At 69.0% G+C, this 114,045-nt stretch carries 104 protein-coding genes (2 of these 104 cut by a window edge); 53 read left to right on the plus strand and 51 right to left on the minus strand.

Annotation, left to right across the window (positions count from 1 at the left end; translation table 11 throughout):
- Positions 1 to 1,371: the 3' portion of an L-aspartate oxidase gene (locus tag EV651_RS21415; protein ID WP_133786983.1), read on the plus strand. It extends 360 nt beyond the left edge of the window; 1,371 of the gene's 1,731 nt are visible here — the last part of the coding sequence; its start codon lies beyond the left edge, outside the window; its stop codon occupies positions 1,369 to 1,371.
- Positions 1,372 to 1,375: 4 nt separating this feature from the next.
- On the opposite strand, the gene EV651_RS21420 is transcribed toward EV651_RS21415, so the two are convergent.
- The gene (locus EV651_RS21420; protein ID WP_133786984.1) at positions 1,376 to 2,263 is read right to left on the minus strand and encodes a LysR family transcriptional regulator; all 888 of its coding nucleotides are present in this window, start codon (positions 2,261 to 2,263) and stop codon (positions 1,376 to 1,378) included.
- A gap of 72 nt (positions 2,264 to 2,335) precedes the next feature.
- On the opposite strand from EV651_RS21420, the gene EV651_RS21425 reads away from it, so the two are divergent.
- Complete coding sequence (locus tag EV651_RS21425) at positions 2,336 to 3,196, plus strand: DMT family transporter (protein WP_202870442.1); 861 nt, start codon at positions 2,336 to 2,338, stop codon at positions 3,194 to 3,196.
- Between the two features lie 76 nt (positions 3,197 to 3,272).
- On the opposite strand, the gene EV651_RS21430 is transcribed toward EV651_RS21425, so the two are convergent.
- The 6 genes from EV651_RS21430 to EV651_RS21455 all read right to left on the minus strand — a co-directional run bounded on the left by EV651_RS21430 (position 3,273) and on the right by EV651_RS21455 (position 7,273).
- Positions 3,273 to 3,956, minus strand: a complete 684-nt coding sequence (locus tag EV651_RS21430; protein ID WP_133786985.1) for an NADPH-dependent F420 reductase — start codon at positions 3,954 to 3,956, stop codon at positions 3,273 to 3,275.
- Positions 3,953 to 4,999: an LLM class flavin-dependent oxidoreductase gene (locus EV651_RS21435; protein WP_133786986.1), complete on the minus strand. Its 1,047-nt coding sequence runs from the start codon at positions 4,997 to 4,999 to the stop codon at positions 3,953 to 3,955. The genes EV651_RS21430 and EV651_RS21435 overlap by 4 nt, the downstream gene beginning before the upstream one ends.
- Before the next feature lie 69 nt (positions 5,000 to 5,068).
- A complete protein-coding gene (locus EV651_RS21440; RefSeq protein WP_133786987.1) occupies positions 5,069 to 5,434 on the minus strand; it encodes a siderophore-interacting protein in 366 nt (121 codons plus the stop codon).
- 12 nt (positions 5,435 to 5,446) lie between these two features.
- A complete protein-coding gene (locus EV651_RS21445; protein WP_133786988.1) occupies positions 5,447 to 6,313 on the minus strand; it encodes an RNA polymerase sigma-70 factor in 867 nt (288 codons plus the stop codon).
- Positions 6,306 to 6,521, minus strand: coding sequence for a hypothetical protein (locus EV651_RS21450; protein ID WP_133786989.1), 216 nt, complete (start codon positions 6,519 to 6,521; stop codon positions 6,306 to 6,308). The genes EV651_RS21445 and EV651_RS21450 overlap by 8 nt, the downstream gene beginning before the upstream one ends.
- The gene (locus EV651_RS21455) at positions 6,518 to 7,273 is read right to left on the minus strand and encodes an SDR family oxidoreductase (RefSeq protein ID WP_133786990.1); all 756 of its coding nucleotides are present in this window, start codon (positions 7,271 to 7,273) and stop codon (positions 6,518 to 6,520) included. Before EV651_RS21455 ends, EV651_RS21450 begins: the two co-directional genes overlap by 4 nt.
- A 127-nt stretch (positions 7,274 to 7,400) precedes the next feature.
- On the opposite strand from EV651_RS21455, the gene EV651_RS21460 reads away from it, so the two are divergent.
- Positions 7,401 to 8,582: a low temperature requirement protein A gene (locus tag EV651_RS21460; RefSeq protein ID WP_202870443.1), complete on the plus strand. Its 1,182-nt coding sequence runs from the start codon at positions 7,401 to 7,403 to the stop codon at positions 8,580 to 8,582.
- On the opposite strand, the gene EV651_RS21465 is transcribed toward EV651_RS21460, so the two are convergent.
- Positions 8,572 to 9,135, minus strand: coding sequence for a TetR/AcrR family transcriptional regulator (locus EV651_RS21465; RefSeq protein ID WP_133786991.1), 564 nt, complete (start codon positions 9,133 to 9,135; stop codon positions 8,572 to 8,574). The two genes, EV651_RS21460 and EV651_RS21465, sit on opposite strands and share 11 nt — an antisense overlap.
- A 53-nt stretch (positions 9,136 to 9,188) precedes the next feature.
- Between EV651_RS21465 and EV651_RS21470 the strand changes: the two genes are divergently transcribed.
- Entirely contained in the window at positions 9,189 to 10,127 is a 939-nt protein-coding gene (locus EV651_RS21470; protein ID WP_238157100.1) for an SDR family oxidoreductase, read from the plus strand.
- Between the two features lie 14 nt (positions 10,128 to 10,141).
- Here EV651_RS21470 and EV651_RS21475 read toward each other — a convergent pair whose 3' ends face one another.
- Both EV651_RS21475 and EV651_RS21480 read right to left on the minus strand, forming a co-directional pair.
- A complete protein-coding gene (locus EV651_RS21475; protein WP_133786992.1) occupies positions 10,142 to 11,134 on the minus strand; it encodes a Gfo/Idh/MocA family protein in 993 nt (330 codons plus the stop codon).
- 12 nt (positions 11,135 to 11,146) lie between these two features.
- Entirely contained in the window at positions 11,147 to 12,127 is a 981-nt protein-coding gene (locus EV651_RS21480) for a Gfo/Idh/MocA family protein (RefSeq protein ID WP_133786993.1), read from the minus strand.
- A 180-nt stretch (positions 12,128 to 12,307) separates the two neighbouring features.
- On the opposite strand from EV651_RS21480, the gene EV651_RS21485 reads away from it, so the two are divergent.
- Entirely contained in the window at positions 12,308 to 13,450 is a 1,143-nt protein-coding gene (locus EV651_RS21485) for an ROK family transcriptional regulator (RefSeq protein WP_133786994.1), read from the plus strand.
- A 76-nt stretch (positions 13,451 to 13,526) separates the two neighbouring features.
- On the plus strand, positions 13,527 to 14,936 hold the full coding sequence (locus EV651_RS21490; protein WP_133786995.1) for a DUF4832 domain-containing protein: 1,410 nt from the start codon (positions 13,527 to 13,529) through the stop codon (positions 14,934 to 14,936).
- 64 nt (positions 14,937 to 15,000) lie between these two features.
- Here EV651_RS21490 and ftsH read toward each other — a convergent pair whose 3' ends face one another.
- The gene (gene ftsH / locus EV651_RS21495; protein WP_133786996.1) at positions 15,001 to 17,052 is read right to left on the minus strand and encodes an ATP-dependent zinc metalloprotease FtsH; all 2,052 of its coding nucleotides are present in this window, start codon (positions 17,050 to 17,052) and stop codon (positions 15,001 to 15,003) included.
- Positions 17,053 to 17,118: 66 nt separating this feature from the next.
- On the opposite strand from ftsH, the gene EV651_RS21500 reads away from it, so the two are divergent.
- Positions 17,119 to 18,054, plus strand: a complete 936-nt coding sequence (locus EV651_RS21500) for a nucleoside hydrolase (RefSeq protein WP_133786997.1) — start codon at positions 17,119 to 17,121, stop codon at positions 18,052 to 18,054.
- 65 nt (positions 18,055 to 18,119) lie between these two features.
- Positions 18,120 to 18,806, plus strand: a complete 687-nt coding sequence (locus EV651_RS21505) for a ClpP family protease (RefSeq protein WP_133786998.1) — start codon at positions 18,120 to 18,122, stop codon at positions 18,804 to 18,806.
- A gap of 70 nt (positions 18,807 to 18,876) precedes the next feature.
- Here the strand turns inward: EV651_RS21505 and EV651_RS21510 are convergent, their stop codons facing one another.
- The 5 genes from EV651_RS21510 to EV651_RS21530 are packed head-to-tail and all read right to left on the minus strand — an operon-like array spanning position 18,877 to position 22,993.
- Positions 18,877 to 19,842, minus strand: coding sequence for a zinc-binding alcohol dehydrogenase family protein (locus tag EV651_RS21510; protein ID WP_133786999.1), 966 nt, complete (start codon positions 19,840 to 19,842; stop codon positions 18,877 to 18,879).
- 9 nt (positions 19,843 to 19,851) lie between these two features.
- A complete protein-coding gene (locus EV651_RS21515) occupies positions 19,852 to 20,214 on the minus strand; it encodes a hypothetical protein (protein WP_133787000.1) in 363 nt (120 codons plus the stop codon).
- On the minus strand, positions 20,211 to 21,074 hold the full coding sequence (locus EV651_RS21520) for an extradiol ring-cleavage dioxygenase (RefSeq protein ID WP_133787001.1): 864 nt from the start codon (positions 21,072 to 21,074) through the stop codon (positions 20,211 to 20,213). The genes EV651_RS21515 and EV651_RS21520 overlap by 4 nt, the downstream gene beginning before the upstream one ends.
- 21 nt (positions 21,075 to 21,095) lie before the next feature.
- Positions 21,096 to 21,869, minus strand: a complete 774-nt coding sequence (locus EV651_RS21525; RefSeq protein ID WP_133787002.1) for a citryl-CoA lyase — start codon at positions 21,867 to 21,869, stop codon at positions 21,096 to 21,098.
- The gene (locus EV651_RS21530; protein ID WP_202870444.1) at positions 21,866 to 22,993 is read right to left on the minus strand and encodes a CaiB/BaiF CoA-transferase family protein; all 1,128 of its coding nucleotides are present in this window, start codon (positions 22,991 to 22,993) and stop codon (positions 21,866 to 21,868) included. Before EV651_RS21530 ends, EV651_RS21525 begins: the two co-directional genes overlap by 4 nt.
- Before the next feature lie 163 nt (positions 22,994 to 23,156).
- Here EV651_RS21530 and EV651_RS21535 point away from each other — a divergent pair, with 163 nt between their 5' ends.
- Genes EV651_RS21535 through EV651_RS21545 form a run of 3 tightly spaced genes read left to right on the plus strand, consistent with a single transcriptional unit; the run spans position 23,157 to position 25,926 of the window.
- Positions 23,157 to 24,602, plus strand: a complete 1,446-nt coding sequence (locus tag EV651_RS21535; protein WP_133787003.1) for an amidohydrolase family protein — start codon at positions 23,157 to 23,159, stop codon at positions 24,600 to 24,602.
- Positions 24,603 to 24,624: 22 nt separating this feature from the next.
- Positions 24,625 to 25,446 carry an IclR family transcriptional regulator C-terminal domain-containing protein gene (locus EV651_RS21540; protein WP_133787004.1) on the plus strand — a complete coding sequence of 274 codons (822 nt, stop codon included), beginning with the start codon at positions 24,625 to 24,627 and terminating at the stop codon, positions 25,444 to 25,446.
- Positions 25,447 to 25,494: 48 nt separating this feature from the next.
- Entirely contained in the window at positions 25,495 to 25,926 is a 432-nt protein-coding gene (locus EV651_RS21545) for a VOC family protein (RefSeq protein WP_133787005.1), read from the plus strand.
- A gap of 9 nt (positions 25,927 to 25,935) precedes the next feature.
- Here the strand turns inward: EV651_RS21545 and EV651_RS21550 are convergent, their stop codons facing one another.
- The 3 genes from EV651_RS21550 to EV651_RS21560 all read right to left on the minus strand — a co-directional run bounded on the left by EV651_RS21550 (position 25,936) and on the right by EV651_RS21560 (position 29,734).
- Positions 25,936 to 26,424, minus strand: coding sequence for a hypothetical protein (locus EV651_RS21550; protein WP_133787006.1), 489 nt, complete (start codon positions 26,422 to 26,424; stop codon positions 25,936 to 25,938).
- A complete protein-coding gene (locus tag EV651_RS21555; RefSeq protein ID WP_133787007.1) occupies positions 26,405 to 26,989 on the minus strand; it encodes an RNA polymerase sigma factor in 585 nt (194 codons plus the stop codon). The genes EV651_RS21550 and EV651_RS21555 overlap by 20 nt, the downstream gene beginning before the upstream one ends.
- 78 nt (positions 26,990 to 27,067) lie before the next feature.
- Complete coding sequence (locus tag EV651_RS21560; RefSeq protein ID WP_133787008.1) at positions 27,068 to 29,734, minus strand: CHAT domain-containing protein; 2,667 nt, start codon at positions 29,732 to 29,734, stop codon at positions 27,068 to 27,070.
- Between the two features lie 47 nt (positions 29,735 to 29,781).
- On the opposite strand from EV651_RS21560, the gene EV651_RS21565 reads away from it, so the two are divergent.
- Positions 29,782 to 31,056, plus strand: coding sequence for a S8 family serine peptidase (locus EV651_RS21565; RefSeq protein WP_166658693.1), 1,275 nt, complete (start codon positions 29,782 to 29,784; stop codon positions 31,054 to 31,056).
- A gap of 192 nt (positions 31,057 to 31,248) precedes the next feature.
- On the opposite strand, the gene EV651_RS42455 is transcribed toward EV651_RS21565, so the two are convergent.
- The gene (locus EV651_RS42455; RefSeq protein ID WP_134132074.1) at positions 31,249 to 31,503 is read right to left on the minus strand and encodes a hypothetical protein; all 255 of its coding nucleotides are present in this window, start codon (positions 31,501 to 31,503) and stop codon (positions 31,249 to 31,251) included.
- 275 nt (positions 31,504 to 31,778) lie between these two features.
- Between EV651_RS42455 and EV651_RS21575 the strand changes: the two genes are divergently transcribed.
- On the plus strand, positions 31,779 to 33,221 hold the full coding sequence (locus EV651_RS21575; protein WP_133787011.1) for an alkaline phosphatase PhoX: 1,443 nt from the start codon (positions 31,779 to 31,781) through the stop codon (positions 33,219 to 33,221).
- Here EV651_RS21575 and EV651_RS21580 read toward each other — a convergent pair.
- A complete protein-coding gene (locus tag EV651_RS21580; RefSeq protein ID WP_133787012.1) occupies positions 33,209 to 33,796 on the minus strand; it encodes a serine hydrolase domain-containing protein in 588 nt (195 codons plus the stop codon). The genes EV651_RS21575 and EV651_RS21580 overlap by 13 nt on opposite strands.
- A 71-nt stretch (positions 33,797 to 33,867) precedes the next feature.
- Here EV651_RS21580 and EV651_RS21585 point away from each other — a divergent pair, with 71 nt between their 5' ends.
- A complete protein-coding gene (locus EV651_RS21585) occupies positions 33,868 to 34,455 on the plus strand; it encodes a TetR/AcrR family transcriptional regulator (protein ID WP_166658694.1) in 588 nt (195 codons plus the stop codon).
- Here the strand turns inward: EV651_RS21585 and EV651_RS21590 are convergent.
- Both EV651_RS21590 and EV651_RS21595 read right to left on the minus strand, forming a co-directional pair.
- Positions 34,421 to 35,545, minus strand: coding sequence for an MFS transporter (locus EV651_RS21590; protein ID WP_133787014.1), 1,125 nt, complete (start codon positions 35,543 to 35,545; stop codon positions 34,421 to 34,423). The two genes, EV651_RS21585 and EV651_RS21590, sit on opposite strands and share 35 nt — an antisense overlap.
- A 282-nt stretch (positions 35,546 to 35,827) precedes the next feature.
- Positions 35,828 to 37,123 carry a BNR-4 repeat-containing protein gene (locus EV651_RS21595; RefSeq protein WP_133787015.1) on the minus strand — a complete coding sequence of 432 codons (1,296 nt, stop codon included), beginning with the start codon at positions 37,121 to 37,123 and terminating at the stop codon, positions 35,828 to 35,830.
- Between the two features lie 107 nt (positions 37,124 to 37,230).
- On the opposite strand from EV651_RS21595, the gene EV651_RS21600 reads away from it, so the two are divergent.
- A complete protein-coding gene (locus EV651_RS21600) occupies positions 37,231 to 37,863 on the plus strand; it encodes a LysE family translocator (RefSeq protein ID WP_130385169.1) in 633 nt (210 codons plus the stop codon).
- Here the strand turns inward: EV651_RS21600 and EV651_RS21605 are convergent.
- Positions 37,860 to 38,432 carry an NADPH-dependent F420 reductase gene (locus tag EV651_RS21605; protein WP_133787016.1) on the minus strand — a complete coding sequence of 191 codons (573 nt, stop codon included), beginning with the start codon at positions 38,430 to 38,432 and terminating at the stop codon, positions 37,860 to 37,862. The two genes, EV651_RS21600 and EV651_RS21605, sit on opposite strands and share 4 nt — an antisense overlap.
- An 83-nt stretch (positions 38,433 to 38,515) precedes the next feature.
- Between EV651_RS21605 and EV651_RS21610 the strand changes: the two genes are divergently transcribed.
- The gene (locus EV651_RS21610) at positions 38,516 to 38,998 is read left to right on the plus strand and encodes a MarR family winged helix-turn-helix transcriptional regulator (RefSeq protein WP_202870445.1); all 483 of its coding nucleotides are present in this window, start codon (positions 38,516 to 38,518) and stop codon (positions 38,996 to 38,998) included.
- Here the strand turns inward: EV651_RS21610 and EV651_RS21615 are convergent.
- The gene (locus tag EV651_RS21615) at positions 38,976 to 39,995 is read right to left on the minus strand and encodes an L-idonate 5-dehydrogenase (RefSeq protein ID WP_133787017.1); all 1,020 of its coding nucleotides are present in this window, start codon (positions 39,993 to 39,995) and stop codon (positions 38,976 to 38,978) included. The two genes, EV651_RS21610 and EV651_RS21615, sit on opposite strands and share 23 nt — an antisense overlap.
- 155 nt (positions 39,996 to 40,150) lie before the next feature.
- Here EV651_RS21615 and EV651_RS21620 point away from each other — a divergent pair, with 155 nt between their 5' ends.
- The 3 genes from EV651_RS21620 to EV651_RS21630 are packed head-to-tail and all read left to right on the plus strand — an operon-like array spanning position 40,151 to position 45,103.
- Positions 40,151 to 40,687: a hypothetical protein gene (locus tag EV651_RS21620; protein WP_133787018.1), complete on the plus strand. Its 537-nt coding sequence runs from the start codon at positions 40,151 to 40,153 to the stop codon at positions 40,685 to 40,687.
- A 25-nt stretch (positions 40,688 to 40,712) separates the two neighbouring features.
- The gene (locus EV651_RS21625) at positions 40,713 to 44,006 is read left to right on the plus strand and encodes a LodA/GoxA family CTQ-dependent oxidase (protein ID WP_133787019.1); all 3,294 of its coding nucleotides are present in this window, start codon (positions 40,713 to 40,715) and stop codon (positions 44,004 to 44,006) included.
- A complete protein-coding gene (locus EV651_RS21630) occupies positions 43,982 to 45,103 on the plus strand; it encodes an NAD(P)/FAD-dependent oxidoreductase (protein ID WP_133787020.1) in 1,122 nt (373 codons plus the stop codon). The genes EV651_RS21625 and EV651_RS21630 overlap by 25 nt, the downstream gene beginning before the upstream one ends.
- Positions 45,104 to 45,106: 3 nt before the next feature.
- Here the strand turns inward: EV651_RS21630 and EV651_RS21635 are convergent, their stop codons facing one another.
- The 3 genes from EV651_RS21635 to EV651_RS21645 are packed head-to-tail and all read right to left on the minus strand — an operon-like array spanning position 45,107 to position 49,769.
- Positions 45,107 to 45,685: a dihydrofolate reductase family protein gene (locus EV651_RS21635; protein ID WP_133787021.1), complete on the minus strand. Its 579-nt coding sequence runs from the start codon at positions 45,683 to 45,685 to the stop codon at positions 45,107 to 45,109.
- 52 nt (positions 45,686 to 45,737) lie between these two features.
- Positions 45,738 to 46,313 carry a DinB family protein gene (locus EV651_RS21640; protein WP_202870446.1) on the minus strand — a complete coding sequence of 192 codons (576 nt, stop codon included), beginning with the start codon at positions 46,311 to 46,313 and terminating at the stop codon, positions 45,738 to 45,740.
- 24 nt (positions 46,314 to 46,337) lie between these two features.
- The gene (locus EV651_RS21645; RefSeq protein WP_133787022.1) at positions 46,338 to 49,769 is read right to left on the minus strand and encodes an error-prone DNA polymerase; all 3,432 of its coding nucleotides are present in this window, start codon (positions 49,767 to 49,769) and stop codon (positions 46,338 to 46,340) included.
- Positions 49,770 to 49,988: 219 nt separating this feature from the next.
- Here EV651_RS21645 and EV651_RS21650 point away from each other — a divergent pair, with 219 nt between their 5' ends.
- The 3 genes from EV651_RS21650 (at position 49,989) to EV651_RS21660 (ending at position 51,376) form a co-directional block, all read left to right on the plus strand.
- Positions 49,989 to 50,744: a GNAT family N-acetyltransferase gene (locus EV651_RS21650; protein ID WP_133787023.1), complete on the plus strand. Its 756-nt coding sequence runs from the start codon at positions 49,989 to 49,991 to the stop codon at positions 50,742 to 50,744.
- Positions 50,745 to 50,746: 2 nt separating this feature from the next.
- On the plus strand, positions 50,747 to 50,971 hold the full coding sequence (infA, locus tag EV651_RS21655) for a translation initiation factor IF-1 (protein WP_133787024.1): 225 nt from the start codon (positions 50,747 to 50,749) through the stop codon (positions 50,969 to 50,971).
- Positions 50,972 to 51,040: 69 nt separating this feature from the next.
- On the plus strand, positions 51,041 to 51,376 hold the full coding sequence (locus tag EV651_RS21660; RefSeq protein WP_133787025.1) for a hypothetical protein: 336 nt from the start codon (positions 51,041 to 51,043) through the stop codon (positions 51,374 to 51,376).
- An 11-nt stretch (positions 51,377 to 51,387) separates the two neighbouring features.
- Here the strand turns inward: EV651_RS21660 and EV651_RS21665 are convergent, their stop codons facing one another.
- Both EV651_RS21665 and EV651_RS21670 read right to left on the minus strand, forming a co-directional pair.
- Positions 51,388 to 53,484: a transglycosylase domain-containing protein gene (locus EV651_RS21665; protein WP_133787026.1), complete on the minus strand. Its 2,097-nt coding sequence runs from the start codon at positions 53,482 to 53,484 to the stop codon at positions 51,388 to 51,390.
- 21 nt (positions 53,485 to 53,505) lie between these two features.
- Positions 53,506 to 59,022: a carboxyl transferase domain-containing protein gene (locus EV651_RS21670; RefSeq protein WP_133787027.1), complete on the minus strand. Its 5,517-nt coding sequence runs from the start codon at positions 59,020 to 59,022 to the stop codon at positions 53,506 to 53,508.
- Between the two features lie 220 nt (positions 59,023 to 59,242).
- Between EV651_RS21670 and EV651_RS21675 the strand changes: the two genes are divergently transcribed.
- The gene (locus EV651_RS21675; protein WP_133787028.1) at positions 59,243 to 60,631 is read left to right on the plus strand and encodes an FAD-binding oxidoreductase; all 1,389 of its coding nucleotides are present in this window, start codon (positions 59,243 to 59,245) and stop codon (positions 60,629 to 60,631) included.
- Here the strand turns inward: EV651_RS21675 and EV651_RS21680 are convergent.
- Positions 60,574 to 61,458 carry an NAD(P)-dependent oxidoreductase gene (locus EV651_RS21680; RefSeq protein WP_133787029.1) on the minus strand — a complete coding sequence of 295 codons (885 nt, stop codon included), beginning with the start codon at positions 61,456 to 61,458 and terminating at the stop codon, positions 60,574 to 60,576. The two genes, EV651_RS21675 and EV651_RS21680, sit on opposite strands and share 58 nt — an antisense overlap.
- Positions 61,459 to 61,508: 50 nt before the next feature.
- On the opposite strand from EV651_RS21680, the gene EV651_RS21685 reads away from it, so the two are divergent.
- The gene (locus EV651_RS21685) at positions 61,509 to 62,666 is read left to right on the plus strand and encodes a pyridoxal phosphate-dependent aminotransferase (RefSeq protein WP_202870447.1); all 1,158 of its coding nucleotides are present in this window, start codon (positions 61,509 to 61,511) and stop codon (positions 62,664 to 62,666) included.
- Here EV651_RS21685 and EV651_RS21690 read toward each other — a convergent pair.
- Positions 62,647 to 62,859 carry a hypothetical protein gene (locus tag EV651_RS21690; RefSeq protein WP_133787030.1) on the minus strand — a complete coding sequence of 71 codons (213 nt, stop codon included), beginning with the start codon at positions 62,857 to 62,859 and terminating at the stop codon, positions 62,647 to 62,649. The two genes, EV651_RS21685 and EV651_RS21690, sit on opposite strands and share 20 nt — an antisense overlap.
- A gap of 190 nt (positions 62,860 to 63,049) precedes the next feature.
- Between EV651_RS21690 and EV651_RS21695 the strand changes: the two genes are divergently transcribed.
- Positions 63,050 to 63,781 (plus strand): alanyl-tRNA editing protein, encoded by a 732-nt coding sequence (locus tag EV651_RS21695; RefSeq protein ID WP_133787031.1) that lies wholly within the window; start codon positions 63,050 to 63,052, stop codon positions 63,779 to 63,781.
- On the opposite strand, the gene EV651_RS21700 is transcribed toward EV651_RS21695, so the two are convergent.
- The gene (locus tag EV651_RS21700; protein WP_133787032.1) at positions 63,774 to 64,151 is read right to left on the minus strand and encodes a DUF5997 family protein; all 378 of its coding nucleotides are present in this window, start codon (positions 64,149 to 64,151) and stop codon (positions 63,774 to 63,776) included. The two genes, EV651_RS21695 and EV651_RS21700, sit on opposite strands and share 8 nt — an antisense overlap.
- A gap of 33 nt (positions 64,152 to 64,184) precedes the next feature.
- Here EV651_RS21700 and EV651_RS21705 point away from each other — a divergent pair, with 33 nt between their 5' ends.
- Positions 64,185 to 64,856, plus strand: coding sequence for a LysR family substrate-binding domain-containing protein (locus EV651_RS21705; protein WP_133787033.1), 672 nt, complete (start codon positions 64,185 to 64,187; stop codon positions 64,854 to 64,856).
- Positions 64,857 to 64,895: 39 nt separating this feature from the next.
- On the plus strand, positions 64,896 to 65,411 hold the full coding sequence (locus tag EV651_RS21710; RefSeq protein ID WP_133787034.1) for a VOC family protein: 516 nt from the start codon (positions 64,896 to 64,898) through the stop codon (positions 65,409 to 65,411).
- A 109-nt stretch (positions 65,412 to 65,520) separates the two neighbouring features.
- On the opposite strand, the gene EV651_RS21715 is transcribed toward EV651_RS21710, so the two are convergent.
- The gene (locus tag EV651_RS21715) at positions 65,521 to 67,467 is read right to left on the minus strand and encodes a GMC family oxidoreductase (protein ID WP_202870448.1); all 1,947 of its coding nucleotides are present in this window, start codon (positions 67,465 to 67,467) and stop codon (positions 65,521 to 65,523) included.
- A gap of 79 nt (positions 67,468 to 67,546) precedes the next feature.
- Between EV651_RS21715 and EV651_RS21720 the strand changes: the two genes are divergently transcribed.
- Positions 67,547 to 68,644, plus strand: a complete 1,098-nt coding sequence (locus EV651_RS21720) for an aldo/keto reductase (protein ID WP_133787035.1) — start codon at positions 67,547 to 67,549, stop codon at positions 68,642 to 68,644.
- Here EV651_RS21720 and EV651_RS21725 read toward each other — a convergent pair.
- Together EV651_RS21725 and EV651_RS21730 are read right to left on the minus strand one after the other, a co-directional pair.
- The gene (locus tag EV651_RS21725; RefSeq protein WP_133787036.1) at positions 68,641 to 69,234 is read right to left on the minus strand and encodes a TetR/AcrR family transcriptional regulator; all 594 of its coding nucleotides are present in this window, start codon (positions 69,232 to 69,234) and stop codon (positions 68,641 to 68,643) included. The genes EV651_RS21720 and EV651_RS21725 overlap by 4 nt on opposite strands.
- Before the next feature lie 22 nt (positions 69,235 to 69,256).
- Positions 69,257 to 70,267 (minus strand): hypothetical protein, encoded by a 1,011-nt coding sequence (locus tag EV651_RS21730; protein ID WP_133787037.1) that lies wholly within the window; start codon positions 70,265 to 70,267, stop codon positions 69,257 to 69,259.
- Positions 70,268 to 70,330: 63 nt separating this feature from the next.
- Between EV651_RS21730 and EV651_RS21735 the strand changes: the two genes are divergently transcribed.
- Positions 70,331 to 70,975: a TetR/AcrR family transcriptional regulator gene (locus EV651_RS21735; protein ID WP_166658695.1), complete on the plus strand. Its 645-nt coding sequence runs from the start codon at positions 70,331 to 70,333 to the stop codon at positions 70,973 to 70,975.
- Here EV651_RS21735 and EV651_RS21740 read toward each other — a convergent pair.
- The 3 genes from EV651_RS21740 to EV651_RS21750 all read right to left on the minus strand — a co-directional run bounded on the left by EV651_RS21740 (position 70,924) and on the right by EV651_RS21750 (position 73,156).
- On the minus strand, positions 70,924 to 71,298 hold the full coding sequence (locus tag EV651_RS21740; protein ID WP_133787039.1) for a DoxX family protein: 375 nt from the start codon (positions 71,296 to 71,298) through the stop codon (positions 70,924 to 70,926). The genes EV651_RS21735 and EV651_RS21740 overlap by 52 nt on opposite strands.
- Before the next feature lie 86 nt (positions 71,299 to 71,384).
- Entirely contained in the window at positions 71,385 to 71,912 is a 528-nt protein-coding gene (gene cpt, locus EV651_RS21745) for a chloramphenicol phosphotransferase CPT (RefSeq protein ID WP_133787040.1), read from the minus strand.
- Complete coding sequence (locus EV651_RS21750) at positions 71,909 to 73,156, minus strand: MFS transporter (RefSeq protein ID WP_133787041.1); 1,248 nt, start codon at positions 73,154 to 73,156, stop codon at positions 71,909 to 71,911. The genes cpt and EV651_RS21750 overlap by 4 nt, the downstream gene beginning before the upstream one ends.
- A gap of 76 nt (positions 73,157 to 73,232) precedes the next feature.
- Between EV651_RS21750 and EV651_RS21755 the strand changes: the two genes are divergently transcribed.
- The 6 genes from EV651_RS21755 to EV651_RS21780 all read left to right on the plus strand — a co-directional run bounded on the left by EV651_RS21755 (position 73,233) and on the right by EV651_RS21780 (position 79,777).
- On the plus strand, positions 73,233 to 75,188 hold the full coding sequence (locus EV651_RS21755) for a potassium transporter Kup (RefSeq protein WP_133787042.1): 1,956 nt from the start codon (positions 73,233 to 73,235) through the stop codon (positions 75,186 to 75,188).
- A gap of 18 nt (positions 75,189 to 75,206) precedes the next feature.
- Positions 75,207 to 76,055 (plus strand): AraC family transcriptional regulator, encoded by an 849-nt coding sequence (locus tag EV651_RS21760; RefSeq protein WP_133787043.1) that lies wholly within the window; start codon positions 75,207 to 75,209, stop codon positions 76,053 to 76,055.
- Positions 76,036 to 77,265, plus strand: coding sequence for an FAD-binding oxidoreductase (locus EV651_RS21765; RefSeq protein ID WP_133787044.1), 1,230 nt, complete (start codon positions 76,036 to 76,038; stop codon positions 77,263 to 77,265). The genes EV651_RS21760 and EV651_RS21765 overlap by 20 nt, the downstream gene beginning before the upstream one ends.
- Entirely contained in the window at positions 77,265 to 77,825 is a 561-nt protein-coding gene (locus tag EV651_RS21770; RefSeq protein WP_133787045.1) for a dihydrofolate reductase family protein, read from the plus strand. The genes EV651_RS21765 and EV651_RS21770 overlap by 1 nt, the downstream gene beginning before the upstream one ends.
- Positions 77,826 to 77,979: 154 nt before the next feature.
- The gene (locus tag EV651_RS21775) at positions 77,980 to 78,987 is read left to right on the plus strand and encodes a family 43 glycosylhydrolase (protein ID WP_133787046.1); all 1,008 of its coding nucleotides are present in this window, start codon (positions 77,980 to 77,982) and stop codon (positions 78,985 to 78,987) included.
- 16 nt (positions 78,988 to 79,003) lie between these two features.
- The gene (locus EV651_RS21780) at positions 79,004 to 79,777 is read left to right on the plus strand and encodes an endonuclease/exonuclease/phosphatase family protein (RefSeq protein ID WP_133787047.1); all 774 of its coding nucleotides are present in this window, start codon (positions 79,004 to 79,006) and stop codon (positions 79,775 to 79,777) included.
- A 6-nt stretch (positions 79,778 to 79,783) separates the two neighbouring features.
- On the opposite strand, the gene EV651_RS21785 is transcribed toward EV651_RS21780, so the two are convergent.
- Positions 79,784 to 80,398, minus strand: coding sequence for a maleylpyruvate isomerase family mycothiol-dependent enzyme (locus EV651_RS21785; RefSeq protein ID WP_133787048.1), 615 nt, complete (start codon positions 80,396 to 80,398; stop codon positions 79,784 to 79,786).
- Positions 80,399 to 80,486: 88 nt separating this feature from the next.
- On the opposite strand from EV651_RS21785, the gene EV651_RS21790 reads away from it, so the two are divergent.
- From EV651_RS21790 to EV651_RS21815, 6 genes are all read left to right on the plus strand, one after another.
- Entirely contained in the window at positions 80,487 to 81,701 is a 1,215-nt protein-coding gene (locus EV651_RS21790) for a helix-turn-helix domain-containing protein (RefSeq protein ID WP_133787049.1), read from the plus strand.
- A 202-nt stretch (positions 81,702 to 81,903) separates the two neighbouring features.
- The gene (locus tag EV651_RS21795; RefSeq protein ID WP_133787050.1) at positions 81,904 to 83,754 is read left to right on the plus strand and encodes a PQQ-binding-like beta-propeller repeat protein; all 1,851 of its coding nucleotides are present in this window, start codon (positions 81,904 to 81,906) and stop codon (positions 83,752 to 83,754) included.
- Positions 83,751 to 85,709 (plus strand): hypothetical protein, encoded by a 1,959-nt coding sequence (locus tag EV651_RS21800; RefSeq protein ID WP_133787051.1) that lies wholly within the window; start codon positions 83,751 to 83,753, stop codon positions 85,707 to 85,709. Before EV651_RS21795 ends, EV651_RS21800 begins: the two co-directional genes overlap by 4 nt.
- Positions 85,710 to 85,725: 16 nt before the next feature.
- Positions 85,726 to 86,958, plus strand: a complete 1,233-nt coding sequence (locus EV651_RS21805; protein ID WP_133787052.1) for a DegT/DnrJ/EryC1/StrS aminotransferase family protein — start codon at positions 85,726 to 85,728, stop codon at positions 86,956 to 86,958.
- Positions 86,955 to 87,683, plus strand: a complete 729-nt coding sequence (locus tag EV651_RS21810) for a hypothetical protein (RefSeq protein ID WP_133787053.1) — start codon at positions 86,955 to 86,957, stop codon at positions 87,681 to 87,683. The genes EV651_RS21805 and EV651_RS21810 overlap by 4 nt, the downstream gene beginning before the upstream one ends.
- Complete coding sequence (locus EV651_RS21815; RefSeq protein ID WP_133787054.1) at positions 87,677 to 88,408, plus strand: amidohydrolase family protein; 732 nt, start codon at positions 87,677 to 87,679, stop codon at positions 88,406 to 88,408. The genes EV651_RS21810 and EV651_RS21815 overlap by 7 nt, the downstream gene beginning before the upstream one ends.
- Before the next feature lie 27 nt (positions 88,409 to 88,435).
- Here the strand turns inward: EV651_RS21815 and EV651_RS21820 are convergent, their stop codons facing one another.
- From EV651_RS21820 to EV651_RS21835, 4 genes are all read right to left on the minus strand, one after another.
- Entirely contained in the window at positions 88,436 to 88,990 is a 555-nt protein-coding gene (locus tag EV651_RS21820; RefSeq protein WP_133787055.1) for a GNAT family N-acetyltransferase, read from the minus strand.
- 56 nt (positions 88,991 to 89,046) lie between these two features.
- Positions 89,047 to 89,412, minus strand: a complete 366-nt coding sequence (locus tag EV651_RS21825) for a hypothetical protein (RefSeq protein WP_133787056.1) — start codon at positions 89,410 to 89,412, stop codon at positions 89,047 to 89,049.
- A 73-nt stretch (positions 89,413 to 89,485) separates the two neighbouring features.
- Complete coding sequence (locus EV651_RS21830; RefSeq protein ID WP_133787057.1) at positions 89,486 to 90,292, minus strand: CPBP family intramembrane glutamic endopeptidase; 807 nt, start codon at positions 90,290 to 90,292, stop codon at positions 89,486 to 89,488.
- Between the two features lie 3 nt (positions 90,293 to 90,295).
- A complete protein-coding gene (locus EV651_RS21835; protein WP_133787058.1) occupies positions 90,296 to 90,880 on the minus strand; it encodes a TetR/AcrR family transcriptional regulator in 585 nt (194 codons plus the stop codon).
- 46 nt (positions 90,881 to 90,926) lie between these two features.
- On the opposite strand from EV651_RS21835, the gene EV651_RS21840 reads away from it, so the two are divergent.
- Complete coding sequence (locus tag EV651_RS21840; protein WP_133787059.1) at positions 90,927 to 93,338, plus strand: glycoside hydrolase family 3 protein; 2,412 nt, start codon at positions 90,927 to 90,929, stop codon at positions 93,336 to 93,338.
- On the opposite strand, the gene EV651_RS21845 is transcribed toward EV651_RS21840, so the two are convergent.
- Positions 93,335 to 94,327, minus strand: a complete 993-nt coding sequence (locus EV651_RS21845) for a helix-turn-helix transcriptional regulator (RefSeq protein WP_133787060.1) — start codon at positions 94,325 to 94,327, stop codon at positions 93,335 to 93,337. The genes EV651_RS21840 and EV651_RS21845 overlap by 4 nt on opposite strands.
- A 59-nt stretch (positions 94,328 to 94,386) precedes the next feature.
- On the opposite strand from EV651_RS21845, the gene EV651_RS21850 reads away from it, so the two are divergent.
- Genes EV651_RS21850 through EV651_RS21860 form a run of 3 tightly spaced genes read left to right on the plus strand, consistent with a single transcriptional unit; the run spans position 94,387 to position 97,020 of the window.
- Positions 94,387 to 95,613, plus strand: a complete 1,227-nt coding sequence (locus EV651_RS21850) for an MFS transporter (protein WP_133787061.1) — start codon at positions 94,387 to 94,389, stop codon at positions 95,611 to 95,613.
- Entirely contained in the window at positions 95,552 to 96,367 is an 816-nt protein-coding gene (locus tag EV651_RS21855) for an ATP-binding cassette domain-containing protein (RefSeq protein ID WP_133787062.1), read from the plus strand. Before EV651_RS21850 ends, EV651_RS21855 begins: the two co-directional genes overlap by 62 nt.
- Positions 96,364 to 97,020 carry a hypothetical protein gene (locus tag EV651_RS21860; RefSeq protein WP_133787063.1) on the plus strand — a complete coding sequence of 219 codons (657 nt, stop codon included), beginning with the start codon at positions 96,364 to 96,366 and terminating at the stop codon, positions 97,018 to 97,020. The genes EV651_RS21855 and EV651_RS21860 overlap by 4 nt, the downstream gene beginning before the upstream one ends.
- On the opposite strand, the gene EV651_RS21865 is transcribed toward EV651_RS21860, so the two are convergent.
- Entirely contained in the window at positions 97,021 to 98,067 is a 1,047-nt protein-coding gene (locus EV651_RS21865; protein ID WP_133787064.1) for a LacI family DNA-binding transcriptional regulator, read from the minus strand.
- A 4-nt stretch (positions 98,068 to 98,071) separates the two neighbouring features.
- Positions 98,072 to 100,432, minus strand: coding sequence for a glycoside hydrolase family 3 N-terminal domain-containing protein (locus EV651_RS21870; protein WP_238157101.1), 2,361 nt, complete (start codon positions 100,430 to 100,432; stop codon positions 98,072 to 98,074).
- 268 nt (positions 100,433 to 100,700) lie between these two features.
- Here EV651_RS21870 and EV651_RS21875 point away from each other — a divergent pair, with 268 nt between their 5' ends.
- The 4 genes from EV651_RS21875 (at position 100,701) to EV651_RS21890 (ending at position 105,243) form a co-directional block, all read left to right on the plus strand.
- Positions 100,701 to 102,053, plus strand: coding sequence for an extracellular solute-binding protein (locus EV651_RS21875; RefSeq protein WP_133787065.1), 1,353 nt, complete (start codon positions 100,701 to 100,703; stop codon positions 102,051 to 102,053).
- A 34-nt stretch (positions 102,054 to 102,087) separates the two neighbouring features.
- The gene (locus tag EV651_RS21880) at positions 102,088 to 103,029 is read left to right on the plus strand and encodes a carbohydrate ABC transporter permease (protein ID WP_133787066.1); all 942 of its coding nucleotides are present in this window, start codon (positions 102,088 to 102,090) and stop codon (positions 103,027 to 103,029) included.
- Between the two features lies 1 nt (position 103,030).
- Positions 103,031 to 103,924 carry a carbohydrate ABC transporter permease gene (locus EV651_RS21885; protein WP_133787067.1) on the plus strand — a complete coding sequence of 298 codons (894 nt, stop codon included), beginning with the start codon at positions 103,031 to 103,033 and terminating at the stop codon, positions 103,922 to 103,924.
- Positions 103,925 to 104,004: 80 nt separating this feature from the next.
- Positions 104,005 to 105,243, plus strand: coding sequence for a sialidase family protein (locus tag EV651_RS21890; RefSeq protein ID WP_202870449.1), 1,239 nt, complete (start codon positions 104,005 to 104,007; stop codon positions 105,241 to 105,243).
- Positions 105,244 to 105,262: 19 nt separating this feature from the next.
- On the opposite strand, the gene EV651_RS21895 is transcribed toward EV651_RS21890, so the two are convergent.
- Entirely contained in the window at positions 105,263 to 105,619 is a 357-nt protein-coding gene (locus EV651_RS21895) for a DoxX family protein (protein WP_133787068.1), read from the minus strand.
- A gap of 74 nt (positions 105,620 to 105,693) precedes the next feature.
- Between EV651_RS21895 and EV651_RS21900 the strand changes: the two genes are divergently transcribed.
- Positions 105,694 to 106,269 carry a TetR/AcrR family transcriptional regulator gene (locus EV651_RS21900; RefSeq protein WP_133787069.1) on the plus strand — a complete coding sequence of 192 codons (576 nt, stop codon included), beginning with the start codon at positions 105,694 to 105,696 and terminating at the stop codon, positions 106,267 to 106,269.
- Between the two features lie 29 nt (positions 106,270 to 106,298).
- Complete coding sequence (locus EV651_RS42460; RefSeq protein ID WP_133787070.1) at positions 106,299 to 106,976, plus strand: hypothetical protein; 678 nt, start codon at positions 106,299 to 106,301, stop codon at positions 106,974 to 106,976.
- Positions 106,977 to 106,979: 3 nt separating this feature from the next.
- On the opposite strand, the gene EV651_RS21910 is transcribed toward EV651_RS42460, so the two are convergent.
- Genes EV651_RS21910 through EV651_RS21920 form a run of 3 tightly spaced genes read right to left on the minus strand, consistent with a single transcriptional unit; the run spans position 106,980 to position 109,596 of the window.
- A complete protein-coding gene (locus EV651_RS21910; protein WP_202870450.1) occupies positions 106,980 to 107,726 on the minus strand; it encodes an FAD:protein FMN transferase in 747 nt (248 codons plus the stop codon).
- On the minus strand, positions 107,723 to 108,241 hold the full coding sequence (locus tag EV651_RS21915) for an FMN-binding protein (RefSeq protein ID WP_133787071.1): 519 nt from the start codon (positions 108,239 to 108,241) through the stop codon (positions 107,723 to 107,725). The genes EV651_RS21910 and EV651_RS21915 overlap by 4 nt, the downstream gene beginning before the upstream one ends.
- A 5-nt stretch (positions 108,242 to 108,246) precedes the next feature.
- Positions 108,247 to 109,596, minus strand: a complete 1,350-nt coding sequence (locus EV651_RS21920; RefSeq protein ID WP_133787072.1) for a ferric reductase-like transmembrane domain-containing protein — start codon at positions 109,594 to 109,596, stop codon at positions 108,247 to 108,249.
- A gap of 212 nt (positions 109,597 to 109,808) precedes the next feature.
- Between EV651_RS21920 and EV651_RS21925 the strand changes: the two genes are divergently transcribed.
- Positions 109,809 to 112,049 (plus strand): ATP-binding domain-containing protein, encoded by a 2,241-nt coding sequence (locus tag EV651_RS21925; RefSeq protein ID WP_133787073.1) that lies wholly within the window; start codon positions 109,809 to 109,811, stop codon positions 112,047 to 112,049.
- Between the two features lie 111 nt (positions 112,050 to 112,160).
- Positions 112,161 to 114,045, plus strand: the 5' portion of a protein-coding gene (locus tag EV651_RS21930) for a transglycosylase domain-containing protein (RefSeq protein ID WP_133787074.1). It continues 530 nt past the right edge of the window; only the first 1,885 of its 2,415 coding nucleotides appear in the window; its start codon is at positions 112,161 to 112,163; its stop codon lies beyond the right edge, outside the window.

The raw sequence follows: 114,045 nt of genomic DNA on the forward strand, positions 1-114,045 counted from the left end.
TTCTTCGGCGCGCACACCTACCGCCGGACCGCGTTCGCCGGCGACTACACCGGGCTGGAGATCCAGCGCACGTTGATCAACCGCGCGGTCCAGCTCGGCGTACCGATCCTGGACACGGTCTACGTGACCCGGATCCTGGTGAAGGACAACACGGTCTTCGGTGCGTACGGCTTCGACCTGACGACCGGCCGGCGGTACGTGATCCACGCCGACGCGGTGATCCTGGCGGCCGGGGGTCACACCCGGATCTGGCGCCGTACGTCGTCTCGCCGTGACGAGAACACCGGTGACGCGTTCCGGCTCGCGGTGCTCGCGGGCGGGAGGCTCCGCGACCCCGAGCTCGTCCAGTTCCACCCGTCGGGGCTGATCGAGCCCGAGAACGCGGCGGGCACGCTCGTCTCGGAGGCGGCCCGCGGCGAAGGCGGTCAGCTGCGCAACGCGCTCGGCGAGCGGTTCATGGCGCGGTACGACGCGGAGCGGATGGAGCTGTCGACGCGGGACCGGGTGGCGCTCGCGGAGTACACGGAGATCAAGGAAGGCCGTGGGACCCAGAACGGCGGCGTCTGGCTGGACGTGTCGCATCTCCCCCGCGAGACGATCATGCGGCGGCTGCCGCGGGTGTACCAGACCCTGCTCGAACTGCAGATGCTCGACATCACCAAGCAGCCGATCGAGATCGCGCCGACCGCGCACTACTCGATGGGCGGCGTGTGGGTCCGTCCCGAGGACCACGGCACCGGCGTCGAGGGGCTGTGGGCGATCGGCGAGGCCGCGAGCGGACTGCACGGCGCGAACCGGCTCGGCGGCAACTCGCTGATCGAGCTGCTGGTCTTCGGCCGGATCGTCGCCGAGGAAGCCGCGAAGTACTCGATCGGCCGGCAGGCTCAAGTGCGTTCGGCCGACGCCGTCGCCGAGGCGCGCGCGGAGATCGACCACCTGCTGACGAACGACGGGCCGGAGAATGTCCGCGCTCTGCAGCGCGCGCTGCGCGACACGATGACGGCACGGGCCGGTGTCGTCCGCGACGAGGACGGACTGCGGGCCGGGATCGCGGAGCTGACCGAGGTCGAGGAGCGGATCACGCAGGTCGGCGTACATCCGGACATCGCCGGCTTCCAGGACCTGGCCCACGCGTTCGACCTGAAGGCATCGGCACTGGCCGCACGGGCAACCCTCGATGCGGCCCTGGTCCGACGGGAGACGCGCGGCTGCCACAACCGCTCGGACTACCCGGAGCTGGACGAATCGCTGCAGGTCAACCTCGTCTGGTCAGGCCCGGACGCGATCGAGAAGGAAACGATCCCACCGATCCCCGAAGACCTGCGCCACCTGATGCGACACGTCGCAACCGACGGCAAATTGGTCGAGTGAGAGCTCACCGTCTATGTGCTGACAGGAAGCTTCGGAGGAGGGACAGGGGCGGCCAGCTCGTGCGGTCTTTGCGGGTCAGGACGAGGGCGCGCATGCGGGGTTCGGGGTTGCGGAGGCGGCGTAGGGAGATGCCGGTGGTTTTCGGGTAGGTGGCGGGCATCAGGCCGACGCCGAGGCCGGCGGTGATCATTTCCTGGACGAGTTGGAGGCTGTCGGCGCGCTGGGTGATGTGGGGTTCGAAGCCGGCGAGGGCGGCCAGGGTGCGGACGACCTGTTCGTCGGCGACATGGCGGGAGTTGACGATCCAGTCGCTGCCGGCGAAGGCTGCGACGACGTCGACCGCCGTACCGCCGGTGCGACGGGAGCGGGACGGGACGGCCAGGCTCCAGCTGGATTCCCAGAGCGGGGTGGCTTCGAGGGACGGGTCGAGGGCCGCGGGTGCGAGGTTGTAGTCGTAGATGAGTGCGAGGTCGACCTGGTCGCGTTCGAGCATCGTCAGCGCGTCGGGTGGTTCCTGTTCCTGAATCTCCAGCCGGACGGCGGGGTAATCCTGCCGGAGCCGGTGGACGACGGGCAGGAGCGTGTCGCGGATCGCGGTGTGGAAGCCGGCGACGCGGACGGTCCCGGAGGGTTCGGCCGACGGGTCGAGATCGGCGCGGGCCGCTTCGTGAGCAGCCAGGATGTGTACGGCGTGACCGGCGAGCCGACGGCCGGCCGGGGTGAGCCGGACGCGGCGGCCGTCGGGCTCCAGCAGCGGCGTGCCCACTTCTTTGGCGAGTGCGGCGATCTGCTGCGAGACGGTGGACGTGGTGACGCCGAGGACCTCCGAGACGGCATGCATCGAGCCGAGCCGGGACAGGGCGAGCAGGAGTTCGAGACGGCGTACATCCATTCACTGATCATGAACGATCTGTCCAGGATTCTCACGTGGACGCGAACGGAATCGCGGGCTTCACTGGACCGTATGCGCACACGGGAGACCGGGATCGCCTTCGCGGTCCTGTCGATGACGATGGTCCAGCTGGGACTCGCGGCTTCGGTCGGGCTGTTCGACCGGGTCGGTCCTGAGGGTGCTGCGTGGCTGCGCCTGGTGTGCGCGGGTCTGATCGTGCTGGTGCTGTTCCGGCCGCGGCCGAGCTCATTCGATCGTAACGCTTTCCTGGCGGCGGTCGGTCTCGGCGTCGCGACCGCGGGCGTGACATTGCTGTTCATGGCGTCCGCGGCGCGTCTGCCACTCGGTACGGCGAGCGCGCTCGAGTTCCTCGGTCCGCTGTCGGTCGCCGTACTGCGGAGCCGTGGACGACTGATCTGGCCGGCGTTGGCGTTCGGCGGCGTACTGCTCCTGACTCAGCCGTGGCACGGGTCGGTCGACGGTTCCGGCGTACTGTTCGCGCTCGGTGCCGCCGCGTGCTGGGCGGCGTACATCGTCCTCACCCAGCACGTGGGCAGCAACGTCACCGGGCTTCAGGGGATGGGCGTCTCGCTTCCGGTCGCCGCGGTCGTGGCCACCGCTGTCGCCGGCCCCGCCACGATCCCGGTGATGACCTGGGAGTTGGTGGTCATCGGCTTCGGTCTGGCGCTGCTGCTGCCGGTGATCCCGTTCAGCCTCGAGTACCTGGCGCTGCGCCGCCTGGACGCCGGCGTCTTCGGCACATTGATGAGCCTCGAGCCGGCCCTCGCCTTGATGATCGGCTGGCTCCTGCTCGGCCAGTCCCCCACGCTGCTCCAGGCTGTCGGCATCGCGGGCGTCATCACCGCCGGCATCGGCGCGGAACGATCCGTACGCCCCCAGGTACCCTCCCCCGACCTCGTCCCCCTCGCCTGACGCCAACTTTGAGAACCCACCAACCATTTTCGTCGTCGATTTTTGGTTGGTGGCTTCTCAAAGTGCGCGGGCCGGGTCAGGAGGCGCGGGCTTGGGCGGTCACTTGGCCGTGAAGGGTTTCGGGGTAGCGGGCCAGCATCGCGCGCAGCTCATCGGCGTCCACGTTGGCGCCGAAGGGCTCGGTGCCCGGTTCGAGGCGTTTGCCCTCGGCAAGCGGTCCGGCGAGGACCGGGTCGAACCCGAGCGCGTCGACGATCCGGGCCACCTGCTTCGCGTCGGTCTCGTCGCCGGCGATCGCGATCGCCTTGCGGCCGGGAGTTCCGGTGGGACGCGCGCCTTCGTCGAGGTCGTGGTAGCCCATGTGGTTGAAGGCCTTGACGACGCGGGACTCCGGGAGGAACCGCTGCACGATCTCCGACGACGACGTGCGCGGATCGGTGAGGTCGTCGCGGATGCCGTCGACCTCCCACCAGTAGTTCATCGCGTCGATCACCAGCTTGCCGCGCAGGGCCTCGACCGGAACGGTCCGATGCTTGCCCAGCGGGAGCGCGAGGATCACCACATCGGCCTCGGCGACGGCTTCGGCGGCGGTCATGGCCACGGCTCCGGGCGTGACGACCTCGACGATCAGCGCGATCTTCGAGACGTCACCAGAGCCCGCGATCAGTACGCGGTACCCGGCCGCGACCGCCAGCCGAGCCAGCACCGTCCCGACCTTCCCGGCCCCCAGGATCGCGATCGTGGTCCCAGTAGATGTCACTGCCCCTCCGCCAGGATCTCGCGGACCAGCGGGATCACCTTGGTCCCGTACAGCTCGACTGCCTTCAGCCGCGCGCTCATCGGCAGCGGACCACCCGAGTAGATCAGGTCGAACCGCTTCACCCCGAGCGTCTGCACCGCGCCCGCAATCCGGCGGGCGACCGTCTCCGGCGACCCGACGTACATGGACCCGTGGAGCACCTCGGACTCGAACTCCTCGCGCTTCAGCGGCGGCCAGCCGCGCAACGCCCCGATCCGGTCGCGCATCACCTTGTACGGCGCGAAGTAGATCTCCTTCGCCTGCTCGTCGGTCTCCGCGACGAACCCCGGCGAATGCATCCCGACCGGATGCGCCACGGTGCCGAACTGCTGCGCCGCCCGCTTGTACAGATCGACGTACGGCGAGAACCGCTCGGGCGAACCGCCGATGATCGCGAGCATCAGCGGCAACCCGTAGTACGCCGTACGCACCACGGACTGCGGCGAACCGCCGACCCCGACCCACGTCTGCAGCCGTCCGGACTCGGTCTTCGGATAGACCTCGACGTTGTCCAGCGCCGCCCGCACGGTGCCTTCCCAGGTCACCGGCTTCTCGTCGAGCAACTGCACGAACAGCTGCAGCTTCTCCTCGAACAGTACGTCGTAGTCGGCCAGGTCGTAGCCGAACAGCGGGAAGGACTCGGTGAACGATCCGCGCCCGAGGATCACCTCGGCACGCCCGTTCGACAGCGCGTCCACGGTCGAGAACCGCTGGAACACCCGCACCGGGTCGTCCGAGCTCAGCACCGTCACGCCCGACCCGAGCTTGATGTTCGAGGTCTGGGTCGCGATCCCGGCCAGCACCGTCTCCGGGGACGAGATCGAGAACTCCGGCCGGTGGTGCTCGCCGAGCGCGATCGCGTCCACGCCGATCTGATCGGCCAGGACGGCTTCGTCCACCACCTGCCGGATCGCCGCCGCGGCCGTCACCGGCGCACCGCTGTCGTCCACCGGGATGTCACCGAACGTGTCCAACCCGAAGGCCACCTCGGCTGTATCAGGCATGATCCGCACTCTCCTGTCCGCTCACACAACAAGTCTAGGTTGACACGTCAACACCAGACTGAGCGGGGTTCATTCCCGGGAGCTCCAGTGCCGGAGCTTGTCCGGGTTCAGGACGATCCAGACGGTGGACACCTTCGACCGTGTCACCTTCAGACTCAGTACTGCGACGACGCCACCGACGACCCGCAGTACGACGCCCGGTTCCCCGTTGACCGCTTCCACACTGAGCACGGTCTCCGGGCCCACGAGCTCCGTCACGCATCGCGCGACCTGATCGGCGCCCCGGACCGGACTCAACGCCGCGGCCACCCGGCCGCCGCCGTCGCTGACCGCCACCACCTCGGGCGCGAGCAGGCTCCGCAGCGCTCCGACGCTGCCCGCTCGGCAGGCCGTCGCGAACCGGTGCACGACAGCGTGATCGCCACGCTTGAACACTCCGCCTCCTGCTCAAGCGACCGTGGTGAGCTTCGCCGGATTCATCTGCCACAGCACCTCGTCGATTCCTTCGTCCGATGCGGTCACGGTGCAGACCGCGAACACCGCGCCGTCGCGCCGCAGCATCGCGACCGCGCGGCCGTTCGCCGTACCGAACTCGACCTCGACACCGATCCAGAAGTGCTGGTGGAACGCCCGGTGGTACTTCGCCACGCGCAGCCGCCCGACCACCGGGAACTTCGACGCCCGCGCCGCGCCGCCGCCGTCGGAGTAGCTGATCGCGTCGTTGGCCAGCAACTCCTCGAGGACGGAGACGTCACCCGCCCGCGCCGCCGCGATGAATGCCGTCAGCAACGTCTTCTGCTGCGCTCCGGACACCTCGGTACGGCGTTCGGCCCGGATCCGCTTGCGCGCCCGGCTGACGAGTTGGCGCACCGCGGGCTCGGTCGACTGGAGCATCGCGGCCAACTCGCCGTACGAATAGTCGAAGGCCTCCCGCAGGATGTACGCCGCCCGCTCGGTGGGCGACAGCCGTTCGAGCACGAGGAGGACCGCGAAACTCAGCGCCTCGCCGCGCTCGGCGCCGAGGTACGGATCGGCGCTGGTGTCGACCGGCTCGGGCAGCCACGGCCCGATGTACGTCTCCCGGCGGGCACGCGCGGACTGGCTCGCGTTGATCGCGAGCCTGGTCACCGCCGTCGACAGGTACGCGACCGGGCTCTGGACCGCACTGCGGTCCGCGGCCTGCCAGCGCAGCCACACCTCCTGGACGAGGTCCTCGGCCTCGGCGTGGCTGCCCAGCATCCGGTACGCGATCCCCATCAGCCGCGGCCGCACGGCGTCGAAGACCGCAACCGCGTCATCGAGCTCGTCAGTCATGAGCTGGAGGATACGACCCCGAATCCGTTTCCAGTGCCTCGATCGCGCCCTGCAAGTTGTTCAGATCCGCTGCTTCCACCTGCGCCTCGTACGGGTCGAGCACCCAGTCCGCGTCATCGTCAGGCGGCGTGCCCGCCCTGTCCAGCTCGATGTCGGCCTCGACCTCCACGGCCAGCTCGTGCAGGAAGTCGTCCGTGCCCATGGTCATCGCCCGTCCTGCGCGGCGTACCACTGGTCGTAGTGCAGCTCACCCAGGGTGGCCTCGCCGATCGGGACCAGGCTGCGCTCGCTGAGCTCGGAGCCGAAGTACCGCGCGTGCTCGTCGGCGACCACCTCACGGGCGTCCCCGCGCGCGGCCAGCGCCTTGCGGAAGAACTCGTCCATCCGGAACTCGTCCGGCCCGGCGATGTCGATCCGCGCGTTCAGCGGCTCGCCGACCGCGGTCCGGCCGAGGTTCTTCGCGACGTCCTCGGCGGCGATCGGCTGCCAGGCGACCGGCGCGATGTGCACCTTGCCGTCGTCCCAGGTGCCCTCGTCGGCGATCGCCGCGACGAACTCGAAGAACTGCGTCGCGTGCACCAGCGAGTACGGGATGCCGGAAGACTTGATCAGCTCCTCCTGGGCGATCTTCGCCGCGAAGTAGTGGTTGTCCGGCATCCGCTCGGTGCCGACGATCGAGATGCCGACGTGGTGCCGGACGCCGGCCTCGTCCTCGGCCTGCAGCAGGTTCCCGGTCGACGTCTTGAAGAACTCCATCACCGGTCCGGCCTCGAACGACGGGGAGTTGGCCACGTCGACGACGACGTCGGCGCCCTTCAGCACGTCCGCCAGGCCCTCGCCGGTGATCGTGTTGACACCGGTGCTCGGCGCGGCCGGCACCGCCTCGTGGCCGTGCTCAGTGAGCTTCGCCGCCAACTTCGTGCCGATCAGTCCGGTGCCGCCGATCACGACGATCTTCATCGCAGAACCCTTTCGATTGTCTTCAGCTGTCACCGGGTAAGACAGGGCACCCACCGATCCTGTGACAGTCACATCCAGAGCACCTGCCCTGTCTCTACCGGTGACCCCCGATGGAGAGGAGCCGCCCGTGCCCGAAGCCACGGTCCGCATCCGGGTGCGGATGACCGCGCGCCCGATCGACGAGCCGCACCGGGCGTCCAGCAACCTCGAGTTGCTGTTCGATCTGACCTTCGTGGTCGCGGTCGCCGCCGTCACCGAGCAGTTCGCGCACACGATCGCCGACGGCCACGCCGCCGTACTGCCGTTCCTCCAGGTGTTCTTCGCGATCTGGTGGGCCTGGATGAACTTCACCTGGTTCGCGTCGTCGTACGACACCGACGACGTCACGTACCGGATCCTGACCATGGTGCAGATGGCCGGCGTCCTGCTGCTCGCCGCGGGCGTCCCGGCCGCGGCGGATCACGGCGACTACCTGATGGTCACCTCGGGCTACCTGGTCATGCGGCTCGGCCTCATCTCGTTGTGGTTGCGCGCGGGCATCGAGGACCCGGCATCCCGGCGTACGGCGTTCCGCTATGCGATCGGGATCGGGGCGCTGCAACTCGGCTGGTTCGGCCGGCTGTACCTCGCCGAGGCCGGCGCGTCCGCCGGTGGACTGCTCGTGGCGTTCATCGCGCTGGCGATCCTGGAGCTGTCCGTGCCGCTGTGGGCCGAACGTCCACGGGCCACGAGCTGGCATCCGCACCACATCGCGGAGCGGTACGGACTGTTCACGATCATCCTGCTCGGCGAAGCGGTTCTGGCCGCGTCCAACGCCGTACGGCGAGCCGTCGAGGAGACTGACGTGAACGCCGAACTGATCGCTGTCGCGGGCTGCGGTCTGGTGATCCTGTTCGCGTTGTGGTGGCTGTATTTCCTGCATCCGGCCGGGCCGCGGCTCGAGGACCGGCGGGACCGTTCGTACCGCTGGGGCTACGGCCACTACGGCCTGTTCGCGGCGCTCGCCGCGCTCGGTGCCGGACTCGAGGTCGCGGTCGAACAGACCAGCCACACACTGCACCTGTCCCCCACCGGTGCAAGCTACGCGGTCGCCGTACCGGCCGCGTCCTTCATCGCCTTGCTCTGGGGCGTGCACCGATCCATCGCCGACGGGTCGAGGGTCCATCTGGGTACGGCGCTTGCGGGCATCGTCGTCCTGCTCCTGCTTCCGCTCGCGACACCGGCGATCGGGCCGCTCGCGGACCTCGCACTGATGGCCGCGACCTGCGTCGCGGTCGTCGCAGTCGCGTCGCGGGACGCTAGGCAGTGAGGGCCGAGAGGGTCTTCAACGTCGACCGAATGACGTCCGCGATCGGTACGTCGCCCGGCGCGGCGATCCAGCGCTCGAAGGAGACGCGGAAGACCGCCACCCCGGTCTCGGCCGCGAGGGCGGCGACGTCCGGGGCGACGCCGCGCTCGAGCAGGCCGTCGGCCAGCGAGGTCGTCAGCGTGGCCATCTTGATCAACTCGCGCTCGCGCAGCTCGGGCGTCGACATGATGACGGCGGCGCGCCGGCGCGAGTAGTCCCGGCGGATGTCGCCGAAGAACTCTGCCGAAGCGAGCACCGCCGCTGCAACGGCCTCCATCGGGGTCGCGTCTGCCGGCGCCGCGGCGAGCGCCTCGACCATGTGCTGCTCGAGCAGTTCGGATCCGGCGAAGAGCACCTCACGCTTGTCCGCGAAGTGCCGGAAGAAGGTCCGCGCGGTGACACCGGCCCGGTCGGCGATCTCGGCGACGGTCGTGCCGTCGTACCCGCGCTCGGCGTACAGCGCCATCGCCGCCTCCCGCAGCCGCCCGGCCGCATCCGGCTCCCACCGTCCCATGCGGTCGATCCTAGCCGATGTCATCGAGTGACATCAGGGTGTAGCATCGGGTGATGTCAGTCAGTGACATCATCTTGGAAGGACTTTTCATGCGCGTCTTCATCACCGGAGCGTCCGGACACGTCGGCTCGGCCCTCGTTCCGGAGCTCCTGCACAACGGTCACCGGATCCTCGGCCTGGCCCGCTCCGACGAGTCAGCGAAGCGGCTGACGGAGTGGGGCGCCGAGGCCGTCCGCGGCGATCTGCACGATCTCGACCGGCTCCGCGCGGCAGCGGCCGCCGCGGACGGCGTCGTACACCTCGCCTTCCGGCACGACGCCATGCAGGCAGGCGATCTGGCCGGTGCGGCGGAGTCCGATCTCGCCGCGCTGCAGACGATCGGCGACGCTCTCGCCGGCACCGACAAGCCGCTCGTGAGTACGTCGGGCACCGGCATGCTGGCCGGAGTGGTCCAGAGCCGGGTGGCAACCGAGGACGACTACGACCCGAACGGCGGCTACCGCATCGACGCCGAGAACTACGTCGTCGACCTGGCCGCCAAGGGCGTCCGCTCCTCAGTCCTCCGGCTCCCGCCGATCACCCACAGCCGGCTCGACCACCACGGTTTCGCGCCGTCGCTGATCGCGTTCGCCCGGCAGAACGGCTTCGCGGCGTACATCGGCGACGGGAAGAACCGCTGGTCGTCGGTGCACACGCTCGACGCTGCCCGGCTCTATCGCCTGGCCCTCGAGTCTGCCCCGGCGGGCACTCGGCTGCACGCGATCCAGGACGAGGGCATCGAGTTCCGCACGATCGCCGAGTCGATCGGTCGCGGTCTCGACCTTCCGACGCGCTCCGTCACGGCCGACGAGGCCCCGCAGTACCTGGGCTTCCTCGCGCGGTTCGCGGCCATGGACATCCCGACCTCCGCAGCCCGGACGAGTGAGCTGCTCAACTGGCAGCCCACCCACCCAGACCTCCTGGCCGACCTCGCCGAAGGGTTCTACTTCTAGACCTTCAGGACCTTCTAGACCTTCAGGACCGGCGCGATGACCTTGGACTTCGAGCCTTCGTACGCGGCGAGCAGGATGCCGAGGACGGCGATGCCTTCCTCTTCGGTGTGCAGCGGACGCTGCTTGCCGAGCAGCGAGTCGGCGAAGTGGCCGATCTCGGCGACGAACGTGTCGACGGGCTCGAACTCGAAGGTCTCGGACTCACCCGACCGGAGGCGGTAGGACAGCGTCGTACCGTCACTGGTCAGTGAGCCGAGCTCGCCGACGGCCGAGAACCGCTCGGTGCCGGCGGCCGGCTGGTACGCCCAGCTGGTCACCAGCTGGCCGACGACTCCGTTGTCGAACCTGATCAGGACCTGCGCGGAGTCCTCACCCTCCATGAACTTCAACCGGTGCGTGGAGAGCATCGCGGTCGCCTCGACCGGCAGCCCGCCGGCGAGGTGCAGCATCAGATAAGTGGGGTGGTACCCGGTGTCGATGAGCTCGCCACCACCACTTGTTTTGCTGCTCGCCCGCCAGCCCATCGAGCTCGGGTCGAAGTCGTTGTAGAAGCTGTCCGTCGTCCGCACCTCGTACACGGTGCCGATCGTCCCGGCCTGCAGCAGCTCCCGGGCCTTCGCGACCGCCGGCATGAACAACTGGTTGTGCGCGCACATCAGCGTCACGCCGTTCTCGGTTACCGCCTTGCGAACATCTGCTGCCTCCTCGGCGGACAGGCACAGCGGCTTCTCGCACAGGATGTGCTTACCCGCCTCGGCGGCCGCGACGATCGCGTCCCGGTGCAGGTGGTGCGGCAGACAGATGTCGACCGCATCGAGCTCCTCGTTGGCGAGCATCTCTCGGAAATCCGTGTACGCCGTGGCGCCCAGCTCCGCGCCACGCTTCTTCGCGGTCTCGTCCACGGCGTCCGCGACCGCGGTGACACCGATCCGGTCCGCGTGCTGCTGATAACCCTTGATGTGCGCCGAGGCGATTCCCCCTGCGCCGATCAGACCGACCTTGATCATCGGGACGTCCTCTCAGCTGTAGGAGATCACTCGGTTGGACTCGGCCGCCGCGTTCGCCGCGACCACCAGGCGGGTCAGCTCGACCGCGCGCTCGATGTTCTCGTCCGCACGCGTGCCGTTGGTGATGTGATCGACCCACTGCGCGAACGGATCCGGCGAGTGCTCGGGCACCGGTACCTGCTCGCCGTTCACGGTCAGCACGTTGCCCGCGTCGGTGTACGTGAGCGTGCCCTCGGTCCCGAACAGCTCGATCGTGAACGGGTTGCTGCTCGCGAACCCCGCCTCGATCACCCCGATCTTCTGGTCGCCGTACCCGGCCACCACGACAGCGTTGTCTTCCAGCCCTCGGTTCGCCACCGAGCGGTACGTCGCACTCACGGTCTCCGGCGTCGCGCCGAGGAAGAGCTGGATCAGGTACACCGGGTGGCAGCCGAGGTCGGTGAGCGCCCCGCCGATCGCCGCCTTCGGCTCGAAGAACCGCTGCGGCAGCCAGCCCTCCTTGCCGTCGCGCGGGATCGCGCCGTCGTGCGAGAGGCGGACCCGGCCGTACGTCAACTGCCCGAGCGAACCCTTGTCCAGCACCTCCCGGATCGCGGTCGTGTAGCCGTGCGCGAGCCGCGGCAGCGAGACCGTCAGCTTCACGCCGGCCGCATCGGTGGCGGCCACGATCTCCTCGGCCTCGGCGACCGTCGGAGCGAGCACTTTCTCTGTGTAGATGTGCTTTCCGGCCTCTGCGGCCTTGACCATGATGTCGCGGTGGACGTCGGTCGGAGTCGTGATCACAACGCCGTCCAGGTCGTCCCGCGCGAGCAGTGCGTCGAGGTCGCTGGTGAACTCCACGCCGAACTGGTCGGCACCGGCCTGGCCACGCTCGGCATCGTCGTCCCAGACGGCCACCAGGTCCGTCCCGGGATGTGCTTGCGCCTGCCTCGAGTAGTCGCCGGCATGGACGTGCCAGAAGCTGAGCGTCGCGATCTTCAGCGGGTTGGACACGCGGGTCCTCCTCAGTGGAAACCTTCGGAAACGTTTCTGTTCGACCGTCGGCAGATCACGGTACAACGTTGTCAGGAGTGCGCAACAGACTTCCGGCGCGCCCGTTCACACGGTGAGACCCGTGTGCAATCGGGATGCTTATAGTTATCCAGGAGTCCAGGAAATAGGTGAGGTGTCGCGATGAGTGAACAGCCGGCCGGCGGGGATCTGTCCCGGTTGCGCCAGCTCAACGCGGCCGCCGTATTGCGGGAGTTGCGCGGCGATCAGCCGCTGACGCTCACCGAACTGTCGAAGCGCACACGGCTGTCGCGCGCTTCGACCGAGGACGTGGCACGGGACCTGCTCGGGCGCGGTTGGCTGACCGAGGTGGCGCCGGCGTCCGGGTCGGTCGGACGGCCGGCTCGGCGGTACCGGTTCAACGCCGGTGCCGGGCGGTTGCTCGGGATCGACATCGGCGGGCACAAGGCGCTGGCGCTGGTCACCGACCTGGACGGCGAGGTACTGAACCAGAGCCGGATCGAGGTCGACCCGGAGCTTGGCCGGCGCGAGCGGCTAGCAGTGCTGGATCGGTGCGTGCGCAAGGCGTTGGCGGGTGCGGGCGTCGAGGCAGGGCAGATCGGGTCGACGGGGGTGGCGACGACCGGGCTCGTCGACGGCACAGGGAAGGTGATGCTGTCCGACTCGCTGCCGGAGTGGACGGGGGTCGATCTGGGTGCTCATGTACGGCGGCTTGTGCCAGGTCCTGTCCGCGTCGAGAACGACTGCAAGCTAGCGGCGCTGGCGGAAACCTGGCGGGGGGTCGCGCGCTACGCGAAGGATGTCGTGTTCCTGCTCGCCGGCCTGCGTACCGGCGCCGGCCTCATCATCGACGGCAAACTCCACCGCGGCTTCGCCAACTGGTCCGGCGAAATAGGCGCCCTCCCCGCCGCCGGCTGGCAACAGGCGCCGCACCACCTCCAGACCTGGCTCGAGAGAAACCCCCGACCGGCACCTGGGGCGAGTGGGCTTGAGCGGGTGTTCTTGGCTGCTCGGGGTGGCGAGCAGGAGGCTCTGGAGGCGGTGCGGGGGTATGTGTCGGACCTCGCGGTCGGGGCTTCGGCGTTGGTGTTGACGTTGGATCCGCAGTTGGTGGTGATCGGGGGCGGGTTCTCGCGGTCGGCGGACGTGATGGTGGAGCCGCTGCGGCGGGAGCTGGACCGGTGGTGCCTGCGGACGCCGGAGATCCGCGTGTCGGCCTTCGCCGACGAAGGAGTCGCGCTCGGCGCCGTCCGGCTGGCGCTCGACGAGGTCGAGTCGACCATCACAACCGGCCTCAGACCTTGACATAATTTTCCTGGACTCCATGATTATCCCCATCGCCCCGCTCCTGCACATCCGCACTGTCAGCTAGGAGACGATCATGAGAAGGCTTGCTGCAGCGGTCTGTTCGATCGGACTGCTGCTTCCTGCGCAGCAGGCGATCGCCGCGCCGCCGACGACGACCCGCACCTACACGACCAGCGACGAGGTGATCGCGAATCCGGAGCGCGGTTTCTACCACCACACCGAAACGCACTACAAAGCCGACAACACCGGCTACGTCCCACTCGACGTCACCACGCTGCGGAAGTTCCGCACCGAGGAACACATCACGCAGATCCTCCGCGTGTTCTACCTGGAGAAGTTCGCGAGCCGGGACGTGATCGACAAGCAGTACCTCGACCTGGTTCGCGCCGACTTCCGCACCGCCCGGGCGGCCGGCGTCAAGGTGATCGTGCGGTTCGCGTATGCGCTGCCCGGTGCCGGCTGGCCGCCGCCCACGCCGTACGGCGACGCGCCGGTCGCCCGTGTGCTCAAGCACATCCAGCAACTCACGCCGGTCCTGCGCGAGAACATCGACGTGATCCAACTCGTCCAGTCCGGCTTCGTCGGCCTGTGGGGCGAGGGCTACTACACCGACTACTTCAGCAACCCGCAGGACCCGAGCCAGGTCTCGGACCAGAACTGGGCCGACCGCAAGGCCGTGACCGACGCCCTCCTGAAGGCCCTCCCGAAGGACCGGATGATCCAGGTGCGCACGCCGTACATGAAGCAGCGGATGTACGGCGTACCGACCGGGACCGAAGGCGCGTTGACCGCCGAGCAGGCGTACGACGGTTCGCCGCTGGCCCGGATCGGGCATCACAACGACTGCTTCCTGGCCAGCCCGGACGACTTCGGGACGTACCTGAGCGACCCGATCGAGCTGGACAAGGACTTCGTTGCCCAGGACACCAATTATGTGCCCGAAGGCGGCGAGACCTGTGCGGTCAACTCACCGCGGTCGGACTGGGAGTCTGCCTCCGCCGAAATGGCCCGGCTGCACTTCTCGTTCCTCAACACCGACTACAACCACGACGTGCTGAACACGTGGGGCGATAACATCGAGACCGCAAAGCAGAAACTCGGCTACCGGTTCGCGCTCGCTCAGAGCACGGTCACGGCCAAGGCGAAGCCGCGCGGCCAGGTCAACGTCGGCGTGCAGATCCGGAACGACGGGTGGGCAGCGCCGTACAACCCGCGCCAAGTGCAGCTGATCTTCCAGAACGACCAGCACACGTTCAAGGTCAACGTTCCGGCCGACCCGCGTCGCTGGGGAAGCGGTACGACGGCCAACCTCGACTGGAAGGTCGCCGCGCCGCCCGTACCCGGCACGTACCGCCTGTTGCTCAACCTGCCGGACCCGCTCCTGTCCACTCGCCCCGAGTACTCGATCCAACTCGCCAACACCGAAACGTGGCAGCCGACCACCGGCTACAACGACCTAGGCCAGACCGTGACTGTCGGATAGGCGCCGTTCCCGAGAGCGGGGAACTCTGCTGCCTGGTACAGGTTGGCAGGGTTCCCGCTCGGGCCTAAGCGCTGTCGCGGGGTGTGGGTTGGGGTTCGGGGGCTGGGGTGGGGTGGGTGCGGGGGCCGTGGGTGATGCCGGCGGCGGCGTAGGCGTCGGCTTCGTCGAGGGTTTCGTGTTCGAGGAGCTCGGCGGCGATCGAGTCGAGCTTCGAGCGGTTCTCGCGCAGCAGACGGCGGGCATCGGCGTAGCACTGCTCGATCAGGCGGCGTACCTCCTCGTCGACAGTGTTGAGCAGCTCGTCCGAGACTCCCGCCGTACGGGCGTCGCCCTCGGACGGCAGGATCGACACCGGGCCGATCGCGTCGGACATGCCCCACCGGCCCACCATCGAGCGGGCGATCCGCGTCGCCGTCTCCAGGTCGCTCTCGGCGCCCGTGGTCACCACACCGAGGACCTCCTGCTCGGCCGCCATCCCGCCGAGCGCCCCGATGATCCGGCCGCGCAAGTAGTCCACGTCGTACCCGTAGCGGTCGGACTCCGGCGTCGACAGGGTCACCCCAAGCGCCCGTCCGCGCGGAATGATCGACACCTTCCGGACCGGGTCCGCGCCCTTCTGGATCATGCCGAGCAACGCGTGGCCGCCTTCGTGGTACGCCGTCCGCCGACGCTCCTCCTCCGGCATCACCACGTTCCGCGCGGTCCCGAGCTGGACCTTCTCCAGCGCGTCGGTCAGGTCGCGGTGGGTGATCTGCGACTCGCCCTGCCGCGCCGCCGCGAGCGCGGCCTCGTTCAAGAGGTTGGCGAGGTCGGCACCTGTCATGCCGGGCGTTGACCGGGACAGTGCCGCCAGGTCGGCATCCGGCGCGAGTGGCTTCCCGCGCGCGTGCACCTTGAGGATCGCCTCGCGGCCCGGCTGGTCCGGCGCGTGCACCGTGATCGTCCGGTCGAACCGGCCAGGGCGGAGCAGCGCCGGGTCGAGTACGTCGGCACGGTTCGTGGCGGCAAGCACCACGACGCCCTCGGTACCGGAGAACCCGTCCATCTCGGTGAGGATCTGGTTCAGCGTCTGCTCACCCTCGTCGTGCCCGCCGACCGACCGGGCACCGCCGCGGGCGCGTCCGATGGTGTCGATCTCGTCGATGAAGATGATCGCCGGCGCCACCTTCCGAGCCTCGCCGAACAGCTCCCGCACCCGGCTCGCACCGACGCCCACGATCATCTCGATGAACTCCGAGGCACTCGCGGAGAAGAACGGCACGCCGGCCTCCCCCGCGGTCGCCCGCGCGAGCAGCGTCTTCCCGGTACCAGGTGCGCCGGCCAGCAGCACGCCCTTCGGTGCCCGTGCCCCGAGCCGCCGGTACTTCTCCGGATCCTTCAGGTAGTCGACGACCTCCTCGATCTCGGACTCGACCTCGTCGATCCCCGCGACGTCCGCGAACGTCACCCGCACGGTGCTCGGGTCGACCGGCTTCTTCTGCTGGCCACCGCCCCCGAGCAACCCGCCCAGACCACCACCCAGGCCGCCACCCGCGCGGCTGCGCCGGAACAGCCAGAAGTAGAACGCGGCGATCAGGATGAACGGGCCGAGCGAGATCAGCAGGTTCAACAGCACGCCGCGCTGCGCGACCACCGGCGTCGCCCGGACTGTGGCGCCGCCCTTCTGCAGGTCGCCGTACAGGTTGTCGTTGGCGAACGTCGGCCGCTCGGTGGTGAACTTCGTGTACGTCGACCCGCTCTTGCCCGGCACCTCCGCGGCCTGCTTCAGCCGCCCCTCGATGGTGTCGCCGCGGGAGAAGATCTCGGCGACGTTCTGCTTCTGCACCTGCGCGGTGAAGTCGGTGTAGGCGATGGTCTGCTCGCCGCCGGACATCTGGTCCTGCATCGTGGTGAGCAGGAAGAGCACGAGGTACCCGCCGACGATCCACGCGGCCCACTTCCACCACCCCGGCCGGCGCGGCTTGTCGCCGTTCCCCTCGTGGCCGGCCGGCAGTCCCTCGGTCCGCCACGGCTTGTGCGGCCGCTGCGGTCCGTCGTTCTTCCGGTCGCCCTGGTCGGCGCCCTGGCCCCGGTCGGCGCTGGCCTCGTCCTTCGCCGGCGGCTCCTTCTCGCTCATGAAGCCAAACATAGGACCTGAACCCACATCGGACACAGCAGAAACTCCTCCGTCGTACCCTGACGCATGCCCACCGAAGTGATCCTCGACTGCGATCCCGGCCACGACGACGCGCTGGCGATCCTGCTCGCGGTCGCCGATCCGGCCGTCGAACTGCTCGCCGTGACGACCGTGGCGGGTAACCAGACCGTCGACAAATGCACGGTGAACGCACGCCGCGTCCTGTCCCTCGCGGGCGCCTCCGAGATCCCCGTCGCGCGGGGCGCCGACCGGCCGTTGGTACGCCGGTTGCGCATCGCCGACGACGTTCACGGCCGTACCGGGCTCGACGGTCCGCACTTCACGGACGAGCCGTCGGTCCCGGAGTCGCCGTACTCGGCGCAGGACCTTCTGGTCGACGTATTGCGCTCGAAACCGGCGACGATCGTCGCGACCGGGGCTTTGACGAACATCGCGCGGCTGCTCATCGAGGAGCCTGCTCTGGCCGCGAACGTCACCGAGATCGTCTGGATGGGCGGGTCCACCGAGCGCGGCAACATCGCACCGCTCGCCGAGGCCAACGCGTACGTCGATCCGGAGGCGGCGGACGTGGTGGTCCGGTCGGGTGTCCCGTTCACGATGTGTGGGTTGAACGTGACGCATCAGGCGCTCGTGACGGACGACGTACTCGCGCGGCTCGAGCGGATCGGGACCCCGTTGGCGCGGGTCTGCGGCGAATGGATGACGTTCTTCGCGTCGACGTACCGGGAGCTGTTCGGGTTCGAGGCGCCACCGCTACATGACCCGGTCGCGGTGGCGCGCGTGATCGATCCTGCGATCGTCCGCTGCGTCGAGGCGAATCTGGTGATCGAAACAGCCGGCGAGTGGACCGCCGGCGCCACCGTCGTGGACCTGGACGGCTACACCGGCCGCCCCGCGAACGCCCGGATCGCCGTCGACCTCGACCGGGACGCCTTCTGGGACAAGGTCATCGCCGCGATCGCTGAGCTTTCCGTCTGCTGACAGCGGAACAGCCTTCTCCCCAGCCGCCTGCTGCCTCAGGGTGGAGGTGTCGAAGGAGGACAAACATGTACGTCGAGAAGCAGTGGGACGCGACCGTTCCGGGTCAGCCAGGGATCCCCGGGCGCCCGTGGCCCGAGATTCCCGGGGTGCCGCGGCCGGGGGCTCCCGGAGCGCCCGAGCGGCCCGCACCGCAGCCGATCCTACCGTCCTGGTACGAGCCGACGTCGATCACGCTCGAGCGTGAGCTGGCCGATCGGCTGCTGGCGGAGCGGGTGATCCTGATCGGCGGCCACCTCGACGACCTGCTGGCGAACCACATCGCGTCGCAGCTGCTGCTACTGAATGCCCAGGGCAACGACCCGGTCACGCTCCACCTGTCGTCGACGGAGTCCGACCTGGAGGCGGCGCTGTCCGTCGCCGCCGCGATCGACCTGATCACCGCACCCGTGAACGTCGTCGCCCGCGGCACGGTCCGCGGCCCCGCGATCGCCGTACTCGCCGCTGCCGAGGAACGCGAGGCCCACCGCCACACGACCTTCGTCCTCTCCGCACCTCGTTTCACAGCCGAGGGCACCGCCGACGAACTCGCCACCTTCTCCGAAGAACACGACCACCAGGCGGCCCGCCTCCGAGACCTCATCGCCCACGCCACCGGCCGCGCGGCCGACGAGGTAGCGGCCGACCTCGAAACCGGCCGGGTCCTCACCGCCGAAGACGCGCAGACCTACGGTCTGATCACCCGCGTCCGCTGAACACGGCATACCCGCCGGTGACTGGAGATAGGCAATAGCCTGTCTCCACTCACCAGGGGCTATTCCCACATCAGGGAACGGTGAGGACCAGGCGGCCGGGGGTGTTGCCGGTGGTTTGGCGCTTCCACGCGCTCTCCACGTCGGCGAGGGCGGCCGTTTCGTAGGCGACGGTGATCTCGCCGGTGGCGGCGTGTTGGAGTACGGCGGTGAGCGCGTCGCGGCGTTGATCCTTGGTGAGCGCGTTGTTCGTGTAGCCGAGAATGCTCGCCGACTTGCTCCGCAGGACGGCCGACGAGAAGACCGCCGCATCACTCGACGAGCCGCCGAGATTGACCAGGCGACCGCCGGGAGCCAGCGCCCGTGAGGCAGCCGTTGCCGCGACGCCGAACACCGAGTCGATCACCACGTCGTACGTCGGCTCGCCCAGCCGCGCCGTCAACTCGTCGACGTCGGTGCTCAGGGCAACCACCTCGTCAGCACCCGCCGCGAGTGCCCGCTCCCGCGACGCGTCCGACCGTACGACGGCCACGACCTGCGAGGCCCCGAGCACCCGGGCCGCACCGATCGCGACCTGCCCGACCGCGCCACCACCGCCCAGCACCAGCACCCGCTCACCCGCGTGCAGGCGCGCTCGCCCAGTCAACATCATCCACCCGGCAACTCCGGACAGTCCGATCGCCGCCACCGCCGCATCCCGCACCGGTGCGTCCAGGACGATCAGGTCGCCATCCGGTACGGCGGCCCGCTCCGCGAGACTCCCATCCCCCGCGGCCATCCCGGCCGAGGTTGCGAAGAACACTCGCGTGCCGGGGGCGACTGTCGCGGATTCCTCCACCACGCCGACGCCTTGCACCCCCGGTACGTACGGGAGCGCCGGCGGGCCGAAGTACGACGTACCGGAAGCGCAGAGCAGGTCGAGTGGCACGATCGGGGCTGCGGTGACGCGGACTACCGAAAGACCTTCGCCTGCCACCGGGTCGGGGTGCTCGGCGTGAGACGGTGGTTGGCCGTGGGTGTGCAGGACTGCGGCTCGCACGCGGACTCCTCAGGTAGCGATATCGGGGTAGGGCAGCGTGTAGTGCTGCTGCAGGACCCGGCCGTACGCCTTCTGGTACTCGAGCGGTCCGTGGTCGCGCTCGAACATCGCGATGAACAGGGTCAGAGTGAGGAACGGGTGCGCCCCCAATCCGAACAGGGCGACGTGGTCCTGTTCGCGCAACGCCTTCCGCTCGTCCTCGGTGAAGGCGAGCCACGTCGACTTCTCCGCGACCGCACAGTTCAGGATCTCGTTCGCCATCTCCTGCTCCCACCACGCCACGGTGCCGGCGGGATCTTCGCGGTAGCGCTCGACGAGCTCCGGATCGCGGTCGACGGTGTAGAGGAACTTGTTCAGCAGGTACCTGCTCATGCCGGCACTCCGTTCGGGTACCAGGTGAAGTACGCCTCCATCGTGTGGAACAGGTCGAGCGAATCCACATGATCCGCCTTCGCGCCGGCCCCCGCGACGCCCATCATCAACATGAAGTCCATGAACCCGTGCGTCGCGTTGCCCGGGAGATGCAGGCTGTCGAGCGTCACCTCCGCCAGGCACCCGTCGAGGTCGCCGCTCGCGATCCAGTCCACCGCCTTGCGGTCGAACTCCGGGTCCGGCCCGTGCGCACCGAACTGCCGCGGCCCGCCGAGCTCGAGCGACAGATGCCCGGTGCCGATGATCGCGACCCGCTTGTCGATCGGCCACGACTCCACCAGTTGCCGGATCGTCCGGCCGAGCTCGACGAAACGTCCCGGTCGCGGCAACGGCGGTGCGAAGATGTTGGTGTAGATCGGCACGATCGGCAGGTCCGCGTCCGGGCGGAGCGTGATGATCGGGCAGGTGATGCTGTGGTCGATCCGCAGTTCGTTGCTGAAGGCAAGGTCGAACCCGGCGTCCAGCCCGTTGCGCAGGATGTGCCCGGCGAGTTGCTCGTCCCCGGCCAGCCGCATCCGCGGCAGCCCGAACTCACGTTCCTCGTTGTACCAGTTCGCGTCGAAGTACGGCGCCTTGCCGACCAGGAACTGCGGCATGTTGTCCAGCCACAACTGGTGGAAGTGGTCGCTGCCGACCATCACCAGGATGTCCGGCCGAGCCTTCGTCAGGGTCTCCCGGAAGGCCTCGATCTTCGCCACCCATGCGTCGGCGAACGGCGGGCGATCGGCGCCTGCCGCGGTGCTGGCCCGGTAGTAGAACGGATGATGCGTGGAGGCGATCACCGCGGCGACTGTGGCCATGTGGTGCTCCTTCGGTGTAACTCAGCGGTCCGGATCGACGTACACGGCGTTGCGGTCGACGGTCAGGTAGGCGTCCATGCCGATCGGCCGGCGGCGTTCCTCGGCGAGCTGGCCGAGCAGCCCGGCAGCCCTTGCCAGCAGAGCGAATCCACGCAACAGCTCGACCGGCAACCCGAGATCGGCGAGCGCCGCACCGCACACACCGGCGCCGTTCAACGGCAGCTTGCGACCCAGCACCTGCTCGTGCACGCGGCCGATCGCCTGGAAGAGCTCGAGATGCGGGCCTTCCAGACCTTCCTCCCGGGCGATGCCGATGAGGACCGGCGTCCGAGGATCCTGCACCTTGTGCACCGGATGCCCGAGCCCCGGAATGTACTTTCCCTGGGCCCCACGCACGACCTCGAGCGCGAACGAGTCCCATCCGGCCTCGTCAGTCGGCAGCTCGCGTCCATCGAGAGCCTCGTGCAGGAACTGGCCGCAGTCCTCGGTCACACCGAGAAAGCGCGATCCCCCGCCCAGCAGGCCGGCGGCGAGCGCACCCTGGAGCGAGTCCGGCGCGGACAGATAGGTCAGTCGGGCGGCGATCGCCGTCGGCGTGAAGCCGTGATCGGCCAGTGCGACCAGCACCGCCTCGAACACCCGGGTCTCCGACGGCGTTGGCCGGCGCAACGCGACCAGCCAGAACGCGAGCTCGCCGAAGCCCACCTTGCCCATCAGGTCGGCGGTGAGGTCCTGTCCCAGCAGGCGGATCTCGTCGGCGGTCGACGTACCCAGGGAAGTCGGGAAAGTCGTCATTCCATCAGCCACTTCCGTAGTTCGGCACCATGTTCGTCCAGCGACGGCGGTGGAAGCCGGTACGACGCTGCGCTGTCCGAGAACGTGATCGGGTTGCGGACCGTCGGGATGTCGCCGACCGTCACCACCGGATCCAGGCCGATGTCCTCGGCGAACGCGACCCCGCCGTCAACGGTGTTGATCGGCCCGCACGGCACCCCGGCCGCGATGATGTCCCGGAACCATTCGAGCTTCGTCCGAGTCTTCAGCCGCGCCACCAGCAACGGCCGCAACTCGTCACGATGCGCGGTCCGCTTCTCGTTCCGGTCGAACCGCGGATCGTCGGCCAGCTCCGGTACGCCGAGAACCTCCACCAGCTTGCGGAACTGCCCGTTGTTCCCGGCCGTGATGATCAGGTCCCCGTCCGCGCACGGCAGCGGCTCGTACGGAAACAGGCTCGGATGGCTGTTCCCCATCCGCAGCGGTACGACGCCGCCCGCGACGTACGCACTCGACTGGTTCACGAGCCCGGACAGCGCCGACGACAGCAGGTTCACCTCGACGTGCTGACCGCGCCCCGTCTCGTGCCGCAGGTTGAGGGCGGACAGCACACCGATCGTCGCGTGCAGCCCGGCCATCACGTCGAAGACCGAGATGCCGGCGCGGAACGGTTCGCCGTCCGGAGCGCCGGTCAGGCTCATCAGCCCGGAGATCGCCTGCACGATCAGGTCGTACCCGGGCAGTTCGGCGCCGGTCGGTCCCGACCCGAAGCCGCTGATCGACGCGTAGATCAGCTCAGGGTTGCCCGCGGCAACGGTCTCGTAGTCGAGCCCGAAGCGCGCCAGCCCGCCCGGCCGGAAGTTCTCCACCACCACGTCCGCACGCCGCGCCAGTTCCTGCGCCGCGGCGAGATCCGACGGATCCTCCAGGTCGAGCGCGATCGACCGCTTGTTCCGGTTCACCGCGAGGTAGTACGTCGAGATGCCGTCGCGGACCGGCGGCTGCCAGGACCGGGTGTCGTCACCTCCGGGCGACTCGACCTTCACCACGTCGGCCCCGAGGTCGGCGAGCAGCATGGTCGCGTACGGACCGGCGAGGATCCGCGAGAAGTCGGCCACCAGCAGCCCGGACAGCGGACCTTTCACCTGACCTCCTGGGATCTACGGACATCTGTCCGCACAGTCTCGATCTCCTCGCATCACCTGTCAACAGGCTCTTGACACCATCGGGCAGCGCTCAGATAGTGAGCCTGACCGCCCCGTTGACCGTCATACGGACGTATGTCCGGGCAACTCCTTGGAGGCATCGATGACCACAGTGCTGTTGCGGGGCGGGACCGTGCTGACCATGGACGACCAGCACACGGTCGTCACCGACGGCGACGTACTGGTCGACGGCGACCGGATCGCGGCCGTCGGACAGCCCGGCCAACGGCTCGACGTACCGGAGGGAACGCAGGTCGTCGACGCGTCCGGCGGCATCGTCATGCCGGGCCTGATCGACACACACCGGCACATGTGGCAGACCGCGATGCGCGCGTACGGCGCCGACTGGACGCTCACGCAGTACTTCGTCTGGTACTACCTCGAGCACGGCAAGATCTTCCGGCCGGAGGACATCCACGCGGGCAACCTGACGTCGGCGTGGGAGTCGCTCGAGGCCGGCGTCACGACCACGGTCGACTGGTCGCACGGGCTGCAGAGCGTCGAGCACGCCGAGGCCGCCGTGGACGCGTTGCGCGCCGTACCCGGCCGGTTTGTCCTTGCCTACGGCAACATCCAGGCCGGCCCGTGGGAGTGGACCGCGGATCCGTCCGTGCGCGCCTTCCTGGAACGGCTGCGGGACGACGCACAGCTCGGTCTGCAGCTGGCCTTCGACGTGACCGGTGATCCGGCCTTCCCGGAGCGGGCCGCGTTCGAGGTCGCGCGCGAGCTCGGGCTCGGCGTCACCACCCATGCCGGTGTCTGGGGTGCGACCAACGACAACGGCATCAAGCTGATGCACGAGAACGGCTTCATGACGCCGCAGAACATCTACGTCCACGCGGCCACGCTCACCACGGACTCGTACCAGCGGATCGCCGCGACCGGCGGCTCGATCTCGGTCTCCACCGAGTCCGAGCAGAGCGCCGGCCAGGGCTACCCGCCGACCTGGCAGGTACGCCGCCACAACATTCCGGTGTCGCTGTCGATGGACACCAGCGTGTGGTGGAGCGGCGATCTGTTCAGCGCGATGCGGACCACGCTCGGCGCGGACCGGGCCCGCGAGCACCTGGAGGCGCACATGAAGGGCGAAACCGTGACCCACAGCCATCTGCGGGCCGAACACGTGGTCGACTGGGCGACCCGTGGCGGTGCCCGCGCGCTCGGCCGTGATGACCTCGGCAGCCTCGAACCGGGCAAGAAGGCCGACGTGATCCTGATCAAGAACGACGCGTCACCGGTGTCGTTCCCGCTGATCAACCCGTACGGCCAGGTCGCTTTCCAGGCCCAGCGCGGCGACGTGCACACGGTGATCGTCGACGGCCGTGTGGTCAAGCACAACCACCAGTTGGTGGATTGCGACCTGAGCGCCGTACGACGGGAGGTCGAGGCGACCGTCGACCACTTGCGATCGGCGCTCGGTGAGGAGGCCTGGCAGAGCGGCATGAACCCGGAGCTGCCGGAGGGCGAGGTGCTCGACAATCCGTACCAGTACACGGCGTACAAGTCCGACTCGACCCGCGAGGCGCGTGGCACCATCTTCGGTGAGTAGTCGACCAACAGGAGGACGGTACATGGCAGGCCGTGGCGCAGGTCCGGACTTTGTCGAGTCGCTGGCTCGTGGGCTGGACGTGCTCGCCTGCTTCGACGTGGACCATCGCACGATGTCGCTCACCGAGGTCGCGGCCGCGGCCGGCCTGGCCCGGCCCACCGCGCGCCGGCTGCTGCTGACGCTCGAGGAACTCGGCTTCGTCCGCACGACCGGCGGCTCGTTCCAGCTCACGCCCAAGGTGCTGACGCTCGGCATGGCGTACGTCGGTTCGCTCGGCCTGTGGGACATCGCGAAGCCGCATCTCGAGACGCTCGTCGCACGCACCGGCGAGTCCTCCTCGATGGCACAGCTCGACGGCTCGGACATCGTGTACGTCGCCCGCGTGTCGGTGCCGAAACTGATCGCGTTACGGGTCGACATCGGCACCAGGTTCCCGGCCGCGCAGACGTCGCAGGGCAAGGTCCTGCTCTCGGCGCTCTCCCCCGATGCGCTCGCCGACGTTCTCGCGCAGCCGAGTCGCGCCGGACTGCCGCCGTACATCGGCCGGACCGCGGAGCAACTGCGTGACGAGCTGACCGAGATCCGCGCGCGCGGATGGGCATTGGCCGACGAGGAACTCGCGCCGGGCGTCCGCTCGGTCGCGGCACCGGTACGCGACGGCACCGGCACCGTGAGAGCCGCGATGAACGTGACTGTGCACGCGGCCGAGACGTCGGTCGAAACGCTGCTGCACGACCATCTGCCGTTGTTGCTGCGTACGGCAGGAGATGTCAGCGCGGAGTGGGCGCTCTGGCAGTCCCGTCCACACGTCGAGGTCGACCAGCGAGACGAGACCTCCGCCTGACCCCGTGCCGTCGCCGCCCTTCGGGCGGGGTGGGGAAGGATGGGCTGCATGACAGTTCTCGACTCGCCCATTCCCCGGTTTCATCTCGCGATGCCGGTCGACGACCTGGACGCGGCGCGGCACTTCTACGGCGAGGTGCTCGGCCTCGAGCAGGGCCGCAGCTCCGACACCTGGATCGACTGGAACCTGCGCGGCCACCAGTTCGTCACCCATGTCGCGCCCGAGAAGACGAAGCGCATCCACAACCCGGTCGACGGCCACGACGTACCGGTGCCGCATTTCGGACTGATCCTGACCGTCGACGAGTTCCAGACCTTCGCCGAGCGGTTGAAGGCGGCCGGCACCGAGTTCGTCATCGAGCCGTACGTGCGGTTCCAGGGGCAGACCGGTGAGCAGTGGACGATGTTCTTCCTCGACCCGGCCGGGAACGCCCTGGAGTTCAAGGCGTTCGCGGACGACTCCCAGGTGTTCGCTGCCTGAGCAGCGAGTCTAGGGCGTGATCCACCCGGTCAGGATCGTCGTACCGGACTGCGTCGTGCAGACCAGCCGGTAGGGAATGTTCGGCGGCGGGCCGAGCACGAAGAACCCGAGTTCGTCGATCTCCGCCTCGGCCAGTTTGCCGCCGTCGCCGCGGGCCGTGACCGTGCCGACCTCGGGCGGGTCGAGCTGCCCCAGGACGGCGTTCGGCGTCAGCTCGAGCTCGACCGTCCAGCCGTCCGAGGCGAACGTGAGCGAACGCAGGATCGCGCTCTCGGAGCGGATCGCGAGCGTGTCCAGCGGATCCTGCGCGGAGTCGTAGGTGAGCGCCGCCAGTTCGGCGTCGATGGTCCGCCATGCGAACGCCGCCTTGCCGGCTTCGACGAAGGCGGACGGAACGTCGTCCGCGGACGCCAGCGCGTCCCGCAGGGCTTCGATCAGCTTCTCGTCGTCGTGCCATTCCGGATCCAGCACGGTGCTCTCACCCCCTCGTCCTGTCATCGGGTCCGTCCGCCGCCAGCCGTACCAGCGCGGGAGTCTGTCGTAGCCGGGTCAGGCAGCGGGACCGGTTCGGGCCGATGCTGCCGATCGGCACGTGGAGCCGCCGGCTGATCTCGTCGTACGGCGCCGGTGGGTCCTGCATCAGCAGGCCGAGCAGCATCTGGCACCGCCGGGAAAGTTCGGCGAACGCGGTCCGCAGGATCATCTTGCGTTCGTGCCGCAGTACTTCTTCCTCGGCGATCGCCTGCTCGGGGACGTCGGGCGCGTGCTCGAAGTCCACCGGTTCGACCCGGCTGGTCGCACGGATCAGCCGGATGCACTCGCGCTGGGTCGTGGTCGCGATCCAGCCCGGCAGCGCGGCCGGCTCGCGCAGACCCGGCAGGTGCTCGACCAGCCGCAGCCACACGCTCTGTCCGACGTCGTCGATATCCGGCTGCGCCAAGCGGCATCGCCGGCACACCGAATAGACGAGCGGCGCATACCGCTCCACCAATTCGTCCCACGCATTCTTATCGCCGTCCCTGGCCCTGGTGACCAGGTCGACGACTGTCGGGTCATCCCGCATGCCGTCCCCCTCTCTCACCGGACCGCTCAGCTATACCTCTCTTACTGGTACAGAGCGATTCGGATGACCGCTGATACATCAAGCCCCGAGTGCAACGAACGAACGACCAGCGGCATCGGCCACCGGATCACCTCGCGTTTCCAGACGAGCCGCGGCGAATGCTGCCGCCAGCGACTGACCTGCCTGCAGGTTCTCGTGCAACGCGAGCATCAAGGGAGCGGTTGCCGGGTCGTTCACCGGTACGACGCTCGCCAGGATGCCCGCCGCGCCCAACGGGATCAGGCTGCTGCTCAACCCCAGCAGCTCGTCCGCGCCGACCGGCTTCGCCAGCCCGGAATCGCAACTGGACAAGACAATCCGGTAAGGCGCTCTCCGTAGCCGCTCGAAGTCGTACACGGTCAGCGGCCCGTCGTCGAGCCGCAACGACGAGAACAACGGGCTGTCCGAGCGGAACGTGCCGTGCGCCGCGATGTGCGCGATCCAGGCACCGTCGAGCTCCCGCAGTACCTTCTCCGCGGTCGCGTCGCCGTCCGCCAGCACTGTGGCGTCCGGGTACTGCTTCGCCAGCTGCATGACCTCGGCGCGGCCCGCCGACAAACCCGGTCCGAGCACCAGCACGACACGACGATCCGACGGCGGCCGCACCTGCCGCGCGCGCAACCACGTCGCCGCCGACGGCACCACGTTCACGGCTCGATCAGCCAGCGCCGGCACCAGACCCCACGGCAACGCGTGCAACCTGCCCGGCGGCACCATCACCACGGGCCGATCCCCCAGCAACTCCTGCGCAGGCCCAAGAATCGCGTCCCCCAACCGCTCACCCAGTACGTCGAGTGACGGTCCACCCTGAGGTCGACCGTGTGCTCTGCCGTGGGCCAGGCGGCGCAGGTGGAACCGGGACCGTTCCACCTCGAGTGCTGCGGCGGACAGCGGGCCGACCTCGTGCCGGGTGATCCGCCCGTCCCGCACCACCACCGCGTGCAGCACACCACCAACCTCAACCAGCTCAACAAGCACGGTCTCGCCGAGCGCCCCCACCAACTCATCAACATCGAACCGAAGCACCCCGCCCGTCGCCATCACCCCGCCCGCGCCTCTGGGCCTGCCCGCCGCCCCACCCTTCATCCCATCCGCTGCCCCGCGCGGTCCGCCGCCCTGGGCTCGTAGGGCTCGGTCTCGGACTGCCTTTTCAAGGCGTCGGCGTTCGTTCTCCAGCGACGGATCGGGTGACCCGTCCAGCCGTCGTACGACGTCCCGCAAGGCCGCGAGCTCGCCGACGAGTTGCTCGTCGTTCGGTGGACGCACCGGCGGCACCCCGAGCGCCGTCGCCCGCCACCGCTCACCCCAACTCAGCAACCGCCGCGGATCGTCGCGCCGCAACGCGTCCCGCAGCGCCAGCTCCGCCAACTCGGCACCATGCCCCGTCGCCAACGCCCGCAACTCGGTCGCGCCCATCGCCAGCCGATGCTCGTCCAATGCATCCAAGCCACGGGCGCAGGCCGACAACATCCCTCGCACGTCACTCCGCGCCTCGGCCCGCAACGCCTTCCCCAGCCACGCCGCACTCCGGGCGATCGGCGGCGCGTCCTTGCTGTGCCGCCCGGCCAACTCCAGTTGACGATCGGCTGCCCGAGCCCGCCCTTCGGCCAACGCCAACCGCCCGGCCAGCAGATGCGCGGCCGACGCCTCCGATGCACCCAGCGCATCCAGCCGATCAGCCACCGCGCTGACGCGTCGAAGTAGCCGCTCTCCACGTTCGCCCGACTGATACCGCGCCTCCAGCAACACCATCCACGAACGCACCGACCACCACTCCCGGTGCTGCGCCGAGAACAACCGCCGCGCCCGATCCGCTCGCTCCTGTGCCGCCGCCGGATTCCCCGCCGCCAACGCAGCGGTCGCGGCCGCGAACAACAGTTCCCCGCGTTTGGTCGCCGTACCGCCCTCGGCCGCGATGGCCTGATCCATCTCCGCGAGAGCCTCTGCACTGAGACCGGCCGCGAGCAGTACGCCGCACCGATCGATCGCCAGATCAGGCCACACCACGTCGACTGCCGCAAACCGCCGGCCCGCTTCGTCCAGGTACCGCAGCGCTGCGGGCAGATCGCCCCGCGAGTACGCGACCAATCCCCGATTCTGCCGGGCCTCGGCGTACTCGAACTCCTGACCCGTCGCGGCGTACAACTTCTCCGCAACCGCGAAATCCGCATCCGCGCGCACCGTAGCGCCCAAAGCGAGTTGGATGAATCCGCGATAGTTCCGCGACCGCGCCTCCCAGACCTGATCGCCAGAACGCCGCAACCGCGTGATCGCGGACCGCAGATCGTCGAGCGCCTCGCGATGCCGCCCGAGCACCAGCAGTACGTCGGCGCGCCGTAGCAGCACCCGACCGGTCAGCGCACCGCGGCTGAGGTCGACCGCCCGATCGAGCCGCGCCAGACCCTCCCGGCTCCGGCCCGCGCGACCGAGCGTTGCGCCCAACGTGGCAAGGACATCCGCTTGCCGCTCCGACCGCCCCGACTGCTCCGCCAGCCGCAGCGCGGTGCGCAACTCGCGGACCGCCGTGGTCACGTCGCCGAGCTGCCGCAGACTGATGCCCCAGGCCTGGTGCGCGATCGATGCCTCGACCGCCGCCGGCGCAGCGGCCAGCAGCGTCCGCGCCGACGCGATCGCGTCGTGCGGACGTGACAACGCCAGAGGCAGCAGATTTTCTACCGCCTCGGCACTCCCCCCTGCCGTCGGCATTCTGGAATAGTATCGGGCATTTCGACTGTCCAGGGGGATGTAGGGAAATGGAAAATCAAACGACCGAACGAAAGTACATTGCGCAGATCGAGCTGATTCTCAGAGCATTCGAGCGTGAGGTCGAGGTGTTCCCGGAGGACTGGGAGAAGCGGCCGGAGGGGGCCGACTACCTGTACCGCACCGGAGCGGTCCTGGTGCGCGACAAGGACGTGCCACGAGTGATCGAGCTCTTCGAGGGCGGCCGCCCGGACGACGGCGGGATCGGCGGCGTCACCCGGCTGCTGCTCCCGGACCGCGTGCCGCCCGAGGCGCCGGAAGATCGCTCGCTCACCCAACGATTCCTCAAGTACGCCGACCTGCGGCTCGGACGCGGTGTCGTCACGCCGGAGCACCTGTTCTACGTGACGCCGAGCGTCAGCCCGTGCCCGGCGACCGAGCCCGAGGAGGTCATGCCCGGTACTCCGCCTGACCCGGTGCTGCCCACACCGTTCCTGTCCGCGGGCGCCGCGGACGGTCGCGGGGTGAAGGTCGTCGTACTCGATGTGGGCTGGTCCGACGCACCGGCGGCGTACTGGCTCAACGGGGTGACCGGCGATCCGGAGAACGCGTTCGACGGGGCCGGGCACATCAAGCCGTACGCCGGTCACGGGACCTTCATCGCCGGAGTGATGCGGGCGATCGCGCGCAACGTGGAGATCGTGGTGAAGAGCTACTTCACCACGGCCGGTGCGATCTGGGAGTTCGATCTCGCGCAGGCACTGGACGAGATCCTCGATCTGGCGCCCGACATCATCAGCTTGTCGGCGGGCACCAGGACGCGGTTCGACCTCGCGCCGCTCGGTCTGGACGTGTTCATCCAGACCCGGCTGAACCGCGTCAACGGCCTCACACTGGTCGCGGCAGCGGGTAACGAGTCGTCGAGGGACTACTTCTGGCCGGCCGCGTTCCCCGAGGCTGTCGGCGTCGGGGCGCTGGCGGACAACGGGCGGGACCGGGCGTCGTTCAGCAACTTCGGTGGCTGGGTCGACGTCTACGCACCGGGCGAGCACCTGGTGAACGCATTCCTGACCGGCGACTACGAGTGCACCGAACCGCCGAACGCCGGCCAACTGCGCTCGTTCCAAGGCATGGCCCGGTGGAGCGGTACGTCGTTCGCGACGCCGCTCGTGGCCGGTCTGATCGCCGGCCGGATGTCGGTCACCGGTGAGAGCGCCAAGCAGGCGGCGGACGCCCTGCTGGCCTTCGCGCTCACGCAACCCGAGCCGGGCACCGGGCCGGTCCTGCGAGCCGGCGACGCGCTCGCGTCACTCGGCAAGAACTAACACTCGGCAAGAACTAACGCGCCGACGCGGTGCGGATCTCCGGCCTGACCGCCCGGACGCTCGCACCGCGTCAGCTCCCCCTCTTGCGCGCCCCCGCGCCGCCCTCCCCCCTGCAGCGGCCCGAAGGCTTCCCCCCACTTTTGCGGAGTCACCCTCGGTGCGGGTTGATACATCCGGTTGTCCGGAAAGTTTTCAACGGCTGGGCGGCTGCGGGTGCTCACAAAGGAACGGTGCCCGGTGACCGCCCGAGTGGTAGCTGTACTGCTTGCCGCCGGCCTCGAGGACCGTCCGGTTCCCCGGCACCAGCGCCTGGGTGTAGCGCATCCCCGGCTCCGGGCAGCCGAGGCTGCCGTCCGGCCAGGTGACGTCCTCGGAGCTGACGACTGACACCTGCGCCGCGTCTACGCCCAGCCTCTTGGTGAGGTCGGCCTTGGCTTGATCGACCACACTTCCACCCGGCTCGGAACTATTGCTGCTGCTACTGCTGCTCGGCGTCATCGACGGTTGTCCTCCAGTCACGGATTCATTGCCACACGCAACCAAAAGTACGGCTGCCGCCAGCACGGTCGTCACACTGCGCATCATGATCACCTCCCACAGTAGACGTCTCCCCCAGCCCGTTCGTTGCAGACCTTCTGTTCAGATTCTGTTTGCCGTCCGGCAGCCGTCGGCGTGGAGGATCGCGGCAACGTCCCGTCCACGGAGTCAGCAGGAGTCAAGCCATGTCTGTCGATCGTCGTTCCGTTCTCCGAGGTGCCGCCGTCGGCGCCGCCGGGGTCGGCTTCACCACCGTCGGCGCCGTGCCGACGCTCGCCGAGGCCGCGCCGGCCTCGCACGGCGACCGTTCGCCGTTCCCGCAGCACAAGCCCTTCCCGCCGCTGCTCGACGACCCGAAGGGTCTCCTGGCGCTGCCCGCCGGCTTCAAGTACAGGGTCGTCACCAAGGCCGGTGAGACCAAGCTGAAGAGCGGACAGGCGACGCCGAACGCCCACGACGGAACCGCCGTGTTCAGCACCGGGAACCACTACCGGCTGATCCAGAACCACGAGATCGGCAGCGCCGGCGAACTCGGCGTACCGCAGATCGAAGGCACCGTGTACGACACCGGCGTCGGCGCGGCCGGCGGCTGCACCGTCATCGACGTCGACAAGGACGGCACCAACCTCGGCGAGTGGGTCGGCATCTCCGGCACCCTCACGAACTGCGCCGGCGGCCCGACGCCGTGGGGCACGTGGATGACCTGCGAGGAGACCGAGAACAAGGCCAACGGCACCACCCGGCTGAAGGACCACGGGTACGTCTTCGAGGTCTGGGGCGACGGTAAGACCGCGCACCCGGTGCCGCTGAAGGCGCTCGGCCGCTACGCCCACGAGGCGCTGGCGATCGACGAGGACCGGACCCACATCTACCTGTCCGAGGACGCCTCCGGCCCGAACGGCACCTTCTACCGCTGGTCGGCGCCGCGCGGCTACAAGCTCGGCCCGCGCAGCTGGCAGGACCTGCAGAACAAGGACTTCGGCACCCTCGAGGCGCTGGCCATCCTCGGTGACGACGGCAAGCCGATCCCCGACGTCGCGTACCTGACGTCGGCCCAGCTGCTCCGGCCGTTCCGGGTCGCGTGGGTCCCGGTGCCGGACCGCGACGGCACCACGACGTCGGTGCGCAAGCAGTTCACCGACGGCCAGATCACCCGCGGCAAGAAGTTCGAGGGCGTCTACGGCACCAAGCAGGGCGTGTACGTCGTGAACTCGTACGCCGAGTCCGGCACCGCCGACCTGCCCGCCGACGCGGTCCCGCACGACGGCATGGTCTGGTTCTACAACTACGACGCGAAGACCATCCAGCTGGTCACGTACTTCCCGGACAACGCCGCCGCGGACAAGGGCGCCGATGCGAAGTACGACGACTACAACTTCGACAGCCCGGACAACGTCACCGTGACGCCGTGGGGCTCGCTGGTGCTCGCGGAGGACGGCAACGCCAGCAGCCATGTGCTGAGCGCGACGCCGGGCGGACCGGCGTACGCCATCGCCCGGAACATGCTGAACGACTCCGAGTTCACCGGCCCGACGTTCTCCGCGGACGGCAAGGTGCTCTTCGTCAACATCCAGACCCCGGGCATCACGCTGGCCATCACCGGCCCGTGGCGCGACTACCTCGGCTGAGTGCTCCTAGCGCTGAGTGATTCGAGCAAGGTGAGTGAACGGTCGTCCGGACCGACGCGCACCTGGTTCATCAGGTAGGAGAAGGCGGTCTCGCGACCCGGCCAGGCGCCGTGTCGCGAGCCGCCCGCCCTGAACCCGGCGCGCGGATCGAGCGCCGCCGACTGCGCGGCCAGGTGCGCCGCCATCGCGTCGTGGTCGAACAGGTCGGCGTATCCGGCCTCGACCCACGGCAGCCGGGCCTGGTGGGACAGCACCTGCGCGATCGTCGTACGCTCCTTGCCCTCGGCACCGAACTCGGGCCAGTAGCGGCTGACCGGATCGCCGAGCCGCAGCTGGCCGCGCTGCGCCAATAGCAGGATGCACGCGCTGGTGAGGCCTTTGGTCCCCGAGAACATCAGATGCACCGTGTCGCGATCCCAGGTCCGCCCGGTCTCCGGGTCCGCCGTACCTCCCCACAAGTCGACCACCAACTCGCCCCGGTGGTAGGCCGCGAACGCCGCACCCAGCTCGCCGCGCTCGGTGAAGTTCCGCTCGAACGCCTCGGCGACGTCCTCGTATCCCGCTGCTGTCCACATGGAAGCTGATAGTACCGATCGTTCTTATCTAGGTCCAGCTCGGTATGGTGGGGCGTGGAGGTGGTGGCCCGATGCCGGTCAAGGCTGGGGAGCGGCTGGATCCCGAGGCGACGAAGGCCCGGATCCTGAAGGCGGCGGCGGACGTGTTCGGGCGGCGCGGGATCCACGCGGCCGGGATCAACGAGGTCGTCGAGGCGGCCGGCGCATCCAAACTCACCATCTACAAGAACTTCGGCTCCAAGGAAGGGCTGGTCGAGGCGGTTCTCACCGACCGCACGCAGCGGGTCCGGGCGTGGCACCAGCAGGCCGTCGAGCAGACCGGCGGGAACGCGAGACAGCGCATTCTCGCGGTCTTCGACCTGGTCGCGAGCTGGTACGCCGAAGCCGGGTTCCGCGGCTGCGCGATGATGAACGCAGCCACCGAGGACCGCGGTCACGACGGCGCGCCGCGACGGCTCGCGCAGGACCATCTCGCCTTCTACCGCTCGCTGTTCGAGCGACTGCTGAGCGAGGCCGGGGCCCGTGACCCGAAGACATCGGCGCAGCAGCTTGTCGTCGTACTGGAAGGTGCCACGCTGATCAGCGCGGTCGACCAGGATCCCGGGCTGGGCGCAGAGGCGCGGGTCATCGTGGAGACACTGCTCGACGCGGCATTCTGAGCAGTACGACGACACACGCGAGTCCTGCTCCGGCGGCCACCAGGAACGCCGCGCGGAACCCGGCCTGCTCGGCGACGAAGCCGCCGAGCGGACCCGCGACCATCACCCCGAGATCCCAGAACGACGTCATCACCCCCATCGACACCCCGGGCCGCAAACCCCGCACCCGGTTCAGCGTCATCGAGACACAGGCCGGGTAGACCAACGCCAGCCCGAGCCCGGCCAGCGCGATGGAGATTGTCGCGCCGGCCGGCCCCTTCGCGAGGGCGATCCCGATCAGCGCGACGATCTCCACGGCGACGGTCGAGGCCGCGACCACACGTCCGCCGTACCGATCGACCATCGGACTCCCGGCAAACCGCACCACCAGGAACGCCGCCGCAAACACCGCCAGCGCGATGCCGTCGACACCGATCCCGTCGGCCCGCAACCGCAGCACGAGCAGCGCCGCCACCGTGCCGTAGCAGTAGGCCGCCAGCCCAATAATTGCCCCTGGCAACGGAACCCCGTGGGGCACAAGATCCCGCACCCCACGAATCCGCGCCAACGGCTCACCCCGACCCGGACCACGCGTCGCCAGCACCAGCACGGCCGACGCAGCGCACAACACAACAACCGCCCACCAGACCCAATCTCCGACAAGCGTTCCGACCAACGGGCCGGCGGCAAGACCGCCCCACATCGACAAGCCGAACCAGCCCGCCACCCGACCACGCTGCGCCATCCGCGTGCCCGCCAGGACCCACGGCAGTGCGGCCGAGAAGAGCGCCGCCTCACCCGCACCCATCACCAGACGAGCGAGCAGCAGCGCGCCCAGGTTCGGCGCCACCAGTTGCCCAAGGCCCCCAACAGCCGCCAGCACTCCCCCGGCGACGACCACCGGACGCGACCAGCCCGCATCCGCCAGCCACCCCGCGAACGGCCGGCCGCACGCGGTCGCGAGGAACGCGATCCCGACCGCGGTCCCACTCGCCAGCGCGCCGCCGCCGAACCTCTCCGGCACGTACGACGGCAACGCCTGCAACGCCGCCCCGAACGCCAGGTACCCGCACAGCACCGCCACCCACAACCGCCGCACCGGAACCATCATGCGCAGATAATACCGCTCGTTACCATCTCTCTCGCCGAGCGCCACCCACCACGCCCACCACCCGCCTTAGCGGGGGGCCGGAGCTGCGAGGTCACGTTGTGCACCAGATCCGTACGTCGCACTCGCCGCAGTACTGATCCCATGCACAAAGTCGGCATTGGACCGACGCGAGCCGTCCGCCACCATTTGGTTGACCGGTGCTCAACGTCGCCGCTCCGTGGTTGGCCGGAGCCCAAGGTCGCGCCACTCCGCCCGCCCCCGCCGGCCCCGCCGCCGCTGGCGCTACCTGGGTTGGTCGAGGAGGACGATTTCGCAGTTGTAGTGCTGGGAGGCGGTCATCTCCCCGCGGAACCACAGGAGCGGCACACGAGTGGCATCACCGGGGGCGACGATCGGGCGGAGGTTGTCGGCGGTCGAGTTCTCGGTGACGGGTGTCCACGCCCACGTCGTCCCGGCGTCCGCCGTACGGGCATGGAAGATCTCGTGATGCTTCAGTACGGCGCTGTCGCGTGGGTCGATCGGCGTGGAGACGTAGAGCGAGTCGAGGTCGTACGGGTCGATCGCGACCAGGCCGGTGTAGTCGTTCTCGTGCGGCAGGAGACCGTGCCCGGCCTTGGCCAGTTGATGTACCTGCCAGGTCCCGCCCGGAGCGAGCCGCGCGTAGAAGAAGCGGTGGTCCGGCACAGGATGCTGCCGCGCGAAGGCGTCCTCCGGCTGCGCGGGAGTGTCGTGACGGGCCAGCAGGATCGCCGCGAGGGTGCCGTCGTCGGCGCGGCGGATGTCGACGGTCCAGCAGTGCGTCATCGGCTCGCCGTCCCAGACCGAGTCCGCTGCGAGGACCGTGGTCAGTTCGACCTGCGACGGTGCGTCGGCGTCCAGCGCGACCTCGTCGACCACGGTCCCGTCGGTCCGGTGCAGCGCGCCGGCCTCCAGGTACCCGTGGTAGATCGAGTTGTTGTAGTCGCGCGGATGGTGATCCGTCGTGATGAGATCCACCCGCGTCGGCGTCGACACGTAGCGGGTGTAGCCGTTGACGTAGCCGATCTTCGGGCGGGTGAAGAGTTTCCCGGCGTACGTCCAGGTATCGCCGTCGTCGTCGGACACCAGTGCGCACGGGTCGTCGTTGACCGCTCTCGCGAAGCAATACAGCCGGCCGTCGAGTTCGTGCAGGTTCGAGTACGTGACGCCGCGGCCGCCGGTGAACTCGCTCCAGTCGAACGTCTGCTCCGGACCCCACTTCCCCGGATCGCCAGGCTCGCTCACCCGCCACCGCGTCAGGTCGTCGGTCTTGTGCTTCGTGTAGACGGCCAGCCAGCGCCCGTCCCTGCGTCGCCACAACGCCGGCACGTCATGATCGTCGGCCTCGAACCGCTCATGGAGTACGACGACCTGCGCCGAACCGGTGTCCAACTCCACGACGGTCAGCTCGACATTGCCCGCCCGCGCGCCTCCCCCGGGCCCCTCCGGAGCCGCGATCGACCCGACGACGAGCACTCCGCCGTCCGGATCCACCACCGCCCGCTCGTCCTGGAACCAGCACCATGCACCGTTGTCGTTGATCACCCGAGCCGCATCCATGGCCACCCAGTGTGGCAGGGAACCGACGCCATGGGTAAGCGTTTGCCAGCATGTGGTCAGGTGAGACGACGGCTCCCCGCACCGCGAGCGGTGCGAGGATCGGGGGTATGCCGATCGACCAGCACCTTCTGCTCGCGTTTCTGCTGACCACGACGATCGCGATGATCACGCCCGGACCGGACATGCTGTTCATCCTGGGCTGCGGGATGCGCAGCGGTCCGCGGGCCGGTCTGCTGGCGACGGCCGGGGTGGCGACGAGTGAGGCTGTGCACGTCGCGGTGGCTGCGGCCGGGTTGGCCGCGTTGTTCGCGGCGGTTCCGGTCGCGTTCACCGCGGTGCGGATCGTCGGTGCGGCGTACCTGGTCTATCTCGGCGTACAGATGATCCGGCACCGCAACGACGCCGTCGACGACGGTCCGGCCGGCGACGCCGCGATGTCCGGACGGAAGGCGTACCTGACCGGCCTGACCACGAATCTGCTGAACCCGAAGATGGTCACGTTCACGATCGCGTTCCTGCCGCAGTTCGTGGTGCCGTCCCACGGGCAGGTCTGGCTGCAGTTCGCGGTGCTCGGCGCGATCCTGATCGTGCTGGAGTTCCTGGTCGACGGGACGGTCGGCCTGCTGGCCGGGCGGATCGGGAACTGGCTGCGCACCCGCCGTACCGCCCGGCGCCGGATCGACACCGCCACCGGCGGCATCTTCATCGGACTCGGCGTCCGCCTGGCCCTCCTGCGCTAAACGAGGTTGAAACCGCCGGTCCAGGAGGCCTTCTCGCCGACCGCGAGGGTGAGCTGGAGGAAGCCGACGGCTTCGAGGTCACGGGCGCGCTTCAGGGCGCCGGCGTCGACGGCCTTCAGGCCGCCGGCGGAGACGATCCCGGCCAGCTGCGCCTTGGCGTCCGCGTCGTCACCCGCGATCAGAACGGTCGTCGGCGCCTCGCCGACCTTCCCGGTCGCGACGGTCGCGGCGAAGTTGGTGTTGAAGGCCTTCAGCACCTTCGAGTCCGGGAGCCGCGTGGCGAGCTCGGCGGCCGCCGAACCGTCCGCGGGAACCACCAGCGAGTCGAAGGTCTCGAAGTTCAGCGGGTTGCTGATGTCGACGACGATCTTGCCGGCCAACTGGTCGGCGCGGTCGGCGAGCACCTGGTCGTACGCCGGGTAGGGCGTCGCGAGGATCACGACGTCACCGGTGACGTGTTTGTCCTTGTCGGTGGAGTTGAACAGCTCGACGGTGTTGCCGCCCTTGGCGACGACGGCCGCGATCGCCTGTCCCATGTTCCCGCTGCCGATGATGCTGACGTGCGTCATACTCGCTCCTTTTGGTTGTACCTTCAACCATCACGATAGCGTGAAATGGTTGTAGCTACAACCATGTATGGCAGAATGTTTCCGTGAGCACACGGTGGCTGGACGACGCGGAGATGACGGCCTGGCTGCGGCTGGCCGCCGTACTCGAACTCCTGCCCGGTGTCCTCGACTCGCAGCTGCGACGGGACGCCGAGCTGACGCATTACGACTACTTCGTGCTGGCGATGCTGTCCGAGGCGCCGAAGCGGACCCTGCGGATGACCGCGCTGGCGCAGCGGACGAACGCGACGCTCCCCCGGCTGTCACATGTCGTGAAGCGCCTCGAGGAGCGCGGCATCGTCGAGCGGTTTCCCTGCCCGGAGGACGCCCGCGCCACCAACGCGCGACTGACCGCGGCCGGCTGGAAGAAGATCCGCGCTACCGCGCCCGGCCATGTCGAAACGGTCCGCCGGCACGTGATCGACGTACTGACGCCCGAGCAGATCACCCAGCTCGCCGAGATCACCGGCGCGATCCTCGAATCGGTCGACCCCGACGGCAACCTCAGCGCGGTGTATCGCCGCTGAGATCCAGCAGGACCTTCGACGCGACCGTGCGGTCGGTCGCGAGGTCGAACGCGGCGCGCGCCTCGGCGAGCGGGAACGTGTGCGTGACGATCGGATCGACGGACAGCCCGCCGGCCAGCCACGCGATCGCGGTGTCGAACTCGTGGTCGAACCGGAACGCTCCGGTCAGCGTGAGCTCGCGGGTCATCAGCAGGCTCCCGGGGAACGGCGTGTCGCCTCCTGGCAACGATCCGACCTGTACGACGGTGCCGCCCCGACGTACTCGCTCCAGGCAGGTCCGCAATCCACCCGCCGTACCCGACGCCTCGATCGCGACGTCGATCTCGTCCGGCCAGTCCGCCGTACCGACCTGGATGGTCTGCGTCGCCCCGACCTGACGCGCCAGTGCGAGCGGCGGCTCCTGGAGATCGGTCGCAATCACCTCTCTCGCACCCGACTGCCGCAGTGCCGCCACGACGAGCAGCCCGATCGGTCCTGCGCCGGTGACGAGTACGCGCTTCCCGTCCACGGCACCTTCGCCGGCCTGCCGTACGGCGTGGATCGCGACGGACAACGGCTCCGCGAGTACGGCGGTCCGCAACGCCAGCCCGTCCGGTAGCACCCGCACCTGCTCGACCGGGACGATCAGCTCCTGCACGAACCCGCCCTGGATGTGCGGGTCCCGCGCCGCGCTGCCGAGATAGTTGCTGTAGGCACAGATGTTCCGGCGGTCCTGGAGGCATTCCGGGCACGCACCGCACGGTGTCGCCGGGTGGATCCCGACCGGCGTACCGGCGGGCAGGTCGCCGCCGCTGATCCGCCCGACCACTTCGTGCCCGAGCACCAGGGGCTGCCGGATCCGGAAGTCCCCCACCCCGCCGTCGTGGTAGTAGTGCAGGTCCGACCCGCAGATCCCGCCGTACGCGATCCGCGCCGCGACCTGCCCCACGCCCGGCTCGACCTCCGGACGCTCCTCGACCCGCAGATCCCCCGCGCCATGCGCCACACACGCGTACACCCACCCACCACCCTCAAATCGCCGCCGAACCGACCCTACCCAGAACACCCCGCCCGCGCCCGGCCGTCTCACCGCGCCCAAAGAAGCTTCTCCCCGATTCGAATGTATCGCCGTGGGGCGCGGGTGACTCCGTCCGTGTAGGGGGAGGAACTGTCATGAGCAACGCACTCGGGCCACAGCGGAAGCGGACCAGCGCCGTACGGCGGAACACGCGGCGTGCGATCGTCGCCATCAACATCACCGAGGCCGTCGTCGCCCTGCCGTGTCTGGTCGCGGCGTACGGTCTGGCCGAGCGGCTCGTCGCGGCCCAGGAGACCGCCGGACCGCATCATGTCGCGAGCCAGTCGGTCGCGCACCTGGCGATCACGCTGAACATGAGTCTGCTGATCGTCGGCGCTGCCGCCGGGGCGGTCGGGAGCGTGATCCAGCAGAGTATGGCGTTCGCTCGCAACGCCGCGCCGGATCATCCGGCCGCGTGGTACGTCATGCGGCCGCTCTGGTCCGCCCTGCTCGGCTCCGTGTCGGTCATCGCCGTCAACACCGGTCTGCTCAGCATCGGCGACGACAGCACGTCCAGCGCCGCGATCGCCGTACTCGTGCTGACCGGCTGCCTGGCCGGCCTGTTCACCGACCAGGTCCTGCGCCGCCTCCGCAGCATGCTCGACCGCGGCGCCCGGACAAGAACCAGCTAGCGCACCTACTCAGGGGGAGAAACGAATGGCCACGACGTACAAGATCCATCCGGCGATCGGCATCGCCCGGGTCGGGAACAGTCCGGACGAGTTCTTCGTCGGGCCGGAGCACCTCGGTGAACGACCGGAACCACCGGGCGGATTCAAGGACGCCCAGTGCCGCGTCAAACGGCAGGCGGCACGCTTCCGGATCTTCGCCCACCACGACGACGGCAGCGTCGACGAGATCGACGACGCCGCCGCCGAGATCTCGTGGACCGTTCACCTGGTGAACGCCAAGGCCGCGCACCCGAACCGCGGCAACAGCGAGCCGATCGGTCAGCTCACGATCGACCCGGGCCCACGAACCCTGACCGGGCCTGACCAGCGGGAGCTCTTCGACACCGGCACGATCGACTTCTCCGGGCAGCCGTCGGTGACCGTACCGCTCGGCGAGATCCGCAGCGACGACGACAACCACCTGCTCGTCCTCGGCGGGCACGGCGCCGCCGCGTCCCCGGCCGGCAACGTGATCGGCAGCTTCTGGGGAAACGCCGGCTGGTACGACGACGTGTCGGACGGACCGGTGACCGCGACGATCACCTTGCGCTCGGACAACTCGACGCCACCGGTCGAGGGCGCCTGGGCGATCGTCGCGCCGCCGAAGTTCGCGCCGCACCAGGACAGTGTGACCACGCTCTACGACCGCGTCCTGCAGCACATGATCGACCTCGGACTCGTTCCGGCGCCGACCACGACGTCGTACACGAACGACGTCTGTCCGATCCTGCAGCGCGCCCGCGACATGCGGTGGGTGGAAGGGATCTTCGGCGCGCACAGCTGGCCGGATCCGGTGACGTCGCAGCCGCTCGTCGACGCGATCTTCGCGCGGCTGCGACCGCCCGGCGACATGCCCCGGCTCAACGGCGGCGACTCCGCGCTGACGCCGACCCAGTACGCGCACATGCAGCGCTGGCAGGCCGGCAATTACACCGCGGACTGGACCGGCGTACCGGCGCCGCAGACCGACCTCACCCCGGACGGCATGGATCGCGCGGCCCTCGAGGCCTGCGTCGGCGGCGCATTCTTCCCCGGTATCGAGGCCGGCGGGCTGTCCGCGGGAGACCGGCCGATCATCGAGACGTCGTACGCCGCGGCGTTCCGGATCTCGTCCACCGCCGGCACGATCAGCCAGGCGATGGCGTTGCCGTGGCACGCCGACTTCAAGGCGTGCGGTGACAACTGGTGGCCGGTGCCGCGGCCGAACGACGTGATCGCGCAGGACACCGGCAGCCAGGCTCGCTGGGATCGTGACGTCACGAGCATGGACGACATGGTGACGCTCTGGCACACCCTCGGGTTCGTCGTCGAGCAAGGGGCCGAGCACGTCGAGGTCGAGCACTGCGACGAGTCGTCCATCACGCTGCTCACGCCGGAGTTGCGTTTCATCGACGTACCGCAGGGGCCGATGGGCATGGTGCGCGAGGCCGCGCTGGCGATCAGCTTCGAAGTGCTGTCGCCCGGCTCCGCCGTCACGCTCGACTACGCGCCTGGAGGTGCGCCGGCGCATCCCCAGTTGGTCGCCGCCACTACCTCGGTCACCGTCGGACCGACCGCGCCCAACGGTGTGGCGACCGCTCGGCTGTGGGTCGTGTACCGGACCGGCGCGGCGCCGTCCTCCATCCCGCCGCAGGTACTCACCGTCCGCGAAGCCGCGTCCGGTCAGACCTGGGACGTGACTGTCACCGGAAACACCGTTGCGCGCAAGACGGCAGCCACCGCACTGGTGCTCGACCGCTCGGGCAGCATGAGTGAGGACCGCGGCGACGGCCAGAGCAAGCACGTGGCACTGCAACAGGCCGCGAACATCTTCGTCGACCTCATGCTCGAAGGCGACGGCGTCGGCATCGTCCGCTACAACGAGGACGCGCAGCCGTTGCAGTCCGTTCTCGAGCTCGGCACGGGCGGGCTGTCCGATCTGAACCGCAACGCGACCCATGACACGATCAACGGTGCCGGCCTGGATCCGCAGGGTGCGACCTCCATCGGCGACGGCATCTTCGAGGGACGCGCGCTGCTCGACGCGGCACCGCCGTACGACGTGAAATCGCTGGTCGTCCTCACCGACGGCATCGAGAACAGTCCGCGTCTGATCTCCGACGTCGCGGCGCAGATCAACGAGCGCACGTACGCCGTCGGGCTCGGGCAGCCGCAGAACATCAGCGTGCCCGCGTTGCAGACGATCTCCGGCAACAACGGCGGGTACCTGCTGGTGACCGGCGCGATCAGCACCGACAACAGGTTCCTGTTGCAGAAGTACTTCCTACAGGTGCTGGCGGGGATCAGCAACGCCGAGGTGGTGCTCGACCCCGACGGCGAGCTGAGTGTCGGCGCGGTGCACCGCATCCCGTTCCAGCTCTCCGACGGCGACTCCGGTGTGGACGTCGTACTGCTGACACCACGTCCGGAGGCCGTCGACTTCCGGCTCCAGACGCCGAACGGTCTGCTGATCGAACCGTGGCGGGCGCAGGCGGAGCCGGCGATGCGGTACGTGACCGGCGACGGCGTCGCGTACTACCGGATCACGCTGCCCGTGCAGCTCCGGCCGGGCCGCTTCGACCAGGCCGGGACCTGGCACGCGCTGCTGACAATCGGGCGACCGCATACCGGGAGGACCCCTGATGACTCCGATGGCGTCGACCTGTCGATCCTCCGCGGCCGTGCCAACCAGCCGCTGCGATCGGCCGCATCAGCACGGCCCGCGCGGCGGCCGTTCGAGTTCGAGCGGGCGTTCGCGGTCGCGAACGAGCCTGCCGAGGGCGAGCAGCCGGGGCAGCGCGGCCTTCCGTACAGCCTGGTCGTGCATTCCTACTCGAACGTGTCGCTGCGGGCCGCGGCCGACCAGCGATCCTTCGAGCCCGGCGCCGAGGTGACGATCAACGCGACGCTCACGCAGTCCGGCGTACCGGTCGACGGCGATCCTTCTGTGTGGGCCGACGTCACGCGCCCGGACGGGTCTGTCGTGACACTTGTCCTGGACGGGGTCGATGACTTCACGGCGAGCTTCGGTACGACGCTGCCTGGTGTCTACCGGATCCGTGTCCGCGCTCGCGGCCGTACTCGCGTGGGACGGCCGTTCACCCGGGAACGGACGCTCACCGCGGCCGTGTGGCGTGGCGGCGACAACCCACCCGCTCCTTCTGGCGGTGATTCGTTCTGCGAGTGGTTGTCCTGTCTGTTCAAGGACGGGGTCATCGACGAGAAGCTGATCGAGCGGCTGCGGCGGCTCGGGTTCGACCTCGACGCACTCCGCAAGTGCCTGCGCGGCTGCGGCTGCTGACCATGGTCACGGCGTACGACGTTGTTGTCGCCGGCGGAGGTCCCGCCGGCGCAGCGGCCGCCTTGCGGCTGGCTGGCTCTGGGTGCTCCGTCGCGTTGCTGGAACGCAGTCGCTTCGACCGGCCGCGCGTCGGCGAAACGCTTGCCCCGAGCATCCAGCCGTTGTTGCGGGACCTCGGGGTCTGGGAACAGTTCGTTGCCTTGGGCCCCTTGCCGTCGTGGGGCACGCGGAGCATCTGGAGCAGCACGGAAACTGCTGCGCATTCGCATCTCGAAACTGGTTACGGCAGCGGCTGGCATGTTGATCGCCGGTTGTTCGACCGGATGCTGTGCGACGCGGCCGCCGCGGCCGGCACATCGGTGTCCCTCGGCACGTCCCTCATCGGCTCCCGGTACGACGGCAGGTGGCAACTCACCTGCTCCAACGGCCGTAGGCTGACTGCGCGAGTCCTGATCGACGCGACCGGCCGCTCGGCCACCATCGGCCGATCGCTCGGCGCGCGTCGCCTCGCCTTCGACCGCCTGGTCGGGATCACGGCCCAATGGAGCGGCGTGGATGTCTCTGCCGAGCAGTACCTGCTGATCGAGTCGGTCCCCGACGGCTGGTGGTACACGGCACCGCTCCCCGGAGACGTGATGGTCGGCATGCTCATGACCGACGCCGACATCTCCCGCCACCACAACCTCACCGCTTCAGCGCCCTGGCGCAACCACCTCGAATCCACCACAGCAACCGCACTCCGCGTCGACACCGCAACATGCTTGCCGACGACTCCCCGGGTGTATTCGGCTGCCAGTCATCGGCTGGTCCGGCCCGGCGACACTCGCCCCTGGCTCGCAGTCGGCGACGCTGCTCTCGCAGTCGACCCCATCTCAGGCAGCGGCGTACCCCGAGCCCTCCGCACCGCCGAGGCCGCCGCCGCAACAGCCGCCCACCTGATCCTCCACCCCGTCGACACCGCCCCCATCACGACCTACGAGTCCACCCGAAATACCGAGTGCACCACCTACCTCTCCACCCGAGCCGACTACTACGCCATAGCCCTCCCCCACCCAACCTCCTTCTGGACCCGCCGAAAACTCCCGGTCGCGTCCTGACCGTCAAACGTGCAGCGTGGGGTGGTAGATGAGTTCCTGGGTGTTGCCGTCGAGGGTGCGAGTCTCGAGCAGTTCGAGGTCGAAGTCGGCGGCGCCCTCGAAGACCGGATCCACCCCGGTCTGTCCGGTGATCACCGGGAACACCGTCACCTGCACGCGATCGACCAGGCCGGCGGCCAGCAGCGCCCGGTTCAACGACAAACTGCCGTGCGACCGCAACGGCACGTCGGACTCCTCCTTCAAGCGGGCAACGATCTCGACCACGTCACCGCTCACCACCGTCGCGTCCGGCCAATCGAGCGGCTCTCGCAACGTGCTCGACACCACCGTCGCCGGCAACTCCCGCATCCGCGTGACCCACGCATCCCGAACCTCGTCTCCCTCGGCGCTCGCCGCCAGCATCTCCGCATGCGCCCGATACGTGGTGGCCCCGAACACCATCCGCGCATCTCCGCTGTACAGAGCCAGCCGCCGCTCGAGAAACTCCGGCCCCTGCTTTCCCCAGTACCCACCCCAGTCCCCGGTGTGAGCCCCGAACCCGTCAAGACTGGAAAAGATGTCGAACGTATAGGTAGCAGTCATCACGCTCTCCTCAGGTAGGACGGCCGCTCTCGTCGGCAGCCGCTCACCCTTGCTACGAACTCCGCAGACCCGATTCGACACCGATGCGTAGGTAGAGATCCCGGAGCAGGCAGATCTCCGCACCGTGATGAACCAACTCAACATTCTCGTACAGAATCTTCTTCGCCATTGGTGCGTCGGCGAACGCGGGCGGCTCGCCCTGCGGCTCCGCGAGTCCCGCCGTACCCATCCCGCGTACGCCGTCGATCCACGTCCCGTACTCCGCATCAAGCTGCCGCAACGCCTCCTCTGCAGTCCCCGCGTAGCAGAACGTCTCCTCGCTGACCGGCGTACGCCCGAACTGCTTCGCGTTCGTCGACGCGAGCCCGCCGATCAGATGCGCCATCCGCCAGGCGATCGTCGTCACCGGCTCCCGCTCGTACGGCGGCTCGGCGTAGTCCATCGTGAACTCGCCCGCACCGAAGGAGATCGGCGCCGAACTGCGCCCACGCCGACTCACCGTCCAGCAGACGGCCACTGGCTCCCAGAAGTACTCGTCGTCAGTCAGCCCATCCAGCCGGGGCCTGAGCCGCTCCCGCCAGTGTGCCTCGATCTGATCGACTACCTCGGCACCCCAGTCCACATCCATCCCCAGACCGTAGCGGCCAGCGAGTTATCTGAAGTCGCGGGATTTGGTGCGGGCGGCTAAGGGGAGGCGTTGGAGGTGGTCGGCGGAGAGGTTGGTTACTTCGCCGGCGCGTTCTACGCGGCCGCGGATGATCATGGCGGCGGCGTTGCGGGCGACGGCGGCGTGGCGGTGCCAGCAGCCGACGGTGATGACGATGTTCGCCATGCCGGTCTCGTCCTCGAGGTTCATGAACGTGACGCCGGAGGCGGTCGCGGGGCGTTGGCGGTGGGTGACCACGCCGGCGACCCGGACACGGGCGCCGTTCGGGGCCGCCTTCAACTCGGCCGCCGACAGGATGCCGTCGGCACGGAGCCGGTCGCGGACCCGTTGCATCGGATGGCTCTCGGTGGTGATCGAGGTGGACCACAGGTCCGCCATGTCGGCCTCGATGTCACTCATCCCGGGCAACGTCGGCGGCGGACCGGCCGCGGTGATCCCGGCCAGCTGCCCCGGTCGCTCCTCGGCCGCCCGGCCCGCTTCCCACAAGGCCTGCCGCCGGTCGAGCCCGAAGCAGTCGAACGCCCCCGCGGTCGCCAGCGCCTCGACCTGTGCCGCGGTGATTCCGGTACGCCGGACCAGGTCGGCCATCTCGGTGAACGGCCCGCCCCGCTCCCGCTCCTCGACGATCAGCTTCGCGCCCTTCTCCCCCACGGTGCGTACTTCGGACAACCCGAGCCGGACCGCAAACGCACCGTCCCGGCGATGCACTGTGGTGTCGAACGGCGCCTTCGGATCGAACGGGCCCACCAACGGCTGCGGGTCCGCCAAACACTCGTCCATCCCGGTCGGCCCGGTGAGCTCCTGCCCTTCGACCAGCAGCTCGAGCCCCGCGTCGACCCCCGAGAGATCCAGGTGCGGACGCCGTACCTCGACGCCGTGCCGGCGGGCGTCGGCGACGAGGGACTGCGGTGAGTAGAACCCCATCGGCTGCGCCCGGAGCAGCGCGGCCAGGAACGCGGCCGGGTAGTGCAGCCGCAGCCACGTGCTGGAGTAGACGAGCAGCGCGAAGCTGATCGAGTGCGACTCGGCGAACCCGAAGTTCGCGAACGCCTCGATCTTGGCGTAGATCTCGTCGGCCAGCTCCCCGGTGATCCCGTTGCCCGCCATCCCGGCGTACAGCTTGTCCTTCAGCGACGAGATCTTCTCGATCCCGCGTTTGGAGCCCATCGCGCGGCGCAGCAGGTCGGCCTCGTCGCCGTCGATCTCGCCGACCGCCATCGCCATCTGCATCAGCTGCTCCTGGAACAGCGGCACGCCCATGGTCCGCTCCAGCACCGGTTCCAGCTTGGGATGCAGGTAGGTGATCGGCTCCTCGCCGGTCCGGCGGCGGATGTACGGGTGCACGGCGCCGCCCTGGATCGGGCCGGGCCGGATCAGCGCGATCTCGGTGACCAGGTCGTAGAACCGCCGCGGTTTCAGCCGCGGCAGGGTCGCCATCTGCGCCCGGGACTCCACCTGGAACACGCCCACCGAGTCCGCGTGGCAGAGCTGGTCGTAGACCCCGGCCTCCTCCCGCGGGATCGTGTGCAGCTCCCACGACTCCCCGAGCTGCTCGCGGACCATGTCCAGGCAGTACTGCAGCGCGGCCAGCATGCCGAGCCCGAGCAGGTCGAACTTCACCAGCCCCATCCACGCGCAGTCGTCCTTGTCCCACTGCAGGACCGTGCGCTTGTCCATCCGGGCGTGCTCGATCGGCACCACCTCGCCGACCGGACGCTCGGTCAGCACCATCCCGCCGGAGTGGATCCCGAGGTGCCGCGGGAACTTCAGCAGCTCGGTCGCCATCCCCACCACCTGCGGCGGGATGTCGTGCTGGGTCGACGTGATCTCCGGGCTCCAGCCGTCCACCTGTTTCGACCACGCGTCCTGCTGACCGACGGAGTACCCGAGGGCCTTGGCCATGTCCCGGACGGCGGACTTCGGGCGGTAGGAGATCACGTTCGCCACCTGGGCCGCGTTGTGCCGGCCGTATTTCTCGTAGACGTGCTGGATCACCTCCTCGCGGCGTCCGGAGTCGAAGTCGACGTCGATGTCCGGCTCCTCGGCGCGCGTGGTGGCCAGGAACCGCTCGAACGGAAGGTTGTAGAGGATGCTGTCCACCGCGGTGATCCCGAGCGCGTAGCAGACCGCGGAGTTCGCCGCCGATCCCCTGCCCTGACAGAGGATCCCGTTGTCGTGCGCGAACTTCACGATGTCGTGCACGATCAGGAAGTACCCCGGGAAGCCCTTCTCCTCGATGACGTCGAGCTCCCGCTCCAGCCGCCCGTACGCGTCCGGGCGCGCCGCGCGCGTCCCGTACCGCTTCGCGGCGCCCTCGAAGGTCAGGTGCCGCAACCACGACATCGGGGTGTGACCGTCGGGCACGTCGCGCAGCGGCAGCTTCGGTTTCGCCCGGGCGAGGTCGAACGAGAGCTGGTCCGCCAGCGTCACCGAGCGCGCCACCGCCCCGTCGTACCGCTGGAAGCGGGCGGTCATCTCCGCGCCGGAGCGCACGAACGCCATCCCGCTCGACGGCAGCCAGCCGTCCATCGCGTCCAGGTCGCGACGGGCCCGTACGGCGGCCAGCGCGGCCGCCAGCTTGTGCTGGGCCGGGGTCGCGTAATGAACGTTGTTCGTGGCAACTACCGGGAGGCCGCGATCGGCGGCAAGGCCGGCCAGGACCCGGTTCCGAGTGGTGTCGGCGGGGACGTGATGGTCGATCAGCTCGACAACCACCCGGTCCTTGCCGAACAGCGCGGTCAGCCGGTCCAGCTCGCGTCCGGCCGCCGTCGGACCGTCGGCAAGCCCGCCGAGCTCCAGCGCCTGCCGGACCAGTCCCTTACGGCATCCGGTCAGGATCACCCAGTGGTCACGACCCTGGGCAGCCAACCGCTCCAACGAGTAGACCGGCTTCCCCTTCTCCCCGCCGGCCAGCTGCGCCTCGGTGATCTCACCGGCCAGCCTGTGGTACCCCTCCTGCCCCTCGGCCAGCACTAGCAGGTGGCTGCCTTCAGGGTCCGCCACCCCGTTCTGCGGGCCGGTCAGCCCCAGCGACAGCTCCGCCCCGAACACGGTCGGCAGCGAGTACGCCGCCGCGGCCTCGGCGAACCGGGCCGCGCCGTAGAACCCGTCGTGATCGGTCAGCGCCAACGCGTGCAGCCCTTGCCGGACGGCAGCCTCGACCAGGTCCTCCGGTTGCGAGGCGCCGTCCAGGAAGGAGAAGTTCGAGTGGACGTGGAGCTCGGCGTACGGCACCGAATGCTCCGGCCGGGTGGCCAGAGCCTTCGAAGGCACGTAGGGCCCGCGGTGCTGCGACCACGCAGGGCTGTCTCCGCCGTCGCCCGTGACCGGACGGCCGCCGTGGCTGCCCGGGCGCGAGCGGTCCGACAGCTTGCGCTCCAGCTCCGACCACTTGATCGGCGGATTGTCGTAGCCCACGGATCCATACTAGAACACGTGTTCGAGAGAGCTAAAATCGGTTGGCCGGCGCGCGACCAGGTTGGTACCGTGCCGTGGTCCGTGACAAACACGCCTGGAGGTGATGCCCCGATGAACGCTGTAGCGCAATGGGTGCTCCCCTTCCCGTGGTCACGGGCGGGCGATTGACGTAGGTGTCGCCGGGAGCGCCTCGAGAAGCACTCCCGAAAGGAAACACCTATGCACACTTCGCCTCTCACGATCTCTCGCGTCGCCGACAATCAGTGGCACGCGATCGAGAACGACCTGGTCGTCGGCCGCGGTCACGCGACGCGGCGCCTCGACGGCCGGACCTTCCTCAGCATCGACACCTGGCGCGACACCGTCTTCAACCGGCTCGCCGCCGCCATGGTGGCTGACCAGCCGCAGTACACAGTGGTCGACGAGACCGACCACGACCTCCTGACCAATTGGGTACTCGCGGGATTCACGACATCACGCCGCGAAGCGGAGTTCGTCGTACCCACCGGCCCTTCCCGAGCGACCGCGCCGCCGGGGGTGGTCATCACGACCGCCGACGAGGCTCCGCTGCGCGAGTTGGACCAGGCGATCCGCGACGAGGTCGAAGCAGGAGTCGGCTGGCAGACAATGCCCGCAGAGGTGCTGCCCTGGCAAGGCGGCACGAGGCCGATCGACCCGTCGAACTACACGGTCGCGGTGCGGGACGATCGGTACGTCGGACTGGTCCGGGTAGCCACGATGACCCGGCGCCCGCGCATCGGGCTCGTCGCCGTACGGGCAGCCGAGCAACGGCACGGTATCGCCCGGGCATTACTCGATCACGTGCTGGACGGTCTGCACAGCTGGGGATTCGAAGCCGCCACCGCGGAGGTCGACGAAACCAACACCGCCGCGCTGGCGCTGTTCGAGGGACTGGGCGCGCGCCGTACGGGCTGCAGCCTGGAACTGGTCCGCCGGCCGGGACAGGCGGCCTGACGATGCCCAGAACAGCAGGCGGCATAGAGGTCGAGGGCACCGTCGTCGAGTGCCTCCGCAACGCCAACTTCCGGGTCGAGCTCGCCAACGGGCACAAGGTCCTAGCGCATATCAGCGGAAAGATCCGGAAGAACTACATCAAGATCCTCCCCGAGGACCGCGTCCTCGTGGAGCTCAGCCCCTACGACCTGACCCGGGGCCGGATCATCTTCCGCTACCGGAACTGACGCATCTCACACACCTCCTCACCCGATCAAGACTAGAACATGTGTTCGATGACGCGGTAATCTGAAAACATGCTTGGTCGGTTCACGGTTCGGCCGTCCGACGACGGATCCAACAGGTTCGGCGTCTGGGACGGTGCGGTCAACGGGTGGCGTGCAACAGGTATCGACGACGAGGCGCAGGCGCGGGAGCTCGCCGCCGATCTCGACGTGCAGTACGACGCCCACGGTCCCCGCGCGGCGGACGCCGTACGGCACGTCGATCCCGCGCAGCCGGTGCAGCGGGCGACCTGGTCGACCGGCGAGCTGGACGTCTGGATCCGCGACAAAGGGGTCTGGCTGGGGCGGTTCCGCGACCAGGACGGACAGATCACCTGGGTCCCGGGAACCGACCTCAGACCCCTTTGACGCGGCTTCGGCTAGGGCTTCTTCCCGGGCGCGGCCGGCTTCGGGTTCGGGTCGCCGATCATCTTCTTCGGCGGCGCGACGAACCGTTCGACCGGGAGACCGCGCAGGGCGCCCTGCATAGCGGTCTGCCAGAGCGGGCCGGCGGTGCCGGAGCCGGTCGGGTCGTGGATGCGGTCGCCGTTCAGGGTCTGCCCCATCAGGTTCTTGTACGGCAGGCTCGCGTCGGCGACGACCGCGGCGGCGGCCAGGTTCGGCGTGTAACCGGAGAACCAGACGGCCAGGTTCTGCTGAATCGTTCCGGTCTTGCCGGCCATGTCGCGGATCCCGAAGCGCAGCCGCCCGCCGGTGCCGCCCGGCATCATCACCTGGCTCAGCACCCGGTTGACCCCGTCGGCGACCTGCCGCGGAATGGCCAGCCGGCAGTCGATCCCGGGCCCGGGGATCGGCCGGCCGGCCTCGTCGCGCACCGAGGTGACGACCAGCGGCTTGCAGTACTTCCCGCGCGCCGCGAACGTCGCGTACGCGTTCGACAGCATCAGCGGCGTCACGTACCCGACGCCCAGTGTCATCGACGCCACCTGGTCGAGCGGCTCGCCGGTCTGGCCGTTGTACATCCCCAGCTTGGCCGCGATCTTCGCGATCGGGCACAACCCGGTCCGCTGCGACAGTTGCAGGAAGTAGGTATTGGTGGAGAACCGCGCCGCCTCGACCATCGTCAGATTGCCGCTGTGGGTCGAGTTCTTCGGCTGGTACGTCGGGTCGCGGGTCCACCCCGAACACGTCCGGAACTTCTTGTTCCGCAGGTCGATCTGCTGGGGCGAGTTGATCCGGTAGTCCATCGGGATGCCCTTCGACAGGGCCGCCGCGATCGTGAACGCCTTCATCGTCGAGCCGTTCTGGAACCCGCCCCACCCGCCGGCGTACGACTTCTCGACGTTGAAGTTGTAGTTCGTGTGGTTGCGCCCGTTGCCGTACGGCTTGCTCTGCACCATCGCCTTGACCAGCCCGGTGCCCGGCTCGACGATCGTGATCGCGGCCACCGCGGAGTCCTTTGGCTTGCTGTGCTTGTCGATCGAGGCCTGCGCCGCGGCCTGGATCTTCGGGTCGATCGAGGTCCGGATCAGCAGCCCGCCGGTCTTCAGGTAGTGGTCGCGGTCTTTGACGGTCGCGCCGAGCGCCGGGTTGGCGAGCAGCTTGGAGACCACGTAGTCGCAGTAGAACGGGTACCGCGAGTTGGCGCAGCCGTTCGGCACCGGCTCGACCTTCGCCAGGTCGATCACCGGCGTCCGGAGCGCGTGGTTCGCCTGGCCGACGGTGATCACGCCGAGTTCGAGCATCCGCTTGATCACCAGGTCGCGGCGGGCCTTGGCGCGGGCCAGGTCGTTGGTCGGGTCGTAGCCCGACGGGTTCTTCACCAGCCCGGCGAGCAGTGCGGCCTGCGCGAGCGTGAGCTTGTCGGCCGTGGTCCGGAAGTAGTGCTGGGCCGCGGTCTGGACGCCGTACGTCCCGTCGCCGAAGTTCGCCAGGTTCAGGTACCGCTCGAGGATCTCGTCCTTGGACAGCTCGCTCTCGACCCCGATCGCGTACCGCAGCTCGGTGAGCTTGCGCTTGTACGAGACCTCGGTCGCCTTCGCCCGCTCCGCCGCGGTCTTCGCCTTCTCGACCAGGCTCATCTTCACGTACTGCTGGGTAATGCTCGACCCGCCCTGCTGCACCGCGCCGCCGCTCTCGTTGCGGACCATCGCGCGCAGCGTGCCCTTCAGGTCGAGCGCGCCGTGCTCGTAGAACCGGGAGTCCTCGATCGCCACGATCGCCTTACGCATGATCGGGCTGATCGCACTCAACCGCACCGGCACCCGGTTCTGCTCGTACAGCGTCGCGACGAGCGTGCCGTCCGCCGCCAGGATGCGGCTGCGGACGGCCAGGGGCTCGCTCTTGAACTCCTGCGGCAGACTCTCCACGGTCGTCACGACCTGCTCGGATCCCCGGCCGGCGAAGCCGGCGAACGGGATCACCAGGCCCGCCGCCAGGGCACCTGACAGCACGCTCACGCCGATGAACAGAATCAACGAGCGAGCCTTACTGCGACCGCCCCTGCCGGTACGCATACCTCCAGGCTAGTCGAGTGATCAAGCCCCGGGTACCCCGGAATTGATTGCCTCGATCAACTTCGGCCGCAGTTCACGGGCACTGATCACCGCATCAACGGACCCGACGTCGCGGGCCCGCTCGATGCTGTGCACCCGGTCGAACTCGGTCGCGACCTCGCCCAGTTTCTCTGCCCGTACGACGGTTCGCACGTCCGCGAGCTCCGTGGCCAGTGCCGCCCGCTCCGCACCGGCGGCCGCGCCGACCCGCTCGGCCAGGGACGCCACCCGCGGATCCGCTGCGGTCCGCGCGTCCACCTCCGCCGCGAACACCACCGCGGCCGCCGGCGCGCCGCCGAGCACCGACGCGAACGATCCCTCCACCGCGAGCACCGTCATCGACGGGTTCAGCGACTTCGAGAACACCACGAACGCGCCGCCGTGGTAGCGCGAGACCACGCAGAACACGATCGGCCCGCGGAAGTTCACGATCGCGCGCCCGATCTCGGCGCCGTACTCGAGCTGCAGGTTCCGCATCGAGTCCGGCGACCCGTCGAACCCGGACAGGTTCGCCAGCACCACCAGCGGACGGTTCCCGCTGGCCGAGTTGATCGCCCGCGCGACCTTCTTCGACGACCGCGGGAACAGCGTGCCGGCGGTGTAGGTGTCCGGCCCGTCGGTGGGCGGGAAGCCGCGCCGCGGCACCGACCGCGACTCGATCCCGACCAGACACACCGGGAACCCGCCGAGCCGCGCGTCCTGCACGACCGCCGTGTCGGCGTCGGCCATCCCGGCCCAGCGCTCCAGCACCGGGTGGTCCTGGTCGGTGACGGCCCGCATCAACGTGCGGATGTCGAACGCCTTCTTCCGGTCCGGGTTCGTCGCCGCCGAGAAGATCTCGCCGATCGTCTTGAAGTCGCTGCCCGCGACGTCGTGCGGGTACGGCGTGACGTCCCGGTCGACCGGGTCGTTCGTGACAGCCCGCCGGGGACCGCTCTCCCCCGGCGCGACATACGTGTGGTCGTAGTGCGTCATCAGCACGTCCCGGGCGCCCTTCAGGTCCGGCGCCCAGTACTGCGCCTGCCCGTTCGGGCCCATCACCCGGTCGTAACCGCCGATGCCGAAGTTGTCCTCGGCCGAGACACTGCCGGAGAAGTCCAGCGTCTGCTTGCCGGTCAGCACCATCGCGCTGTCCGGCGTCATCACCAGGATGCCCTTGGTGTGCATCAGCATCGTCGCCTCGGCGTTCCAGTACGGTTGCGCGCCGACGTTGATCCCCGCGACCACGACGTTGATCTCGCCGCCGGCCTGGGTGAACTCGACGATCCGCTTCAGCGCCTTCGCGACCCAGTCCATGTTCTCGGTGCCGGAGTCCATCGAGATCCGGGCGCCGGCGGACAGCGAGTACCACTCGACCGGCACGCACATCTGCTCGGCGAGGTCGAGTGCCGCGATGATCCGCGAGCACTCCGCCTCGGCCACCGCGCCGAGCGCCATGGTCGGGTCGCCGCTCATCGCGACCCGGGTGACGCCCTCCGGGTACCGCGTGGTCGGCGTGGTGACGATGCCGACGATGATGCCGGCCTTGTTCAGGCCCTTCGCCCGCTCCACCGGGACCAGGCGGCCGGCGTCGTCGAGGTCGTGCTCGACGAACGAACCGCCCTGGCCGGCGACCATGCCGCTGACCTCGTACGGGTAGATCGTGTTCCGCCGCCGGGACCGCTGCACCTTCTGCGCGTAGTCGTCGAGCGGCAGCAACCGCCCGGTCGGCGGCTGCTCGATCGACGTCACCACGCCGGCGCCGTGCTGGTAGTAGAACCGGGCCGCGACCGGGTTGATCGAGCCGTCCGGCGCGACCACGTCGCCCTGCACCAGGACCTCCTCGATCCCGGCGCCCGCGGTCATCGGGGCGATGTTGCGCTGCAGCGCGGTCACCTCGTCGACCTGGACGTCGACCACCGGCCAGATCTGCACCCAGACGTGGTTCATGTCCAGCTTGGCGCCGGCCGCGCCGCGGGCGGTCCGGGCCCGGCGGATCGCCTCCAGGCAGTTCGAGATCGCGCGCTCCGCGTGCGGCAGCGACGTGACCTGCCCGTCCTCGTCACGCACGACGGCGAACTGGCGCACCTGGGCCAGCGCAACGAGCCTGCGGTCGGCCTCGTTGTCACGGGCGACGCAGTAGTAGAGGAGCACGTCTTCCGGCGCGTCGAGGCGGGTGATGCGGAAGTCCCGCAGCCGCCACAGGTTCAGGCGGCGGCCGACCATCGGGTGCACGCCGCGGACGTTGTCGTCCTCGACCATCGACCCGCCGGCCGGGCGGTACGTGAAGTAGGAGACCGGCCGGCCCTGTCCCGGGGCGACCGCGACCGAGATCCGGCGTACCCGCTGGGCGACCGGGAGGTCGGCGACCATCCGGCGGTACAGGTCCGCGGCGTCCTGCTGCGAGTCGGGCAGGTCCGGGCCGTACAGGTAGAGCTCGACGACGGCCTCGTGGCCCGCCGTCCGGGCGTCGATCCGGTCGGTCAGCGCGCGCGACAGGCCGCTGTCCCGGTCCGCCAGCTCGGCGACCGTGCCGACCGTCGTGACGAGGTGGCTCGGGCGGTCGTCGATCGAGTAGTCGGCGGTCGCGAACGGCCGTCCGTCGACGGCGAACTCGCGCAGGTCGTGCAGCTCGTACTCGCGGTAGTGCCGCCGGACGAGCACCTCGAGCATCGGCTCGCGCTCGCCCCAGCCGCCCTCCAGCCGCTCGGCGAGGAACCGGACGATCGGCTCCGGGATCGCGGCCAGCGCGTCGATGCGCCGCTGCCGCTCCGGCGAGTCCGGGAGCGTCGCGAGGTCGGCGACCTCGTCGCCCACCCCCGCGATGATCGACGCCCGCTCGGCGTCGACCTGCGGCTGGTCGAACCACCGGAAGCGCACACTCCGGGCCAGGTCACCGACGACCGGGAACCGTAGCTGCGTGGCCAGCACCAGCCGGTCCAGCAGCTCGTGCACGCACTCGTCCAGCGGCGCCTCCGGCAGCGGATCGGCGATCCACCGCTGCAGCACGGACGTCACCAGCAGTACGTCGGGATTCGAGCGCTGCTGTGCCAGGAAGATCCGGAAAACCGCCTCCTCCAGCTCAGGGCTCCGCTCCAGACCTGTCACCCCGTAGTGGCTCAGCACCCGGGTCAACCGGGCCTGGAACTCGGCCGGCAGAGCGCCGCGGTCCGGATCCAGGCTCTGCAGGTACGTGTAGAAGTACTCCCGCGGGCTGTGCACCCGGTTCTCGAGGGTGGTGTCCGTCCCGGCCGGCCGGTTGCGGCTCAGCTCGGCGAAGTCCGCGAACACCGTCAGCAGCTCGATCTCCGGACCGATCGGCGGCCCTGAGCGCTGATGCGCAAGCTCGGACCGCGCGGCGAGGTAGTCGGCCAGCATGCCGCCCTCGTCCTGCGGGTCGATGTCGAACCCGAGCAGCATGCTCCGCAGGTCGTCCAGCCCGCGCTCCAGCCGCTCGGCCGCGGACTTCTCCCCAGTCCCGTTCGGCAGATCCAGCTGTACGCCGTTCTGAACCGGAGCGGCCTCGACTGCGGCAGCGTCGTCCGCCAGCGGCTCGAGCCGGAGCAGGGGTGCGCCCGTCTCCACCTGGCTGCCGGTCGAGACCAGCAGCTCCTTCACGGTCGCCTTGAACGGCGCGTACAGCACCGTCTCCATCTTCATGCTCTCGAGCACCAGCACCGGGGCGCCGGCCTCGACCTCGGCCCCGGTCTGCAGCGGCGTCGCCACCACGAGCGCAGGCGCGGGCGAACGCAGTACGCCGCCCTCGTCGCGACTCACGCGGTGCGTGACGCCGTCGACCTCGACCAGGTGCACCGGGCCGTGGGTCGCCGTCACCAGGCGGAACCGTTGCCCGCCGACGACCAGCCGGCTCCGGTACTCGTCCAGCCGCTCCAGCTCGGCGTCCACCACCTTGAGGTGGTCGTTGCCGTTGCCGACGCCGACCCGGAACCGCTCAGGACCGATCCGCGCCACCGTCACCCGGTAGCTCGCGCCGCGCAGCTTCAGGTCGATCGCGCGACCGACCTCGTGCTGGACCTGCGGGCGACCGCCGTGCGCGGTCTCGTACAACCGGGTGCGCTCGACCTGCTCGGCGTCCTCGTACCCCTCGATCGCGGCCGCGACCAGGGCGATACCGGAGTGCCGGTGCGAGACCAGCCGGCCCTCGCCGCGGACGCGGTCGATCCAGCCGGTGTCGGCGCTGCCGTCGATCACCTCGGGCTGGTCGAGCAGCTCGAGGATGAAGCTCTTGTTGGTCGCGCCGCCCTCGATCAGGACGGTCGTCGCCTGCATCGCGCGCCGCAGCCGCGCCAGCGCCTCCTCGCGGGTCCGCCCGTACCCGATGATCTTCGCGATCATCGAGTCGAAGTCCGCCGGGATGGTGTCCCCCGCGCTCACGCCGGTGTCGACCCGGATGCCGGGTCCGGCCGGCAGGTCGAGTACGGCGATCCGCCCGGGCGACGGCGCGAAGTCGCGGTCCGGGTCCTCGGCGTTCAGCCGGGCCTCGACCGCGTGGCCGCTCTCGATCGGCCGCACGCCCTCCAGGCGGCCGCCGGACGCGACGTGCAACTGGGCCTTCACCAGGTCGAACCCGGTGGTCAGCTCGGTGATCGGGTGCTCGACCTGGAGCCGGGTGTTCACCTCGAGGAACGCGAACGACTTCTCCCCCGGGTGGTACAGGAACTCGACCGTCGCGGCGCCCCGGTACCCGACGGCGATCGCCAGCCGCTCGGCCGACGCCTTCAGGTCGTCGACCTGGGACGCCGACAGCAGCGGGGACGCGGACTCCTCGATCACCTTCTGGTTGCGGCGCTGCACCGAGCAGTCGCGGACGCCGAGCGCCCACGCCGTACCTTCACCGTCCGCGATCACCTGGACCTCGACATGTCGCGCGCCCGTGACCAGCCGCTCGAGGAACACGACACCGCTGCCGAATGCACGGGCCGCCTCGTCACTGGTCCGCGCATACGCATCGGAGAGCTCCTCGGCGGAGCGCACCACCCGGATGCCGCGGCCACCGCCGCCGGCCGTTGCCTTGAGCATCAACGGGTACCCGATCCGCCCGGCCGCCGCGAGCGCCGCGTCCAGCGACTCGACCGCTCCACGGCTCCACGGCGCGACCGGTACGCCGACCTCCTCGGCGATCAGCTTCGAGCCGATCTTGTCGCCGAGCTTGCGCATCGCGTCGGCCGACGGGCCGATGAAGGTCACGCCGATCCGTTCGCACAGCTCCGCGAACGCCGGGTCCTCGGCGACGAAGCCCCAGCCGACCCAGGCGGCGTCCGCCCCGGTCTCGCGGAGTGCGCGCTCCAGGACCTTCAGGTCCAGGTACGGCCGGGCCGACGCCGGCCCGAGCGGGTACGTGATGTCCGCCGCGCGCACGAAGGTCGCGGTGCGCTCGCCGTCGGTGAACAAGGCCACGGTCTCGATCGGGTCACCGCCTTCGGCGTTGACTTCGCGGACCGCGTTGATCAGCCGCATCGCGGCTTCACCCCGGTTCACTATTGCGATACGCTTGAACATCGACCGCCTCCGTGTCTCACCCTGAGTTTCGCGGACAGACCTCTCCCCTGGATCGCAGGAGACAGGTGTCGCTGGCACAGGTTTTCAGCCCATCGCCGTTACCGTCGAGTCGGCCCCCCTCCTAGGCGTGTTTCCAGCTCTGCTACCACCCCGGCCGACACCCGGCTGTGACCCTGACCCCGGGGTGTGGAAACCTCCAGGGCAGGGCTTCTGGGAGGGGATGAAGAACGTGACCGACGCGTTGATCGACCGGCTGCGGGGCGAGGTGGCCGGACCGGTGCTGGCACCGGGCGACAAGGGGTACGACGAGGAGCTGTCCGGGTTCAACCTGGCGGTGACGCACACGCCGGACGTCGTGGTCGGGCTGATGTCCGAGGCCGACGCCGTCGCGGTGGTCCGCGCCGCGGCCGAGACAGGTACGCCGGTCCGCGTGCTGGCGACCGGCCACGGCATCCCGAACCCGATCCGGGGCGGGATCGTGGTGACCACCCGGCGGATGACCGGTGTGACCGTGGACGCCGAGGAACAGGTCGCGCACATCGCGGCCGGCACCCAGTGGGCCGAGGTGATCGCAGCGGCCGCGCCGTACGGGCTGGCGCCGATCACCGGCGCGTCCGACGCGGTCGGCTGCATCGGGTACACCCTCGGCGGCGGCCTCGGCCCGCTCGCCCGGACGTACGGGTTCTCCTCCGACTGGGCGCGTGAGTTCCGGGTCGTGACGGCGGCCGGCGAAGTGGTGACCGCGAACGAGACCGAGCACCCGGACCTGTTCTGGGCGTTGCGCGGCGGCAAGGGCGGCTTCGGCATCGTCACCGCGATGGACTTCGGCCTCGTCGAGATGCGCACCCTGTACGGCGGCTCGGTGTTCTTCGACGCGGAGCACATCGCGGCCGCGCTGACCACCTGGGCCGAGTGGACGAACGCGCTGCCGGAGAGCGCGAACTCGTCGGTCGTGATCCTGCGGCTGCCGCCGCTCGAGTTCATCCCCGAACCGCTGCGCGGCAAGACGGTGCTGAGCGTGCGTTTCGCGTACGTCGGTGACGCGGCCGACGGCAAGCGGCTCTTCCAGCCGATCCGCGCCGCCGCTCCGGCGCTGATCGACGCCGTCGGCGAGATGCCGGCGAGCGACATCGCGCTGATCCACAACGACCCGAAGGACCCGACGCCGTCGTGGGACCGCGGGCTGATGCTGGCCGAGCTGGACGCCGAGTTCGTCGCCACGTTCCTGGACGTGGCCGGCCCGGAGCAGCAGCTCCCGCTGGTCGCGGTCGAGCTCCGGCACCTCGGCGGCGCGACCGAACGCGACGTGCCCGAGGGCAGCGCGGTCGGCGGCCGGAGTGGGGCGTGCACGCTGACACTGATCGGCGTACCGGACCCGAGCCTGTTCGAAAAGGTGCTTCCGGCAACGGTCGACGGGGTCCTCGAGCGGCTCGAGCCGTGGGTGTCCGAGGAGACCACGGTGAACTTCTCCGGCGGGTTCGCGCTGCCGGGGTCGTACGAGAAGTCGTGGCCGGCGGACACGCTCGCGCGACTGGCCGACGTACGGTCGGCCTACGACCCGGACACGCTGTTCCCGTTCGGGCCCCGCCAGGAGAACTCCGGTTCGTAACCGAGCAGGCGGCGCGCCTTCTCGATCGACAGCAACGTCTCGTTCGGGCCGAACGGGCGCTTGACTCCTACGCCGGGGAACACCTCGGCGAGGAGCTCCTCGTTCGGCCGGGACATCACCGTGTCGGCGTTCGCGACGATGAACACGTCCGTCCCGGTCACGCCGTACTCGAGCGCCTTGCGGACGGCCTGTGCACCGTCGCGGGCGTCGATGTAGCCCCAGAGGTTCCACTTGCGGGCGTGGGCGTCCGCGTCGAACGCCGGGAACCGCGCGTAGTCCTCCGGGTACATCACGTTGGAGAAGCGCAGCCCGATCAGCTTCAGGTCCGGATGCCACCGGCACAGCTGCCGGGCCAGCTCCTCCTCGAGCGTCTTGACCAGCGAATACGTGCTGTTCGGCCGCGGCGGATAGTCCTCGTCGACCGGCACGTACGGCGGGAACTCGTCGAACGGCAGGCCCAGCACGGTCTCGCTCGACGCCCACACGATGTTGCGGACGCCGGCTCGCAGCGCCGCCGAGAACACGTTGTACGTCACGGTCATGTTGTTCTGGAACGTCGCCGCGTTCGGCCGCAGGCCCGGGGCCGGGATCGCGGCGAGGTGCACGACCGCGTCGACGCCGTCGTGCCGGTCGTCGATCCCGGCGATCGCCTCGTAGGTCTGGCCGAAATCGGTCAGGTCCAGCCGCGTCGACGTCACGTCGGCGCGTGCCGGTGCGGCCTGGTCGAGTGCGATCACGTCCCAACCGTGGTCCGCCAGGTGATCGACGACGGCTCTGCCGAGCTTGCCGCTGCTTCCGGTGACCGCAACCCGCCTCGCTTCGTTCACCACGCGATCATCGCACTAGGGTGTGAGAAGCCACCGCGGAAGGACACATCGTGAAACTTGCTGGCCGGATGGATCGGCTGGGGACCGAGTCTGCGTTCGAGGTTCTCGCGAAAGCGAAGGCCCTGGAGGCACGGGGTCGCGAGATCGTGCATCTCGAGATCGGCGAACCGGACTTCGACACGCCGCCGCATGTGATCGCGGCCGCGCAGCAGGCCCTGGACAAGGGGTTCACCCACTACGTGCCGGCGCCCGGCATCCCCGAGCTGCGGACCGCGGTCGCGGACTTCCTGGAGCGCACTGGCCGGCTGCGCACGACGCCCGACCGGGTGCTGATCACGCCCGGCGCGAAGCCGATCATGTTCTTCACGATCCTGGCGCTCTGCGAGGAGGGCGACGAGGTCCTCTACCCGGACCCCGGGTTCCCGATGTACGCGTCGATCGCGTCCTTCGCCGGCGCGACGCCGGTGCCGGTGCCGTTGCGGGAGGAGAACGGCTTCGTCATCGACCCCGAGGAACTGCGGTCGCTGGTGACGGACCGGACCAAGCTGCTGATCCTCAACTCCCCGCACAACCCGTGCGGCAGCGCGTCGACGCCCGAACAGCTGCAGGCGATCGCCGAAATCGCGATCGAGCACGACCTCGTCGTCCTGAGCGACGAGGTCTACTGGGCGCTGCGGTACGACGGGGAGCACCACAGCGTGCTCGACGTCGACGGAATGGCTTCCCGGACCGTCCTTCTCGACGGCTGGTCGAAGACGTTCGCGATGACAGGCTGGCGACTGGGCTTCGGCGTGTTCCCGGAGCCGCTGGTGGAGCCGGTGACGCGGCTGATGATCAACTCGGTGTCGTGTACGTCGGCGTTCAGCCAGCACGCCGCGATCGCAGCCCTCGAAGGGCCGTGGGACGACGTCGACCGGATGCTCGAGGCGTTCCGCGAACGACGCGAAGTGATCGTCTCCGGGCTCAACGCCGTACCGGGTGTGTCGTGTGTGGAACCGGGTGGGGCGTTCTACGCGTTCCCGAACATCAGCGAGCTCGGCGTGTCGGCGGCGGTCCTGTCAGACAGGTTGCTCGACGAGGCCGGGGTCGCGTGTCTGCCCGGTACGTCGTTCGGCATCTACGGCGAGAACCACCTGCGTTTCTCGTACGCCAACTCGGTCGAGAACATCCGCAAGGCGCTGGAGGCCTTCACGACTCTTGTGCGCTGACCGCCAGCAACCAGTCAGCGCTGACCACCCGGTACCCGAGCCCGTACAGCCCGCGCAGGATCCCCGGAACATGCCGGGCGCCGTACACGACCGCGACCTCGATGTCGGGTGACAGCAGCGTGCGCCGGCCGGCGAAGAACTGCCCGATCGACGAGGAGCAGGTCGCGCTCGCGCAGGCGGGACTCGACCGCACGGAAGAACCGGGGTTCCGCCACGTGCAGCATCGGGAAGATCACGATGCAAGGGCCGCCGCCGCGCCTTGTCAGCCGCAGTACGGCGGACCTGGTCCCCACGATGCTGTTCTCGATGATCTGCATGGTCCCCACCCCCTCCTGACAGTGTCGGATCCGGCGGGGTCAGCCGTGTGACACAGTTGGCTGATCATGAGCAACCAGCACGGGCATACCCATCGGCTCGACCTCGACGACGCCTCGGTCCGCGAATGGGACGCGACGGTCGTCGGCGTGGATCCGGAGCGCGGGATCGTGCTCGACCGGTCCGCGTTCTACCCCGGTGGCGGCGGGCAGCCGCCGGATCAGGGTGTGCTGCTGTGGGGCGGCGTGCGGACGCGGATCGTGGGGACGACCAAGGGTGACGACCTGTACCTGGTGCCGCACGAGGAGGACCCGGTGCCGGCGGCCGGGACCGCGGTGCGCGGGGCGCTCGACGACGAGCGGCGTACTCAGCTGATGCGGACGCACTCCGGGCTGCATGTGCTGACCGGCGTGGTGTTCCGCGACTTCGGCGCGCTCGTCACGGGCGGGAACATGGAACCGCTGTCGGCGCGGATGGACTTCGATCTGGCCGACGTACCGCCCGACTTCAAGGACCGGGTCGCCGAGGCCGTCAACGCGGAGATCCGCACCGACCGGCGGATCACGACCAGCTTTCTCCCGCGCGAGGAGGCGTTCGCGATCCCGGACATCATCCGGACGGCGACGAACCTGCTCCCGCCCGATATCGAGATCGTCCGGATCGTCGACATCGCCGGCCTCGACACCCAGGCCGACGGCGGCACGCACGTCGCTTCGACCGCGCTGATCGGCCGCATGGAGGTCGTCAAAATGGAGAGCAAAGGCAGAGGCTTCCGCCGCCTCCGCGTCCGGATCACCTGACGCGCGGCTTCTTCTTCTGCTCCGCTTCTTGCCGGCGAACCTCGGCCAGCGTTGCACGTTCGTGCTCCAGCCAGTCCGGGTTCTCTTCCCGGATGGCCTCGATGTCGTCCGTGGTCAGCGCCTCGGTGATCCCGGCCCGGGCCAGGCCGCTGATCGAGACGCCGAGCCTGGCCGCAACCACCGACCGCGGGTGCGGCCCGGTCCGGCGGAGCTCCCGCAGCCACTCGGGCGGGTCGGCCTGCAGCGCGTTCAGCTCGTCCCGCGACACGACGCCCTCCTGGAACTCCGCGGGCGTGGCCGGGAGGTACACGTCCAGCTTCTTCGCCGCCGTGGCAGGCTTCATGGTCTGGGGTGTCTTGCGCGCCGTCATGGCAGCAGCGTAACGCCCGGTAACCTCAGAGCCGTGACCGGATTCCGGCTGGGCTACGTCCCCGGCGTGACACCCGCCAAATGGGTTCGGATCTGGACGGAGCGACTCCCCCGCGTCCCGCTCGAACTCGTCCAGGTCTCTGCCGCCGACGCCCCTGACCTGGTACGCCGGGGTGCCGCCGACTCCGTCCTCCTGCGCCTCCCGATCGACCGCACCGGACTGCACGCCATCCCGCTGTACGTCGAGCAGACGGTCGTCGTGGTGCCCAAGGACCACCTGATCACCGCGGCCGAGGAGGTCACCGTCGACGACCTGGCCGACGAGCTGATGCTGCACCCGCAGGACGACGTACTCGACTGGGACCGCCCGCCCGGCCGGCTGATCGACGAGCGCCCCGCCCGCACCGGCGACGCGATCGAGCTGGTTGCCATGGGCACCGGGCTGCTGGTGGTACCGCAGTCACTGGCCCGGCTGCACCACCGCAAGGACCTGACCTATCGCCCGCTGACCGGCGTGCCGGAGTCGCAGGTAGCGCTGAGCTGGCCGGAGGACGAGACCAGTGAACTGGTCGAGCACTTCATCGGCATCGTCCGCGGCCGGACCACGAACAGCACCCGCGGGCCTGCTACGCCCACACGACAGAAGAAGCCGGCCGCCCAGCCTGCCAAGCCGGCCCGGCCGAAGAAACCCCGTCGCCGTCGCTAGCACTGGAAATAAGTTGAGGCTTCAACTACTATCTCTGGTATGGCGATCTTCCGGTTGAACCACGCGGTCCTGTACGTGCGCGACGTCGCGGCGAGCGTCGCGTTCTACCGAGACGTCCTCGGCTTCGGCTACACCGAGACCGGCGACGCCATTCCCGGCGCGGCGTTCCTCCGCGCGCCCGGGTCGAGCAACGACCACGACCTGGGCCTGTTCCAGATCGGGTCGCAGGCCGGACCGTCGGGCGCCGGACGGACGACGGTCGGCCTCTACCACCTGGCCTGGGAGGTCGACACCCTCGGCGACCTCGAGGACCTGGCCGGCAAGCTCAGCGAGCACGACGCCCTGGTCGGCGCGTCCGACCACGGGACCACGAAGTCCCTGTACGGCAAGGACCCCGACGGCCTCGAGTTCGAGATCGTCTGGATCATCCCCGCCGACCTCCTCACCGACGAGGACCGCAACAAGACCGGCATCTCCCGCCTCAACCTCCCCGCCGAAATCACGAAGTACGGCCGCGAGGCCCGCAGCGGAGTAGGTATCTCCCGCGTCGGCTGATCTGGGGCGCTAACGACAGGAGGTGTCCGGCGATCGAGGCCAGTCCGCGGCCGGCTCACGCGGGCAACGACGTCTACGTATAGGACTACGTCCTGTCGTTACGGCAGCTTCAGCCGCGGGTGATCTGTTCTGCGATACGTAGTGCGCCAGCCAGGACGGTGAGGACTGGGTTGACGCCTCCGTTGGTGACGTGGACGGAGGCGTCGGTGATCCACAGGTTGTCGTGGCCCCAGACCCGGCCGTGGGGATCGGTGACCGATCGGGCCGGGTCGTCGCCCATCCGGCAGGTCCCCGCCTGATGCTGGCCGGTGCTGGCGGACCCCACCGCGCCGATCTCGCCGACGGACGTCCGGACCGCACCCGCTTCCTCGAGCCAGGCCTTTGCTTTGGCACTCATGAACTGATGGGCGCGGAGGTCCTCGGGATGGATCGACCCACTCGTCACCACGACCGGATTGCCGAAGCGGTCGACGACGGACGGATCGACGCGGACGCGGGATTCCGACGAAGTGACTTCCTGGATCGGGCCGACGACCCGGAGCATCCGCCGTACCTCACGCCGCATCGCCTGCATGCTCTCCGCACCGGCCCGCGGGATCAGCCCGGCCCCGGTCAGATAGTCGTACACCGCAGCGGGCGTCGGCACGAACTCGTTGGCGAGCATGCCGCCGCCGACGATCCCGTCGTTCCCGTGCCGGAAGTCGCAGGTCGCGATCGAGACACCGGGCCCGACGAGATCGACCACCTCGTCCTCGAACAGCCCGACCGCTCCGGCGTACACATGCGCCTGCAGATGCCGGCCGACCTGATCCTGGTTGTTGCCGATCCCGTTCGGCTCGCCGTCGTGAGCGCTGTTGAGAAGCAGCCGTGGCGTCTCCGAAGCACCCGCCGCGACCACCACCTCTTCGCACGCCACGGTCCGTCGCCAGATCCCGCCGTACCCGTCGCTCGCGACCAGCGCGACACCGACCACCCGGCCGGTCGCGTCGGTGACGAGTCGCTCGGCCGTCGTCTCGGTGACCAGCGTGCAGTTCCCGGTCGCGAGCGCTGCGGGCAGCGCGGTGTTGTGCGTCCCGGCCTTCGCTTCCACCGGGCAGGCGAACCCGACGCACAGACCGCACCGAACGCATCCGGAGCGCCCTTGGTAGTCGACCGAGTTGATCAGCAGCGGTACGTCGAGAGTCCCCCAGCCCAGTCGCTCGGCAGCTCCCGCCAACAGATCAGCCGGCCCGGTCCTGGGCAGCGGCGGCATCGGCAGCGGGATGGACCGCGGCCCGTGCCACGGGTCGACGCCACCGCCGCTCACCCCGAACCGTTGCTCCGCCAACGAGTAGTAGGGCTCCAGCTCGTCGTACGAGATCGGCCAATCGGCGAGCGCACTTCGCTCCGGTACGCCGTACGTCGTGGCCATCCGGAAGTCCTGCGGGACGAACCGCCACGCCTGCGCGCCGTACACCCGCGTGCCGCCGCCGACCGTGAACGCGTTGTTCCCCCACCCACCGTCCGGCGGAAGCACCTGGCTTCGCACACCGTCCACCACTGATACCCGCGGGCGCCCTGCCGGGTCCGGATCCGTCAGCGCCGGCAGACCCGCCACGGACCGCGGATTCCGGAGGTGATCGCGCGCCAGCGACTCCGTCGACGGGTAGCTGCCCAGCTCGACCACCAGCACCGACCGCCCTGACTCCGCCAGCACCTGAGCGGCCGCACCCCCACCGGCCCCCGAGCCGACCACCACAACGTCGTACCGCTCCCCCAGCTCGTCCCGAGGCGTCACTCGCAACTCGGTCTGCACCGGCGCAAACTCCTCGCTCCGCCACCCGACCGTCTCCCACGTCGCCGGCTGCGCGTAGTACCCCTGCGCGATCAGCCGCACCAGCCAGGCCCGATCCGCACCAGCCTCGTCCGCCAGCGCACGCTCGACCCGCCCGACCCAGTCCGGCCGATCCTCCGTCAGCACCCGCTCGACAAACCCCGCCGCCGCCCATCCCTCCCCCGGCAGCACGAACTCCGCCAACCGCTCCAACTCACTCCGCTGCTCCTCAGACAAGCGCACGCGCAAAATCCTTTCACGCACTACCGGCACCCGCAGCTTTGTACTTGTGGGTCCATTTTTGCCGAGGAACTCTGTGGATATGGCACTAGATGACTACTACCTGCTCGGGCGGTCGGGGCTGCGTGTCAGCCGGCTCGCACTGGGCACCATGAACTTCGGGCAAGCCGGGTTCCACGCGCCGTACGGCAAGACCGAGGACGAGGCGCGGGCGATCTTCCGGACCTACGTCGAGGCCGGTGGCAACTTCATCGACACCGCCGACTTCTACACCGCGGGTGAGAGCGAGCGGATCCTCGGCCGGTTGATCGCCGAGGCCGGCGTCCGGGAGCGGATGGTCCTCACCACCAAAGCCACCAACAGCGTCGACTCCGGCGACCCGAACGCGGGCGGCAACAGCCGCAAGCACCTCATCCGCGCGCTGGACGAGTCCCTGCGCCGACTCGGCACGGACTACGTCGACCTGTTCCTGCTGCACACCTGGGACCGCATCACCCCGGTCGACGAGGTACTCCGAACCCTCGACGACCTCGCCCGCGCCGGCAAGATCAGGTACGCCGGACTGTCCGACGTACCCGCCTGGTACGCCGCTCGCGCGCAGACTCTGGCCGACGCGCATTCGCTGACCCCGATGGTCAGCCTGCAGCTGCCGTACTCGCTGATCGAGCGGACGATCGAGACCGAGCACGTACCGGTCGCGCAGCAACTCGGGCTGGGCGTCACCGCGTGGAGCCCGCTCGGCGGCGGATTCCTGACCGGGAAGTACCGGCGCGACGACACCCGGCAGATGGCCGGCGAGGGTCGGCTCACCGGCGACGGCGCCGCTGGGCAAACCTGGTCGGACCGGCAGTGGGAGCTGCTGACGACGGTGCGCGACGTGGCCGAGAAGCTTGGCGTGACAATGGCCCAGGTCGCGGTCAACTGGGCCGCGACGCAGCCTGGTGTCGCGTCCGCGATCGTCGGTGCGAGCCGTCCGGAGCAACTGGAGTCCAGCATCGCCGCCCTCGGCTTCGAGTTGCCGGCCGAGTTACGCGCGGCCCTCGACGACGCGAGCGCCGTACCGCCGTCGTCGGTCTACCGGATGTTCACACCGGAGTACCAGAACTGGATCATCAGCCCGGGGACGAAGGTCGCCGACAAGCCGGCCGGCTACCGGCCGCCGGTCGTCAACTGGAGCTAGTCCGCCGCGGTGGTCCGCAGGTAGTCCAGGCACAGGTCGAGCGCGTACTCCAGATGCGTCGACGTTCCCGACGACATCAGGATCGCGACGCCGCCCTGGATCGCGGCAATCAGCGCGGCCGAGGCGCGGGCGGGATCCACAGCGGCACGGATCTCGCCCGCGGCCTTCATCTCCTCGATGCCGACTTCGAGCCGACGCTGCCACTGCGCGAGCAACTGGGCGGTCACCGCCTGCGCGGCCGGGGTGTGCCGGCCGATCTCGGTGATCAGTACGCCGAGCGGGCAGTTCACGCCCTGCCGCCGGTACTTCTCGACCACGGCGTCCCGCCAGTCGTTCCACGCGTCCCAGCTGGTCAGCTGTCCGAGGTGCGGCTCCTGGTCCTCGAGCACCTGCTCGGCCTCGCGCTCGGCGACCGCGAGCAGCAACTGTTCCTTGCCGTCCGGGAAGTAGTGGAAGAGCTGACTCTTGCCGGTCCGGCTGCGCCGGCCGATGTCGTCCAGCTTCACAGCGCTGATCCCATGCTCGCGGATCTCGGCCGCAGCCGCCGCCACGATCCGCTCCCTGGTCGCCGCACCCTTCGCCGTCAGCACGCGCCCAAATGTACCCGCTGGTTCAGCTCCTCGACTCGTTCAGCCGGCCCAGCGCCGCGAACACCGGCTTCGGTTCCCAGTGGCCGTCGTCGTCGACCGCGACCAGTCCGTACGACGAAAGGTCGAAGTCATGCTCCGGGTCGTCCGGCCGGTGCGGCAACGCGAATCCCGCGAAGCTGAACCAGAAGGCCGCCGCCAGTTCGATCCGGTCGAACTCCTCGACGAGCTCGAAGAGGTACTCCACCTGCTCCTCCTCCCTCCGCTCGAACGCGCCGTCGATCGCCGGCGGGTCGACGCTGCGGTTCACGATCATCCAGCCGGTCCCACCGCGGCCCGCCGCGCCGCGGTACGCGCAGCAGCCGAACTCGGTCGCGACCACCGGCTTGCCCCACTTCTTCCGTCCGGCCAGCTCATCGGCGAAGGTCGTCGCGTTGGCCGCGTCCCGGTACGCGTCGACGCTGACGATGTCGAACAGGTCCCAGTTCACGTCCTCCCACAGGCCCGCGGCGTACGTGATCCGGCCGCCGAAGACGCCCCGCGCGGCGGCCGCCAGTTGTTGCTGTACGTCGCCCCACCGGGCAAGCCCTGCCTGCAACTGAGTGAGCTTGGCCGGATCGGTCCACGTCGCGGGGTCGGCCATCAGCGCCAGCCGCTCCCCCGAGGTCTCACCGGGGACGAATCCCTTGCAGAACACGGAAAGCTCACATCCGAGCACCAGAACGACCTCACCTCGACCGGACTGTCGCAGGGTCTCCGCACGACGACCACAGTCGGTCAGGAAAGCGATGAACTCGTCCGGCTCCAGATCCATCGGCACCGGCGAGAACCACAGGTCGAGCCCGGCCGCCAGCGCCGCCTCGCCCGCCGGCACGAGCCGATCCGGATCGTTTCCCGACACCCGGACCGCCGGCGCGTGCAACTCGTCCGCGATCACTCTCAGGTCGTGGCGCACCTCCGCCGCGTCGAAGCGCTCCCGCGTACTGCGGCCGTCGTACCGCAGGCCGGTGTCGTAGTTCACCCCGATGGTCAGCATGACCGGCAGCCTAGCAACTAAACTCATACTCAGTACATCTTTTTATCCAGTATGGTTGGTGCCATGGAGCAGCAGGGGCGCCGCGAGCGGAAGAAGGCCGAGGTCCGGGCGCGGATCTCGGAGTTCGCGACCGCGATGTTTCTCGAGCGCGGGTTCGACGCGGTGTCGGTGTCGGAGGTCGCCGAGGCGGCCGACGTGGCCCGGCCGACGGTGTTCGCGCACTTTGCCCGCAAGGAGGACCTGCTGTTCGACCGGTACCCCGAGGCCGAGGCGATGGTGGTGGCCGCGATCGACGACCGTCCGGACGGCCTGTCCGCGGTGCAGGCACTCTCCGGCCTGCTCGTCCGACTCGCGGACGAGGGCCATCCGCTGTCCACGATCCGCGCGCGGTTCCGCCGTTTCTGGGAGGTCGTCGCCGAGTCGCGGGCGCTGCAGTCGCGCGCCCGCGAGCTCCTCGAGCAGATCGAGCAGGCGACCGCTGCCGCGATGGCGCGCACCGGCGTACCCGAGCCACAGCTGACCGCCGCGCTCGCCGTCGCCGCGTACCGCACTGTCCATCTGACAGCGGTACGCCGGATCCTCGACGGCGAGGACGAAACGGTCGTGGCGGCGGACCACCGCGCGCAGACCCTTCACGCCCTCGCCGTCGTCGACGGTCATCTCGCGGGCCTGCGGAACCAGACCACGGACGCGGCGACCGCCAGGTAGGCCAGCGGGATCGCCGGCGACGCCCCGAACAGGAACAGGTTGGTGGCGCCGGCGCCGATCATCAGTGCGACGAGACCGAGCGCGGCGAGCCGGCACAGGCGCGGGATCAGCAGACCGATGGCCCCGGCGAGTTCGAGCGTCCCGACCACGTACCGCAGCCACTGGCCTGCACCGATCTCGTTGAACATGTCGACCATCAGCGGGTCGCCGGTCAGTTTCGGCACGGCCGCCATCACGAACAGCACGGCCAGAATCGCCTGCACCACCCACAGCGCCACGGTCCGCGGGCGGACGGTCCGGCGGGTCGTCACCGTCGTACTCATGAGCTTCTCCTTCGTCGTCGTGTTTCCGGTACGACGAAGATCCCGCCGGCCGCCCGCAGCGGGCATCCGTGACGACTACGGATCCACTACGGAGCGAAGTAGGTGGCGATCGCGCGGGCGCACTCGACGGACTCCGCGTGCGAGCTGTCCACCTCGACGTCGTACGTGACGCCCTCGTGGACGACGTACGCCTGCTGCTCGGCCATGCCGCGGGCGCGGTTGCCGCGCGCGAGCTCGCGGCCCGCGGCGATCTCCGGATCGCAACGGACGCCGACGAAGATTGCTTCGACGTCCCCGATCGCGTCCCGCCAGCGCTGCTGCGAGCCGGCGCCGCCGAGGAACACGTCGTCGACGATCACCCGGCCGCCGGCCCGGCACATCGCGACGATCCCGGCGGTCCAGGCCGCGTCCAGCTCCCGGAAAGCGGGCCCGACCGACACCTCGCCGTCCGGCCCGATCTCGATGCCGCCGTCCATCACGGCGGGCAACGCGTCCACGAAATCGTCGACGCTGAACCCGAGCCAGGGCTCCGGCAGGACCGCCTGCAGACACCGCACGATCCCGGTCTTCCCGGAACTGGATCCGCCGTTGATGATGATCAGTCGAGCCGTCACGCCCGCAAGGCTAGAGGTTCATCGACTGCACCTTCGACAGATTTCCGTCGCGCCAGCCCGAGGAACGGGACCGCCAGCGCCTGGATCGCGGCCGAGACCAGGTACGCCGGTCCGTACCCCCAGAGGTCCGCGGAGCGACCGAGCGTCGGTTGGATCACGACCCCACCAGCCGAGCCGAGCAGGCTGTCGAACGACAGCACCGTCGCCCGCTGCGCCGACGGGATGTGACTGTTCAGGTACGCCTGCCGCACCGGCGACATCGCGGCGAACAACGTGCCCCACACCATCAGGAGCATCAGCGCCACCCCGAACGACGTCACCACACCCATCACCGCGATCACGACGGCCGACGCGACGATCGCTGCGATCAGGATCCCGATCCGGTCGTGGATCAGACGGGAGATGTACGACGCGGACGCGCCGCCGGCGATCTGCGCACCCGCGACGATCCCGGCCGACAGACCGGCGATCGCATACGAGCCGATGTGTCCGTAGAGCTGGAGCAGGTACGGCTGCGCGGCGTAGAAGCCGTAGACGCTCACCCCGGCCGTGAACGGCCCGGCCAGCATCACCCAGCGGACCCGGCGGTTGAGCAGCCCGTGCCGAAGCGACATCCGAACGATCCCGGCCATCTCGCCCCGCACCGACGTCCGCGGCGCCGGGGTGAAGCCGATGTCCCGCATCGACCGCCACGCCACCACGAACGTGGCCATCAGCAACAACGCGCGAACGACGTACGGCATCCCGAGGTTCGTCAGCTGCGCCAGTACGCCGCCGCCGATCGAGCCGCCCATCATCGCGATCCCGTTCGCCACCTGGCCCTTCGCGAACGCCGCGTCCAGCGACCCCTCGTACCCGGTCGCGTGCAGCCCGTCGACCAGCCAGGCCTCGGTCGCGCCGCTGAAGAACGTGAACCCGAGACCGAGCAGCATCGACACCACCGCCCAGAGTACGAACGGTGCGTGGGTCCGCCACAGCGCCAGGTAGGCCAGCGTGGTCCCGATCAGGGTGGCCGTGCCCAGGAGGTACGACGCACGCCGCCCGACCGTGTCCGCGACAACACCGGTCGGCACCTCGAACAGCACCATCCCGGCCGTGAAGAACGCGTTCGCGGCGAAGGTCTTCCCGATGCTCAATCCGGCGTCGAGCAGGAACAGCGTGTTGATGCCCCAGATCATCGACGACGCACCCGTCGACACCACGGTCAACGTGAGATAGGTCCGCAGTACTCGCTCGGCTGTCATACCCGGTACGTCGGAGCCGTGGCGAACGGCTCGACATGTGCAGCGCTGGCTCCTGGGGCGGGTATCGTCCGGGGACGTGACGGATCAGCAGGCGGAAACGGCGGAGGCTGCGCAAGCGCACGCGCCCAACGCCCACAACACGGCCAAACTCGCAGTGGTCGTCGGCGCACTCGGTGTGGTCTTCGGGGATATCGGGACCAGCCCGATCTACACCCTGCAGACGGTCTTCAACCCCGAGGACCCGCACCCGGTGCCGGTCAGCGACCACAACGTGTACGGCGTGGTGTCGCTGATTTTCTGGTCGGTGATGATCATCGTCACTGCCACCTACATCCTGCTGGCGATGCACGCGGACAACGACGGCGAGGGCGGCGTGATGGCGCTCATCACGCTGCTGCGGCGCTGGCGTGCCACGCACCCGGGCCGCCGCCGGGCCGCGACCGTCCTCGCCGCGGTCGGCCTGTTCGGGGCGTCGCTGTTCTTCGGCGACGGCATGATCACCCCGGCCATCTCGGTACTGTCCGCGGTCGAGGGCCTCAAGGTCGTCCAGCCGTCGCTGGCCGAGTACGTCGTACCGATCACCGCGGTGATCATCGTCGTGCTGTTCCTGGTCCAGCGCCGCGGGACAGAGTCGGTCGGCCGGGTGTTCGGGCCGGTCATGATCGCGTGGTTCACGGTGATCGGCGCGGCCGGGATCGTCGGCATCGTCGAGCACCCGGCGATCCTCGAGGCGCTGTCCCCGACGTACGCGATCGGGTTCCTGGCCGGGCACTTCCACATCGCGTTCTTCGCGCTCGCGGCGATCGTGCTCGCCGTCACCGGCGCCGAGGCGCTGTACGCCGACATGGGGCACTTCGGCCGCAAGGCGATCAGCCGCGGCTGGCTGTTCCTCGTCCTGCCCGCCGGCACCCTGAACTACATGGGTCAGGGCGCGCTGATCCTGAAGGACCACGCGAACATCAGTAGCCCGTTCTTCCTGCTCGTCCCGGACTGGGGCCGGCTGCCGCTGGTGCTGCTCGCGACGGCGGCGACGGTCATCGCGTCGCAGGCGGTGATCACCGGCGCCTATTCGGTCGCGTCCCAGGCCGCCCGGCTCGGGTACCTGCCGCGACTCCGCGTGACGCACACCTCGGCGACGACGGTGGGCCAGATCTACGTCCCGTTCGTGAACTGGCTGTTGTTCGCATCGGTCCTCACGCTGATCTTCGCGTTCCGCAGCTCGGCAGCCCTGGCGTACGCGTACGGCATGACGGTGACCGGCACGATCAGCATCACCACCTTGCTGTTCTTCTACGTCGCGCACTACCGCTGGAACGTGCCGAAGTGGCTGATCGCGCTCGGCGCGGTCCCGCTGCTCGCGGTCGACCTGCTGTTCATCGGGGCGAACCTGACCAAGCTCGTGCACGGCGCGTGGCTGCCGCTGCTGATCGCGGTCACCGCGTTCACCGTGATGTCGACCTGGCAGCGCGGCCGTGAGGTCGTGACAGCCGAGCGGGAACGCGCCGAGGGTTCGCTGCAGGAGTTCATCGACGAGTTGAGCTCCGGCAAGATGCCGATCCGCACGGTGCCGGGGACGGCGATCTTCCTGAACCGCGGCGGCGTCAGCGCTCCGCTCGCGCTGCGGGCGAACGTCGAGCACAACCAGGTCCGGCACGAGCACGTGGTGATCGTGGCGATCGACACCGAGCCGGTGCCGCGGGTCGCCGAGGAGGATCGGGTCACGGTCAACGAGCTCGGGTACGCCGACGACGGCATCACGCATGTCACGATCAAGTTCGGGTACATGGAGGCCCCCGACGTGCCGGCCGCCCTCGCGCAGCTGGAGCCGGACGAGTCCGAGGGTCCGCTCGATCTCGACAAGGCGTCGTACTTCCTGTCCAAGATCGAGCTCCGCCGGGGCAAGGCCGCCACGATGGCGGGCTGGCGCAAGCAGCTGTTCCTCGCCACCTCGCACATCACCGCCGATGCCGCCGAACACTTCGGTCTCCCCCGCGACCGCACGGTCATCATCGGCTCGCACATCGAGTTGTAGACCCCTGGAGGTCGACGCATGGAGCAGACGTACGACGAGAGCGCGCCGGTGCCCGCACTGGCAGGTCTCGTCCGTACGGTCTGGATCCAGCGCACCGGATCGCAGCCCTACCCGCAGCGTGATCTGCCGACGGGCGGGGTCGAACTGCATTGCCCGGTCGGCGGCGTACCGCGGCTGATCGGTCCGCTGACCCGGGCGCATCTGCAGGTGATTCCGCCGCGCACGACGATCGTCGGCGTGCGGTTCATGCCGGGCGCGGGGACGCCCATGCTCGGCGTACCGGCGGACGAGCTCGTCGATTGTGCCGTGGAGCTGTGGGGTCCCGCGGCGGACGCTCTCGGGTGCGCGGTGGCCGATGCGGCCGATCCGCAGACGGCCTTGCTCGCGGTCCAGCGGTACCTGGCGGGGCGGGAGCTTCGGCCGGATCCGGTCGTGGCGGAGATGGTGCGGCGGTTGATGCCGTGGGAGCCGACAGGGATTGCTCAGCTGGCGGACGGGTTGGCGTTGTCGGAGAGTCAGTTGCGGCGGCGGTGCCTGACGGCGACGGGGGTCGGGCCGAAGGCGTTGCAGCGGACGCTGCGGTTCCAGGGGTATCTCGCGTTGGCGCAGGCCGGGTTCGGGAGCGGGCTGTCGGATCTCGCGGCCGAGACCGGGTACGCCGACCACGCGCATCTGACGCGGGAGTGCGTGCGGCTGACCGGGGTGACCCCGCGCGAACTGCTCGGCGACAAGGCGGATCGCTGCGACTGCGGTCACGACCACTCGGCGTCGTACCGGCCGTTCCTCGCCGGGTGGTACGACCGTTTCGTTCAAGCACAGCCCGGCCGCCGCGTCCTAACGTCAGCCCATGGAACTGATCGGGCCTGACCACTCGCTGTACGACGTACTGCGGAAGCCCGCGCTGCCTTTGTACGCCGACATCCGCCCCGCGGCGATTGCACGCTGCTCCTCGTCGTCCGATGTGACCGAGGCGCTCGCGTACGCCCGCTCCGCCAACCTTCCCGTAACTCCCCGCGGCGGCGGCCACTGCTTCGCCGCCCGCTCCTCCACCACCGGTCTCATGCTCGACCTTTCCCCGCTCTCGACGATCACGGTCGAGTCCACTGCGGCGCTTGCGACGATCGGGGCTGGGGCGCGGCTGGCTTCGGTTTATCGGGAGTTGCACGAGTACGGGCTGATGATTCCGGCGGGGTGTGGGCCGACGGTCGGGATCGCGGGGCTGACGTTGGGAGGCGGGCTCGGGTTGCTCGGGCGCCGGTACGGGCTGACCTGCGATCGCCTCGTCGCCGCAACCGTAGTACTCGCGAACGGCAACGTCGTCACCTGCGACGCGGAGCGAGAGTCCGACCTGTTCTGGGCACTCCGCGGTGCGGGCGGCGGCCAGTTCGGCGTGGTCACGGCCCTCGTCTTCAACGCCGTACCGTCACCGGCCGCGACCCGCTTCAAACTCACCTGGCCACGCAGCCGCGCCGCGGAGGTGATCGCCGCCTGGCAGTCCTGGGCCCCCGACGCACCGGACGAGGTCACCGCCAGCCTGACCGTCAACGCCAACCAGGTGCAGGTCTTCGGCGCCACCCTCACAGCCTTTGACCCCGGCTCTCTCGCCGCCCTCGCCCCCGAGATCGACCTCCTCGCCGGCCTCTCCTGGCCCCAGCTCAAGGCCAGCCTCTCGGAAGGCGGTCCGGACAACCGCATCCTCCACAGCAAGTCCGAGTTCTTCCGCTCCCCGCTGCCACCGGACGCCATCACCCAACTCCTCAACGCCGGCTGCGAACTCAACTTCACGCCGATGGGCGGCGCCTACAACCGCGTACCCGTCGACGCGACAGCCTTCGCGCACCGCACAGAGCGCTTCCTCCTGGAACACGCCGGCCCCGACCGCAACGCCGTACGCCGCTCCTGGTCCATCGCCCACGCCTACGCCTCCGGGGCCGTCTACCCCAACTTCCCCGACCCCGACCTGACCGAGTGGCACACCGCCTACCACGGCCCGAACTACCCTCGCCTCCGCGACCTCAAGGCCAAGTACGACCCCGCCGGCGTGTTTCACTTCCCGCAATCCCTCGGAGGTTCGTGATGATCCGGTTGTACATGTCCATGTCGCTCGACGGTTTCGTGGTCGGCCCCGACGACAGTCCCGAGAACCCCATGGGACGCGGCGGATTCCGCTTGTTCAACTGGCTCGACGACCGCAACTCCGACGGACCGAGCGGGCAGGTGGTCCGCGAGTCGCTCGCGACCGGCGCCCTCATCGCGGGCCGTCGTACCTATGAGCACGCCGGCCGCTGGAACGGCGACCACCACGACGGTGTACCGATGTTCATCCTCACCCACCACGTCGCCGAGGACGACGTACCGCCGGGGAGCGCTGTCTACGTTTCCGACGTCGCCGACTGCGCCGCCCGGGCGTTGGCGGCCGCCGGCGACCGCGACGTGATGGTCCACGGCGCCGGCGCGGCCCAGTCCCTCCTCCGCGCCGGCCTCCTCGACGAGCTGGAACTGCACGTAGTCAACGTCCTCCTCGGCCAGGGCCGCCGACTCTTCGACAACCTCCCCGCCGAGTACATAGAGCTCGAACAAGTCCGCCAACTCCCCGCCCGCGACGTAACCCACCTCCGCTACCGCATCGTGAAGTGACCGCAGTAGGACCCGTCGGCTCAAGTCGAGCTTCTCGCGCGGACGCAGTCTTAACCGCAGGCGGGAAAGATGTTCGGGCTGTGGCCTTGAGCATGGTGGAAATTGGCCACAAGATGTGGTCGGACTGATCCCACGCCCCTGGGAGGTTGGCCGCATGTGGAAGGCCGTTGTTCTCGCCGTCGTCAGCTCGCTGGTGGTCGTACTGCCCGCGCAAGCCGCGGCACCGAGTCCCGTCTACGCACCGGACACCTCTGTCGCCGATCCCGGCATATTGCGGGCCAACGGTGACTTCTACGCGTTCACGACCGGCCCCAAGGGTCGCGTCAGCCGTGGTGACACCGCGAGCGGACCGTGGCAGAGCGTCGGTGCGGCGCTCGATCTCTCGACGCCCCCGGCCTGGATGGACACGGGCGCCGACGTCTGGGCGCCGGATGCCTGGTCGACGACGGCGGGGTTCGTCCTCTACTACTCGGCCGTCGCGAAGAACTTCGGCGGGCAGCGCTGCATCGGTGTCGCCACGTCGAGCGGCATCGGCGGACCGTACAAGCCGATCGGCGACACCCCGCTCGTCTGCCCCGGAGGACGGTTCGGCGGCGAGGACGCCGTACCTGGGCGACCGGTCGCGGCCGCCGGCGTGATCGACCCGTCGCCGTTCCAGGACAGCGAAGGGCGGCGCTTCCTGCTGTACAAGACGCAGCAGACCCCGTCGTCGCTGCGCATGGTCCGCCTCACCGACGCCGGCCTGCACTGGGCGGGCAGCGACAGCCGTGAACTCCTGCAACGCGACGGGATCATCGAGAACCCGACGATGGTGCAGCGAGGCTCGCAGTACGTCCTGTTCGCATCTCGCTACGGCTACGACAACTGCAGCTATGCCACCGTCTGGCTGCGCTCGACGGACCGCTGGAACTTCGCCGGCGCTACCGAGCACTCGCTGATGACGTCCGGAAGCACCAGCCTCTGCGGCCCTGGCGGCGCCGACGTCACGCCCTCGCTCGACGGCGGCTGGCGGGTCTTCCTGCACGGCTGGGTGTGTGGCACCGGTACGTCGCCCTGCACGGACAGCCAGATCACGAATGGCGTCGCACACCGCCGCGTCCTGTACGCCACAATCCTCAACTGGACGACCGACGCCACCCCGTCCGTCGGCGCCTTCCTCTGACCGAAAGGTGTTGTCGATGCGCAGAACGAGTCTGTTGCTGGCCGCCGTACTCGCGGTCCTCGCCGGCACGGTGTCCAACCAGTCGGCGTCGGCAGCGTCCGCCGTCCAGCTGCGCTTCGTCACCGCCAACGTCGACTTCGGCGCACCGGAGACCACCCCGGCGAAATGGCGCAACCTGATCGCTCCGAACGCGGACGTCGTCTTCCTTCAGGAGGCCAAGAACCTCAGGCTCGCCGACTTCGTCGACACCTCGACGTGGATCATCCGGCACGGCACGGTCGCGAACGAGAACGACTCCGAGGACCGGCTCGGCAGCGCGGTCCTGATCCGCCGCTCGGTCGCCACCGATGTCGACGACTGGGACCTGGTGAAGGGCGTCGACGCGAGCCCGTGCCCGGACGGCGGGATCATGACGCGCTGGATCGCGAAGCTCAAGATCAAGCTGACCAACGGCCGCTGGGTGCGGATCGCATCCCTGCACATGCCGCCCGGCCGCTGCCAGACCGGACCGGGGAGCCCTTACGACGTGATGTCCGGCAACGTGGTCGACTTCGTCCAGCGCACCGACATGTTCACGGTCCTGGGCGCCGACTGGAACAAGACCGTCGACGCCGACCCCAACGACATCGGGAAACGCTCCGGTCTCGAGCCCAACGGCCCCGACAGCGGCGACCGCATCGACGGCTTCATGTACTCCCCCGCGCTGGCCAACTGCTGCATGACGCAACTGGGGCAGGTCAGCGACGGCCACCAGGCAGTTCAGCTCAAGCTCACGATCTCCGCGCCGTGACGCGTTTCAGAGCCACGGAGGGAGCGCGCCGGCGGGTTTCCCGTCTGCGGAGAACACCTCCGCGTAGGGGCGGCCGGTTAGGTATGCCGCTATTTCGGGGAGTGGACCGCTGACGGGCGGTACGTCGGCGCGTTCGGTGCGGATGTCTTCGCACAAGGCTTCGAGGAAATCTGTGGGAAGGTCGGCGAAGGTGAGGCCGGTGCCGAGGTCGACGGCGTGGATCATCACCTCGCGGGAGCGCATCCAGGGGATCCTGGTCGCCGGTATCGGCTCGCCCCGCGACGTGCGGACCTCTGCCTGCCACTGTGCGTCGGTGAGCGTCGCCATCGACGCGTTCAGCCCGGCCGTCGCGGCCTCGAACCACGACCGCAGCTCATCGGCCGACCTCGACGTACCGGCCTCGATGTCCGCGTCCCGCGCCTGGCGCGACGGGTACATCGGGCGCTCCTCGCCGGTCCGCGCCCACTCCACCAGGTTCCCCAGTGCCTCGGCGTTCAGCGACAGATGGGCCACGACATGCCGCCGTGACCATCCCGGCAGCAGCGACGGCGCCTCGAGGTCGTCCAGTGCTTCGCGGCACAGCGCCGTACCCTCGTCGATCCACTCGAGAACGCGCTCCATGAAGCGAACGTAACCGACCACGGCGCGGGTTCTTGCAGCGGTGGGGTCTTGTGGTGAGACTGACCCCCATGAAGGAGGGGGCCCACGCGTGGTGACGACGATCGGAGTAGTAGGACCGTCGGACCTGGTCACCTCCACCAGCCGGATCATCAAAGGGCTCCGTGGCGTCGAGGTGATCCCGCTCCGGTACCGCCGGGAGACCGACACCCCCAAGGTGATGGCCGACGCGCCGGGCAGTGTTGACGCGTGGCTGTTCACCGGCGTCGTCCCGTACCAGATCGCCGCCGCGCAGGACCTCCTGGACCGTCCCGCAGCGCACGTCGAGTACACGGGCGCGACCCTCATGCGCGCCCTGGTCCAGCTGCTCCGCGAGGGGCACGACGTGACGTCGCTCAGCATCGACGTACTCGACGAGGGTGACGTCCGGGAGACGTTCGACGAGGTCGGGCTCCCGATGCGCGGTGTCCGCGTGCTGCCGTACCGGCCCGGGCTGAGCCTCGACGACATCGTCGCGTTCCACCACGAGGCCGGCGCGACCGTCGCGATCACCTGTCTGCGGTCGGCGTACGAGAAGCTCCGGACCGAGCAGACGACCCTCCGGCTGGCGCCGTCGGTGCACTCGGTCCGTTCGGCGGTGAACAGTCTGCTCCTCGTCCACGACGCTCTGCGCAGTGACGATGCGCAGATCGCGCTCGGCCTGGTGGAGATTTCTCCGGACGCCGAGAGCGCTCTCCGGCGCGAAGCCGGCTCTCTCGGCGGCAGCGTCATCCGGTACGACGACAAGCGCTGGCTCGTGGTGGCGACCCGCGGACCGCTCGAACAGGCGACCGCGGCGTTCACCGAGCTCAGCATGCTGACCCGGTTGAAGGAGCAGTTCGGACCGGTCCGCATCGGGTTCGGCATCGGCGGGTCCGGGACCGAGACCGAGGCGCTGGCCCGCCGCGCGCTCGGCCGGGCGAAGACCGCCGGACGTACGGCGGCCGTCGTGTCGCTGCGCAACGACATCGACCTCGTGCTGGTCGGCGGCGCGCCGCCACGGGCTCAGCAGCGCTCGAAACTGCAGTTGCTCGCGCAACGCGCGGGCCTCTCGAAGGCGACCCTCGAGCGGCTGCAGGAGCTCGTCCGCGCCACCCCGGAGGACGGGCTGACCACCCGTTCCGTCGCCGACTACCTCGGCATCCAGCCGCGGACCGCGCGCCGCGTCCTGAACCGCCTCGAGCGCGCCGGACTGGCGGATGCCACCGGCACCCAGCTCGGCACCGGCAGCGGCCGCCCGCTCGTGGTCTACCGCGTTCATCTCTGATTATTTCCCGAACGGTTGACGCACTGACGCGCGTCCGGCTAATTTCAGCCATGACCGTAATTCGGTACGCACTGTCCCGGGAGGCCTTGTGGACAAGCGATTCGCACGGGGAATGATTGCCGCTCTGCTCATCTGCACAGGACTGGTGAGCACATCTGCTCCAAACAGCGCTGCCATGCCAGCCCGTGCCTCAGTTCCGGCCGTGACCGAAACTCCGACCGTGACCAGCCTCGGTCCGGCGTCCGCCGTGACCTCGACCAGCGTCGCCGAGCAGGTCGGCGACCGGATCTGGACCGTCACCTCCGGCGTCTCGCCCGTCCAGGTCGGCGCGTTCGACCCGGTCGGCAAGACCGTCGACCGCAAGTTCTCCCTGCCGACCGGCGCCGGGGCGTGGGCCATGACCCATATCGGCACCGACCTGTACATCGGCCTCTACACCCCCGGCGACATCTACAAGGTCGACACGACCACCGGCACCGCGACCAAGGTCGCGCAGTTCGGCCCGTTCGTCTGGTCGATCGCCGCGGCCCCGGACGGCAAGATCGTCGCCGGTACCTATCCCGACGGCGGGGTGCACGAATACGACCCGGCCACGGGTGCCACCAAGTCGTACGGCGCCGCCATCGCCGGTGAGCAGTACGTCCGCAGCATCGCCGCCGACGCCACCACGATCTACGCCGGCGTCGGCACGAAGGCACACCTGATCGCCATCGACCGCGCGACCGGCGCCCGCCGCGACGTGCTGCCCGCCAAGTACGCGGACCGCACGTTCGTCGCCACTCTGGCCCTCGACGGGACGAAGCTCGCCGCAGGCCTCTCCCCCACCGGCACAATGCTCGTCTTCGACACCGCCGACCTGAGCAACCCGGTCGAGGTGCAGACGCCCGGCGGCGACCAGTACGTCACCGCCATCACGCTGAGCGGCGACGACATCTACCTCGGAACCCGCCCGTCCGGCACGCTCTATCGATACCGGGACACCGCGCTGACGCGCCTCGGTTCGCCGTACGACGGTGCGTACTTCAACCGGATCTTCGTCGAGAGGTCGACGAGCGGCACCATACGGGCCGAACTGACCAGCCAGGTCGTCGACTTCGACGAGGCGAGCGGAACCTTCACCGGCACCGATCTGGGCCAGGCAGGTCTGCCACCCGCGCCCGAACAGGTGATGGCGCTCGCCGCCACGTCTTCGTCCGTCCTGGTCAGCGGCAAGGCCGGCGTCCAGGTCCACGATCTCGCCGCCGGCACGAGCACCCGCACGTTCCTGCCCGGCGAGGCGAAGACGATGACGCCGGTCGGAAAGAACGTGTACCTGGGCGTCTACACACTGGCCCGCCTCTGGCAGATGAAGCCCGACGGCACCGACCTGCATGAACTCGGCCAGATCGGCAACGAGCAGACCCGCCCGACCGACGCCGCGTACGACGACCGCTCGCAGACGTGGCTGGTCTCCACCGAGCCCGACTACGGCAAGTACGACGGAACACTCGTCGAACAGCACCTGGACAGCGGCGACCGCGAGGTGCACCGCGGCGTCGTTCCGCACCAGTCGGTCCGCTCTGTGACGACTGCCGACGGCATCGCGTTCCTCGGCGGCGCGACCCGCAACAGCCTCGGCACGGACCCGATCTTGCCCGAGGCAACCGTCGTCGCGTTCGACCAGCGCCGTAACAAGGTGCTGTGGGAGACCGCCCCACTGTCCGGAGCGCAGACCTACAGCGATCTCGTCCTCTACCGCGGCCGGCTGTACGCGACCACCGACGATGGCCGGCTCGCCGTCCTCGATCCGGGGACCGGCAAGCTCGTCTCGAGCGCGACGCTCGGGACCGGTCAGAGCCGGCTCACGATCGCCCGCACCGGCCTGTACGGCACCGACAACAAGCGCGTCTTCAAGATCACGCCGAACCCCAGCGGCACCCCGACCGTGAGCACCGTGGTCGACGGCCTGGGAGCGCAGATCTACAGCTACCCGCTGATCACCACGTCGTACGACGGGAACGCGCTCTACACGATCAAGGGCCGCGATCTCGTCCGCATCGGAGGGCTCCGATGATCATCTCCCGCCGTACCGCTCTCGCCGGCGTGCTCGCGACCGGCGCCCTGACCACTCTCCCAGCCACTGCTCACGCGGAGGACGGACCCATCGACGGTTCCACGCTGCCTACGTTCGGCCCTGCCGTCGTCACAGCCGCCGTCGTCGCGATGGCGGTGCACGACGGCCGCGCCTACGTCATCAGCCGCGGCATCGTTCCGCCCCGCCTGACCGAGGTCGACCTGACCACCCGTCGCGTGACCAGGACGGTCGAGCTGCCGACCGGCGAAGGTGGCTGGGGCATCACGGTTGCCGCCGGCAAGGTTTACTGCGGGCTCTATCCGACTGCCGACGTCTACTGCTTCGACCCGGTCGACGGCTCCGTGAGTCACGTGAGAGCGCTCGCCGGTCCCGGCGGCTTCGTCTGGGACATGACGACGGCCCCCGACGGCCAGGTGTTCGCGGTCAGCTACCCGAACGGCGCCGTCTGGCAGATCGATCCCGCGACCAACACGGTCACTCAGCTCGGCGCCCCCGTTCCCGGTGCGCAGTACGGCCGGTACGTCGGGGCCGCGGGCAACTACGTGTACGCCGGGATCTACACGCCGTCGCAGTTGGTCGGGTACGACCGAAGTACCGGGGTCTTCCGCGACATCACGCCCGAGGCGTCCCGCGGGCAGAACTTCGGCCCGTTCGCGGGAGCCGGCGACCGGATCTACGTGGGCAGCAGCCAGGCGCTGCTGAGCATGGCGCTCGACGGCAGCGACGTACGGAGCGTGCCGTTGCCCGACGGCGAGTCGAGCGTCGACGCGATCACGGTCGCCCCGGACGGCACGGCGTACCTGACCACCCGGACGTCGGGGACGGTCTGGTCGTGCGGGCCGCAGGACAGCAGTCTCACCGAGGTGGCGACGCCGGCGCCCGCGGACGAGCATCGCCGTCTCGTGACGCTCGACGCGAGCACGCTGCTCGGCTCGACCGGGTCCGGCGTGCTGTGGTGGCTCGACGTCGGGACGGGTGAGTTCGAGCTGCTCGATCTCGTCGACGCCGGGTTCACACCCGCGCCGGACAAGCCGCAGTCGATCGTGATCGGCGACCCGCACGTGTACGTCGGCGGGCACTGGGTCGTCGCCGAGCACGCGATCGACACCGGCGTCACGCGCCGGTTCCGGGTTGCCGGTGAGGCCAAGACGCTGAGCTGGATCCGGGGCGAGTTGTACTCCGCGCTGTATCCGAGCACCGAGGTGGTCCGGATCAACCCGCGGACCAAGGAGGTGCACAGCTTCGGCACGATCGGTCACGAGCAGCTCCGGCCGTGGCAGGCGGCGTACGACCCGAAGTCGAAGCTGCTCGCGATCGCCTCCGCACCGGGCACCGGGAAGCTGACCGGCGCCCTCACCCTGCTCGACATACGCACCGGCGAACTCGACGTGCACTACGGCGTACTCCCCGACCAGAGCGTGCTGTCGGTCTCGATCGCCGACGGCATCGCGTACCTCGGCGGGGATGTGGTCGGCGGCGGGGGCGTCCCGCCGACCCGCACCTCGGCGGCGATCGCGGCATTCGATGTGGGTCGCCGCGAACTGCTCTGGACCGCCGAGCCACTCGCCGGAGAACGCTCGATCCAGAGCGTCGCCGTTCACGACGGCATCCTGTACGGCGTCCTGAAGCGAACCAGCGGCGGCTGGTTCACGTACGACCTGCGCACGCGCGCCGTCGTCCGCGGCGCGAACAAGCTGTCCGGGTACGGCCAGCTCCACACTGATCCGACCGGCGTCTACTGTGAAACGAACTTCGGCGGGAACCTGTACCAGCTCGGGCCGGGCCTCAGCACGGCGAAACTGCTCGTGAACAAGCTCGGCGACGGGTGGTACACCGTGCCGCAGCTGACCCCGGTCCGCGGTGTGCAGCAGAGCGCCCAGCACTCGGTCTGGGGCCTCGCCGACCGCGACCTAGTCCAGCTGCCGTTGCCCTAAGCAAAGGATTCGTCTGATGGAGAACAGTCAGCTTGCCCGTGACGGCGGTACGCCGGTGCGCACGGAACCGCTGCCGTCGGTGATGAACGCCAGCGGCCGGCGCTTCGGCGACGACGAGGTCAAGGCGGTCGAGCGCGTGCTGCGCAGCGGCATGCTCTCGGCGACCTGGGGAACGGAGGTTCCCGCGCTCGAGCTCGAGTTCGCCTCGCTGCTCGGCGCCGGGTACGCCGTAGCCTGCAGTTCGGGAACCGCGGCCCTGCACCTGGCTGTCGCCGCCGTGAACCCCGAGCCCGGCGACGAGATCATCACCACGCCGATCAGCGACATGGGCACCGTGTTCCCGATCATGATGCAGAACGCCGTTCCGGTGTTCGCGGACGTCGACCCGCTCACGGGAAACCTGACACCCGAGACCGTGGCCGCCGCGATCACGCCGCGCACGAAGGCCGTGATCGTCGTGCACCTGTTCGGAAAGCCGGCCGCCGTCCGGGAGTTGCGTGAGCTCTGCGACCAGCACGGGATCCTGCTGATCGAGGACTGCGCCCAGGCGTATCTCGCGCCGGTCGGCGACACGTTCGTCGGCCGGATCGGGCACATCGGATGCTTCAGCCTCCAGCAGACCAAGCACATCAGCGCCGGCGACGGCGGTCTGACGGTGACCGACGACGCGCAGCACGCCCGCCGGATGCGGTTGTTCGCCGACAAGGGCTGGCCACGGGACACCGACGAGCGGACCTACCTGTTCCTCGCGCTCAACTACCGCATGACCGAACTCGTCGCCTCGGTCACTCGCGCCCAACTGAACCGTCTACGTGGCGTCGTCCAGGATCGTCGTACGGCGGCATTGCGGGCGACGGCCGGGATCGCGGATCTGGTCGGCGTCACCGCCCCGCCCGACGGGCACGACCACGTGTACTGGCAGTACCCGTTGATCATTTCCGAGGCGGCCGGCGACATGCGCGAATGGGCCGCGGCGTTGACCGCCGAGGGGGTGCCGGCGAACGGTGGGTACCTGACCAGCCCGTTGTACGCCGCACCCGCCGTCCGCGAGCGGATCACGTACGGTCGGTCCGGGTTTCCGCTGCAGGACGTCTCGTACCCGGCCGGCCTGTGCCCGAACGCCGAGGAACTCATCGACCGCAAACTGCTCGTCCTCGGCTGGAACGAGAACTACACCGAATCCGACGTCGACGACATCGTGGCGGCGATCCGCAAGGTCCACAACGCCCTGTCCCGGAAGGCATCATGACCGATTCCCCCTTGCTGCTCGACTGCGACATCCTGGTCGGGCACGACGTGACGACGGGGCGCTGGGGGCGGCCCGAGAACGTCGCGAAGGTGTTCGCGGAGAGCGGTATCTCCGGCGGCGTCGTGTCCGGGTTGCGGGCGGTGCACTTCGACGTACCGTCCGGGAACGACGAGGCGCGGCAGGTTGCTGATGGCAACGGCTGGACGACGTGCCCGGTGCTCGACCTGCGTGATCCGCTCGGTGCGGAGAAGGAACTGGATCGTCAGCTGGCCAGTGACACGCCGCCGCGGGCGATCCGGCTGGCGCCGACCGCGCAGAGCGTCGAGCCGACGTACCCGGCCTTCGGGCACATCGCGCAGCTGCTCGTCGACGCCGGGCTCACAATCTTCACCGAGGGCGACGTCCGCAAGGTCGGCCCGGCGCTGCGCGGGCTCGGCGCCCGCGTGGTGTTCCTGGACACGCACTTCTACTATCTCGGCGACTTCGTCCTGCTGGCCCGGTCCGAGCCCGGGTTCCACACCTCCACCCGGATGCTCACCGGACCGGACTCGCTGGAGATCGTGGCCGCGGAGGTCGGCGCCGAGCGGCTGGTGCTCGGCTGCCGGACGCCGTTCCACGAGACCCGCTCGGTGATCCGCCGGCTGCTGTCGTCCAAGCTCAGCCCGGACGAGATCGCCCAGGCCGGAAGCCGCAGTCTCACGACTCTGCTGGAGCCCGCATGCTGATCGACGTACACGCGCACTGGGGACCGTGGTTCTTCTCGATGGACGTCGCGAGTATCGACACCAACATCGACGGTCTCAACCGGTTCGGCATCGACCTCCAACTGGTCTCGGCGATCGAGGCCATCGTGTACGACGCTCCGCTCGGCAACCGCTCCCTCGCCGAGCAACTCCCGGCCGATCCGCGGCTGCGCGGGATGGTCGTCGTCGACCCGCGCCGCCTGGACGAGGCCCGGACCGACCTCGACGAGCTCCTCGCCGGCGACGGCCGGACGCGGTGGGTCGGCGCCAAGATCCACACCGAGTACAGCCGGACGCCGATGACGTCGCCCGCGATGCAGGCCGCGATCGAGCTCACCACCGAGTACGGGCTGCCCACCCTGGTCCACACCTGGGGCGACACCGTCGTCGATCTCGCCGACGTCGCCGCCCGGGTCCCGGGGGCGCGGGTGCTCGCCGGTCACATGGGCGCGAACGGCTGGCCCCGGGTCCCCGAGGCGGCGGACCGCTGCGACCGGGTCTGGTTCGAGCCGTGCTGGTCCGCGCCCGAGGCCAACCGGATCCGCTGGGTCCTGGACCGGATCGACCCCGGCCGGATGATGTTCGGCACCGACGCCACACTCATCGACCCGTCGGTCGCGCTCGGCGCGCTCGAGGCCGCCGACCTCACCCCCGACGAACACGAGGCCGTCACCCACCGCAACGCCATCGCCCTGTTCGGGCTCTGACTACCGCGGGTTTCCGGAAAGAATTCGTCAGCTGGTGACAGATTCTTTCCGGAGATCGGGGGCGCCGGCCACGAACACCAGAATGTCGGTTTCAGGCCCGCGGACCTCGGGCTCCTGCCAGCCGAGGTGCCGGTAGAACGCGATCGCGTCGTGGTTCTGGTTCCACGCGAGGAGCCAGGCGCGGTTGTTGTCGCGCGTGGCGGTCTCGAGGAGACGCCGGGCCAGGCCGGTGCCGCGGGCGTGCTGCAGTACGCCGAGCTCGTCCACCTCGTACGCGCCGATCAGCAGCTCCTCGACCTGCTCGCGGCCGATCCGGGCGAGGACGCTCCCGTACGACCGATCGGTCCGGAACGGCGCCGGCGTCGTCCATCCGGTCAGGAACCCGGCGATCCGCCCGTCCTCCGATCGCTCGATCCACGCCTGGAACCCGTCCCGCTCCGCGTCGGTCTCGAGCCGCTTCCGGAAGGCGATCCGGGTCTGTTCGGGATCGCGGTGCTCGAACGGCGGCGCCGTGAACACCTCGACGTACGCCGTGGTCAGTTCGTCCGCGATCTCCAGGATGTCCCGCCCATGCGTGTGCACCGCTCCAACCTATCGATGGAGCGGTCCGTCCTGCCGGTGTCACTGGTGCCGCAGGCTCAGTTGGTCGCCGCCGGCTGCAGATCCGAGGGACCGTCCGCCGGAGCCCCGCCGGACGACTTGGCAGCCGACCTGGTGGCGGCACTCGTGGTTGCGGCGCCCGGCGAACCCGGCGTCGCCGCGATCGTCTCCAGTTCGGCGCGGAACTGCGGAAGCATCCAGCGCAGCGGCTGGTCCAGAACCCGTGCGATGGCCGCCTCGTCGACCTTCAGCAGGCCGCCGATCCGGGCGAGCGCGTCCGGCTCGTCGGTGGCGGCGTACAGCAGATGGACGACCTCGTGCCGGTGCGCGAACACGGCAAGCGCCGCGGCGGCCAGGCCGGCATCGATCTCCGGCGGACTGGTGATTTCCCCGTTAACTGTCACGACACCAACAACCCGTTCAGGCCCTGATCGGTTACGTGTCAGTCTTGACAGTTGACCAATGCTCAATTGGTGCTCAGCTGGGCAGCCAGGAGACTTTGCCGAGCAGGTACGTCGCCCCGATCAGGGCGGCCGTGTCGATCAGGGTGTGCGCGACGACGAGCGGCATGATCCGTCCCCACCGCCGGTACAGGTAGGTGAAGATCACGCCCATGACCACGTTTCCCGCGAACCCGCCGAGTCCCTGGTAGAGGTGGTACGAACCGCGCAGCAGCGAGCTCGTCACGGTGGCCCGCCGTACCGACCAGCCGAGTTGGTCGAGCCGGTGGTTCAGGTACCCGAGCACGATGACTTCCTCGAGTACGGCGTTCTGCACGGAGACCGCGATCAGGATCGGGATCCGCCACCAGTGGTCGGGCAGCTGCGACGGGTCCACGGTCAGATTCACGCCGGTCGCGTGGGCACCGATGTAGAACAGCAGGCCCGCTCCGCCGACGGCGGCCGCGATCGCCGTACCGCGTCCGAGGTCGCGCATCCTGTCCTGCAGGTCGAACCCGATCGTCCGGAACGACTCTCTGCCCCGCGCGAGCAGATGACCGACCAGCGCGACCGGCACCAACGCGGTGACCACCGCGAAGATCTGCCAGGCCAGGTCCAGCCACGGGCGGCCTGGCGCGCGCGAACCGACGATCACGGCGGTCTGCCCGCTGATCGGTTTCGCCGAGGTGAGGACGCCGGTGAAGGAGATGATCGCCGCCACCCCGGACGCCCCCAGCGAGAGCGCCAGCACCAGCCAGACCTCCCGCGAGAGCACCGACCGACTGACGCCAGGATCCACAGCCTCTGCTGCCGGTGGGGGCGGGTCGTCGGCGGGGGTCGTCATGGTTCAACTATCCCGCGTGGGACCACCCAGCAGGTCGAGCAGGTGGCTGAAGAGGTCGGCGGTATCGGCCTGCAGCTCGTACTGCGACTGCACCTGGAGACCGTCGGAGAGCGCGATCAGCAGCGTCGCGATCGTTTCCGGGTCGGCCGACGCGTTGAGGGTCCCGGCAGCCTGACGGGCGCGGACCGCGTCGGTGAGGGCCGCGCGAATCCCGGCGTACCGCTCCACGAAGTACTGGTGAGATCCGTGTTCCGGGTCGCCGGCCTCGGCGGAGAACGTCGAGTACAGCTGCACAAGGCCCGGCACCGATCCGTTGTGGCGGACGATCGCGGTCAGGTTGTCGATCGGGTCGCCGGTCTCGAACCGTGCCAGATCGGCCTCGTCACGGGCCCGCAGCACCGCCTCGAACAGCTGCTCCTTCGAGCCGAAGTAGTGCAGCATCCCGGCCTCGCTGAGTCCGGCCGCCGCGGCCAGTTCGCGCGTCGACGTCTTCCGGTACCCGTGCCGCGCGATCACTTCCAAAGCGGCCCGCAGGATCTCGGCGCGCTTCGCGACACCCTTCGCATAAGGACCCCGGGAAGTAGCCATGGCCAAAACCTAGCATCACTCGGTTTTCAGCCGTAGCATCATCGCCATGAACTTCGACGACCTGCTCGGCCGGCTCTCCCTCGAGGAGAAGGTCCGGATCCTGACCGGCCAGGACTTCTGGTCCACCCACCCGCTGCCCGCGATCGGGCTGCGTTCGATGGTGCTGTCCGACGGACCGAGCGGCGTCCGCGGCGCGGTCTGGGACGAGCGCGACCCGTCGCTGAATCTCCCGTCGGCGACCGCCCTCTCGTCGTCCTGGGACATCGGCATCGCCCATCGGTACGGCGTGGTGTCGGCGCTCGAGGCGCGCCGGAAGAACGTCGACGTGGTGCTCGGCCCGACGATCAACCTGCACCGTTCACCGCTCGGCGGCCGGCACTTCGAGGCGTTCAGCGAGGACCCGGTCCTGACCGCGGACCTGGCCGCGGCGTACGTCGCCGGCGTGCAGGAGCTCGGCGTCGGGGCCACCCCGAAGCACTACGTGGCGAACGACTTCGAGACCGACCGCTTCACCGCGAACGTCGTGGTCGACGAACGCACGCTGCGCGAGGTGTACCTGCTGGCCTTCGAGAAAGCGGTCACCGAGTCGAAGGCGTGGCTGGTGATGAGCGCCTACAACTCGATCAACGGCGCGACCGCGTCGGAGAACGACCTGCTCGAGACCCCGCTCAACACCGACTGGGGTTTCGACGGTGTGGTCGTCAGCGACTGGACCGCCGTACGCAGCCTGGAGAGCGCGAAGCACTCGCAGGACCTGGCGATGCCCGGCCCCGTCGGAGCCTGGGGTGACGCACTCGTCGAGGCCGTCCGGTCCGGAGAGATCAAGGAAGACGCGATCGACCGCAAGGTCCGTCGCCTGCTCGCGCTCGCGGCCCGCGTCGGCGCCCTCGAGGGCTTCGAGAAGCCGGCCGACCCGCCGCAGGTCGACGGCATCGCCTTCGCCCGTACGGCGGCCGCGGAAGGCACGGTCCTGCTCCGCAACGACGGCGCGCTCCCCTGGCATGACCCGCAGAAGGTAGCCGTTATCGGTCACAACGCCCGCGACGCCCGCACGCAAGGCGGCGGCAGCGCGACCGTGATTCCGGAGCAGGTCGTCTCGCCGCTCGACGGGTTGCGTAAGGCGCTTCCGGACGCCGAGATCACGTACTCGATCGGCGCGGTCGTCCAGGAAGGCGTCGCCGAGCTCCCGCCGGCCACGATGACGAACCCGCAGTCGGGTACGCCGGGCGCCCGCGTGCGGTTCCTCGGCGCCGACGGGTCCGAGCTGTTCACCGAGGACCGTTTCTCCAGCGCACTCGTGTACCTCGGCGGCAACGCGCCGATCGGCGAGTCGGCGGTCTTCGAGTTCCGCACCACCTGGACGCCCGACGAGTCCGGTGCGATCCAGCTCGGTTTCGCGTCGGTCGGCCGCGGCCGGATCTTTGCCGACGGCAAGCTTCTCCGCGAGGACACCGCGGTCCCGGTCGGCAACGACCTGGGTGCCGCGCTGCTCTCCCCGCCGTCGATCTCCACGCCGCTCGAGGTCGAGGCCGGTACGCCGATCGACGTACGCGTGGAGCTCGACCTGCCCAAGGTCGAGGGCGGCCTGAGCAACGCGCTCAGCATCACGGTCGGTGTCGAGCCGAGCAACGACGACCCGCAGGCCCTGATCGACGAAGCCGTCGCCGCGGCCCGGGACGCCGACGTGGCGCTGGTGGTCGTCGGCACCAACTCGAAGGTCGAGTCCGAGGGCTACGACCGCACCTCGCTCGCGCTCCCGGGCCGGCAGGACGACCTGGTCCGCGCGGTCGCGGCCGCGAATCCGCGAACGGTCGTGGTCGTGAACGCGGGATCCCCGGTGCTCCTCCCCTGGCGGGACGACGTCGCCGCGGTGCTCGCGACGTACTTCGGCGGTCAGGAATACGGGGACGCGCTGTCCGACGTTCTCCTCGGCCGTACCGAGCCGGGCGGTCGTCTCCCGACCACGTGGCCGCGCGACCAGGAGGATGTCCCGGTCATCAACGTGACCCCCGAGGACGGCGTCGTCCGGTACGACGAGGGCATCCACATCGGCTATCGCGCCTGGCTCAAGGCGGGGACCGAACCGGCGTACGAGTTCGGTCACGGTCTCGGGTACACCACCTGGGAGCTCTCCGACCTGCGCGCGAACGACCCGTCGTCCGTCGCGCTGACCGTGCGCAACACCGGCGACCGCGCCGGCAAGCACGTCGTCCAGGTGTACGTCGAACGTCCCGAGAGCACTGTGAATCGCCCGGTCCGCTGGCTGGCCGGGTTCGGCGTCGTACGCCTCGAGGCCGGCCAAGCCCGTGAGATCACGGTCAACCTGCACGAGCACGCCTTCGAGCACTGGGACAGTACCGAATCAACGGGCTGGACCGTCGAACCCGGTGCCTTCACGATCCGAGCCGGCTCGTCGGTTTCGGACCTCCCGCTCTCCACGGAGCTCGAGGTCCGTTAGCTGCCCGGCTGCACGAGCTCATCAGGGCTCGGGGCGGTTCGACGCCGGTCGCCGGACAACCGGCGGCCGGTGTCGGACTGCCAGTACAGGACTGACCGGCCGGAACGGCGGCGTTCGAGCAGCCCGGCCTCGGTCAGGACGCGCAGGTGGTCCGAGATCGTGGCGAGCGACAGGCCGGTGGTGGCCACGAGGAACGTTGTGCTCACCGGCTCGGCGGCCTCGACCAGGATACGGGCGCGGTTGCGGCCGAGCAGCTGCACCAGCGGTTCACCCGGCGTTTCGGTGGTCGCGAAGATCCCGGTCACGGGATAGGTCAGTGCGAATCGATCCGGGAGCCGCCAACTGACGTTGACGCGTTGGGTGTGCGCCGCGATGAACATCAGGTCGCGCCCGCGCACGTCGGTCGCCGGGTAGTCCCAGCGGTTCACCTGGATCCGTCCGTCACCGAGCCACCGCACGTCAGGTCCGAGACCCCGCAGTACGCCGGACCACCCCTGCTCGCTGAGGCGCGCCGTCCGCGACACGATGTCGGCCTGCAGCACCCGCAACCGCCGTGGCCAGTCCGGCTCGACCGTCGTCCGCCACACCCACCGCAGCAACTCCGCCGCCTCCGCGGCCAGCCCGGACGACGAGAGCACGATCGGCGGCAGGGGCGTCCGTACGACGCTGAGGTCCGCGCGGATGCGGTCGTCGTCGAGCGAGGTCAGGTACTCGAGTTCCGCGTCCAGCGTGAGGTCCGGTTCGAGCGGCGGCACGGTCAGGAAGTCAGCGACCCAGCTCCGCCCGAAGGCGGCCTCCAGCAACCCTGCCCAGATCGGATTCGCCGCCACCGCCGCCTCAAACGCGGCGCTGTGCGTGTCCTTCCACGGCCGGAACCACGGCTCGACCGGACCACGCAGCAGCTTCAGCGCCGACACGGTCTCGGTGAGCTGCGACGTACCGAACCGCGCGTTCACGAGGGTGTCGGCATCGACCAGGAACTCGGACAACGTTTCGCCTCCACCCGAAACTGTAGGCGACGCGAGAACGGCGGTCGATGCTACCGACCATGAGCACGTACCGGGCGATCTTCGCCAACCGGGAGTTCCGGAACCTTTGGATCGGCAGCGCGCTGGGCAACGCCTCCTCGACGATGACCAGCCTGACCCTCGCGATCCTGGTCGACGCCGCCACCGGGTCCGCGTTGCTCGCCGCGGCCATCATGTTCGGACCGTCGCTGGCGCAGGTTCTCGGCGTTTCCACGCTGATGTCCGCCGCGGACACGGCGCGTCCCCGCCAGGTGCTCACGTTGCTCTCGATTCTCTCGACCGTTGCGGTCGGCACCCAAGCGGCCTTCGGGCTCTCCGCCGGTCTGCGGCTCGTGCTGTCACTCGCGGTCGCGTACGGGCTCTCGATCGGAGCCGGTGTCCGCTGGGGACTGCTCGGCGAGGTCGTCCACTCCGACCAGTTCGTCCTCGGCCGGTCCGCGATGAACCTGTCGGTCGGCGCGATGCAGATCGCCGGCTTCGGTATCGCGGGTGTCCTCCTGCAGGCGGTCGCCCCGTCGACCGTGCTCTGGATCGCGACCGCCTGTGCCGCACTCGCAGTACCGGTCATCCGCTTCGGCCTGCGCGACCGGGCCCCGCGCCGGGTCGCACGAACCGGCCTCGCCGAGACATGGCGCGGCAACCGCGTCCTCTTGTCACAGGCCCGCACCCGCCCACTGCTCCTGGCGCTCACGCTCCCGAACGGTCTGATCGTCGGCTGCGAGGCTCTCTTCGTCCCGTACGCCGGTTCGCGCGCGGGCTGGCTGCTCGCCGCAGGGGCCGCCGGGATGATGACCGGGGACCTCGTCGTCGGCCGCTACCTCAGCCGGCATGGTCGCCGCATCGCAGCCCGCTGGTTGCGATTCCTGCTCGCCGTACCGTTTCTGGGTTTCGCGTTCGGTCTCCCGCTCGCGGTGCTCTGCATCCTGGTCGCGATCGGGAGCAGCGGTTACGCCGCTTCGCTGGCTCAGCAGGAGATCCTCGTCGACCTCACTCCGGCGGAGCTGCGCGGCCAGGTGCTCGGGCTGGAGTCCGCGCTGCGGATGACGACCTTCGGTGTGGTCGCCATCCTGGCCGGTGCGCTGGCCGACCTGACTGCGGCCGCCCCGGCGATCACCGCGTTCGCGGCCGCGTCCCTGATGGTCTCGGTCGCCCTGACTCGACCGCTTGCCCGGATAGGCTCGCCGCATGGAAGTGGTTCGGTTGCGGAAGGTGTCCAAGCGGTACGGACGCCGGGAGATCCTGGCTGACGTCGACCTGCAACTGAACGCCGGTGAACTGCTGGCTCTGGTCGGCGCGAACGGTTCCGGCAAGTCGACCGTGTTGCGACTGATGGTCGGTCTGTCGCGACCGTCCACGGGAACGGTGCAGCGCAACGCCGACGTCGTCAGCTACGTGCCCGATGTGTTCACGTCGCACGATCGCCTGTCGGCCTCGGCGTACCTGCGGCACATGGGGCGGATCCGTGGACTCAGTTCGAGGACGGCGAGAGACCGCTCTCTCGAGTTGCTCGATCGCCTCGCACTCTCCGGCGGCGCGGACACCCCGATGCGCAAGCTGTCGAAAGGCAACGCGCAGAAGGTCGCCCTCGCGCAGGCGCTGCTCGATCCGCCACAGTTGCTCGTACTCGACGAGCCCTGGGCCGGCCTGGACGCGACCGCGCACTCGACCCTGCGCGAACTCCTCACCGAGACCGCGGAACAAGGCGCCGCCGTCGCCTTCACCGAGCACTCCGCCGAAGTCGTCCGCTCGACCGCAACCCGGGTCTGCGAACTCGATCACGGCAAACTCACCTCATCGCGCCGGCAAACCGCCCTCACCGAGCTCCACCTGATCCCCGCCGCACACATCGACTGGGACCGTCACCCCGACGTCGTCGAGGTACGGCGTACCGACGCCGGGGTGACCGTGCTGCTGCCGACCGGCCGTCACGACGCCGCCCTGCTGACCGCCCTGAACCACGGCTGGTCGGTCGTCAGCGTACGGCGGGTGAAGCCCGAGTGAGCGCGCTCTACCGTTACCTGCTGACCAGTGCCCTGCTCTCCCAGCGGTACCTTCCGCCGACACTGATCTTCCTCGCCGCGATGGCCGTCGGTACGACGTCCGACAACGGGCCGCTGCAGTCGTCGTACTCGTTCTGCGTACTGGCGATGCTTGTCTGTACGACGTGGCTCACCGTCAGCATCGTCAACCACGAGGATCCGACCCAGCGGAAGATCACGCTGGTGATGATCGGCAGCTCGCTGCGCGTCCTGACGATGACGGTCGCCGTGGTGATCACGTGGTGCGTACCGCTCCTGGTGATCGGTCTCGTCTACCCGATCGTCACCGGCAAGCACGTCGCCACCGCCGGCGACCTCGCCGTCGGAGCGGCCGCGCAACTCGGCGCGGCGATGATCGGGATCGCGATCGGCCTGCTCTGCTCGCGTCTCGTGATCCCGCGGATCGGGGTCGCGATGCTCACCGCGGCCGCCGCGATCCTCGCCGTACTGCTCCTGCGCTGGATCTCCCCGATCCGCCCGATCATGACGGTGCTGTCCAACGAGAAGGCAGCCGCCGCGAACGCCGCACCACTCACGCTGCTGGCCGCGCTCTCCGCGATCCTGCTGGCGGCCGCCGTCCTCGCGACGAAGCTGCTCGCCGATCGCAAGGACTGATCAGGAAGCGGCGACCGACGACAGGCCGTGTGGGGCGGCCGAGCCGCGGACGATGAGGGTTGTCGCCAGCTCGACGTGGTGTGAGGCGACGGGCTCCCCCGCTGCCAACTGCAGCGCGGTGCGTACGGCGACGGCGCCGATCTCGCGTAGTGGCTGCTTCACCGTGGTCAGCTGCGGAGACGCATGCCGGGCCACCTGGGTGTCGTCGAAGCCGACCACGCTCAGGTCGTCCGGGATCCGCAGACCGCGGGCGCGCGCCGCCTCCATCACGCCGACCGCGATCTCGTCACAGCCGGCGAAGATCGCCGTCGGCCGGTCGGGCAGGTCGAGCATCATCGAGCCGCCGGCGAGACCGTCGTCGTACAGGAAGTTGCTCAGCCAGATGTAGTCCTTCCGCACCTCGGCGCCGACGGCCTCCATCGCGCTGCGGAACCCGCTCATCCGCGCCTGGTTGCAGGCCGACGTCGGCGGCCCGCCGATGTACCCGATCCGCCGGTGCCCGAGATCGAGCAGATGCTGCGTGGCGGACATCCCGCCCGCGAAGTTCGTGGACCCGACGCTCGTGATGTCGGGCTGCGGTACGTCGGCCGGGTCGATGATCACCAACGGCAGCCGCGCGCGGGACAACGCGGCCAGGTCGGCGTCGGACAACTCGCTGGTGATCCCGACCGCGGCCCGGCGGCCGGACGCGATCAGGTCCCGTACCCAGGGGGCCGCCCGACCCGCCGAGTGCCGGCTCGGGTGCGGCGGCCGGGAGCTGAGGACGACCTCGACCCCGGCCGCCGCGCCCGCGTCGAGTACGCCCTGGATCACCTCGACCGAGTAGCTGTTCAGTACGCCTTGGTAGAAGAGTTCGACCGTCTCGTGCTGGACCGGCTCCGGTCGGCGCCCGACGTACCCGTGCTTCTCGAGGACGTCCTGCACCCGGGCGCGAGTCGACGGCGAGACGTCGCTGCGCCCGTTCAGCACCTTGGAGACCGTGGCAACCGAGACCCCGGCCGATCCGGCGACGGTGGCCAGGGTGACGCGACCCTTCAACGGCGACATCTGATCACCCTCCTCCAGGTTCCTTGCTGATCGTGACCGGAGTCGTCAGGACCCGGTCGTGTCCGACAACCCTCACATCCCCGGTGACCCGCAGCATCGCACGACACGGCAGGTCCAATGACGACGTGCCCACCATCACTTCGACGTCGCCGGGCTCGACGATCCGGCGCAGATCGGGACCCGTGTACGCCGTGCGATCCGCGTGCACCCGGAACGTGACGTCGGCCGCCTGACCCGGCTCGAGCGACATCCGCGCGAACCCGGTCAGCAGCTTCAACGGCCGCGCGACCCGGGCGACGACGTCGCGCAGGTACAGCTGCACGACCTCGTCGCCGCCCCTGTCACCGGTGTTCGCCACTCGTACGGTGGCAGTGAACTCGCCGTCGGTGCCGATCTCCGGCACGCTCAAGCGGAGATCGGCGACCGTGAAGTCCGTGTACGACGCCCCGTATCCGAACGGATACAGCGGCCGGGTCTCGAGTCCGCTGATGCCCTCGCTCTCGACACTCCCGAGCGCCGGCTGCAGGTACGTACCGGGCTGCCCACCGACATGCCGCGGGATCTGCACCGGCAGCTTCCCGCTCGGCACGATCCGCCCGCTCAGTACGCCGGCGATCGCCGCCGCACCTTCCTGTCCCGGGATGAACGCCTGCACCAGCCCGGCAACCCGATCCGCAAACAGCCCCAGCGCATAAGGCCGCCCTGACACCACCACCACGACGACGGGCTTCCCCGTGTCGAGCAACGCTTCCAGCAGCTCGCCCTGCACCCCAGGCAGCCGCAGATCCTCCGCGTCGCATCCTTCGCCCGACGTCCCGTGCCCGAACAGCCCGGACAGGTCGCCCACGAAGGTGACACAGACGTCCGAGTCCTCGGCTGCGGCGAGAGCCGCGGCGAACCCGGAGCTATCGTCCCCGGTGACCTCACAACCCTTGGTGTACGAGACCTCGACGCCGGCCAACTCGTCGCGCAAGGCCTCGAGCGGGGTAATGATCGAGATCCCCGGTCCACGCTCGGGATACCGCGGAAGCACGTGATTCGGGAACGCGTAACAACCCATCAACGTCCGCGGATCATCGGCACAAGGCCCGACCACGGCGACCTTCGCGACACCGGAAAGCGGCAGCACCGAGCCGGCGTCCAGCAACACGACCGACTTCTCGGCGAGCTCCGACGCGATCGCCCGATTCTCCGCCGAATCCAGATCGACGCCGGACTTCACGGAGCGCTGCGGAGTCCAGTCCTCGTCCAGCAGACCGAGCTCGGCCTTCTGCAGCAGCACCCGCCGCGCCGCGCGGTCGATCAGCTCCTCGGACACCTCCCCCGCCTTCACCTTGTCGAGCAGGCTCAGGTAGCCGATCGTGTCCGGCAGCTCGACATCGGTCCCGGCGGTCAACGCGAGGACCCCCGCGTCCGCGTTGTCCGCCGCCACCCGGTGCATCGACGCCAGGAACGGCACCGCCCAGTAGTCCGAGACGACCGTCCCCTCGAATCCCCAGTCCTCTCGCAGTACGTCGGTGAACAGCCACGGATCCGCGCTCGCGGGCAGTCCGTCGAGGTCGGCGTACGAACTCATCACCGACCCGGCGCCGGCCGTCGCGATCGCGGTCTCGAACGTCGGCAGGATGATGTCGAGCAACTCGCGGCGGCCCATCGACACCGGGCCGTGGTTCCGGCCGGCGCGCGACGCGGAGTACCCGGCGAAGTGCTTCAGCGTCGCGATGACGCCCGCGCTCTGCAGACCGCGCACGTACGCCGACCCCAGGATCCCCACCAGGTAAGGGTCCTCGCCGATCGTCTCCTCGACGCGGCCCCAGCGATAGTCACGCACGACGTCGAGCACCGGCGACAGTCCCTGGTGCACTCCGACCGCTGCCATGTCGCGCCCGATCGCCGCCGCCATCCGCTCGACCAGCGACGGGTCGAACGTCGCACCCCACGCGATCGAGGCGGGATAGACAGTCGCGCCGTACGTCGTGAACCCGGTGAGGCACTCCTCGTGGACCAGCGCCGGCACACCGAGCCGCGACTCCTTCAGCACCACCTCGTGCTGCCGGACAACCTCGGCGACACCCTGCTGAGGCGTCTGCGGGTAACTGCCCCAGACCCGGGTGAGATGACCGAGCCCGTCGCGGCTCGCCTCCTCCAGCGACAGCGAACCGCCGACCGAGAACACGTCCTCCATCGGCGCGACGTTGATCGTCTCGTCCTCGGGAAGGTCGTGGTCGGCCATGTCGTTGCCGGCCCAGCGACTGCCGAGCTGGGCGATCTTCTCCTCCAGCGTCATCGCCGCCAGCAGCAGCCCGGCCCGCTCGGCGGCGGGCAGCGCCGGGTCACGCCAGGGGCGGTCAGTCGAGATCGACAAGAAAATCTCCCTTGATGAACGTTCCATTCGGTGAGCAATTATCGAAAACTTTTCGAAGCTCTCCGGTCGACCCGGCCGATCCGCCGTAGATCGATGAATCCCCTGTGCCAACAGGCGATTACGTGACCTCACTGTGACCCCAAAGTCTGCTTAGTTCAAGTCTTGACAGCAGTATCTCCGAAATCTATGTTTCGAAAACAAGTCATATCGGCAGGTGCTTCCGCAACCTGTGGGGGCAGCACGGAGTACGGAGATCACTGTGGATCCCATGACGACATCTCGGCGTAACTTCCTCGGCCTGGTCGGCGGTGGCGCACTGGCGGCCGGTCTCGCCGCGTGCGGCAGCTCCGGGCCGAAGAGCACGCCCGGTTCGACCGCGGGAGCCGGCGGCGCCGGCAGCGGGGCGACATACTGGTTCCTCACCGGACAGCCGCAGCAGGGCATCCGGGAGGCGCAGGTCAAGCGGTTCAACGACGCGAACCCGGACACCAAACTCAAGACCACCGAGTTCCAGAACGACGCGTTCAAGCAGAAGATCAAGACCGCCATCGGCGCCGGCCAGGGCCCGACCCTGATCTGGGGCTGGGGCGGCGGCGGCCTGAAGGCGTACGTCGAGGCCAACCAGGTCGAGGACCTGACCGACTGGCTCACCAAGGAGCAGGCCGATCTGAAGAACTCGATCTTCCCGTCCGCGTTCACGGCGGCGACCGTCAACGGCAAGATCTACGCGGTGCCGGGAGAGACCGTCACGCCGATCGTGCTGTTCTACGACAAGCGCGCGTTCGAGAAGATCGGCGCGCAGCCCCCGCAGTCCTGGGGCGACATCATGGACCTGGTGCCGAAGTTCAACGACAAGGGCATCGCGCCGTTCTCGCTCGGCGGCCAGTCGCGCTGGACCAACATGATGTGGCTGGAGTTCCTGTTCGACCGGATCGGCGGCAGCGAGGTCTTCCAGAACATCTTCGACGGCAAGAAGGACGGCTGGTCGGACCCGTCCGCGCTCAAGGCCCTCGAGGAGATGCAGAAGCTGATCAAGGCGAACGGGTTCGTGAAGGGCTTCTCCTCGATCACCGCCGACTCCAACGCCGACCAGGCGCTGCTGTTCACCGGCAAGGCCGCGATGATGCTGCACGGCGCCTGGACCTACGGGAACATGAAGTCGTCCGGTGGCGACTTCGTGACCGGCGGCCACCTCGGGTACATGAACTTCCCGCCGGTCGACGGCGGCAAGGGCGACCCGAGCGACACGGTCGGCAACCCGGGTCAGTACATGTCGATCTCGTCCAAGGCGACCGACGCCGAGAAGACGACCGCGAAGAAGTTCATCGCGAACAACACGCTCGACGACGCCACGGTGGAGGCCTGGGTGAAGTCCGGCAACATCCCGGTCGTGAAGAGCGCGAAGGACAAGCTCGGGTCGATCACCGACAAGAACGACTCCGCGTGGCTGAACTTCGTCTACGACACCGCGGCGAACGCGAAGAACTTCGCCCAGTCCTGGGACCAGGCCCTCAGCCCGACCCAGGCCGAGACGCTGCTCGACAACATCTCCAAGCTCTTCCAGCTGTCGATATCGCCGCAGCAGTTCGCCACGAACATGAACGCGGTGATCGGCCAGTGATCTCCTCGCTCCGCACCGAAGGCCCGGAGGCCCCATGACCGCGACCGCTCCGCCCGTCGCCCCGACAACCGGCCACAAAGTGTCGTCCGGCGCCGGCTCGTCCGGCGTCGGGCGGAGCGGTTCGGTCGCCTGGATGGTGCTGCCCGCACTGATCCTGTTCGTCGTCTTCGGGGTCGTCCCCCTGGTCGGCGTACTGGTGCTGAGCTTCACCCAGTGGGACGGGCTCGGCGCGATCCACGCCGCCGGTCTGTCGAACTGGAAGTCGGTGTTGTCCGACTCCCAGTTGCCGCACAGCATCCTGGTGACCTTCGAGATCATGATCCTCTCGTGGGCCGTGCAGACCCCGATGAGCCTGCTGCTCGGTACGTTCCTCGCCGGGCGGCAGCGGTACCGCGCGTTCCTGGCGGTCTTGTACTTCATCCCGCTGCTGCTCAGTTCGGCCGCGATCGCGATCACCTACAAGGCCCTGCTCGACCCGAACTTCGGGCTCGGCCCCGGTCTGCACCTCGGCTTCCTCACCCAGGACTGGCTCGGCCGCAGCAACCTCGCGCTCGGCGTGGTGATCTTCATCGTGTCCTGGCAGTTCATCCCGTTCCACTCGCTGATCTACCAGGGCGGCGTCCGGCAGATCCCGACCACGATGTACGAGGCGGCCGCGATCGACGGCGCCGGGCGGATCCGGCAGTTCTTCAGCATCACCGTGCCGCAACTGAAGTACACGATCATTACGTCCTCCACCCTGATGGTGGTCGGCTCGCTGACGTTCTTCGACCTGATCTTCGTCCTGACGGCGGGCGGTCCCGGCGACGCGACCCGCGTCCTCGCTCTCGACATGTACAAGCGGGGCTTCATGTCCAACCAGATGGGTCCGGCCAGCGTGATCGCCTCGCTCATCGTGCTGCTAGGCCTGGCGCTCGCCCTGCTGCTCCGACGGCTCGGCGGCAGTACGACAGCAAGCCAGCAGGAAGGTGCGTGACATGGCTGTGGCCACCAGCAGCACGAGTACGGCGTCACGTCCCACGCAAAGCCGCCGCCCGAGCCGTGCTTACAAACTGCTGCAGCTGAACTGGTTCGGCGGATTGGCGGGCTGGATCTGGCTGGCGATCGTCCTGATCCCGCTGTACTGGATCGTCGTCACCAGCTTCAAGGACCAGAGCGCGTACTTCACCCAGAACCCGTTCGCGCTGCCGTCCGCGCCGACGACGAACAACTACAAACTGGTGATCGAGTCCGACTTCCCGCGGTACTTCCTGAACAGCGTGATCGTCACCGTGGGCACGATCATCCCGGCCGTCGCGATCTCGTTCATGGCGGCGTACGCGATCATCCGCGGCGCCGGCAGCAGGTTCCTTGCCGGAGTCAACGGTCTGTTCCTGATGGGGCTGGCGATCCCGTTGCAGGCCACGATCATCCCGGTGTACCTGCTGATCATCCGCATGCATCTGTACGACAGCCTGCTGGCGCTCATCCTGCCGTCGGTCGCGTTCTCAATCCCGCTGTCCGTGCTCGTGCTGGCGAACTTCGTCCGCGACGTACCCAAGGAACTGTTCGAGTCCATGCGCGTCGACGGCGCGACCGAGTGGGACATGCTGCGCAAGCTCGCGTACCCACTGACCCGGCCGGCTCTCGTGACCGTCAGCATCTACAACGGCCTGGCAGTGTGGAACGGGTTCCTGCTGCCCCTGATCCTCACCCAGAGCCCCGACAAGCGCACACTGCCGCTGGCGCTCTGGACGTTCCAGGGCCAGTACAGCGTCAATGTCCCGGCGGTTCTCGCCTCCGTCGTGCTCACCACCCTGCCGATCGTCATCCTGTACGCGATCGGTCGCCGGCAACTGCTCAGCGGCCTCACCGCCGGCTTCAGCCGCTAGAGCCATTGCTCAGAGATTTGGTCCGGCCCGTCTGCTTCGGGCCGGATCACCCTGACTGGTGCCTTCAAGAGGGAGACAGAGTGAAGTATCGCAATGCACCTGCGAGTAACTCGACCAAGCTCACGCCGCAGATTTCCCGCCGAATGCTGCTCGGTGCGAGCGCAGCAGCGGCGGCAGGCGTGGCCTTCGGCCCTGCGGGGCCGGCATTCGCAGACCCAGGCCCGGCTGGCGATGCGGGCAAACCCGGTACCGAGCGTCCGTTCGGACCTGTCGTCGTGGCCGGTCAAGGTGGGCGCACGTCGTACGCTCGCGCTGTCCGGCTGAGCACGGGGGCGCCGGGCAAATCGCAGACCCTGCTCGCGACCTACCAAGGTGGAGGCCCGGGGTTTCCGCTCTATCGCAGTGATGACGACGGCCGGACGTGGGCCAAGCAGAGCGCCGTACCCGATGCCGGCACGGCGTCCGGGGTGTATCTGCAGCCCTTCCTCTACGAACTGCCCCGCGCGTTCGCCGGTCTGCCCAAGGGTGCGCTTCTGTTCGCGTGCAACTGGCTCGGACAGAACTTCAGCAGCACGAACATCCAGCTGTATGCCAGCACGGACAGCGGTCTCACGTGGCAGTTCCTGAGCACGGTGGCCCAGGGTGGACCGGCCAACACGACGAACGGCGCGACGCCGGTGTGGGAGCCGTTCCTGCTGCTGCACAACGACAACCTGATCTGCTACTACTCCGACCAGCGGGATCCCAACTTCGGCCAGAAGCTCGCGCATCAGACGAGCACTGACCTGCACACCTGGGGTCCGGTCATCGACGATGCGACCGGAGCCGCGTACGCCGACCGACCCGGCATGACCACGGTGGCCCGTCTCAAGGGCGACCTGTGGATCATGACCTACGAGTATGGGCTGCCCGACGACCCGGCCAACCCGGATCAGGACAACTACTCGTACCACGTGCACTACCGGATCGCGAAGGACCCGGAGTCGTTCCGGTTCTCCCCGGACATCCCGCTCCTGGACCAGGGCGGCGGCGCGCCGAACGGGGCCCCCGTCGTCACATGGTCGAAGTCGGGGGGTGTGAACGGAACGATCGTCGTCACGGGCAACGACGATCAGGACTTCTTCGTCAACCGCGACCTCGGTGACCCCGGGGCATGGACGCGGCTCTCGTCGCCGATGCCGGCCGGCTACAGCCGCTTCACCATCCCGTTGGACGGCCCAGGGGATCCGCAGAACCGTGGCCTGGTCTTCGTCATCACGGGAGCGCAGTACGGCAAGTCAGGCCCCGTCGAGGCGGGCATCATCTCGCTGGACGGCTGAGGCCGGCTTCAGCAGATCGTCAGAGCCTTCTGCTCCGGGGCCGGATCGCCCACGACGCAAGCGCCAGTACGGCGAATGCGGCGGGGGCGATCGTCCCGGTGTACTTGTGCACGGCGGCGTTCGAGGCTGCCGCGCCGGTCATGTTGATCAGCACACCGGCGTACGCCCACTCCTTCAGCCGCGGCAGCCTCGGTGCGGCGATCACCACCGCGGCGGCGAGTTTCGCCGTACCGAGGATGGTGGACAAGTAGCTCGGATACCCGAGGTCGATCAGCACCGGATAGAACGGCGCCATCCGGAACAGATCCATCGCGCCACCGACGGCGCACTCCCCGACCACGATCGAGGTCACTGTCCAGTACGTCGTGGTCCTCATCGCGATCACCTTCTATCGAAACGGACCCGTACTCTTCTCTAACGGTACGATAGCGTTTCGATGGAGGTGGATCAATGGTCTCGCGGGGAGCTGGCGCGCGGCAGCGGATGCTGACGGCCGCGCTCGACGTACTGGACGAGGCCGGGCTGGCCGGGTTCACGATGGAAGCCGTCGCGCGCCGGGCCGGGGCGAGTAAGGCCACGCTCTACCGGCGCTGGCCGACCACAGGTGCGCTACTGGTGGACGCGATGGATGCGACCTACCGGCCGTTCCCGACGCCCGACACCGGCTCGGTCACCAAGGACGTCACGGAGATCCTGAACGCTTTCGTGACGCTGCTCGAACGTACGCCGTTCCCGCGGCTGCTCGCCGCGTTCATCGACGCCGCGGAACGCGATCCCGCCCTCTCGAAACTCCACACCGACCTCACGAACCGCCGCCGCGAGCCGCTGCTCACAGTCCTGCAACGCGGCCGCGACCGCGGCGAGCTCCCGCCGGACACCGACCCCGAACTGACCACGGACCTCCTGACCAGCCCGTTCTTCTACCGCCACTTCGTCGCCCACCGCCCCATCCCCCGCCGCATGGTCGCAGACGTCATCGCCCGCGTACTGAATCCAGCCAGTGCTCATGGCCTCACAGGCTGCTAACCTCAACGCTCTTGCTGGCCAGTGGGGTGATGAGTGCTTTGGCGGACGAGAAACCCGATGCGAACAGCTGGTTCGACAGACATCAGAGAAGCGCCTGGATCGCTGCCGCGGCGTCGATCGTCGCCGCTCTCATCGCTGCGTTGGTACCCGTTCTCACCTCCTCCGGCGATGACCAGAACACCGCCGGCGCCCCGGCCGCCGTACCGACGCCGTCGACTTCCGCTCCCCCGCCGTCGACTCCTGCTCCCCCGCCATCGGCGTCTGGTCCTACGTCCGGATCGGTGCCGGCCACGACTCCGGTGCCCAGTCAGACCCCGCCGCCCGGCCCCAGGACTCCTCCTGCCGGAACCCAGCTCTGGCAGGGCGCTCTGCTGCTCGACACCGAGCCCAAGGACCTGGATGCCGCGCCACCCGAACCCGTCGGCTACTCGTACAACGGCGACGTGTACATCGAGCTGAATCACGAACTGACGAGCTCGAACGGCACTCTCATCGCGCGGTGGTCCGGCGGCGCTCTGCCCGGATACGCCGACTGCTCGACAGCAGTCGGCGCCTTGGGCACCCGGCAGCCCATGAAGCTCTCGACAAGAACTGTGCTGTGCGTGCGCACCAGCGAGCAGAACATCGCCCGACTCGAGGTCACCTCGGTCGCCACAGGGCTGGACGTGAAGACCACCTTCACCGCGGTCATCTGGAACGCAGGCTGAAGCTCAGTGACGGCTGCTGTCTCCGAAGATGTGACGGCTGCCGTCGGCGAAGATCAGTAGACCGGCGCGATCCGGGCGGGACTCCAGCCAGGCGAGGGCATCGGGTCCCAAGGCGAAGGCGGCGGTTGCGTCGATGTCCGCCTGGGTGAGGGAGTGGTGGACGACGGTCACCGACGCGAGTGCGGTCGGGGTGGCTCCGGAGCGAGCGTCGACGATGTGATTGCCGCGGCGGTTCAGTCCGGAGGTGGCGATCGCGCCGGTGCGGATCGGCACGACGGCCGCGATCTTGTCCGGGTCGTGCGGATCCTCGATCCCGATCCGCCACGCGGGCGAGCTGGACGCGGCCACCCGGCAGGTGAGGTCGCCACCCGCCGCGAGGCAGTGGTCGGTGTCGGCCAGCCGCTCCAGCACGGCGGCTGCGCGCTCGACGGCCCAGCCTTTCACCACGCCGCTGGGATCGAGTCCGCCGGAGCGTCGTACGTCGAAAGCGCCGTCGGACTCGATCCGCGCCTGCTCGCCGAGCTCGAGCACCTCTGTGACCTCGGGTGGACAGTCGACGACGGTCAGCTCACCTCGGTCGAGACGAGAGATGTACGAGTCCGCGCGGTACGTGCTGAACATCCGGTCGGCCATGTGCAGGACCTCCAACGCGTCCAGCCACGCCTGGGCCGCGGGCTCGTCGTCGGTGTGCCGGCCGCGGAGGGCCAGGCTGATCGGCATGCCCATCACGTGTTCGACGTACCGCTTCATTTCACCTGGTCCAGGGCGCTCTGCAGGGAGCGGACGTAGCCGTCGCTGGTGACGGTCGCACCGCTGACCATGTCGATCTGCGCGTTCTGCGCCTTGACGGTCTCGTCGATCAGGACCGGCAGTGCGTAGTCGTTGATCTCGACGTCGCGGTGGTTTCCGTTCGGGTACTGCAGAACGTTGACTGCGGTGATCTTTCCGCTCTGCACGGTGAGCTGGACCTGCACCGGACCCCACTGCGTCTGCGCAACGTCCCCGGTGACGGTTGATGACGCGGACGACGGCGTGGCGACCGGCGTGGTGGCCGGCGTCGGTGTCGACGTGCTCCCGTCATCGGTCCCGTCGTCGCCGGAGCCGGAACCCGAGGCGGTCGAGGGTGCCGGTGCGGGCGTGCTGCCGACCGATCCGCTGGAGATCGGCGCGACCGCGGCGTCCGGTCCCGACGTCGAGGTGTGGTAGCCGAACATCAGGACGACGGCCGAGACGGTACCGAGGAGCCAGGCGACGATGCGTTTCACGGTATTCACCACTTGAAGGTCTCGAGATGGAGCCGCTCGGCCGGCAGGCCGGCGGTGCTGAGGCTGGACCTGACCAACTCGGTCCATGCCTCGGGTCCGCACAGGTAGACGTCGCGTTCGGCGATGTCCGGAATCCAGTGCAGGAGGGCTTGTACGTCGTCGTACTCTCCGACGCCGGCGCCGAACCACGAGTCCGGACGTCGCCGCGATCCGGGCAGCGTCAGCAGCGACAGACCGCGGTCGCGCCACAACGCCTGCAACTCGTCGTGGAACAGTGGCTGGTCCGTGTACCGCTGCACCAGCACCGCGTCACCTGGCTCGTACTCGAGTCCTTCGGCGAGTGCCCGCAGTGGCGTGACGCCGACGCCCGCGCCGATGAGCGCGAGCTTGCGCCCGGTGCGCGCTCGCGAACTCATCCGCCCGAACGGACCTTCGACAAGGACGCGCGTTCCCGGCTGCAGCGAACCGAGGGCCGCGCTGCCGTCACCCGCGTCCTGCACGGTGATTCGCAGTCCGCGGCCGTCCGGCGCGGCCGACAGCGAGTAAGGATTTGCCCGCGTCCAGCCTGGTCGCCCCAGGAAGCGCCAGGAGAAGAACTGCCCCGCCTCGGCGCGCAGACCATCCAGACGGCGACCACCGACGTACACGGACACGACTCCTTCGGTCTCCGGTACGACGGCGGTCACCCGGAGGCGATGTCGCACGTTGCGCCAGATCGGTACGCCGATCCGGTAGACGAGCACGGCCGCGGCGGTGACTGCCCAGGCCGTCCACCAGAAGACGGTCCGGCCCGGCGACGACAGGAACTCCTGCCCCGTCCACAACTGGTGCGGAAGCGCGATCCCGACACCCAGGTACGCGTAGAGGTGCAGAAGGTGCCACGACTCGTAGCGGATCCGCTTGCGTGCCGCTCTGATGCTCGTCAGCACGCTCAGACAGAGGCAGACCGTGCCGCCGACTGCCAGCAGCATGCCCGGGTAGTCGACTGTCAAGTCCCACAAGGTCGCAGGTGTCCGACGCAGCTCCCCCGCCGCGTATCCCCAGGTGATCGTGACGAGGTGCGCCAGCATCAGGTTGAACGACGTGAACCCCGTGACCCGGTGTATGCGTGCCAGGCGGTCCTGTCCGAAGGCTGCTTCGAGCATCGGCACGCGGGCCATCAGCACGACCTGTGCCAGCAGCAGGACGGCCGCGGCCAGCCCAGTGAGACGCCCCATCGATCTCAGTCCCGTTGCCCAGCCGCCGAGCTCTTGAATGCCGCCGTCGGTAACCCACCAGTACGTGGTGAGCAGGAGACCGAGCCAGAGCGCGGCGACGGCCCCGAGCCGTACGGCGCTGTCATGACGAGATCGCATGGACAGCAGTGTTGCCGCGCCGGCTGAGCAGGTCCTTCGGCTTGTCTGTGAGTCCGCTGTGAAGCGCTCGTTTGGCGTGCGGTTGCCGACCGACCGGGAAATAGATATCGTCGAGTGTTTGTGCCGGAAAACAAAAAGAAGCCCTCCTCAGGCTTCTGCGTTCAGATTATCAGAGCTTTTCGGTAAAAGCAACAACAGGATCGGGGGCAGGAGTGCTGGAGCAGGAGATCGCTGTAGAGCAAGGCGAAGTGACGATCATGTACGAGCGGCTCGATGTGCTGCGCGAAAAGGCGCGGGGCGAAATGGGCCGGGTACAGATCGAGGAAACCACCGGGACGGATCAGGCCCGGTCGGAGCGCGAGTCGTTCACGGATCTGTTCTCCGGGCGGTTCTCGCAATTGTCGGCGGTGGAACGCGGATTGTGTTTCGGGCGGATCGACGAGACGGCCGGCGACCGGTTCCACATCGGCCGGATCGGGTTGTTCGACGACGACTACAACCCGCTGCTGATCGACTGGCGGACGCCGGTCGCGCAAGTGTTCTACCGGGCCACCGCGGCCGAACCGCTCGGGGTCAAACGCCGCCGTCACATCCGGCTGCACGGCCGGACCGTCGTCGGGGTCGACGACGACCTCCTGGACGCGGACGCGATCGACGACGGCGAACGCAGCACGCTGATCGGCGAGGCGGCGCTGCTCTCGTCGCTCAGCGCGAGCCGCACCGGCCGGATGAACGAGATCGTCGCGACGATCCAGTCCGAGCAGGACGAGATCATCCGGTCCGGCCTGCCCGGGGTGCTCGTCGTACAGGGCGGTCCGGGCACCGGCAAGACCGTGGTCGCGCTGCACAGAGCGGCGTACCTGCTCTACACACACCGCGAGCAGCTCGGGCGGAGCGGCGTACTGGTCGTAGGACCCAACAGCACGTTCCTGCGCTACATCGACCAGGTACTCCCCTCGCTCGGTGAAACCGACGTGGTCCTCGCGACGATCAGCGAGATGTTCCCGGGCGTCACCGGGACCGCGGCCGAGTCGGCCGAGGCGGCGCGGATCAAGGGCAACCTGGCGATGGCAGACGTGATCGCGCAGTCGATCGCCGGCTTCCGCGTCGTCCCGGCCGAGCCGATCCGGCTGAAGGTCAACCAGGACGAGCTCGTACTTCGGCCGGACGCGATCCGCAAAGCACAACAAGGCGCCCTCGCGGCGCAGCCCCTGCACAACCGGGCCCGGCCGCTGTTCGTCCGGCGCGTCCTCAAGATCCTCACCAAACAGGTGGTCGACCGCATCGGCCCGCAGTACGTCGGGGACGCGGACATCGAGGACATCCAGCAGGAACTGTTCGACGACGACCGGGTCCTCGAGCTCCTCGACCAGTTGTGGCCCGAGCTCACACCCGAGCTCCTCGTCTCGGTGCTGTTCTCGTCGGACGACCGGCTGGCTGCCGCCGCGCCGCATCTCAGTGCCTCCGAGCGTTCCGCCGTACTGCGACCACTCGCCGCGGACTGGACTGCGTCGGACGTCGCACTGCTCGACGAAGCGGCCGAGTTGCTCGGCGAGACCGCGGACGTCGTTGCCGGACGCAAGCGCCGTGCGGCCGAGGACGCTGCTGCCGAGGAGGCGGGCCGGGAGTACGCGCACGGCATCGTCGACATCGAGCTGACCGCCGAGCGGATCACCATCGAGCCGTGGGAGATCGAGCAGTTCAAGGATCTGATCGCCCAACGTACGCGCGTGTTCAACCGTCCGGCGAGTAGCGCCGAGGGCACCGCCTACGACCGCAACTGGGTGTTCGGCCACGTCATCGTCGACGAGGCCCAGGAGCTGTCCGCGATGGACTGGCGGATGCTGATGCGCCGCTGCCCGCGCCGGTCGATGACGATCGTCGGCGACATCGCGCAGACAGGTTCGGCCGCCGGCGTACGGTCCTGGGCCGAACTCCTCGACCGGTACGCCGCCCGCCGCTGGCGCACCGCCGAACTGACAGTGAACTACCGCACCCCGTCCGAGATCATGACGGTCGCCGGCGACGTCCTCGCCGCCATCGACCCGACCTTGCGGCCGCCGGTTTCGGTCCGCGACACCGGCACCGAGCCACACCTCCGGAACGTCCCGCCCGACGAGCTACCCGATGCCTTGCGCACCGCGGTCAAGTCCGCGCAAGGACACGTCGGCGACGGCCGCCTGGCCGTGATCGTCCCGGCATCCCGGTACGACGAGTTCGCCGCCGTACTCCCAGAAGTTGCCCACAGCCACGACCCGTCCGTCCTCGACGGCACCGTCGCCCTCCTCGACGTACCCCAGTCCAAAGGCCTCGAATTCGACGCGGTCCTGATCGCCGACCCAGCCACCATCGTCAAAGAATCCAACCGCGGCCTCTCCGACCTCTACGTAGCCATCACCCGAGCCACCAAACACCTAACCATCCTCGGCGAGCTCCCCGACGTCCTGGGATGATCGTCGGGTAGTGAAGTTGTGATTACTGAGGGTGAGATCGTTGGGTCAATGTGTAAATTCCGTAATGAGGAGACTCCCGGAAAGCACTCTCCTCACGTAATCTGCCCAACCATGCACAGAGGCGAGCGGCGGGCCAAGCGGCCCAACGTCGTGTGGTCGGTGTTCGTGTTCCTCCTGGTCAGCGCACTCGCCGGCGCGCTGACCGCCGGTCTGGCCCTTCCGTTCGCCGGTCTGGCCGGGGTGACCACGGCCAAGGCGCACGACACGGTGCAGTACCTGCCCCAGGACCTGCAGACGGCGCCGCTTGCGCAGAAGTCGATCATCCAGGACGCGGACGGCAAGACCATCGCGACGCTGTACCAGCAGAACCGGACCCCGGTCTCGCTGAAGGCGATCAGCCCGGTGATGCTGAAGGCAATCGTCGCGATCGAGGACGACCGGTTCTACGAGCACGGTGCGCTGGACTTCAAGGGCACCCTGCGCGCGCTGCTGCGCAACCAGTCGTCCGGCGGGGTTTCTCAGGGCGGCTCGAGCATCACCCAGCAGTACGTGAAGCTGAGCCTGATCAACAAGGCCCGCACGCCGGAGGAGGTCAAGGACGCCACCGCCGAGACCTACGAGCGGAAGATCGCCGAGCTGCGCTACGCGATCGCGGTCGAGAAGGAGACCCCGAAGACCGAGATCCTGAACCGTTACCTGAACCTGGCCTTCTTCGGTGACCGTTCGTACGGCGTCGAGGCCGCGGCGATGCACTACTTCGGCGTCCACGCCGCGAAGCTGAACCTGCCCCAGGCCGCGATGCTGGCCGGCCTGGTGAAGAACCCGAGCGGTTACGACCCGATCGACAGTCCGGTGCGCGCCAAGGCCCGTCGCGACGTCGTCCTGCGCCGGATGAACGAACTGAACATCATCACCGCCAAGCAGGCCCAGGACGCGATCAAGACCCCGGTGATCGACCCCAAGAAGGTCCGCGTGATCCCGAGCGGCTGCGCGAACTCGACGTACCCGTTCTTCTGTGAGTACGTCGTCTCCAAGCTCAAGGCGAACAACGCGTTCGGCAAGACGCCGGAGGAACGCGAGAACTACATCGAGACCGCCGGCCTGGTGATCAAGACCTCGCTCGACCGGAAGATCCAGGCCGCCGCCCAGTCCGCGATCGCGCAGCATTCGAAGACCGGCGACCAGGCCGTCGCTGCGATCACGATGGTCGAGCCGGGCACCGGGCTGGTGAAGGCGATGGCGCAGAGCCGCGCGTACGGCGAGAAGAAGGGACAGACGGCGTACAACTACAACGTCGAGAAGTCCTACGCGGGCGGTTTCGGCGGGTTCCAGAACGGTTCGACGATGAAGGCGTTCACGATCGCCGCCGCGATCGGCAAGGGCGTGCCGACGACGTACCGGATCCGCTCGCCGCAGACGATCAGCCTCGGCGGCCAGAACTTCAGTACCTGCAACGGCCCGATCTCGGTCGACTCGTACAACCCGAAGAACTCCACGAAGACGGTCCTCGACCCGTCGATGGTCGACGCGGCCCGCGCGTCGACCAACACTTACTTCCTGCAGCTGTCCCGGCAGATCGGTCTCTGCCCGATCACCACGCTCGCGTCCCAGCTCGGCATGTACGACGCGCAGACCCTGAAGCCACTGGAGCAGGTGGTCTCGTTCACCCTCGGCTCGGCGGGTCTGATCACGCCGCTGATGCTGTCCAACGCCTACGCGACGTTCGCGGCTCGCGGCATGTACTGCAACCCGCAGATCATCACGTCGATCGCCTCGCTGAAGACCGGTAAGGCGATCCCGACGCCCGGCCCGAACTGCCACCGGGTGCTGTCCCCGGGGGTTGCGGACGGCGTCAACTACGTGCTGCAGCAGGTGATGGCGAAAGGCGGTACCGGCGGCAAGCTGAAGTTCGGCAAGAGTGACCTGGCCGGCAAGACCGGTACGATCTCGGAGAATCAGGCGGTCTGGTTCTCCGGCTACTCGTCGAGGCTCGCAG

The organism is Kribbella sp. VKM Ac-2571, from assembly GCF_004362255.1.
Classification (GTDB): Bacteria; Actinomycetota; Actinomycetes; order Propionibacteriales; family Kribbellaceae; genus Kribbella; species Kribbella pratensis.

Excerpts from the sequence above, each read along its gene's own strand:
- EV651_RS21420 (WP_133786984.1), bottom strand. The coding sequence starts at position 2,263 with ATGGATGTACGCCGTCTCGAACTCCTGCTCGCCCTGTCCCGGCTCGGC.
- EV651_RS21425 (WP_202870442.1), top strand. The coding sequence starts at position 2,336 with ATGCGCACACGGGAGACCGGGATCGCCTTCGCGGTCCTGTCGATGACG.
- EV651_RS21435 (WP_133786986.1), bottom strand. The coding sequence starts at position 4,999 with ATGCCTGATACAGCCGAGGTGGCCTTCGGGTTGGACACGTTCGGTGAC.
- EV651_RS21445 (WP_133786988.1), bottom strand. The coding sequence starts at position 6,313 with ATGACTGACGAGCTCGATGACGCGGTTGCGGTCTTCGACGCCGTGCGG.
- EV651_RS21450 (WP_133786989.1), bottom strand. The coding sequence starts at position 6,521 with ATGACCATGGGCACGGACGACTTCCTGCACGAGCTGGCCGTGGAGGTC.
- EV651_RS21455 (WP_133786990.1), bottom strand. The coding sequence starts at position 7,273 with ATGAAGATCGTCGTGATCGGCGGCACCGGACTGATCGGCACGAAGTTG.
- EV651_RS21465 (WP_133786991.1), bottom strand. The coding sequence starts at position 9,135 with ATGGGACGGTGGGAGCCGGATGCGGCCGGGCGGCTGCGGGAGGCGGCG.
- EV651_RS21470 (WP_238157100.1), top strand. The coding sequence starts at position 9,189 with ATGTCAGTCAGTGACATCATCTTGGAAGGACTTTTCATGCGCGTCTTC.
- EV651_RS21475 (WP_133786992.1), bottom strand. The coding sequence starts at position 11,134 with ATGATCAAGGTCGGTCTGATCGGCGCAGGGGGAATCGCCTCGGCGCAC.
- EV651_RS21485 (WP_133786994.1), top strand. The coding sequence starts at position 12,308 with ATGAGTGAACAGCCGGCCGGCGGGGATCTGTCCCGGTTGCGCCAGCTC.
- EV651_RS21490 (WP_133786995.1), top strand. The coding sequence starts at position 13,527 with ATGAGAAGGCTTGCTGCAGCGGTCTGTTCGATCGGACTGCTGCTTCCT.
- ftsH (WP_133786996.1), bottom strand. The coding sequence starts at position 17,052 with ATGAGCGAGAAGGAGCCGCCGGCGAAGGACGAGGCCAGCGCCGACCGG.
- EV651_RS21500 (WP_133786997.1), top strand. The coding sequence starts at position 17,119 with ATGCCCACCGAAGTGATCCTCGACTGCGATCCCGGCCACGACGACGCG.
- EV651_RS21505 (WP_133786998.1), top strand. The coding sequence starts at position 18,120 with ATGTACGTCGAGAAGCAGTGGGACGCGACCGTTCCGGGTCAGCCAGGG.
- EV651_RS21515 (WP_133787000.1), bottom strand. The coding sequence starts at position 20,214 with ATGAGCAGGTACCTGCTGAACAAGTTCCTCTACACCGTCGACCGCGAT.
- EV651_RS21520 (WP_133787001.1), bottom strand. The coding sequence starts at position 21,074 with ATGGCCACAGTCGCCGCGGTGATCGCCTCCACGCATCATCCGTTCTAC.
- EV651_RS21525 (WP_133787002.1), bottom strand. The coding sequence starts at position 21,869 with ATGACGACTTTCCCGACTTCCCTGGGTACGTCGACCGCCGACGAGATC.
- EV651_RS21535 (WP_133787003.1), top strand. The coding sequence starts at position 23,157 with ATGACCACAGTGCTGTTGCGGGGCGGGACCGTGCTGACCATGGACGAC.
- EV651_RS21540 (WP_133787004.1), top strand. The coding sequence starts at position 24,625 with ATGGCAGGCCGTGGCGCAGGTCCGGACTTTGTCGAGTCGCTGGCTCGT.
- EV651_RS21545 (WP_133787005.1), top strand. The coding sequence starts at position 25,495 with ATGACAGTTCTCGACTCGCCCATTCCCCGGTTTCATCTCGCGATGCCG.
- EV651_RS21550 (WP_133787006.1), bottom strand. The coding sequence starts at position 26,424 with ATGACAGGACGAGGGGGTGAGAGCACCGTGCTGGATCCGGAATGGCAC.
- EV651_RS21555 (WP_133787007.1), bottom strand. The coding sequence starts at position 26,989 with ATGCGGGATGACCCGACAGTCGTCGACCTGGTCACCAGGGCCAGGGAC.
- EV651_RS21560 (WP_133787008.1), bottom strand. The coding sequence starts at position 29,734 with ATGCCGACGGCAGGGGGGAGTGCCGAGGCGGTAGAAAATCTGCTGCCT.
- EV651_RS21565 (WP_166658693.1), top strand. The coding sequence starts at position 29,782 with ATGGAAAATCAAACGACCGAACGAAAGTACATTGCGCAGATCGAGCTG.
- EV651_RS21575 (WP_133787011.1), top strand. The coding sequence starts at position 31,779 with ATGTCTGTCGATCGTCGTTCCGTTCTCCGAGGTGCCGCCGTCGGCGCC.
- EV651_RS21580 (WP_133787012.1), bottom strand. The coding sequence starts at position 33,796 with ATGTGGACAGCAGCGGGATACGAGGACGTCGCCGAGGCGTTCGAGCGG.
- EV651_RS21585 (WP_166658694.1), top strand. The coding sequence starts at position 33,868 with ATGCCGGTCAAGGCTGGGGAGCGGCTGGATCCCGAGGCGACGAAGGCC.
- EV651_RS21590 (WP_133787014.1), bottom strand. The coding sequence starts at position 35,545 with ATGATGGTTCCGGTGCGGCGGTTGTGGGTGGCGGTGCTGTGCGGGTAC.
- EV651_RS21595 (WP_133787015.1), bottom strand. The coding sequence starts at position 37,123 with ATGGATGCGGCTCGGGTGATCAACGACAACGGTGCATGGTGCTGGTTC.
- EV651_RS21600 (WP_130385169.1), top strand. The coding sequence starts at position 37,231 with ATGCCGATCGACCAGCACCTTCTGCTCGCGTTTCTGCTGACCACGACG.
- EV651_RS21605 (WP_133787016.1), bottom strand. The coding sequence starts at position 38,432 with ATGACGCACGTCAGCATCATCGGCAGCGGGAACATGGGACAGGCGATC.
- EV651_RS21620 (WP_133787018.1), top strand. The coding sequence starts at position 40,151 with ATGAGCAACGCACTCGGGCCACAGCGGAAGCGGACCAGCGCCGTACGG.
- EV651_RS21625 (WP_133787019.1), top strand. The coding sequence starts at position 40,713 with ATGGCCACGACGTACAAGATCCATCCGGCGATCGGCATCGCCCGGGTC.
- EV651_RS21635 (WP_133787021.1), bottom strand. The coding sequence starts at position 45,685 with ATGACTGCTACCTATACGTTCGACATCTTTTCCAGTCTTGACGGGTTC.
- EV651_RS21640 (WP_202870446.1), bottom strand. The coding sequence starts at position 46,313 with ATGGATGTGGACTGGGGTGCCGAGGTAGTCGATCAGATCGAGGCACAC.
- EV651_RS21650 (WP_133787023.1), top strand. The coding sequence starts at position 49,989 with ATGCACACTTCGCCTCTCACGATCTCTCGCGTCGCCGACAATCAGTGG.
- infA (WP_133787024.1), top strand. The coding sequence starts at position 50,747 with ATGCCCAGAACAGCAGGCGGCATAGAGGTCGAGGGCACCGTCGTCGAG.
- EV651_RS21660 (WP_133787025.1), top strand. The coding sequence starts at position 51,041 with ATGCTTGGTCGGTTCACGGTTCGGCCGTCCGACGACGGATCCAACAGG.
- EV651_RS21665 (WP_133787026.1), bottom strand. The coding sequence starts at position 53,484 with ATGCGTACCGGCAGGGGCGGTCGCAGTAAGGCTCGCTCGTTGATTCTG.
- EV651_RS21670 (WP_133787027.1), bottom strand. The coding sequence starts at position 59,022 with ATGTTCAAGCGTATCGCAATAGTGAACCGGGGTGAAGCCGCGATGCGG.
- EV651_RS21675 (WP_133787028.1), top strand. The coding sequence starts at position 59,243 with ATGAAGAACGTGACCGACGCGTTGATCGACCGGCTGCGGGGCGAGGTG.
- EV651_RS21695 (WP_133787031.1), top strand. The coding sequence starts at position 63,050 with ATGAGCAACCAGCACGGGCATACCCATCGGCTCGACCTCGACGACGCC.
- EV651_RS21700 (WP_133787032.1), bottom strand. The coding sequence starts at position 64,151 with ATGACGGCGCGCAAGACACCCCAGACCATGAAGCCTGCCACGGCGGCG.
- EV651_RS21710 (WP_133787034.1), top strand. The coding sequence starts at position 64,896 with ATGGCGATCTTCCGGTTGAACCACGCGGTCCTGTACGTGCGCGACGTC.
- EV651_RS21720 (WP_133787035.1), top strand. The coding sequence starts at position 67,547 with ATGGCACTAGATGACTACTACCTGCTCGGGCGGTCGGGGCTGCGTGTC.
- EV651_RS21730 (WP_133787037.1), bottom strand. The coding sequence starts at position 70,267 with ATGCTGACCATCGGGGTGAACTACGACACCGGCCTGCGGTACGACGGC.
- EV651_RS21735 (WP_166658695.1), top strand. The coding sequence starts at position 70,331 with ATGGAGCAGCAGGGGCGCCGCGAGCGGAAGAAGGCCGAGGTCCGGGCG.
- EV651_RS21740 (WP_133787039.1), bottom strand. The coding sequence starts at position 71,298 with ATGAGTACGACGGTGACGACCCGCCGGACCGTCCGCCCGCGGACCGTG.
- EV651_RS21750 (WP_133787041.1), bottom strand. The coding sequence starts at position 73,156 with ATGACAGCCGAGCGAGTACTGCGGACCTATCTCACGTTGACCGTGGTG.
- EV651_RS21760 (WP_133787043.1), top strand. The coding sequence starts at position 75,207 with ATGGAGCAGACGTACGACGAGAGCGCGCCGGTGCCCGCACTGGCAGGT.
- EV651_RS21765 (WP_133787044.1), top strand. The coding sequence starts at position 76,036 with ATGGAACTGATCGGGCCTGACCACTCGCTGTACGACGTACTGCGGAAG.
- EV651_RS21770 (WP_133787045.1), top strand. The coding sequence starts at position 77,265 with ATGATCCGGTTGTACATGTCCATGTCGCTCGACGGTTTCGTGGTCGGC.
- EV651_RS21775 (WP_133787046.1), top strand. The coding sequence starts at position 77,980 with ATGTGGAAGGCCGTTGTTCTCGCCGTCGTCAGCTCGCTGGTGGTCGTA.
- EV651_RS21780 (WP_133787047.1), top strand. The coding sequence starts at position 79,004 with ATGCGCAGAACGAGTCTGTTGCTGGCCGCCGTACTCGCGGTCCTCGCC.
- EV651_RS21785 (WP_133787048.1), bottom strand. The coding sequence starts at position 80,398 with ATGGAGCGCGTTCTCGAGTGGATCGACGAGGGTACGGCGCTGTGCCGC.
- EV651_RS21800 (WP_133787051.1), top strand. The coding sequence starts at position 83,751 with ATGATCATCTCCCGCCGTACCGCTCTCGCCGGCGTGCTCGCGACCGGC.
- EV651_RS21805 (WP_133787052.1), top strand. The coding sequence starts at position 85,726 with ATGGAGAACAGTCAGCTTGCCCGTGACGGCGGTACGCCGGTGCGCACG.
- EV651_RS21810 (WP_133787053.1), top strand. The coding sequence starts at position 86,955 with ATGACCGATTCCCCCTTGCTGCTCGACTGCGACATCCTGGTCGGGCAC.
- EV651_RS21815 (WP_133787054.1), top strand. The coding sequence starts at position 87,677 with ATGCTGATCGACGTACACGCGCACTGGGGACCGTGGTTCTTCTCGATG.
- EV651_RS21830 (WP_133787057.1), bottom strand. The coding sequence starts at position 90,292 with ATGACGACCCCCGCCGACGACCCGCCCCCACCGGCAGCAGAGGCTGTG.
- EV651_RS21835 (WP_133787058.1), bottom strand. The coding sequence starts at position 90,880 with ATGGCTACTTCCCGGGGTCCTTATGCGAAGGGTGTCGCGAAGCGCGCC.
- EV651_RS21840 (WP_133787059.1), top strand. The coding sequence starts at position 90,927 with ATGAACTTCGACGACCTGCTCGGCCGGCTCTCCCTCGAGGAGAAGGTC.
- EV651_RS21850 (WP_133787061.1), top strand. The coding sequence starts at position 94,387 with ATGAGCACGTACCGGGCGATCTTCGCCAACCGGGAGTTCCGGAACCTT.
- EV651_RS21855 (WP_133787062.1), top strand. The coding sequence starts at position 95,552 with ATGGAAGTGGTTCGGTTGCGGAAGGTGTCCAAGCGGTACGGACGCCGG.
- EV651_RS21865 (WP_133787064.1), bottom strand. The coding sequence starts at position 98,067 with ATGTCGCCGTTGAAGGGTCGCGTCACCCTGGCCACCGTCGCCGGATCG.
- EV651_RS21875 (WP_133787065.1), top strand. The coding sequence starts at position 100,701 with ATGACGACATCTCGGCGTAACTTCCTCGGCCTGGTCGGCGGTGGCGCA.
- EV651_RS21880 (WP_133787066.1), top strand. The coding sequence starts at position 102,088 with ATGACCGCGACCGCTCCGCCCGTCGCCCCGACAACCGGCCACAAAGTG.
- EV651_RS21885 (WP_133787067.1), top strand. The coding sequence starts at position 103,031 with ATGGCTGTGGCCACCAGCAGCACGAGTACGGCGTCACGTCCCACGCAA.
- EV651_RS21895 (WP_133787068.1), bottom strand. The coding sequence starts at position 105,619 with ATGAGGACCACGACGTACTGGACAGTGACCTCGATCGTGGTCGGGGAG.
- EV651_RS21900 (WP_133787069.1), top strand. The coding sequence starts at position 105,694 with ATGGTCTCGCGGGGAGCTGGCGCGCGGCAGCGGATGCTGACGGCCGCG.
- EV651_RS42460 (WP_133787070.1), top strand. The coding sequence starts at position 106,299 with ATGAGTGCTTTGGCGGACGAGAAACCCGATGCGAACAGCTGGTTCGAC.
- EV651_RS21910 (WP_202870450.1), bottom strand. The coding sequence starts at position 107,726 with ATGAAGCGGTACGTCGAACACGTGATGGGCATGCCGATCAGCCTGGCC.
- EV651_RS21920 (WP_133787072.1), bottom strand. The coding sequence starts at position 109,596 with ATGCGATCTCGTCATGACAGCGCCGTACGGCTCGGGGCCGTCGCCGCG.